Below are 97,608 nucleotides of genomic sequence, written 5' to 3'. Positions count from 1 at the left end.
GCGGTGTGCGCAGCCAGTACGCGCTGACTTTCAGCGACTTCGCGTACAGCGTCTCCACCTCCACCGCCGCCGGGGGCCCGCTCGCGCTCCCGTACGCCACCAGGTGCCCGAAGGCCGCCAGCGACTCCAGGCTGCTTGCCCACGTGCTGGCACCCACGGAGTCCAGCACCACCTCCACTCCAGCTCCTTGCGTGACGGTGCGCACCCACTCAGCGACTGAGGCGGTCCCTCCGTAGACAAAAACATCATCGGCTCCGGACTCGCGCGCGAGCTTTGCCTTCTCCTCGCTCGAGACCGTTCCGAGCACTGTCGCACCTGCTTGTTTCGCGAGCTGGATGGCCAGGAGTCCAACTCCTCCCGCCGCCGCGTGAATCAACACTCGCTGGCCCTGCTGAAGCTGCGCCGACGTGTGTATCAGGTGCCAGGCCGTGAGCCCCTGGACCAGCAGCCCGGCGGCCTCCTCGAACGAAACGTGCTCAGGAAGCTCGAGCAGTTCCTCTTCGGCGGTCGTCGCGAACTCCGCGTAGCAGCGCGGCGCGAGGGCCACCACCCGGCGACCGACCCACTTCGCATCGACCCCTGGCCCCACCCCGTCCACGATGCCGGCGGCTTCGCTTCCAAGGATTCTGGGCAACGGCGAGGTCGCGTCATACAGGCCGCGACGCCGCTCCGTGTCCGCGAAGTTCACCCCCGCGGCCTTCACCCGGATGCGGACCTCGCCCGGACCTGGAGTCGGCTCCGGTACTTCGTCCAGGCGTAGCACTTCCGGCCCCCCTACCTCGTGATAGCGAATGGCTTTCATGCGAAGCCTCTAACGGCGCGCCTTGTTTCATGCCGCTGCTCTCACCGCCGGCTCGAACTCGCCGCTCCCAAGTCCCTCCTCGAGCGAGACGAGGCTCGTGCTTCGTCTCCCCGGGCCCGTCTCGGGCAGCGGAGACGAGGCTCGTGCTTCCTCTCCCCAGGCTCGCCTCGGGCGGCAAGACGAGGCTCGTGTTTCCCCCTCCCCATGCTCGCCTCGGGCAGCGAGACGAGGCTCGTGCTCGCCTCGGGCGGCAAGACGAGGCTCGTGCTTCCCCCTCCCCAGTCCCTCATTGCGCGAAACGAGCCCGTGCTTCCTGCGAGGACCGGCTCAGGTCCGTTGAGGCTGTCGGTGTTCCGCTGTCGTTGGTGCACGCGGCGGAAAAAGAGACGGAACAGAGGAGGGAACGCCTCGTGTGGCTGGCCTCGCCCCACGTGGCTTGCTTGAGTGGTGGCCCCCTTCACGCAGAGGAGCCTCCCGCATGAAGCTGCTTCGTCCCTCGCTCGGTGTTCTGCTCGCGGCCGGATTCTTCGTCACGCCCATGAGCTCGGAAGCCGCCACGGTTCGCCTTGGGCTCGGAGCCGACTATTGGATTGATCAGAGCGCGGCCTTCAGCTTCCTGCTCGGCGTGGAAGGCCGTATCACCGGGCCAATCTCCGTCGGAGCCCGCTTCGGCGCGGCGCTCATCACGGATGGCAATGACGTGGGCATCCCCCTGGACCTCGTCATTCGCGCCAACATCACCAGCGCCAAGGTCTACGTAGAGGGGCTCGTGGGCCCTTGGATCGTCATGGGCCGAGGAGACGCGCTCCGAGCCCATGCGGCCTTCGGCTTCGGCCTCCAGGGCAAGGCGGCCAGCATCGGCGTCGAGGTGGGCTACCTGGAACCCGACCCCGTCATCGGTCTGCGCCTGGGCTACAAGTTCTGACCCCTCAGTAGTGGGGCGGACGCTCGTGCTGCCGGGCATCCACCAGCCCGGGCTCCGCCTCCAGCTTCTTCTTCAGCATGTCCAGCTCCACTCGCAGCGCTTCGATGACTCGCTGCTGCTGATAGAGCACGTCGCTCAGTTCCTGCAGCGTCTCCTGCTGCTGCATGTAGCGAATCTCCAGCTCGGCGATGCGCTTCTCGTCCATGGGGCCTACCCTTACCCCGGAGAAGCCCTCGTCGTCCCCCCTCGTCCCACGCTCCCGTCTCGCCATGAACGTCCAGGAACACCTGCAGAGGGCTCGCGAGCTCCTCGCTCGAGGACAACCCGAGCTGGCCGAGTCCGCGCTCAGCGATGCCATCGATGCCTCCGTCGCCGCGGACGACCTCATCCTGCTGACACAGGCCCGCTTCGCGCTCGGAGAGTTCCTCTTCCAGCAACAGCGCGACGACGAGGCGCTCGCCTACCTCCAGGCCGTTGTGCGCACCGAACGCGTCGATGGCGCCGTGGACCCGGAGGTCAAGGCCTCCGCCCGGATGCTTCGCCAGATTCGAGGAATCGAGCCTCGGTGAACACGGCCGGAGTCTCGGCTCAGGGAATGCTGCACGACTGTCGAATCAGCTCCATCCGCCCCGAGAAGCGTCGCTCCAGGTCCATTCGCGTCAGTCGCGCGTCCTCAATGAGCCTCGCCTGGAGCTGAAGCGCGCAGAGTGCCGCGAGTGACTTGGGGCTTCCCAGGTCCAGTCGGTCCGCCTGCCTCAACGCGTCCTGCGCGGCATCCAGCTCCCCCACGCGAAACAACGCCAGCCCCAGCTCGAACTGCGCGAGCGAGAGCCGGGGGTCCTCCTGCGTCGCCTTCCGGAACACCGCCACCGCCTCCGCGTCCTTCCCGTCCGCGCTCAGCACCAGCCCTTGCTCCACCAGCAACCGCGCCCGGGGCACCTTCCCTTGAAGCGCCGCGAGCACGGACAGGGCCTCCGAAGGCTGCTCGGCCGCGCGCAGCAGGCGCACATACCGCAAGCCGATGAGCGGATCCGCGGGCGCCTTGCCAAACGCGGCCCTCATTGCCTCGCTGGCTCCCACCACGTCTCCACTCTTCTCCTTCAGCTCCGCTCGAAGGATGTCCGGTCGCGCATCACCAGGTGCCACCTGGACCGCTCGCTCCAGTGAGGCGCGCACACAGCGCTCCATCCGCTCCATGTCGCAGATGCGCGCGAGGAGCAGCTGTGTCTCCACGGCCGCCGGCTCCCGCCGCTCCGCCTCCTGGGCCAGCTCACGGGCCTCGGCGGGCGCGCCTTCGAGCAGCAACTCCGCGGCCTCCCGCAGCTCGGCGGCGGTCGCCTTCGGATGCGCTCGCAGCGGAAGCAGCAGCTTCACCCGCGCCTCCACGCCCTGCGTCACCCGGGCGATGGCCAGCTCCTGCTCGGGCATGTTCCTCGGCAACAGGAGCGGGATGAGGTGAAGCAGCACCGCCACTCCACACACAATCACCATGCCGCGCAGGCCTCGTCGGCGCCCCGGGTGGGTGACAGCCGCGTCGGCGCGCGATGAAGGCGCGTCCAGCGGCTCCTGTTGCCCTGCTTCCGTCCTTCGCACTTCCCGTCTCCCCGAGCAGGCGTCGCCGCTCACACCGCGCGAAGTCGGGTCCGCAGCCCTCGGGGCAGCTCCACCCCGCAGCTCCAGCACAACTCGAAGTTGCCGGGGTTCTCCTCCCGACAGCCCGGGCACTCCACCGTGCGCGACGCTTCCTCTTCGTCCTTCTTCAACTCCGCCACCACTTCCCGCGCTTGCTCCACGTCGCCGGGCAGGAGCCAGAGCTCCACCCACGTCTCCCCGCTAGGAATCTCCCCGCTCAGCGGAACGAGGGCTTCGCCGCGCACCTCCACGGACATTCCCTCGGCTTCCAGCGTTCCCGCCAGCAACCGCGCCTCTCCCACCGTGCGGTGCACGGAGAACTGCACACGCGTCATGTCTCTCTCTTCACAGAACGCGGGGCGCTCGGCAACCACACCCTCCCCCCTGCTCGTGCCTTCACTCACCGCTGCCCGCTCGTCTGCTTATTGTTCATGCTTTGTCACATGTCACCTGGACCGCGCGCCCCTCCTTCTCCCGTGTTTGCCTTTCACCGCGAGTCCAGGTGAAGATCCGCGCCGACGGGCTGTCGCCTCGAGAGTCTCCCTGCGCTCCTGTCATCCGGTGTGTGAAGCCTTTGTCCAGGAAGCGAGACGCCGTCCGATGCGTGCGCACGCTCTCCATTTCAGATTGGCCGCCCTCGCGCGCCCCGTGTGGGCTCGGCACGGGGTGGCCGTGCTCTGCGCGGGTTCCGTCTGGGTGCTGCCGTGGGTGCTGGGGCCTCTTCCCGCGTCCCTGGGTGTCCTCTGCTCCATCGCAGCGGTCCTCGTCGCGGCGCTCGTCGGTGGCGCGGGCCCCGCCTGGCTGGCGACGCTGTTGGGCTCGTTCGCCGTGGCCTCCAGCGCCTCCCCGAGCCCTGTCGCCACCGTCGCCTTGGAGATCGCCCTGTTCCTCGCCGTGGGGGGACTCGTTGGCCTCCTGGCGGGCCGGCGCTCCATGGGGCCTGGCGCCATCGGGTCTTCCTCGCTTGAACGCGCGCCCGCTCCGTCGCACGAGGTGCTGGAGGCTCGCCTGCTGCGGAGCCTTGGCGACGCGGTCCTGGCCACGGATGCGAATGGCATCGTGCGCTACCTCAATCCTGCCGCCGCGCAGCTGCTCCAGTGTCCAGAAGAAGAAGCTGTCGGAGCCCCCCTGACGAAGGTGCTGCGCTCCCGACCTGAATCCGGCTCGTTCCCCATACGCCACCCGACGACGCCCGCGTCGTGGTCCCAGTGGCCGCGCGCCTTGAAGCGACGTGATGGCGGAGAACTCCCCATCGAGGAGTGCATCGCACCGCTCAAGGGGCGCGACGGTGAGGACCTCGGCGCGGTGTGGATGTTCCGCGATGCGACCTCGCGTCGGCAGCTCGAACTCGAACGCTCGCAGTTGCTCGCGCGCGAGCATGCCGCGTTGGGCGAAGCCCAGGCTCAACGCGAGCGCATGGAGTCGCTCTTCCTCCAGGCCCCCACCGCCATCGCCGTCTTCCATGGCCCCGACCATGTCTGCGCGCTGCTGAATCCCCAGGCTCGCGCCCTGCTGGATGTCGATGGCGCCGCCATCGGCAAGCCGCTGCGTGACGTCCAGCCCTCGCTGGACCCGGGCATGCTGCGCCTCCTCGATGAGGTCTATCGCGAAGGGAGGCCCTTCTCCGGTCGCGAAGTGCCCCTGGCGTCCGCCTCGCCCTACGTCACCCCCTCGCTCTCCCGACAGCAGCGGTTCCATGACTTCACCTGGCAACCGTGGCGCGATGCTCGCGGCGTCATTCAGGGCGTCATGGCCGTGGCCGTGGAAGTCACGGGGCTGGTGGTGGCTCGGCGCGCGGCGGAGGACCTGGCTCGGGACCTGCGCGAGGCCGTCCAGGCCCGTGACGAGTTCCTCTCCATCGCCAGTCACGAGCTGCGCACACCCATCACCTCCGTCCAGCTCCAGCTCCAGTTCCTCCTTCGCGCGGCACCCGCCGTGGATGCCGAGGGCACCGTCTCGCTCGTGCACCGTCGGGTCGACGCCACGCTGCGCTCCGTGGCTCAACTGCATCAGCTCGTCGCGACGTTGCTCGATGTGTCCCGCATCCGCGCGGGACGGCTCGACCTGCATCGCGAGCCGGTGGACCTGGCCTCGCTCACGCAGGACCTGGTCTCCCGCGTCCAGGAGGATGCGGCGGGCGCGCGGTGCTCGGTGCGACTCGTCGTGGCCGAGCCCCTGGTCGGCTCCTGGGACCGGGTGCGCGTGGAGCAGGTCATCACCAACCTGCTCTCCAATGCCTTCAAGTACGGCGCGCAACGGCCCGTGGAAGTCCACGTCACCCGGGAAGGAGACTTCGCGCGGCTGAGCGTGAAGGACCAGGGCATCGGCATCGCGCTTGAGGACCAGTCGCGCATCTTCCACCGCTTCGAGCGCGCCGTGTCCCAACGCCACTACAGCGGCTTCGGCCTGGGCCTCTGGATTGTCCGGCAGATTGTCGAGGCCCTCCACGGCGACATTCGCGTGGAGAGCCGACCCAACGCCGGCTCGACCTTCATCGTCCGGCTGCCCCTGGAGAGCGCCGTCACCGTCGACGCCTCCGCGTGAGAAGTGGCGGTGCTCGGGCCTCGGCTACTCTTCCTGACGAAGCTGGTGCGGTAGCACCGCGTGCGCGTGTCGCGGCGCCCTGGCGTGCAGCTCCCGCGTCAGCAGCGCATCCAGCTCCCCGAGCAGGGCGTCGTAGTGCGGCCCCGCTCCGTGCGCGGGCAGTCGCTCCGTGGCCAGGCGGACCCGGGGTGACTCTTCGTCCTCGAAGGCGAGCGTCACCGCGAGGCCATCCGGCCCTCCCGCTTGGGGAACGAGCACCGCGGGCGCCGGCTGCCGAGTCGCCTCCTCCAGAAGAGGTGCCAGGCTTCGCGCCTCGTGCGGAGTGAGGTCTCGCTCCGATATCACCTCTCCCTGCTCCAGGACCCACAGGTGCTTGAGTCCTTCCACCCTCAGTGCCTGGGCCGCCGTGTTCGTCCGGCCGCTGCGCTCATAGGTCATCGTTCTCACGCCCATCACCTCCGTGGGAGGGAGGTAGGCACTCAGGCGCGCATCGCCATCCCCGCACGTACGAACGGAGGCCCGCAACGCCGGGGACCCACCGCGCGGACGTACGCTTCATGACAGCGTGGCGAGCCCGCCGTTCGAGTGTCCCTTCGCGAGCCCCTCTCTACGGTGCGGCCCTCTCGAGCAACTGTCTGCTCGGGACTCCGGAGGACTCGTCCATGGGCAACAAGGGAAGTGGCAAGACGCCGAGCGCGAATGACCAGCGCTCCGATACGAAGAATCCCAACAACCCGTCGCAGAAGTCCGCGCAGGACAACCGCTCCAACCAGATGAACCCGAACCACGGGGGCAGCAAGAGCCCCCCGTCCACGACTCCGGGCGGCACGCCTGGCGGCAATGGACGCCCCGACCCGTCGAAGAACAATCACTGATTGCATCAGTCGTCCCATCTCCGGCCGGACCAGCGAACCGGAGATGGAACGACGGGGGCCACTGTGTCCCGGTGGCCTTGCTTCAGCGTGCCTTGGGCGAGCACTCGCCCTCGCCACGGAAGTGGCCCGCGGTGCGCACCAACGCCGTGACGAAGTCGCGCAGGTTGCGCACGTTGCCCGCGCCACCCGTGCCGTACTGCTCCGCCGGCAGCTCCGTGAGGTCCACCGTCGCCAGCTCCTCCAGCGTCACCACACCGTCCGGACCCGCGATGCCCAGCCTGTCCGCCGCCGCCATCGCGTCGAAGCGCATCTTCGCGTCCGGCGACTGGAGGTCATCGAAGAAGAGGTGGTCGCCGTGGATGGTGAGCTGCACCGTCTCCTCGCCATCCTTGGGCACCGTCACGCCCGCGCCCAGCTCCGGGCTCTCGCAGCGCTCGTAGAGCGTGTTCGTCTTGAAGCCCCAGTCGAACTGCTTCGTCACGCCGCCCTTCGTCGCGGTGCCCACCACGAGCAGGCTGAGGCCCTCCGTCTTCATCCGCTCCACGTCCTGCGCGTCCGCGTTGCCCGCCACGGCGCTCGCCACCGGGGCAATCGCGTAGCTGATGTCGTCCCACTCTCGCGCGTCCAGGTCCTTGAAGGACTCCACCACCACCGGTCCCGGCTTGTGCACGTCGAACACGCGGGCCTGCGTCTGCTGCGCGGCCACGTCGTCCTGCGTCTTCACCTTCACCTCGCTCAGCACCACGACGAACTTCGAGAAGCGCACCGTCCAGCCGTCGACGAAGCCCGCCTCCTCGCCCACCGCGGCGGGAATCTCCTTCTCGATGTAGTCCTCGCCATAGGTGGTGAACGTCACGTTGCCCGTGCCATCGCTGCACGCGACGAGTCCCAGGCACGACAACCCCAGCATCCAGTTCTTCATTGCACGGCTCCTTCTTCCCACGTCACCACGTAGGCGGTTGTGTCTTCCACGCCCCGCAGCAGCGCGTTGCGCGCCTGACTGTCGGCGGGGAAGGTGTAGACGCCATCCGCGTCCGGGTCGGTCGCGGTGGCGAAGTCGATGCGGTCCATCCACTTCCTCAGGTCCACGGAGATGCGCACCCGGCCCATCTCCGTCCCGAGGGACTTCTCGAAGCGCACTCCGGCCACCGGCTTGGGCAGGTCCGCGTCCACATCGAAACGCACCTGGCCTCCATCCGGGTTCGTCGCCGTGCCGACCACTCGCATCGCGTGGCCCTTCAGGACTCCCTGCGCGTCCGTGGGCGTCGCGAGCGTCAGCTCCAACGAGCCGTACTCGCCCGTCACCGCGCTCGCCGTGCCCATGACGCTGACACCCCCGAGCAGGTCCACCGTGTGCGTCTCCAGCAGTTCGCCCAGCGCGTCGCCCGGCACGTAGTGGCCCGGATGCGCGTGCGCCGTCCCGCCGATGAGCGAGTACCAGTCGAAGCGCGGCGTGGCGCGGCTCGACAGCAACACGCGGCCCTCGAAGAAGCGCACCGGACCCACGGAGACGTGCGCGGAGTCGAGGACGATTCGCCACCCTCGCTCGTTGGGCTCCTGTGACAGCGTCGCGGCCGTCACCTCCACGGGAAACGCGCGGCGCTCCGCCTCGCTGCCACAGCCGAACGACAGGGATGACGCGGCGGCCATGGCCACCGCGCTCTTCAGCATGCGTCCGCGATTCATAGATGGACCTCCAAGGTGAGCGAGGCCATCCGAGGCGACCCCGCGGTGAAATGTCTGGCCGGCACGAGGCTGGCCGGTGCGCTCGGGTTGAAGCGCGAGCTGTAGACGAACTCGCCATCCCTCCAGCGCGAGTCGAGGAGGTTCCTCACCTCCAGCCGCAGGCCCAGCTCTCCCCGGCGCAGCCCCATCTCCGCGTCCGCGAGGAACACCGCCTGGCTGCGCTCGTCGAAGGGCAGGGGACGCGGACCGAGGAACGTCAGGCCCGTGCCGATGGAGAACAGGGTGCCCTCTCCACCGAGCCACTCCACCGGGCGCTCCCAGCCGATATCCGCCCTGGCGACGAGCGGCGCGAAGTAGGGCAGCAGCGTGTCCGTCGCCGTCACGTAGGCGTGCGCCACGGTGCCACTGAGCGCCGCGACGATGCCGGGCAAAGGACGCGCCTGGAGCGACGCCGTCACTCCCGAGCGCAGCGTCTCGCCCGTGTACACGGTGGTGCCCACCGTGTGGTCGAAGAAGAAGTCGTTCTCCACCTGCGAGCCGAAGACGCTGAGCTGCGCGGCCCAGCGCTCGCCGTCCTTCCTCGCTCCCACTTCCGCGCCGTGCACGGAGACGAAGGGGGCCCGCTCACCTTCGGACAGGCTGCGCGCCTGCGGAGAACGGAAGCCATCGCCATAGCTGGCGAACAACCTCCACGCATCCGCGCCGTCTGACAGCGCGTACTCCACGCCCGCCTTCGCGCCCAGGTGCACTCCGAAGGCACTGCGCGAATAGCCCTGCCCGTCATAGAAACGCGGGTCCCGGAACGCGAGCGCGTCGAAGACCTCCACGCCCAGCGCGTCCGCGCGACCGCCCAGGCGCAGCGCCCAGCGACCGAGCGCCATCCTTCCCTCCGCCCAGCCCCAGACGTTCGTCTGCGTGAAGCGCGCGTCCACTTCGTCGGAGAAGAACGTGCCGTCCGACTCGCGATAACGACGCTGCGACTGCTCCACGCCGTCTCGCCGCGCGCCCAGGCCCAGCTCCAGTGTCACGGGGCGGCCGAACGCCGTCACGCTTCGACGGTGCTCCGCTCGTGCTCCGAGCACCGTGGCGTCGTTCGTCTGCTCCAGTCCGTCACCCCGGTCGTCCACCCGGTAGCCGGTGAAGTTGTTGCGCAGGCGCAGGTCCGAGATGATTCCGAAGAGCTCCAGCTTCGTGCGGCCCTTGCCTGCTCGGGGCAGGTCCACGCCGAGCAGCAACTGGTGGCGGGACACCGTGCCTCCCTGGCGCGGCGTGGACGCGGAGAAGAAGTCGCTGTTGCCCGTGAGCAGGTCGTCCTCGCGCACCACTCCGGGCGAGTCGAAGCGCGTGACATAGCTGCCGCCGAGCGCTCGTACCGTGAGCCCGTCTCCGAGTCGCGCCGTCGCCTGCGCGAGCAGGGATGCCCGGCCGTAGCCTCGCTGTGTGCCGTAGCCCTTGCCCTCACCGAGCTCCACCGCGGCGAAGGTTCCCGGGTCATCTCCGGGGCGCACCGTGGCCACGAGGCGACGCTGGCGGTACTGACCCAACGTGCCCGCGAAGTGGACGCCCTGCTCCTTCACGCCCAGGTCCATCCTCACCGAGCCGGCGACCGCGAAGTCACCCTGTGACGCGCGATAGGAGCCCTCGGTGACTTCGATGGATTGGACGACCTCGGGGATGACGAAGTTGAGGTCCGCGTAGCCCAGCGCGTGGATGTGGCTCACCTCGTTCACCGGCAGGCCCGCGACGTCCAGCTCCACGTCCTGTCCGTGCAGCGCATCGAAGCCGCGCAGGAAGAGCTGGTGGGCCTTGCCCTCGCCACTGTGTTGCGAGGCCACGAGCCCCGGGATGGCGCGCAGCAGGTCGACGGCGCTGCTGCGGGGTGCCGCGTCGAGGATGTCCCGGCCCAGGGTGACTTCCGACGCGCTTCGCGCCGTCCTGGTGCCTCGGACCACGGTGCCTGGTGCTGACGGTGATTCGGGTGTGCCCGCGGTGGCGGTGTCCTGGCTCGCGGGGGGAGTGCTGGCTTCGTCTTGCGAGGCCGTGAGGGGGTTAGGGGCCGCCTCACGCTCATCCGCGGGGAAGGTTGGCGCGGACGTGGCGTTGCCCGACGCCTCGGACTCCTGCTTGCCGTCGGCCGTACCCCCATCTCGGGAGGCTTCGTGCTCACGCGTGGCTTCCGTGTTCGTCACACGGAGGGGCTCGGTGGTGGACGCAGCCTCCGTGCGCACGGAGGACTCCTGCGCCATGGCGACGCAGGGCAGGCACAACGCCAGGAGTGGGGTCGACAATACGGCCAGGACACGCACGGACATGGAGACACCCACGGCTGGACGGCCACGCTCCGCGCCCTCGTGCACGCGGACCTCGCGTGACACCGCTGGCTCATCGTCGTGACAGCCCGCCGTCGTGGAGACGGGAAGCAATGTGCGAGAACACGTGAACCACCCCGTGCTCACCTCGCGCACGACGTGCACGAGAGCACCGGGCTCACGCTCGAAGGATTCGGGGGATGATTCGCCGACCCCGGACTACGGGCCTTGTGGCATCGCCGTCGGTCGCGGCGACGCTCCGGGCGCGACAGCTGGCCCACGCGCGACTTCGGTCACCCACGAGACCCAGCGCACAGCGGGTACATGGACCATGGCCCACGTCGTCGCCACCGCGCTCAGGTGCTCCACCGAGCCTGTCAGGTGCTTGTGTCCATCCTGACCGTGACCCTCACGCCGATGACCGTCGGTCTCCCGTGGCCTCTCCGGCGACAGGGGCGACGCTTCGGCTCGGGCTCCGTGCGAGTGGGCCTTGTCGCCATGGGCGTGGACATGCGCTGCCCCTCCCAGTCCTCCCGCATGACCCACCACCGCATGCAACACCGGCGCGACGGCAAGCCCGTACACCAGGACCATCAGGCCCAGGCTCGCGAGGTCTCGTCGGTCGTGGGGATTCAGCAAGGCTCGGTCAGCGGGTGGAGAGGACGGTGGCCGCCTCCTACCCGGCTTCCTCCATGCACGCAAGGCAGCTACCGACGTGATGCCCGCCATTCAGCACAATGAATGACATGCAGGATTGCTCGCGTGAACGAGCACTCCACGCGCTGGCATCGACAGGTCGCTTCCGTGGTTGTCGCGATGCCGATGACGACGCTGGCGCCATCAGCGATGCCGTGGAACGTGTCTCTGTCTCCCGCGCCGACGGACCGACGTCGATGACCCGCGCTGGACGACGCTGTTTCACTGTCCTCGTCCGGGTGCGGCGTTCCCGGTGTGTGACGCGCGGTGAGATACCCATGTCGGCGTGCTATACGGACAGGGCCCGTCGTCCGGATGTCTGGCGTGTCGTCATGCGCTCACAACACCCGTGGGTGAGGGCAGGGGCCTCCGGTCCCAGGTGCGCCCGCGCGGGGTCGGCGCCACGGTCCGTGGGCTCCCTCGGCCCCGCCCCCCTCCAGGACGAGCCTTCCGCCTCCACCGCGTCACTCCACCCAGGAGGTTGTCCACCATTCCTCCCTCGCGGATGTGGGTGCTGTGGCCCGCTTGACGCGCCGCATTGATTCCCGTGTCACCGGGGGCGGACCGTTATTACAATCCGCGTGTGCGTTCTGAATCCGCGGCGCTTCGCCAGCAGTCCACCGAAGGGGTCATCCCACCGACGAAGCCTCGCTCCGAGCGGCTGAAGTCCCTGGCCACCGAGGAGTTCGATGTCCTCGTCATCGGAGGTGGCGTCACCGGTGCCGGCACCGCGCGCGATGCCGTCCTGCGCGGCCTCAAGGTGGCGCTCGTCGAGCGCGAGGACTTCGCCAGCGGCACCTCGAGTCGCTCGTCCCGACTCATCCACGGAGGCCTGCGCTACCTCGAGCACGGCCACCTGGGCCTCGTCTTCGAGTCCAGCATCGAGCGCCAGCGCCTGCTCAAGCTCGCACCGCACCTGGTCCGCCCGCTCGCCTTCGTCTGGCCCGTCTATGCCGGTGCTCGCGTGCCTCGCTGGAAGCTCAACGCGGGCCTCATGCTCTACGACGCCCTCTCCCTCTTCCGGAACGTGAAGGGCTACAAGCGACTCAACCGCGAGCAGCTCCACGCGGCCGAGCCCGCCCTGCGCACCGACGAACTCAAGGGCGGCGCCCGCTACTACGACGCCGCCACCGACGACGCTCGTCTCACCCTGGCCAACGCCCTGGGCGCCTCCGAGTCCGGCGCCGTCGTCCTCAATCACGCCTCCGTGCAGCGCCTCACCGTCGTGGACGGCCACGCCCGAGGCGCCGTGGTGGTGGACCACCTCACGGGCCAGGAACTCACGGTGCGCGCTCGCGCCATCGTCAACGCCACCGGCCCGTGGAGCGATGAGATTCGCAAGCTCGATGCCTCCGGCGGCAACGTGCACGCGGTGCGCGGCAGCAAGGGTGTCCACATCTCCGTCCCTCGCGAGCGGCTGGGCAACCATGATGCCCTCACGCTGCTGTCCCCCAAGGACGGCCGCGTCATGTTCGTGCTGCCCGCCGACGGCTTCACCATCATCGGCACCACGGAGACGTCCACGCGCGCCCACCCGGCCGAGGTGCGCGCCAGTGAGACCGATGTCGCGTACCTCCTCGAGTCCGCGAACGCCTTCTTCCCCGAAGCCCACCTCACCCGCGCCGATGTCGTCAGCGCCTGGGCCGGCATTCGTCCCCTCTCCGCCACCGGCTACCATGGAACCCAGGCCGACCCGGGCAGCGCCAGCCGCGAGCACCACATCGACGTGAGCCCCACCGGCGTGCTCGCCATCAGCGGCGGAAAGCTCACCACCTACCGCGTCATGGCTCGCGATGTCGTGGACGCCGTGGAGCGTCAGCTCGGGCAGCCTCGTCGCAAGTCGCCCACCGAGACGCTGCCGCTGCCCGGCGGAGACATCCCCCGCATGGACGCGGAGCTCGCCGCCGCGCGGGAGACCATCGGCGACGCCGCCACCGCCACCCACCTGGTGCGCGCCTATGGCAGTCGCTGGCGCCGGGTGTGGGACCTCACCCGCGAAGACGCCGCGCTGGCCCGGCCGCTCGCCGAGGGCCTGCCGTACCGCGCCGCCGAGGCCGTCTGGGGTGTCACCCACGAGTTCGTCCACTCGCTCTCCGACCTGCTGATCCGCCGACTCAAGGTCGGCTTCGAGACGCGGGACCTGGGCCGTGGTGCCGCCCAGGTGGCGGCCGAGGTCATCGCACCTCGCCTGGGGTGGGATGCCGCGGAGACCCAGCGGCAACTCGACACGTATGCCTCCGACGCGCTGCGTATCTTCGGTGTCGACAGCGCCGAGTCCTGAGTCGGTCGAAGTCGCTCGCCCAGCGTTCGCCGGTTCACGCCTGCGTGTCTCACTCCGTGAGAGAGACGTCTATCGCCTGACAGGCCCGCGAGCGGCCGGACGGCCAGCGTGCTTAACTTGCGCCCGGGGACTGGGACGCGATGTGCTCCCGTTCACCCCGGCCGATGCATCCACGCCGGCGCTGATGACGTACCTGTCCGCTGGCCGGGATGCGCAAGGAGAACGACGATGAAGCGTTGGGTCTGGCTCGGGTTGCTCGGTGGGGCGGTGGCGTGCACCAAGGTGCCAGAGCGTCCTCCCGTGGAGACCGAGGACGTTTGTCCCGGCACCGAGGAGATGTCGCTTCCCACGCGCTCACAGTCGTCGCTCGACGCGGAGGACGGCTCGGAGTCGGTGCTCATCACCTTCCGCCCCCGGGTGTCCGCCAGCGCCATGGCGAGCACCGACGCCTTCGCCGAGGACGCGCGACGCGTGGGGGCCCACGTCAGCCACCGCTTCCCCCGCATCAACACCATCGCCGCGAACGTGACGCCCGAGGCGCGCGCGGCGCTCGCCAACAATCCGGACGTGCTGAGGGTGGAGCTCAACCGCCCGGTGCACGCGTTTGGAATGCCGAGCCTCTCTCCCTCGCTGTGGCAGGGCGCGCTGCCCCCCAACACGCGCGGCTCCACCGGTGAATACACCGACGGCTTGAAGGCCGTGCAGGCGCCCCAGGTCTGGGATGCCAACGGCGACGGTGAGCTGGACGTCGGCGCTCCGTCGGGCACGAATATCAAGGTCTGCATCATCGACAGCGGCTGGGACAGCCGGCACCCGGAGCTCGCGGCCGCGTACATCGGCGGCAAGGACTTCCTCGACGGAGACGATGAGCCGCTGGACCAGGGCAAGGTGGACGGCGTGCTGCAGTGGGGCGGCGGTCACGGCATGCACACGGCGGCCACCATCGCCGCGCAGCTCGGCGCGGGCGCGCACGTGCGCCCCGGTGAGGAGCCCAACGGCGTGGCGGGCGTGGCGCCCACCGTGTCGCTGCTCGTCGCCCGTGTGCTGAACGTCAACGGTGACGGCAACACGGCGAACGTCATCGCCGCGATAGACTGGTGCGTGTCGCAGGGCGCGAACATCGCCTCGCTGTCGCTCGGGTCGGTTGCCGACTCGGACGCGGAGAAGCTCGCCTTCGAGAAGGCGCAGGAAGCGGGCGTGCTGGCCATCGCGGCCACGGGCAACCGAGGCACCAACGAGACGTCCTATCCGGCTGGCTACGATACGGTGATTGCCGTGGGCGCGGTGGACTCCAACAGCGCCTGGGCGCCCTTCTCGCAGTACGGCGACTTCGTGTCGCTGGTGGGGCCGGGCGTGGGCGTGCTGAGCGCGACCATTGTCGGCGGCGCGCCGTACGGTGATGTCCAGGCCGCGGGGACGCGCTACGCCTCCGAGCCGCTGGAGTACACCGCCGTCGGCGTCTACACGGGGAAGATGGTGTACTGCGGCCTGGGCGAGCGCGTGTCCTCGTGCGGTCAGGGCGCCACCTGCGACGGGTTCGTGGCGCTGGTGGACCGGGGCGGCGGCATCCTGTTCCAGGAGAAGGCGCGCAACGCCATCCGCGCGGGCGCCAAGGCCATCATCATCGGCAACAACACCACCGAGGGTGGTGGGGGCTTCACGCTCACCGACCCCGCCGAGTACTGGGTGCCGACGACGGCCGTCACGCTCGCCTCCACCAACACCCTCAAGGGACTCGCGGGTCAGGACGTGACGGTGGACGTGTCCGGCCTGGACTACCTGCGGCAGTCGGGCACGTCCATGGCCACCCCGCACGTGGCCGGCGTCGCGGCGCTGGCGTGGAGCGCGTGCCCCGCGCTCACCAACGTGCAACTGCGCGCGGTGCTTCAGGAGAGCGCGCACGATTTGGGCGACACCGGCAAGGACCAGAAGTTCGGCTACGGACTGGTGCAGGCCAAGGCCGCGGTGGACCTCGCGAAGCTGCGCTGCCCGTCGCCCGCGCCGTGAGTCGCGGGGGCTAGTCCCCGCGCAGGGCCACCATGGGTGAGGCGATGAGGCACGCGCCCACCCGAGCCTCCAGCGCGGCGGCGGCGTCCTCGCACGCCTCCACGCCGGTGGCGACGATGAGCTCGCGGCTCCACGGCTCCTCCGTCGTGCCGCCGACGCCGGTTCCGCCCCGAGGAAGGCTGAGGCCCACGAAGGCCACGGCCGCCGCGGCGGCCATCGCCATCTTCCCCCAGTGTCGCCACTGTCCCTCGCGCCGCGCGTGACGCACGGGCGCCTGGGGCTCGTGGGCGAGTCGGGCCTCCAGCGCGGCGAAGCTCAGCGCGGGCCGGGCGGGCTCGCGGCGCGCGCGCTGGGCCATCCACCCTCGCTCCAGTCGCTGCCACGCCAGCGCGTGTTTGCAGGCCGCGCAGCCTTCCGCGTGCGCGCGCACCCTCGCGGCATCCTCCGGTGCCAGCTCTCCTGCCAGCAGCGCGTCCAGCTCGCTCTCGCGGCACGTGCTCATGGGCGTCCTCCTCCGACGTGCGCCGCCAGTTGCTCGCGCAGGCGCAGGCGCGCGCGGTGGATTTCGTTCTTCACCTTCGGCAGCGACCAGCCCATCACCGAGGCAATCTCCTCATAGGCAAGCCCGTGGTCGATGCGCAGCAGCAGCGCCGCCCGCCGCTCCGCGTGCAACATCCCCAGGGCCTCCGTCAAAAGCCCCGCCAGCTCCTGGTCCAACAAGAGGTCCTCCGGCGACGGCGTGGGCAGCACCGCCTCCACCTGGTGGGCGTGCTCCTCGTCCGCCACGTCCACGTGGACCCCCCGGGTGCGACGGGACTCCAGATAGACATGCCGGGCGATGCCCAGAAGCCACGAGCCCACCCGGTCCTCGTCGCGCAGCGCGCTCAGCCGCGAATGGGCGCGCACGAAGGTCTCCTGGGTGGCCTCGTCCGCGGCGGACTCGTCGCGCAGGAGGTCTCTCAAGAAACGCCAGACGCCCGGGGAGTGCCGCTCGAAAATCGTGCGGAAGGCAGCAGGGTCTCCCGTGCGCGCCCGGCGCAGCAGGCCCCGCTCCCCATCCGTGTCGGATGGAGGCGCACCCACCAGGACCATCTTCACCGCGGAGAGAAGAGCCACGGCTCCACCGTGTCACGAGTCGCCCGGGAGTTTCAGCGGCCCTGTCGAATCTGGATTCGACAGGGTGTCACGCGTGCCCGCCTGGTCTTCTCCCGAGGGCCGGGAGCCAACCTTGTTGGGGAACTGGCGTTGTTGGTATGAGAATCCCATGTCTTCCGATTACGCCCGCCCGGACGCGGCTCCGGCGGCGCACGCTCCGCGTCTGCATGGGCATCTGCCCGTGCTCGACGGTGTGCGGGGCCTCGCGGTCCTGCTGGTCGTCTTCTTCCACACCACGCACTTGAGCGACCAGAGCGTCGCGGGGCGTGCCATCTGGTGGCTGGCCGGTGCGGGCTGGACGGGCGTGGACCTGTTCTTCGTCCTCTCCGGCTTCCTCATCACCGGCATCCTGTGGGAGGCGAAGGGGCAGACGTATTACTTCCGCAACTTCTATGCGCGCCGCGTGCTGCGCATCTTCCCGCTGTACTACGCGGCGCTGGCCGTCTCGTTCCTCGTCCTGCCGTCGCTGACGGGGCGGCTGAACCTGGACGAGCGCATCACCACGGACGGCGCCGTCTGGTACCTGCTCTACTTCTCCAACTTCTATCAACTCTTCATCGACACCACGCACCCCATCCTGGGCGTGGTGTGGTCGCTGGCGATTGAAGAGCAGTTCTACATCGTCTGGCCCTTCCTCATCGCCGCCGTCTCCTACAAGGGCGCCATCCGCCTGTGTCTTGGCACCATCGCCATGGCGGTGGCGGTGCGAGTGGGCCTCACGCTGTACGGTGCCAGCGAGGAGAGCACCTACGTGGTGACGTTCTGCCGCGTGGATTCGCTCGCGCTGGGGGCGCTGTTGTCGCTGGCGCTGCGACAGCCGGAGGGCAAGGGGCTGTCCGCCTTCCCGTGGATGCGCTGGGCGCCATGGCTGGCATTGCCCATTGTCGCGGCGGTGATTGTGCTGCCGGTGGGCCCGGCCTTCAAGACGGTGCTGCGCACCGGCGGCTACACGGCGGTGGGCATCCTCTACACGGTGCTGGTGTACCGCGTGGTGGCCGCGAAGCCGGGCACGCTCCTGCACCGCTTCTTCTCCAACCGCGTGCTCCTGATGTACGGCAAGTACAGCTATGCCATCTATCTGGTGCACTCGCCGCTGGATGCCATCCTCCGGCGCACCGTGTTGAAGACGCCGCTGAAGGAAGTGGGAGGCTCCGACTTCCCCATGCAGCTGCTCTTCTACGTCGTGGCCGCGTCGCTCTCGTTGGGCATCGCCCTGGTGAGCTGGAACCTCTTCGAGAAGCACTTCCTCAAGCTCAAGGACTACTTCCCGTACAGCGAGCGTCCGGCTCCGGCCCCGACTCCTGCCCCGAGCAGCACTCCGGGCGCCGCGAGCTGACGCGGAAGTCGCGCGCGGGAGTCATTGCGTCCCGCGCGCCGTCGTGCGCGCCGTCAGTCCGGCTGGATGAGCGCCTTGGCGACGAGCAGGGCCCACGCCTCGGCGGAGTCCAGTTCCGCGCGGGCGCCGCAATAGCGGTCCATGCTCTCGTCGGAGCCGTCTCGCAGGAAGATGGCGTCATGCAGCTCGCGCTGCGCACGGCTGAGCCAGAGGCTCGCCTGGAGTCGCAGCTTGGCCGCCGCGTGGGGGTCCTTCAGCGACTGACCAGGCGTCAGCAGCTCATGCTCTTCGGGATACAGCACCGTCATCTTGTTGTAACCGGCATGCTCAAGTGTCGTAGTCATGGTTTGAGAATGTGAACCGAGCGCCGAGCAGGCACCTGTCCGCTCGGGCAGGTGTCTGTCTTGTAGCGAGCACACGGCGCCCAGAAGCCATCCAGAGCGGAAACTTCCGGACGGTGCGAATTCTGTGCGCCGCGTCAGGCTTTACTTCAGGCTCTTCATGTCGATGACAAACCGGTATTTCACGTCACCCTTGAGAAGCCGGGTGTAGGCGTCATTCACCTGCTGGATGGGAATCACCTCCACGTCGGAGACGACGCCGTGCTCACCGCAGAAGTCGAGCATGTCCTGGGTTTCCTGGATGCCGCCGATGCTGGAGCCGGAGAAGTTGCGGCGCTGGCCGATGAGGGCGAAGGGCTGGACGGGCAGCGGCTTCTCCGGGACGCCGACGAGGACGAGGCTGCCGTCGATGCGCAAGAGGCGCAGGTACGCGTTGATGTCGTGGGGCGCGGAGACGGTGTCGAGCACGAAGTCGAGCGTGCCCTCGCGCGCCTTCATCTCCGCCTCGTTGGAGGAGACGACGACTTCATGGGCGCCCAGGCGCAGCGCGTCCTGCTTCTTCTTGTCGGTGTGGCTGAAGACGATGACGTGCGCGCCGAAGGCCCGAGCGAACTTCACGCCCATGTGTCCCAGTCCGCCCAGGCCGACGACGCCCACGCGCTGACCGGCCTTCACGTTCCAGTGCTTCAACGGAGACCAGGTGGTGATGCCCGCGCACAGGAGCGGCGCGGCGGCGGCCGGGTCCAGGTTCTCCGGGACGCGCAGGACATAGGCCTGGTCGACGACGAGCGCGCTGGAGTAGCCGCCCTGGGTGGGCTGCTGGCTTTCGCGCTCCCGCGAGTTGTACGTGTAGGTCGGCCCGCGCTCGCAGTACTGCTGGAGGCCCTGCTTGCAGGCATGGCAGGTGCGGCAGGTGTCGACCATGCAGCCGACGCCGACGGAGTCGCCGACCTTGAACTTCTTCACGTTGGCGCCGACGCGCGTGACGCGGCCGATGATTTCGTGGCCGGGGACCATGGGGAAGATGGAGCCGCCCCACTCGTCGCGGGCCTGGTGGAGGTCGGAGTGGCAGATGCCGCAGTACTGGACGTCGAACTGGACGTCGTCGGGGCCGGGCTCGCGGCGCTCGAAGTTGAAGGGGGCCAGCGGGGACTTGGCGTCCTGGGCGGCGTATCCGAGAACGGGAATCATGGGAGGTCCTTGATGGGGGTGAGCGAACGCATGGAATATGCGCGGGGCCCCCCATTCGCGAAACCAGTGGAATCAGGACACGTCATGTAGAAAAACTTCGCAATGGCCTTCACCCCGCTGAACGCGCTGAACGCATTCCTCGCCGTGGCCCGCAGGCGCAGCTTCGCGGCGGCGGCGGCGGACCTGGGCGTTTCCTCCTCCTCGTTGAGCCAGTCCGTCCGCCAGCTCGAGGCGCGACTGGGCGTGGCGTTGCTGACTCGCACCACCCGCAGCGTGGCGCTCACCGAGTCGGGGCGTCGGCTGATGGAGAGCGCGGGTCCGTCGGTGGACCAGGCGCTGGCGGCGCTGAAGGTGGCGGCGGCCCAGCCCGGCGAGGTGACGGGGCTGGTGAAGCTCACCGTGCCGACCGTGTCCGTGAGCCACGTCGTCGCGCCGGTGCTGACGCGCTTCCTGGCCCGCCATCCCCGCGTGGAGGTGGAGCTGCGCGTCGAGGACTCCATGGTGGACATCGTCTCCGAGGGGCTGGATGGCGGCATCCGCTTCTCCGAGTCCCTGGAGCGGGACATGGTGCAGGTGCGCCTGTCGGAGGGCTTCCGCTTCGTGGTGGTGGGCTCGCCCGCATACTTCAAGCGCCGCGGTGTCCCAGAGAAGCCGCGCGACCTGCTGACGCATGACTGTCTTTGCATCCGCTCCGGCACCACCGGGGCGCTCTATCAATGGGAGCTGGAGCGCGGCGCGCGGAGCTGGCGCGTCCCCGTGCGGGGGCCGCTGGTCACCTCGAACCACCACGCGTTGATGGAGCTGGCCGAGTCGGGGGTGGGCTTGATGTATGCCTTCGAGCCGGAAATTGCGGACCGGGTGAAGCGGGGCGTGCTGCGCATCGCGCTGGAGTCCTATGCGGCCCACGTGGATGGCTTCTTCCTCTACTTCCCCAGCCGCTCCCACGTGTCCCCCGCGTTCCGCGCCTTCGTGGACGTGGCGCGCGAGGTGACCTCGGAGCCGCGGGCTTCCGAGTCGCGTCCCTCGCGCACCCGCTAGCCCGGCGGGGGAGCTCAGGCGCTGGGGATGCCCCGGGCGCGGGCCCTGACACGGGCGGCTTCCTCGAAGGCGCCGGCTTCCTCCAGCGCGGTGGCGGCGCGGAAGTACAGCAGCGCGGCCTCCATGTGTCGGAAGGCGGAGGCCTCCGCGTTGGCGGCGGCGACGAGGTAGGGCGCGGCGCGCTCCGGCTCCTTGCCCTCCAGCCAGTGCTGCGCGACGACGACGGGGGCGGCCTTGCGCTGCTCCAGCGCGCTGGCCAGCCTGCGATGGAGCAGGGGAATCAGCGACGGGGGAATCGTCTCCCGCACCACCTCGAAGAGCAGGTCATGGGTGAAGCGCTCTCCGCGCAGGATGTGCGCCGCCTCCAGCTCGGAGACGTGCGCGGCGAGCGTCAGCGGCGTCATCTCCAGGACTTCGACGGCCAGCTCCAGCTCGAAGGACGTCTTCGCGAGCGCCGCCAGCCGGGCGACTTGAAGCGCCTGGGGGGACAGCCGCTCCAATCGCTGTTGAATCAAGTCCCGGCCCCGGCCGGAGGGGTGGATGTGTTCGGGCCAGCCCCGCTCCAGCCCGCCCGACTCCAGCAGGTGGCGCAGTGCCTCCATGATGAACAGGGGATTGCCGCCCGTGTAGCGCATCACGTTGTCCGTCAGGCTCTCCGCGCCCGCCAGCTCCAGGCTCCCCAGCAGCGAGCCCACCGCGTCCGTCTGCAGTGGCTCCAGCTCGATGACGATGGCGAGCCCCGCCTCCACCAGTTGCTGGATGCAGGCGACGGCCACCGGGGACAGCTCGCCCTTGCGGAAGGTGTCCACGAAGTGGGGGAAGGAGCCCCCCGGCTGCGTGTCGTGGCGACGCGACAGCATGAGCAGGGCGAACTCCGCGGTGGCCGCGTCCATGTACTGCAAGTCATCCGCGACGATGGCGTCCAGCCCGGCGCACAATTGGTAGACAACCTGACAGTTGGCTTCCAGGAAGCGGCTGCGGTCCGCCTCGTCCACCATGGGCGAAGGCAGTCCCTCCGGGCCGGCCAGGTCTGGCATCAGCCGCGCCAGCTCGCGGCGCACCCACGGCTCCAGCTTGGGGTCCGGACGCCGGGCCAGAATCTGTCGCAACAGCCGCACGTGCGTGGAGTAGGCCACGTGCATCTCTCCGGGGCGCGACTCCAGGATGAGGTGGTTGCCTCGCGAGGCGGCGAAGTCATGCGCCAGCCGCGTCTTTCCCACCCCGGGCTCGCCGCTGAGGAAGATGGTCAGCCCCGCCGCCCAGGCCTCCTCCATCCGCGCCCACTCCCGCTCGCGCCCCACCAGCACGGGCGGACGCAGCACGGACAGGGGCAGCTTCGCCGCCAGCGCGCGCGGGGCGTGGGACGCGGTGGGGCCTCGTTCGATTTCCCGCGCCAGCGCCACCGTCTGCGGCAGGGGCTGCGTGTCCAGCTCCTCGCGCAGCAAGCGACGACAGCGCTCGAAGGCGTTGAGCGCGGCCATCCGGTCTCCGGACACGTAGTGCAGCCGCATCAGCCTGCGCCACGCCTCCTCCGAATACGGGTCCATGCCCAGCAGCTTCTCCGCCAGCACGAGCGCGCCGGACAGGTCCCCCGCGCGCTCGCGGGCCTCCGACTCCGCGGACGCGGCCCGCCGGCGCAGCTTGTCCAGCCGCTCCCGCGCGCTCTCCAGCCACGCCTGGAACTCCGGGCAGTCGTCGAACTCCAGCGCGGCCAGCAGCACGCCCTCCTGCTCCAGCACACGCGCGTGGCGCCCGGCCAGGGCATGGGCCTGGAGTTGAGAGGCGTCAATGGTGATGCCTTCCACCAGCGACAGGACATCCCCGCCCTGCACCAGCTCCGCGCCCGTGGACAGACGCAGCCGGCGCAAGAGCTGTCGCATGTTGTTTCGGGCGGTGACTTCGCTGGACTCGGCCCACAGCAGGCCCGCGAGACGGTACTTCGGGTGCGGGCCTTCCAATGCCAACCACGCCAGCACCGCGGCGGTGCGGCGCTCCAGGGGCAGGTGTGCGCCGTCGTGCCGCAGGCGTGCTTCGCCGAGCAGCTCCAGATGAAAGACTTGCGTCTTCACCGCGTCGTCGCCTGCCATGGCCTCCGGAGTTCCAAGAATGAGAGAGCGCGTTTCGCGTAACGTAACACGTCGCACCCGATGCTCCCTCACGGGTAGGGATGACCCCAGGCAGGGTCCGAGGTACCGCCTGCTTTCCCTCTCGAATTTCCAGGACACGGCAGCTCGCCGTCACGAACGGACGACGTTGCGAAACCTTTCGTGCGGTCACACCCTGGTCACACCTCATTCGTTATTGATTGCTCCAGACTGAATGGACCGGGGGCTCTCATGGTTTGTGACAAGCAGCAGGCCGACATGGAGGTTGATGTCATCATCAGCGGCTGCGGTCCCGTGGGAGCCCTGACATGCAATCTGCTGGGCTCCCTGGGCGTGCGGACGCTGGTGCTGGAGCAGGACCTGGCGCCGCATGGACAGCCGCGCGCCTTCTCCTGCGATGACGAGGCGTTGCGCATCTACCAGTCCACGGGCCTGGGCGCCGAGCTGCAGAAGGACATGCGGGAGAACCGGTTCGCCGAATACGTGGGTGAGACGGGCAAGCGCTTCGCGGAGGTGCACACCGGCTCGGCGGATTTCGGCTTCGGCTACTCGCCGCTGTGGTTCTTCCACCAGCCGAAGGTGGAGGGGGTGCTGCGCGAGGGCATGGGGCGCTTCCCCCACGTGAAGCTCCAGGTGGGCGCGAGCGTGGAGAGTCTGGAGCAGGACGCGGCGGGCGTGACGGTGCGCTACCAGCTCTTGCAGACGGGCGAGACGCGCACGGTGCGCGGGCGTTACTTGCTGGCATGCGACGGCGCGCGCAGCGGCGTGCGCAAGGCGCTGGGCATCAAGATGTCGGGGCGGGCCTACGGGGAGCCCTGGCTGGCGGTGTCCGGCTCGGTGGAGGGTGACGCGCCGGAGCTGTGCCGCTTCGTGTGCGACCCCAAGCGCCCCGCCTTCGTCGCGACGGGCGCGGTGGGCCAGTTCCGGTGGGAGTTCATGCTGATGCCGGGCGAGACGCGCGAGGAGATGGAGCGGCCGGAGACCATCAAGAAGCTCCTGGCGCCCTACATCGACCCCGAGCGTGTCCACGTGGAGCGCGCGCAGGTCTACACGTTCCACTGCCTCAACGCGGCGCGCTGGCGGGACGGCAACGTCTTCCTGCTGGGTGACGCGGCGCACACCATGCCGCCCTTCATGGGTCAGGGGCTGGTGTCCGGCATGCGCGACGCGTCCAACCTCGCGTGGAAGATTCAGCGCGTCGTCCGGGGCCTGGCGCCGGCGTCGCTCCTGGACACCTACGAGGAGGAGCGTCGCCCGCACGTGGAGGCGGTGCAGAAGCTGTGCGTGCGAGTGGGCCATCTCTTCCTCGCTCGCAACCGCTGGGTGGCGGGTGCGCGCGACATGGTGATGCGCGCGCTGCAGCGCATCCCCCGGGTGCGCCGCTTCATCCAGGGCTTCGAGTTCAAGCAGCCGCCGATGCACGAGCGCGGCTACTACCTGGGCGGCGGGCACGCCCCGGAGTCGGCGGAGGGCACGTACTTCATCCAGCCCAAGGTGCGGTTGCAGTCCGGCAAGGAGGTGCTGCTGGACGACGCCATCGGCAACGACTTCGCGGTGTTGTGCCGGGCCAACGCTCCCTCCGCGCAGGTGGCGGCGGCGCGCGGGCTGGCGGAGGCCCTGGGTGCGCGGCTGCTCGCCGTCCAGTCGTCGGGCGCGGACGGGAGCGAGGTCCCCGCGGTGGAGGACATCACCGGGAAGCTGGGCGACTGGTTCTCGCGCCATGACTCGGACGTGGTGGTGCTGCGGCCGGACCGCTTCGTCTTCGGCGCGGTGAAGGCGGAGCGCCTGCCGGAGCTGCGCGACGCGCTGGGGGTGTGACGGACCCTCGCCCGCGCGCCTCGTGGATATCCGAGGGGTGCGCGGGCCCCCCGTCCCACGGGGGCGCGGTGTGGCGCGACGCGCGTCGCAGGCAGGGCGTGGGAGCGCGGGAAGACAGTCGGTGCCCGAGTGCTCGACGCGACGCCGAGGTCCCTACCTTCAGGGCTGAGACGCTCATGAGGGGGGACCTCGATGACGACGCGCGGCACGCGGCACATTCATTCCATTCATTGCATCCTGCCTCCGTATCTCCTGCGCTCCATCGCGGAGAACGGCACGCCGCAGCAGCGCGTGAAGGCCCTGCACACCGTGGCCACGGACAGCACCTTCCGGGCGCTGCGCTTCGCGGGAGGTCGGGTGGCCGCTTCCACGTCATCGGTCCGCCGGATGCCGGCGATGATGGTGGAGTCCCAGCGACAGCGGAGCATCTACGACTTGAAGGGCGAGGAGGCCTTCCCCGGGACGCTGGTGCGCTCGGAGGGGCAGGGGCCGTGTGGAGACACCGCGGCCGATGAAGCCTTCGAGGGCCTGGGCGCCACGTATGACTTCTTCTGGGAAATCCTCGGGCGCAACTCCATCGACGGGGATGGAATGCCCTTGCAGGCGTATGTCCATTACGGGCGGGACTACGACAACGCCTTCTGGGACGGGCGTCGCATGGTGTTCGGCGACGGGGATGGTGAGTTGTTCAATCGCTTCACCATCGCCCTGGATGTCATCGCGCACGAGCTCGCCCACGGCGTGACGGAGGATGAAGGGCCGCTGTGGTACTTCCGACAGGCGGGCGCGCTGAACGAGTCGATGTCGGATGTCTTCGGCTCCCTGGTGAAGCAGCGGCTGCTCGGTCAGACGGTGGACCAGGCGGACTGGCTCATCGGAGCGGGGCTGCTGGCGGAGGAGGTGGAGGGCACGGCCCTGCGGTCCATGAAGGAGCCCGGGACGGCCTTCGACGACGACGTGTTGGGCAAGGACCCACAGCCCGGACACATGCGCGACTACGTGAACACGTGGGAGGACAACGGCGGGGTGCACATCAACTCCGGCATCCCCAATCGGGCGTTCTGCCTGACGGCCATGAGCCTGGGAGGCAGCGCGTGGGAGCGCGCGGGACGCATCTGGTACGAGGCCATGAGGGACCCGCGCATCATGCCGGACACGAACTTCTCCGACTTCGCGCGCATCACCGTCATGGCCGCCACCCGGCTGTATGGCGCGGGCAACGAAGAGGCGGCCGTGAAGGAGGCCTGGGAAGAGGTGGGCATCCGCGTCTCGCGCGACAGGGTGTCCATCCCTCAGTGGGGGCCGGGTGGTGGTGGCGTCCAGCCGGGAGCCTGAGCCGTGTCGCGTGACAGCGTTCGCATCGAGCTCTCACAGGAGGGAGGGCTCGCCGCCTTCCCGGGGCTCGCTCGCCCGAGGAGCGTGGAGCTGGGCGAGCTTCCCGCCGAGCAGGCGGAGGCGATTGAACAGGGGCTGCGCGACGCGCGCTTCCATGAGCTGCCGTCCGTGGTGGAGGGCTCCCGCTCGAGAGGCGCCGACCAGCGCCAGTACACCCTCACCGTGGAGGAGGGGACGCGGCGACACTCCGTGAGGCTGGTGGAGCCCGTGGAGGACCCCCACCTGCGCGAGCTGCTGTCCCTGGTGAAGCGCGCCACGCGCCGCCGCGGTGGATACTAGAACTAAGGGCTTAGTTGACGAAGAACTAAGGTCTTAGTAGTAATGCTGGCCACGGAGGACACCCATGGCCAGACAACCCGAGCCCGAGGCGCCCCGGCCGTTGACGCCGGTGGAGCTCGAGCTGATGCACATCGTGTGGAAGCAGGGCGAGGTGAGCGTGGCGGACGTGCTGGCCGCGCTGCCGGCGGAGCGCGCGCTGGCGTACACGTCCGTCTCCACCGTGCTGCGCATCCTGGAGCAGAAGGGCGTGGTGATGAGCCGCAAGCAGGGGCGGGGACACCTGTACTCGGCCACGCTGCCGCGCGAGACGTATGAGGCGCAGAGCCTGCGCCACCTGGTGGACACCGTCTTCGATGGAACCCCGTCCGCGCTCGTGGCGCGACTGGTGGAAGCAGTGCCGCTGGCGCCCGACGAGGTGGAGCAGATCCGCAAGCTGTTGAAGGGCAAGGCGGGCAAGTCGTGAGCGGGCTCGTGTCCTTCTATCTCGCGGTGGCGCTGCTGCTGCCGGTGGCGTTGCTGCTCGCGTGGGGGGCGCTGGCGCTGCTGGCGCGGCTGGGATGGCCGCTGTCCGCGCGGCAGGCGCTGCGGGTGGGACGCGGGGCACTGGCCCTGGTGCTCCTGCTGCCGCTGCTCGCGATGGGGGCGCGGGCGCTGACTCCCGCGGGGCCACTGTTCACTTTCGAGCGCTCGGTGGCGCGACAGGCGGAGCGGCTTCCCTCCACGGTGTGGACGGGGGGCGCGAATGTCTCCGTGCCCGTGGCTCGTGGAACTGCCTCCATGCCCGCGTCCATTTGGATGCTGTTGTCACTGGGTTGGTTGTCTGGAGCGGGGCTCTTCATCGGGCGGGCGCTCGTGCGTCATGGGCGACTGTTGCGTCGACTGGAAGCGCTGCCCCGGGTCCGCTCGGTGGGGCGCGTGGTGGTGGTGCTCGGTGAGGAAGGGACTCCGGCGTTCTCCGCGTGGTTCCCTCGTTGGGGACGGCGTCCGTGCGCGTGGGTGGTGGTGCCTCCCGCGCTGCTGGAGGACGCGGAGTCGTTCCGGCTCACCGTGCTGCATGAGCTTCAGCACCACCGTCAGCGCGACACGCACCTGGCCCTGGGGCGACTGGTGCTCACGGGGGCCTTCTTCTGGCATCCGGCGGCGCATGGGTTGTCGGCGTGGCTCGCGTCGCTCCAGGAGCTCGCCTGTGACGAGGCGTTGGTCGCGAGCGGCCGTGCCCAGGCCCAGGCCTATGCGCGCTGTCTGCTCCAGGCGGCGCTGCGTCTCCCGGGCGCTCCGCCCGTTCCCGCCGGTGCCACCGGCATGTCTCATCCCACGCAGAGGAGAATCCACATGCTGTTCCAGCCGCGTCCCCGCCGCACCCATGCCGTCCCCGCGCTGCTCGCCGCGCTGTCCCTGCTGTTGCTTCCCGTGGCCGTCCTGGCGCAAGGCGCGGCGCGTGGCCGCGCGGTGACGCAGGCCGATGCGGAGGCGCTCGCCCGGACGAGTCAGCCTCGGGGGGATTTGCCCATCGTGGTGGATGCGAAGGTGGTGGAGCACCTCAACCGCCTGGTCGGCACCGACAAGGGCCGCGCGTTCATGAAGCGGGCGCTGGAGAACCTGGGGACGCACCGGGCCGCGCTGACGGCGACGCTGCGCTCGAAGGGGCTGCCCGAGGGGCTGCTGGCGGTGGCGGTGGTGGAGTCGGCGGTGACGAACATGCCGGAGACGGATGGTCGGCCGTCACTCGCGCCCGGAATGCGTGGGGCGGGCGTGTGGATGTTCATCCCGGAGACCGCGCGTCGCTATGGGTTGGAAGTGAGCGCGGCGCGTGACGAGCGACTGGACGTGGCGCGTGAGACGCAGGCCGCGTCGGCCCTGCTGTCTGACTTGCATGCGCGCTATGGCGACTGGCGATTGGCGCTCGCGGCGTACAACCAGGGTGAGAAGAAGGTGGACCAGGCACTGACCGAGGGTGGCAGCCGCGATGTGACGGCGCTCATCGCGGGCGGCCACCTCAATGACTACGTGGCCACCGTGCAGGCCGGACTGCTCATTGTCCGCAATCCGCACCTGTTGGATTGAGGCGTCGGGCCCGCGTGTCGCGGGACCTCATGGGATTCGATATGGCGCGCTATAAGGTGCGCCCTCTCGCTGGTCCCGGGGTCCACATGCGAAGCCGCATCGTGTCTGGAGTCTGTCTCGCCACCTGGTCGTTCTGTGTATTGTCCGCCTGTGCTTCCACGTCATCTGGAGGCGCGGCTCCCAGCAGCGTGAAGCCTGAATGTGGCGAGGCGCCACGGGGGCTCGAGGCGCTGCTCAAGCCCGGTGGGCTGGTCCTCTTCGGAGAGATGCACGGCACCGAGGAGGTGCCTCGCTTCGTGGGTGACGTCGCGTGCCACGCGTCCGTCCAGGGGCTGGCGGTTCGCGTGGGGCTTGAGATTCCCTCGGAGGAGCAGGGCCCGCTTGACGCCTTCCTGGCGGCGGATGACGCCCAGAAGAGTCAGACGGACCTGTTGCTGCGTCCGTTCTGGATGCGAGATGTCCAGGATGGGCGCAGCAGCAAGGCGATGCTCCAGTTGTTGAGCCGGCTGCGAGAGCTGCGTCGCTCCGGCGCGAAGCTCACCGTCGTCGCCTACGACGTCGAGAAGAGCGCGGACCGGGATGGTGACATGGCGAAGAACCTCATCGTCGCCCTCTCGAAGGGCGCGGAGGACCTCACGCTGGTGCTCTCGGGCAACCTCCATGTGAGGCTCGAGAAGGGCACGCCGTGGGATGCGAACTACACCCCCATGGGCTGGCACCTCGCCCAGGCGAAGCTCCCGGTGACGTCGCTGAACAACAGCTACACCGGTGGCAGTGCCTGGGTCTGCATGGGCCAGAACGCCGTGTGCTCGGCGTACCCGATGAAGGGGAAGGACAAGGGCGAGCGTCCGTTCGTCGAACACGCGGCCTCCGTCGAGAATGGCTATCACGGCGTCTTCCACGTGGGCGCCATCACCGCCTCCCTGCCCGCGGTGGAGTCGAAGCAGGGCGCGGGCATCAACGTCCAGGCGGTGTCGCTGCGCGCCCAGGGCGACGCGGCCTATGACGCGAAGCAGTTCGCGCAGTGCGCGAAGCACTTCGCCGAGGCGGCCCGAGTGGACTCCTCGAAAACCTCGTCCGACGCCTACAACGAGGCCTGCTGCCACTCCCTGGCCAAGGACTCGGACGCGGCCATCACCGCGCTCCAGCGCGCGGCGAAGCATGGGTATTCGAACTGGCAGCATGTCCGGCGCGACGAGGACCTCGCCCCGCTGCGTGCGGACGCGCGCTGGGCCCCGCTGATGGCCCAGGTGAGGGCGAACCTGATGGCCGCGGCGCCTCCTGGTACCAACGCGGAGCTGTATGGCCTCTACCTGGATGACCAGGACGACCGACAGGATGAGTCAAAGATAGACTGGGCGGTGGTCGGTCCCCGGGACGTGAAGCGCCTGGCCCGCGCTCGCCAGCTCCTGGAGGAGGGCAAGGTCCAGAGCGCGAAGGACTCCTTCCACGCCGCGCTGCTCTTCCACCACGGCAAGGATGTGGCGGACTTCAAGCGCGCGCACACGCTCTTGCTCAAGGCCGTGGAACTCGACCCGAAGGACGGACTGGCTCGCTGGCTCACCGCCGCCGCCGAGGACCGGCTGTTGACCCAGCAGGGCAAGCCGCAACGCTACGGAACCCAGCGTGAGCAGGTGAACGGGAAGTGGCGACTCGTCCCGGTCGACCCCTCGGTCTCGGACGAGGAGCGCGCGAAGTGGGGCGTGCCGCCGCTGAAGAAGTTGCAGACGGAAGTGGAGGCCGCGAACGCGACCCCTCCGTGAGTCCCCTCACCGCGCCGCGCCATCTCCCAGCATGCGCAGCGCCAGCTCCGCGTGGAGCTCCGAGAGGGTCTCCACGTCGAGCGCGCCGCCTTGCTCGTACCAGTAGGGCAGGCGCACGCCCATCGCGGAGATGGCGGCGGCGGTGACGCGGGGATGGGGCGGCGAGAAGCTCTTCTGCGCCACCCCGCGCTCGATGACCTCCGCCAAAAGCGCGGCGGACTTGTCCCGCAGCGCCACCGCCGGCGCGGCCAGCTCCGGCGTCAACGCGTACAGCTCCTCGTTCACCACCACCGCGAGCTGGGGATGCAGCGCATGCGTTCGCGTGTGCGCGCGGACCAGCGCTCGCACCTGCTGCCTCGGCTCGGGTGCTGATTCCTTCAGCGCCGTCTGGAGCGCCTCGTGGTGCGCCTCATGACCAATGCGCACCAGCTCCGCGAGCACGTGCTCCTTCGAGGCGAAGTGCGCGTACAGCGCGCTCGGCTGCAACTCCAGCACCTTGGCCAAATCGCGGATGGACGTGTCGTGGTAGCCGCGGCTCGCGAAGAGCTGGAGCGCCGTCTCCAGGATTCGACGTCGGGTGCCGTCCGACGGAGCTGACGGCGGGAGGCTCGCCGGCTGGGCGCGGAGCCGAGAGCGAGTGGGTGTGCTCATGTGGGTTCTTGTTAAACGAACGTTCGTTCAGATAGGGTGGGCCAACGTTACTTCCGCGCCTGGAGTTCGAGGATGTCCACGTTGCAGCTCGAAGGCTTCACTCTCCACTACGAAGAGTCGGGTCAGGGCATTCCTGTGTTGCTGCTTCACGGGCTCGGCTCCTCCGGAGTCGACTGGGAGCTGGTAACGCCACGGCTGGTAAACGGTTACCGACTCGTCGTCCCGGATGCGCGGGGCCACGGTCGCAGCGGTCGCCCGGCTGGTGCCTACGGGGTGCCGCTCTTCGCCCGGGATGTGGCCGCGCTCTGCGACGCGCTCGGCTTGAAGCAGGTGCACGTCATCGGCCTGTCGATGGGCGGGATGATGGGCTTCCAGCTCGCGGTGGATCGGCCGGACCTGGTGCGCAGCCTGGTCATCGTCAACAGCGGCCCGGAGCTTGTCGCCCGCACGGTGCGCCGCAAGTTCGACTTCGCGCTGCGGCTGACGCTCCTGCGCTTCCTGGGTCCCAAGGCCCTGGCCAAGGTGCTGGCGCCGAAGCTGTTCCCCAAGCCGGAGCAGGAGGTGCTCCGTCAGCGCGCCATCGCCACGTTCTCCGCCAATGACCCGGATGCCTATCTGCGCGCGACGCGTGGGTTGTTGGGCTGGAGCGTCATGGCGCGGCTGAAGGACGTCACCTGTCCGGTGCTCGTGCTCCACTCCGAACGCGACTACACGCCGCTGTCCGCGAAGCAGGCCTATGTGGACCTGCTGCCCCAGGCGCGGCTCCACGTGCTGGCGGACTCCGGCCATGCCGCTCCGCTGGACCAGCCCGGTCCGCTCACCGACGCCGTGGAGGACTTCCTCCGCGCCGTCGACAGCGATGCACCCGGCACCTCGCTCGGCGCCTGAGCCGAGCAGCGAACCCGAGCTCCACAACCCAGGAGGCATGACGATGTCGATGCATCGACGTGGTGTCGCACTCTCGCGGTCGCTGTTTGTACTCACGGTGTTGCTGGTGCTCTCCACGGGAGCACCCGCGTACGCCGGCTCGTGGGTCCATGGCAACTATGTGGGCGCATGGGGAGCCCGGGGCTACCAACTCTGGGTCCCCACGGGCTACCAACCGGGGACACCGCGCCCCCTGCTGGTAGCGCTACACGGCTGTCTCCAGAACCCGGACCAGTTCGCGGGCCTGTCGCGCCTGAACGAGAAGGCGGATGCGGAGGGCTTCCTCGTCCTCTATCCGAACCAGGCGACGTTCGTGAACGCGACGCAGTGCTGGAACTTCATGCTCGGCAACAACCAGGAGCGCGGCACGGGCGAGCCGTCGCTCATCGTCGGCATGGTGGAGTTGATGAAGCAGCGCTACTCGGTGGATGCGCGCCGCATCTACGTGGGCGGCGTGTCCGCGGGCGGCGTGCTCACGACGACGCTGATGTCCTGCTACTCGGATGTGTTCGCCGCGGGCATGGTGGGCGCGGGCGCCATGTACAAGGCGGCCACCACGGTGTCCGGCACGGCCTTCGCCATGCTCTTCGGCAGCATCTACTCGCCGGATGACAAGGGGAAGGACGCGTGGGTCTGCTCGGGCCGGCCGCGTCGCACGGTGCCGGTGCTCGTGGTGCACGGCACCGAGGACAGCGTCGTCAATCCCCTCAACGGCGAGCAGGCCGTGAAGCAGTTCCTCCAGACGAGCGACTACGGCGATGACGGCGTGGCCAACGACAGCGTCAAGGGCACGCCGACGAGCACGCGGACCTTGAGCGTCCCCGGTGGCCGTACCTACGTCGTGAAGGACTACGTCTACGGCGGTGAGCTGGTGGCCCAGAAGTACGAGATTCGCGGCATGGACCACGCGTGGCCGGGAGGCAATGCGAGCTACCCCTTCGCCGACCCGGCCGGCCCCGACGCCACCACGTTCATGTGGGACTTCTTCAAGCAGCACGCGCTCGACCTGCCGTAGCCGCGCTGGACTTCCACCCGCGCTCCTCACTGTTCGAGGAGGAGCGCGGGCCTTTTCCGAGTCAGTGCTTGTGGCCGAAGCGCACCGCGACGTTCGGGTGCGCGGCGGCGAAGGCGCGCAGCTTCTTGAAGCTCTCGGTGCCGCGCGTCGCGTCGGCGGTGAAGGTGCCCGGCTCCACGTCGTGCTCCCAGCCCCAGCGGGTGTGGCTGGCGTCGCCCAGGAGCAGCACGGGGCCCTTCGTCGAACGCACCAGGTACGCGGTGCTGCCCGGCGTGTGGCCCGGCACCCAGAGCGCCCACACGGAGCCGTCCCCGAAGATGTCCACCGCGCCCTCGAAGAGGCCGCCCGTCTCGGCGGCGTAGGTCCACTCGGACAGCGCGGCCTTGCCCGCGAGCGCGCGGTCCGTGTTGGGCTTGATCAGCACGTTGAGGAAGGCGCGGGTCTCCGCCTCGCCCGGGCCGGAGTAGACGGGGGTGCCCGCGGGCACGTCGGCCATGCCGGTGAGGTGGTCCAGGTGCAGGTGCGTGAGGAACACGCCGGCCAGGGGCTGGGGCTGCTTCGACAGCCACTCGCCCAGCGGCTGGTGCACCTTGAGCTTCTCCAGATTCATGGCGCTGGCGACGATGCCTTGCATGGCCGCCTTCTCCGGCGCGTCCCGCAGGGCCGTCTCGATGCCGGTGTCGACGATGAAGAGCCCCTTCGTCGGGTGGCGCAGCGCATGGAAGAAGACCTGGATGGGCTCATCCCCGTCCTCCAGCTTCGCCGCCTTCGCGGTGGGGTGATTCAGGTTGATGAGGCCGCTGCGCGCCACGGCCCAGTCGGAGGACGTCACGGACTCCAGCTCCACGGGGCCGGGCTCGTCGAGCACCGCGAGCAGGTCATTCGCGGGCCGAGCCGCGCCGAGCGACGAGCGCTGGTGGGGGTGCGAGGTGGCCGCCACGCCGACGACTCCGAGGATGACCGCACCGAGGACGAGGACGGCGAGGACGGAGAGGGTGATGCGCTTGACGTTCTTCATGAGCGCCAAGGTATCGATGCGCTGATGCATGGAAAATGGCCATTTTGGTATGAAGCCATCCAAATATGGATATTCCGTGGGATGACGCGCGGCTGTTCCTGGCCATCGCGGAGACGGGCAGCTTCAGCGCGGCGGCGAAGCGGCTGCGCATCGGCCAGCCGACGGTGAGTCGCAGGCTGGCGGCGCTCGAGTACGAGGTGGGGGCGAAGCTGTTCCGGCGGAGCGTGGACGGCGCGGCGCTGACGTCGGCGGGGGAGCGGCTGCTGCAGCCCGCGAGGAAGATGGCGGAGTGGGCCGGAGAGCTCCAGCGCGCCGCCGAGTCGGCCGACTCCTCGCCCCAGGGGCTGGTGCGCGTGACGGCGAGCCCCTTCGTGAGCTTCGACTTCCTGGCGCCCTTCGCGGGCCACGTGGCGCGCAAGCACCCGGGGCTGCGGCTGGAGGTGCAGTCGTCGGTGAACTACGCGGACCTGGGGCGCGGGGAGGCGGACCTCGCGCTGCGCACGCGGTCCACGAGGAACGCGGACCTCACCCGCGTGTACACGTTGGAAGTGGAGACCGCCGTCCTCGTCTCCAAGTCGCTCAAGGCGACGCTGCCGAAGCGGCCGACGCTCCAGGAATTGCCCTGGGTGGCGTGGGCTCCGCCATTCGAGGCGATGTCGCCCAATCCCCAGTTGGAGTCGCTCATCCCGAACTTCGCCCCCGTCTTCACCGCGGACAACTTCCTGGTGCTGCTGGCGGCGGCGGAGGCGGGCGTGGGCGCGATTGCGCTGGGCCATGTCACGCACCGCTTCAGCCAGCAGCGGGAGCGCAACCTGGTGCCGCTCGACATCGACCTGGGGCCCTACAAGAAGAGCCAGCTCCACCTCATCTGCGCGAAGTCGGCCCTGGAGATTCCTCGCGTGCGCAAGGTGTCGGAGCTGCTGGTGGAGGAGCTGGAGCGCGCGAAGTCGCGCTGACTTCGCGCGCTCGGAGACGCGGGCTACGGCATGGGAGGCATGCCGCCGTCCCAACCCGGCGGAGGGCCACCGGGGCCTCCGTCGCCTCCCGGCGGAGGCCCGCCCGGACCACCACCGCCTCCGCCGCCTCCTGGAATCTGGCACTGCGCGGTGTCCAGCGAGGAGCGGATGATGAGCGTCTTCCACGCGAGCATGGCGCCGTCCGCCTGGCGTGAGGTCTGGAAGAGGTAGTTGCCCACGGACTCGGCGGACACGACGTTGTCGTTGGCGTTCGTCGTGTCTCGCGGTCCGCGCGTGTTGTAGAGCGGCTGGTGGTTGATGACGTCGTCGTTGAGCGCGTCGTCGAAGAAGAGCTGCGACGTCACGTACTCCGCCTCGCCCACGCGAATGGTGAAGTGGATGTGGACGGTGCGGCTGCTGTACCAGCCGGGGAAGCAGGTATCGAAGTCGGCGCGGCCGTCGGCGTCCGTCACCTGCACGCCTCGGAACCACCGGGCGGACGTGGCCGTCGGGTCGTCCGAGGTGCAGAAGGTGCTGGCGTCCTCGCCCGAGTAGAGGCCCTCCGGCGCGGCGTGCCAGATGTCGACGGAGGCGCCCTGGATGGGCTCGCACGCCTCGTTCAGCACGCGGAAGGCCAGCCGCACGGGCAGGCCGTCGTGGCCCTCGCTGATGTCCTTGCGGACCAGCGTCTGCGCATAGCAGGGGCCCAGGGTGGCCGCGCAGGTGAGGGCGCAGGGGGTGCCCGCTTCGTCGGTGAAGGGGTTGGCGTAGGTGCCCGCCATCACCGCGGTGCCGCCGGTGGCCCAGTCGGTGGCGGTGGTGCCCGCGTCGGTGTTAGTTCCGGAGTCGGTGTCTCCCCCGGTTCCCGGGGTGCCCGAGTCATCCGCGCCACAGGCGAGCACCTGCACCAGCGGTATCGCCGCCAGCGTCAGGCCCATGCCGCGCAGCACCCTTCGGCGGGATATCACCGAGGTGAGGGTGTCCTTCCTGTCCTGGTCGCTCATCGCGAGTCCTCTCCTGGGCCGGTGCGAGTGGGGAGGTCCGGTCCATGTCGCCCGTGTTCTCGGGCCCGAGAATCGCTATACCCAGGGAGTTCTTAAGCAGACCTTACGTGCCACCCACGGAGACCGGCCGCATGACGACACTCAAGGGGAAGACGCTTTTCATCACCGGGGCCAGCCGAGGAATCGGCAAGGCGATGGCCCTCCGGGCGGCGCGCGACGGCGCCAACATCATCATCGCCGCGAAGACGACGGAGCCGCACCCCAAGCTGCCGGGCACCATCTACACGGCCGCGGAGGAAATCGAGAAGGCGGGCGGCCGGGCGCTCCCCTTCGCGGTGGACATCCGCGACGAGAAGCAGATTGCCGCGGCGGTGGCGAAGGCGGTGGAGACGTTCGGCGGCATCGACATCCTCATCAACAACGCGAGCGCCATCAGCCTCACCGGCACGGAGGACACGCCGATGAAGCGCTATGACCTGATGCATGGCATCAATACGCGCGGGACGTTCGCCTGCTCGCAGGCGTGTATTCCGCACCTCAAGCGCTCCAGCAATCCGCACATCCTCAACAACTCGCCGCCGCTGAACATGGAGGCGCGCTGGTTCTCGCCGCACGTCGCGTACACGATGGCGAAGTACGGCATGAGCATGTGTGTGCTGGGCATGGCGGACGAGCTGCGCCCGGATGGAATCGCGGTGAATGCGCTGTGGCCGCGCACGGTCATCGCGACGGCGGCGGTGCAGAACCTGCTGGGCGGTGAGGAGACGATTCGCGGCAGCCGCTCGCCGGACATCATGGCCGACGCCGCGTACGCCATCCTCACCAAGCCGAGTAAGAGCTTCACCGGCAACTTCTGCATCGACGAGGACGTCCTGCGCGCCGACGGCGTGACGAACTTCGACACGTATCAATCCGTGCCCGGCGCGGAGTTGTTCCCCGATTACTTCCTCTGAGGGGTGGATTGGTACGGCCCATGCTTCCGGTTCGGGAGCGTGGGCCGTGCGTTGAGTATTCCGGCAAGGGCCCAAGGCGAGGAGGGTGGCGAGATGGCGTGGGAGTCCGAGCAGGGTGTGACGTCGAGTGTCGCGAGGAGCCGCCAGGATGAGCGGTGACGCCAAACAGGGAGGGCCCGGTCCGGGAGAGTTCCTGGTCTACGTGGGTGAGGATGGTGTCTCGAAGGTCCACGTGCGGCTCGTCGAGGGCACCGTCTGGCTGACCCAGAAGCAACTGGCCGAGCTTTTCGGCAAGGACGTGCGAACCGTCAACGAGCACCTCCAGAACATCTACGAGGAGGGAGAGCTCGACCCGGCGGCAACCCTCCGGAAATTCCGGATAGTTCAAATGGAGGGTACCCGGGAAGTCGCGAGGCTGGTGGAGCACTACTGCCTGCCCGCGATTCTCGCGGTCGGCTACCGGGTCCGCTCCACTCAGGGGACGCGGTTCCGGAAGTGGGCCACGGCCCTGCTGGACGAGTACCTGGTGAAGGGCTTCGTGCTCGACGATGCCCGCCTCCAGTCCGCCGCCTCGTTGGGAGAGGACTACTTCGACGAACTCCTGGAGCGAATCCGGGAGATTCGAGCGTCGGAGCGTCGGTTCTATCAAAAGCTGACCGACATCTACGCCCAGTGCAGCGTCGACTATGACGCCCAATCGGATATCACCCAGACGTTCTATGAGACGGTGCAGAACAAGCTGCACTGGGCCATTCATGGGCACACCGCCGCGGAGCTGATTCGCGAGCGCGCCGACGCGAGTCAGCCCCACATGGGACTCGCGACCTGGAAGCACGCTCCCGAAGGACCCATCCGGAAAGCGGATGTCACGGTGGCGAAGAACTACCTCACGGAGCCCGAGCTGCGAGAACTCAGCCGTGTCGTCACGATGTATCTGGACTACGCGGAGGACCAGGCCCGCCGCCGGCGCCCCATGACGATGGAGAGCTGGGTGGCGAAGCTGGATGGCTTCCTCCAGTTCAACGAGCGGGACGTCCTGTCCCACGCGGGGCAAGTCAGTCACGAGCTGGCGACGGCCCACGCGGAATCCGAGTTCGACCGGTATCGCGAGAACCAACGGAAGCTGGAGTCGAACCTGCCGACTTCCGACTTCGACCGGGCCGTGGAGAAGACGAAGCAGCTCGAATCCAGGACAGGGGGCCGAGGCAAGAAGCCATGAGTCGGCTGCTCCCGGGCGGCGAGCCCGCCTGCCCCGGGGGTGGGCGGACCACCGGTAAAATGTTCGGGAGAAGAGGCTCCATGCGGCAGTGATTGCGTGCTTGTGGACGCGACACTAGAAGCCCAGGTCACTTCCATTCTTCCGAACGAGCACTGATGTCCGCGCCGGACTTCCCCACGCAACGAGCCACGGCATTCCAGGAAGGGCACCTCGGCGGAGCCGGCGAGATGGCGGAGTTGGTCCGCTCCAAGGACTGGTCCGCGACACCGCTGGGCCCCCTCTCCGGCTGGCCCACGAGCCTGAAGACGATGGTGGGCGTCGTCCTGGGCAACCGCTTCCCCATGCTGCTGTGGTGGGGACCCCAGATGCTTCAAATCTACAACGACGGCTACCGGCCCGTGCTCGGCCTGAAGCACCCGGGCTCGCTGGGCGCTCCCGCCTCCGTTGTCTGGGCTGAAATCTGGGACGTCGTCGGCCCCATGGCCCAAGGCGTGCTGAACGGTGGACCCGCGACGTGGAGCGAACACCTCCAGCTCTTCATCAACAGCCGCGGCTTCATCGAGGAGACGTTCCACACCTTCTCGTACAGCCCCGTGTATGACGAAGCCGGCCAGGTCGGCGGCGTCCTCGTCACGGTGCAGGAAACCACCGAGCAGGTGCAGGACAACCGCCAGCTCAAGATGCTGGGCGAGCTGGCCACCAGCTCCGCCGCCGCGAAGACGGCCGAGGAGGCCTGTCAGACCGCCGCGTCCATCTTCTCCGGCTACGACCAGGACCTGCCCTTCACGCTGCTCTACCTGCTCGACGACGCCGGCACCGAGGTCCGGTGCGTGGGCTCCAGCGGCATGGAGGGCTATTCGGGCTCCGCGAAGCCCGAGCACTGCGCCTTCAACGGCGTGACGGACCCCGATGGCTGCTGGCCCTTCGTGGAAGCGGCGCGCACCGGACGGGAGGTCCTCGTCGACGACCTGGCCTCGCGCTTCGGGGACCTCCCCACGGGCCGCTGGGGAACGGCGCCGACGCGCGCGGTGGTGCTGCCGCTGGCGCGCTCCGGGCAGCCGCATCCGTATGGCTTCCTGGTGGCCGGCGTCAGCCCGCGCCGCGTCCTGGATGACCGCTACCTGGGCCTCTTCCGCCTCACCGCGGACCCGGTGGTGACGGCCATCGCCAATGCCCGCGCCTACGACGAGGAGCGTCAGCGCGCCGAGGCCCTCGCGGCCATCGACCGCTCCAAGACGGCCTTCTTCAACAACGTCAGCCACGAGTTCCGCACGCCGCTGACGCTGATGCTCGGCCCCACCGAGGACGCGCTGGCCTCGCCGTCACGCGCCCTCTCCGGCGAGCCGCTGGAGACGGTTCACCGCAACTCGCTGCGGCTCTTGAAGCTGGTCAACTCCCTGCTCGACTTCTCCCGTCTGGAGGCGGGGCGCATCCAGGCCCACTACGAGCCGGTGGACCTGCCCGCCCTCACCGCGGGACTCGCGAGCGCGTTCCGCTCCGCGATTGAGCGCGCGGGCCTGCGCTTCGACGTCGACTGCGCGCCGCTGCCCGAGGACGTCTACGTCGACCAGGATATGTGGGAGAAGGTTGTCCTCAACCTCCTCTCCAACGCGCTGAAGTTCACCTTCGAGGGGACCATCCGCATCTCCCAGCGGTGGACGAATGGTCAGGTCGAGCTCCAGGTCTCCGACACGGGCATCGGCATTTCGGAGCAGGAGCTGCCCCGCGTCTTCGAGCGCTTCCACCGCGTCCAGGGCGCACGCGCCCGCACGCACGAGGGCTCCGGCATCGGCCTGGCGCTCGTACACGAGCTGGTCCGCCTCCATGGCGGCACGCTCGGCGTGGCGAGCACGGAAGGCAAGGGCACCACGTTCACCCTGCGCATCCCCTCCGGCGCGGACCATCTGCCGAAGGCGCACGTCGGTGCTCGTGACTCGCGGGCCTTCACGGCGCTGGGCGCCGCGCCCTATGTGAACGAGGCCCTGCGCTGGCTGCCAGGCGGGCTGGAGGTGGAGTCGCTGGAGCTGGGGGCCGAGGTCCCCTCGGCGCAGAACGTCGCCAAGGGCGCGCGCATCCTGCTGGCGGACGACAACGCCGACATGCGCGAGTACCTGACGTCGCTGCTCTCGCGGACCTGGGAAGTGGAAGCGGTGGCGGACGGCCTCGCGGCGCTGGAGTCCGCGCGAGCCCGACCTCCGGACCTGGTGCTGACGGACGTGATGATGCCGGGGCTGGATGGCTTCGGCCTGCTGCGCGAGCTGCGCGCCGACGAGCGGACGCGCGGAGTGCCCGTCACCGTCCTCTCCGCGCGAGCGGGTGAGGAGGCTCGCATCGAGGGCCTGCGCGCCGGCGCCGACGACTACCTGGTGAAGCCCTTCTCCGCGCGCGAGTTGATGGCGCGGGTGGAGACGCAGCTCACCAAGGCGCGGTTGCGGTCCATCCAGGAGGCCCATGCCCGGCTCCTGACGCGCGTCTTCACGTACGCGCCGGTGGGCATCTGCATCCTGAAGGGGCCCGAGCACATCTTCGAGTTCGCCAACGCGGGTTACCTGCGGCTCGTCGCCAACCGCCCCGTCGTCGGCCAGCCCATCGCGAAGGCGCTGCCGGAGCTGGCGGGCCAGGGCATCTTCGAGCTGCTGGACAGGGTCATCGCCACGGGCGAGCCATACATCGGCCGTTCGCTGCGACTGATGATGGTCTCCGGTGAGGGGGGCCCTCCGCGCGAGGTGTTCTTCGACTTCGTCTACCAGCCGATGCTGGACGACGAGGGCCGGGTGGACTCCATCGTCGTGGTGGCCTTCGACGTGACGGACCTGTCCAACGCGCGCCGCGAGGCGGAGGCGGGCAGCCGCGCCAAGGACGAGTTCCTGGCGATGCTCGGCCATGAGCTGCGCAATCCGCTGGCGCCCATCCTCACCGCGCTCCAGCTGATGCGGCTGCGCGGCGGTGACGGCGCGGAGCGCGAGCGCACCGTCATCGAGCGACAGGTGCATCACCTGGTGCGACTGGTGGACGACCTGCTCGACGTGTCCCGCGTGACGCGGGGCAAGCTGGTCCTTCGCCGTGAGCGCGTGGAGCTGGCGGAGGTGGTGGCGAAGGCCATCGAGCAGTCCAGTCCGCTCCTGGAGGAGCGCGGCCACCACCTGGTGGTGGAGCTGCCTCGCCATGGCCTGTTGCTGGACGCCGACGCGACGCGACTGGGGCAGGTGTTCTCCAACCTCCTGACGAACGCGGCGAAGTACACGGAGCCCGGTGGGCGCATCACCATCACCGGGACGCGAGAGGGCTCGGAGGTGGTGGCCTCCGTCCAGGACAACGGCAGCGGCATCACTCCGGAGATGCTGCCGCGCATCTTCGACCTCTTCTTCCAGGAGCGGCAGGAGCTGGACCGCTCGCAGGGCGGACTGGGACTGGGGCTCGCGATTGCCCGGAGCCTGGCGGCCCAGCACGACGGCACCATTCAGGCGAGCAGTGATGGCCGGGGACAGGGCAGTACCTTCACCGTGAGACTGCCCGCGCTGGAGGCGCTGCCCGCCGAGGCGAGCGTGGCCTCCGCGGTCGCGGCGCAGGAGGTCGCGCCGATGCCGCACCGCGTGCTGATTGTCGACGACAACCGCGACGCGGCGGACGTACTCGCCGAGGCCCTGGACATGCTGGGCTGCGAGACGCGCGTCACCTACGACGGCCCGAGCGCGCTCCAGGTGGCGCCGTCCTTCTGCCCGGAGCTGGCGCTGCTGGATATCGGCCTGCCCGTCATGGACGGCTACGAGCTGGCGCGCAACCTGCGCACCCAGCGCCCGGACGGGGGCCTCCAGCTCATCGCGGTGACGGGGTATGGCCAGGAGTCGGACCGGCAGCGCTCGAAGGAGGCGGGCTTCGACGCGCACCTGGTGAAGCCCATCGACTTCGCCACCCTGGGCTCGTTGCTCAAGCGCCTGAACTCGGCCCGCTCCAATTGACTCACCCCGCCGAGCGCGCGTCCTCGCTCGGCGGCGGTGCCCAGGTGGCATTGAGCGAGTGGATGGTGCTCACCGGGATGTCGAGCAGGAACATGTAATAGAGGGCGCGGTGCTGGTCGTTGACCTCGTCCTCGAAGGCGCCGAAGCCGCTCACCGAGTAGACGGTTCCGAGCAGCTCCGTGCCGGTCGTGGGCTGCTGGTACGTCAGCGCGTTGTCCCGGAGGGTCCTCAGCGCGGCGTCGACGGCCGCCTTGCACAGCAGGCCACACGCGGGGCCGCCGGGGTACAGGGACATGATGGACGTCAGCCCTTCCTCGGTCCACGCGCGCGGCACCACGTCGAGCGCGTTGTAGTAGCGCTGGGCCTCCGGGAAGGCGGCGTCGAAGGCCTCGGCGAAGGCGGGATTGCCCGCGGTGGGCGCGGCGAAGGTGACGGGGAGCACGGACACGTTCGTCAGCGCGCCCTGGAGCCACGCGGCCAGCACGGTGGCCACCTGTCCCCCCAGGCTGTGCCCGGTGACGAGCAGCGACGTTCCCTGGGGCAGCCCCTGGAGGAACGTCAGCAGCGCGCCGCCGCCGGGGCCCACGGACGAGGACATGGCCACGACGTTCTTCCACACCTCCACGGCGCCCTTGGAGATGGCCGCATCGGCGGGAAACGACGGCGCGGTGAAGGGCAGGGGCTCCTGGGGGTTGATGTTCTTGTCCTGGAGCAGGTCCTCGATGCGGTCGAACAGGGTGCCGCGCACCACCACCGCGCAGTCGCCGCTCGTGTTGGCGGCGACGTAGACCAGGTCCTCGCCGTGTGTCGCCGGGCCCCACGTCACCTGCCAGCCCTCCGTGAGCGTGGCGGACAGGGCCTCGTTCATCAGGGTGTAGCGCTTGGAGTTCGAGTCGAACTGGCCCAGGTAGGAGACGGCGCAGAGGGTGATGCCGAGCTGGGAGGGATTGTTCGCGGAGGCCATGGTTCTTCCTTCAGGACAGGGAGCCGGAGACGCTTGCCCCCATTGTGCACCGGCCGGGGCTTCGTCGCCGTCCTCGCGCGCGGGGACTCGGCTATGCTGGGGCCCTCCGCATGGCCCTGGAAGGGCACGGCGCGCGTCGCCCCCCTTCCACGCGGTCCGGGGAGAAGAGACGAGGCGTTCGGGATGAGCAGCGATGTGGCGGGAGCGAAGGACGGAGTGGTGGTTCTCGATTACGCGAAGCTGGTGGACGGCGCGGACCTGTCCGCCGACATCGAGCGCGCGTATGGGTATGACGGCATTGGCCTGCTCATCGTCCGGGGCATCCCCGGGCTGGTGGAGCTGCGGCAGGGGTTGTTGCCGCTGGGCTTCCGGTTCGCCGCGCTGCCCAATGACGTGAAGGACCGCTACGTCCACGAGCGCAGCAGCTATTCCTTCGGCTGGAGCCACGGCAAGGAAGTGCTCAAGCCCGGCCAGTTCGACGAGTTCAAGGGCTCCTATTACAACAATCCCCAGTACGACTCGCCCCAGGTGGATGCGTCGCTGGTGGAGAAGTACCCGGAGAACTACCTCCCCAACGTGTGGCCGGACCCGGACTTCCCCGCGCTGCGCCCGGCCTTCCAGGCCCTGGGGCGGAAGATGGTGGACGTGGGGTTGCTCGTGGCGGCGCAGTGCGACCGGTACGTGACGGCGCGGCTGGGCGAGAGGCTCTCGCCGGATGCGCAGCTGGCGCGGACCATCCGCGAGTCCCGTGCGTGCAAGGCGCGGCTGCTCTACTACTTCGCCATCAACGAGGACTCGACGCCGCGCACGCGCGACTCCTGGTGCGGCTGGCACAGTGACCACGGTTCGCTGACGGGGCTGTGTCCCGCCATGTACTTCGACGCGGAGCCCGGGGCCTCGGAGCCGACGCGGCAGGACATCGCGGTGCCGGACCCGGAGGCGGGGCTCTACGTGCGCACGCGCGGTGGCGAGGAGCGCAAGGTCGTCATCCCCAAGGACTGCCTCGCGTTCCAGATTGGCGAGAGCGCGCAAATCGTCACGGGCGGACTGCTGCGCGCGACACCGCACGCGGTGCAGGCGCTGGCGCACCCGGCGAGCCGCAACATCTCCCGCTCGACGTTCGCCGTCTTCATGCAGCCCGACAACGAGGAGCGCCTGCGTCCGCCCGAGGGCACGGACCCGGCGGAGCTGCGCGTGGGCGCCTTCCAGCCGGGCATGACGTTCGGCGACTTCGCCCGCGCCACATTCGCGAAGTTCTACAACCCCTACGCGTGACGCGCGGCGCGCGCGGGGTGTCTCCTCAAAAGACAGACACCTCGCGCAGTTGGTGGAAGTAGCCGCGCATCGGTGGGTTGCTGGACGGTTTCGCGGTGTAGATGCGCACCCGGTCCACGAGCGGCGTGTCTTCCCGGAGGGGCGCGTCGACGTCGCGCTCGAAGGCCACCTGCGTGTTCCTGTCGTCCGTGTGGGGTGGGGTGTCGAGCGCCACAATGAGTGTGTCCTGGCCCAGCGGCTGCCATGCGCCGCCCTCCAGCGAGCCCTCGACGTGAAGGACCTCTTCCATGAACGTGCTGTTGTGGCCTCGCACCAGCACGCGGCGGGGATGGACGGGCTCCCGCAGCCGGATGATGAGCACCTGCTCCAGCGCGCCGTACATCGGCGTTGGCACCTTGACCGACTCGAGCTTGCCGTCGGTGAAGGGACACGGGTCCACGACGCCGTCATCCGTCTCGCAGGGCTGTCCCCGGCTGAAGGGGATGCGTCCCGTGAAGGGCAGCGGCACCGGGGGCGCCTCATGCACATCCACGTATTCCAAGACGCTCAGGAACCAGTCGCGCCAGCCCTCGGCTCGGGCCTGCACGAAGGCGAGCGGTGGCGCGAAGTCCTCCAGCATCTCCGGCCCCAGCCACGCCTCGCCGGAGCGCTTCTCCTGGCTCCACACCACGCCGGACTCGCCACGCGCCTGCACGAAGTAGCCGTGCTCGGGGATGTCCGCGAGCGGCGGCACGTCCACCCACGTCAGGCGAACGCCGCCCGAGTCCTCGCTCGCACGCAACTGGCTGTCCCAGCGGCGAAGCGGCGGCAGGTCCACGTCCCTCATGAAGTTGAAGGCCAGGAAGTCCCTCGCGCCGTCCAGGGACGGCAGGTGGAGCTGGAAGGCGCTGAGTCTCGCCCAGGGGGATGGGCGATCCAGTTGGTCCGCGCCGGTGTCGCGCGCGGTCAGCTCGTGGAGGAACAGTCCTTGCGCGTCCGGAGTCACCAGGGCCCAGGGCTCGTACGCGAGTGTGAGGCGTCCACTCGGAGCTTGTCCTGGGATCGGCTGGGGTCCATCCAGCCGGCGCGGACGCATCAGCGTGAGCGGAGCGCCGCGCCAGGGTGAGCCGTCGGACTCCAGCACGGTGCCGGAGAGGAAGACGGGAGACTCGGGCTCCAGCGCGCAGCCCGCCGAGGTGATGACGCAGGCGAGCCCCATGAGCAGGTGGCGCATGTCAGAAGGTCCCCTTGACGCCGAGCGTGGGCAGAATCACCGGGATGCCGAGGCTCTTGCGCTTCAGGCCCACGGGCTCGCCTGCATCTTCCTCGTAGCCATAGTCGCGGGTCAGCACCTCGCTGCGCGCGCTGACGTTGAAGACATCCAGGTACACATCGAGCATGAAGTTGTCGAAGACGAGGCTGCGTGAGGCGCGGAAGTCGACGCGGAAGAAAGACGGCAGTCGGTCCACCGCGTCGCGGCTCACGGGTTTCCACTCGGGCTCGCCGTCCTCGCCCAGGCCCTCGCGCATGGTGCGGTAGCCGAACTGGCCCGTCTCGGGGCGGCCGGTGTTGAAGTGCGCCACCGCGCCCACGGTGACGAAGTCGAAGCGGTAGCTGAGCGCGGCGTTGACGGAGTGCGCCTGCTCGAAGGCATAGGGCAGGTAGCCCTCCGCCATGCCGAGCTCCTCGCCATCCGGGCCCACCTTCGCGTAGCGCGTGAAGCGCCGGCTCTGGTTGAATCCATACGTGAGCCAGCCGAACCAGCGTCGCCCCAGTGGCCTTCGCACCATCAGCTCCACGCCGTAGCTGTGGCCCCGGCTCTCCACGTCCTCGGCTTCGAGTCCCCGACGCCGCAGGTTGCTCACCACGTCTTCGAAGTTGAACTCCAGCGTGCGCAGGAGCGGGTTGAAGTACGCCTCCGCGGAGATTTCCCACTCCGAAGATGGTCGCCACTCCGAGCCGAGCGAGAACTGCGCCGCGCGCTGGAGTCCCCGCTCCAGCGCGAGCATCTCTCCGGCGGGCACGGGGAGCAGCACCGTCGCGGGCTGGTGGTACAGGCCCGCGCCTGCCTTCAGCGTGAGCGTGTCCGTGAAGGCATGCCGCACCGCGAGCCGAGGCTCCACCGCCAGCCGCGTCGTGTCCCCGAAGCCGTGGTAGCTGTCCAGCCGCAGGCCCGGCACCAGCGTCCACCGCGGGGAAGGCCGCCAGGTGAGCTGCGTGCCCACGCCCGCGAAGGTGCCCAGGATGCCAGGGCGCGAGTACGCGTCCTTCCCGTCGACCGGGCCCACGGGGCGGAACAGGCCGGTGGCCACCATGCTCGCGTCGCGTCGCTCCAGGTGTCCGAAGACCTCCAGGTTCAGCTCGGAGGACAGCTCGCGTGTGTAGCCCGTGCGCAGGGCGACGCTGCCCTGGGTCAGCTCGTAGCGGCCGGGCGCGCTGCCGCCCTTGTTGTAGGCGAGGCTCAGCCGGTCATACCCGAGCGTCAGGCCCACCTCCGCCTCGCCTCTCGCGAAGGGGTGGCGACCGCGCAAGTCGAGCCGGTGGAACAGCAGGCCCACGCCGCCCGAGCTCTGCGTGGGGATGCGCGCCGTGAGTCCCACCGCGTCCGATGTGCCGAGTGCGAGGACTCGGAGGTTGCCCTGGCCCACGCGCTGCTCCACGCGCGTCTGGTAGTCCCAATAGTCCGCGTACAGCTTGGGCTCGCCGGGCTCCGAGTACACGTTGCCGCCTATCGTGGTCGACGACGGCCCGGTGAGGCTGTTGGCGATGCGGGTGATGAGGAGGCCCGTGTAGCTGATGCGCGCGGCGGCGGTGACGGTGGTGCTCGTCTCCGGGATGGGGACCTCGAGGAACGCGCCTGCGTGGATGAGGTCCAGGTAGGCGCTGCCGTGCAGGCCCTCTTCGCGCGGCCGGCTCACGTGCGCGTCCACCGCGCCGCCCAGCAGGCTGCCGTAGCGCGCGGAGGGCACACCGACCTGGAAGTCGAGCGACTCGACGAGGTCCGGGTACACCACCGCGTTGCCGACGAGCAGGTGATAAAGGAAGGGCACGCGCACGCCGTCCACGTAGAAGGCACTGGCGGCGGGCTGCACTCCGCGCACCACGGGATAGGAGAGCCCCGAGGCCAGCGCCGTCACACCCGGCATGAGCATCACCACGCGGAACGGGTCGCCCATGGTGCCGGGGACCTCGCGCAGCTCCTGCTCGTGCAGCGTGACGCGGGAGACCTCGGTGCGCGGCCGGTCCGCGCGCACCACCGTCTCGTAGGGGTTCACCGCGAGCGGCTCCAGCGAGTACAGCACCTCCAACTGCTGGCTCGCGTCGAGCGTCTCGGTGAGCATCAGCAGCCGATGTCCGGGCGCGGTGATTTTCAGCGCATGCGCGCCGGGGGGCAGCTCCAGTCGGAAGAGTCCCTGGGCGTCTGTCTCCGTCGTCGCCGCGTCGGCGCGCACGGTGGCTCCGGCGATGGGCTTGCGTGTGCCCTTGGCGCGCACCCGGCCGGTGAGCACCGCGCGGAGGGTGGCCACGGGGGGCGGCTCGAAGCGATAGGTGAAGGGCAGTCGCACCGCGACGGGTTGCCCTTGTGAGGTGGCTGGGTGGAAGCGCAAGCGGGGCGCGGCATGCAGCGCGGCCTGGGCGAGCGCGGAGGGAGGCTCGCCCACGATGCGGGCCTCGACGACGTCACCGGCCTCGTCGACGGTCAGCTCCAGCTCGACGGTGACGGGCGCGTCCAGGTGGAGGCCTTGAGGCAGCCGCGCGGGAGCGTCCTCGGCCAGGGTGGGGGGACGGAGCGCGGGGGCCGAGAGCGCAGAGGGCGGCGAGGACTCGGTGCCAGGCCGCGGAGTCGTCTGGGCACGAAAGGGGACGGCGACCAGGGCCAGGGCGAGAAGAGACGGTCCGAGTCGCGTCATCGTGGTGTGGGGGCGGGGGTGTGGGCGCTGAAAACCTCCTATACGTGACCACAACGGAAGTCAGGTTGTCGCGGGCCGTGTGGCAATGACGTTCATCTGGCAATGAGTTCATCTCAGGTGGACGGTTTGCCCGAGGCTCCTTGCGCAATACCCATCCACGGCCACGGCGATGGTCCCCTTGCGAGGGCTCTGTTGGAGCGCGGGCCCCAGGCTCGCGAAGGGCCGGTGCTTGCCTTCGCAGTCCGGCAGGGCGAGCGTGGGGCTTCCCTGTCGTTCAGGAGCGGCGCGATGACCCTGGGTTCCTGGCGTTCGTTGTGGTGGAGCATGGGTGTCCTGCTGTCCTGGGGGCTGGCTGCTCCGGCGAGGGCGCAGGCGACCGGGCCCGAGCGGGTCGCGGTGCGCGCGGCGAGGCTGTTCGACGGCAGGAGCGCGAAGCTCGTGACGAAGGCCGTGGTGCTCATCGAGGGCAATCGCATCCAGGCGGTGGGCTCCGGCCTGGCCATTCCCGAGGGCACGCGGGTGCTCGAGTTAGGGGACGTCACCCTCCTGCCGGGACTCATCGATACACATTCGCACCTGCTCACGAACCTCGAGTTGGGAGGGGATGGGTCGAGCATGGAGCTGCAGGTGGCACGGATGAGCACGGCCGAGCGTGCCTTGATGGGTGCGAAGCTGGGGCGCGAGTTGCTGGAGGCGGGCATCACCACGGTGCGGGACGTGGGCAACTCCGGTGTGAATGGGGATGTGGCGCTGCGCAATGCCATCCAGCGAGGCTGGGTGGAGGGGCCGCGCATCTCCGCGTGTACCCGCGCGCTCGCGCCGCAGGGTGGACAGTTCGGGCAGCTCCAGCAGCCCGTGCAGGGACTCATCGACCAGGAATACGTCACCGTGACAGGCGTGGACGAGGCGCGCCGTGCCGTGCGGCAGGCGGTGTATGACGGCGCGGACTGCATCAAGGTCATCGTCGACAATGGCCACAACATCCTCTCGGTGGAGGAGCTGAAGGTCATCGTCGAGGAAGCGCATCGGGTGAAGCGCCCGGTCGCGGCGCACACGACCAAGGACGACAGCATCCGCGCGGCGGTGGAGGCGGGGGTGGACTCCATCGAGCATGGGTATGCGTTGCCGGATGACGTGCTGGCTCCGATGGTGCGCAAGCGCATCTTCCTCGTGCCCACCGAGGGACCGCTGGAGATTTGTGAAGAGTTTCCTTCGGACGCGGGTGACGCGGAGGCGCGGCGCGCCATGAAGGAGCGCTGCCAGAAGCTCGTGGCCAAGGGGTATGAGCGCACGCGTCGAGCCGTGGCGGCGGGCGTGCGGTTGGCGGCGGGCTCGGACATGTACCTCGCGGTGCCAGGGCAGACGCGTGGCGCGTCCACGATGCGCTCGCTCACCGCCCATGGTGAGGCGGGCCTTCCGCCGGTGGAGGTCCTGCGCGCGGCGACAGCGAACGCGGCGGAGCTGCTGCGCATGCAGGACCGGGTGGGCACGCTCGAAGCGGGAAGGCTCGCGGACCTGATTGCCGTGAACGGCGACCCGTTGAAGGGCCTCAAGGCGCTGCGTCAGGTGCGCTTCGTGATGAAGGACGGCAAGGTGGTGGTGGACGCCCAGGGAGCGCTGTCCCCGGTGGCGACGCCCGCGCGCTGAGAGCTGGCGGAGCGCTCCTCGGAGCCAGGCGGGGTGGCGCGTCGATGGCGCCGCGCTCATGCGTTTCGCGAGGCCGCGGCCCTCTGGCACGCTCCTCGGAAGTGTCGCGAGGGCTCCGGCTGGAGTAGTTACCAGGGGCCATGCTCTCCCGGTCCGCTCGACGCGTCTCGCTCACGGTGCTCCTCCTCGTCTGCGCCTCCTGTGCGCGCGTGCCGCGTCCAGCGGTCACCCGTCCCCAGGAAGCACTGGTGGAGTTCTCCGACACAGTGAAGCTCGTGGACGACGGCGAGTCGGCGTCCCTGCGCATCGCGCTGGACCAGAGCCTCATCTGGCTGCGCACGCGGCCGGTGGACCAGCGCTTTGTCTACGGCCCGCGCGAAGTCACGGCCGGAGAATTGGTATCCGCCCTGGAGCGGCTGCGCGCGCGCCTCACCGACGGCATGTCCTCGCTGGAGGTGTCGAAGGCGGTGATGGAGGACTTCGACCTGCTCGAGTCCTCTGGAGGCGAGGACGGCACCGTGCTCTTCACGGGCTATTACGAGCCCGTGCTCGAAGCGAGCCTGTCGCGAACCGACGAGTACCGCGTCCCCGTGCTGTCCGCGCCCGATGACCTCATCGAGGTGCCGCTGGAGCCCTTCGCGGAGCGCTTCGCGTCAGAGCGCGTCTTCGGGCGACTGGAGGGCAAGCGACTGGTGCCCTACTGGAACCGCGCCGAGATTCGCGGCGGCAGGCTGAGCCCGCGCAAGCTGGAGCTGGCCTGGGTGAAGGACCCGGTGTCGCTCTTCTTCATGGAGGTGCAGGGCAGCGGCACCCTGCGGCTGAATGACGGCGGCGAGCGTCGCGTGGGCTACGCCGCGTCGAATGGCCGTCCGTACCGGAGCATCGGCGCCCTGCTCATCCAGGAGGGAGTGATTCCCCGAGAGCAGATGTCCATGCAGGCGCTGCGAGCGTGGCTGGCGGCGAACCCCACCGAGCGCGACCGCGTGCTGGACTACAACGAGTCCTATGTCTTCTTCCGCTTCCTGCCCGGCGCGGCGGTGGGCTCCTTGGGCAGGGAGGTGACACCGGGCCGCTCCATCGCCACGGACGCGCGGCTGTTCCCCAAGGGCGGCCTGGCCTTCATCCTCACGGACCACCCGGTGAAGATGGCGGATGGTTCGGTGCAGTGGAGGCCGCTGTCGCGCTTCGTGTTCAACCAGGACACGGGCGGAGCCATCCGGGGCGCGGGTCGCGTGGATGTCTTCTGGGGCCGAGGCCCCGAGGCGGAGCTGGCCGCGGGCATGATGAAGCAGAAGGGGCGGCTGCTCTTCCTGGTGCCCAGGCCCCGCGTCCCGGTGGTGGAAGCCCGGTGACGCGAGGCCCGGAGGTGGCTCAGCGCTGGGCCACGCCGGCCTTCTTCAGCTCCTCGTCGATGATGCGACGGAAGTGGTCGATGGGCATCGCGCCGACGATGGGGCGGCCGTTGACGAAGAACGTGGGCGTCCCCCCGGCGCCCACCCTCGTGCCCTCGGCCGAGTCCAGGTCGATGCGCGCGTCGAACTTCCTGGCGTCGAGCGCGTTCTTGAAGCGCGTCACATCCAGCCCGACCTGCTTCGCGTAGCCCTCCATCGACGACCGGTCGAGCTGCCGCTGGTTGGCGAAGAGGAGGTCGTGAAACTCCCAGAACTTCCCCTGCTCATGCGCCGCCATGGACGCGGCCGCGGCGAGCTTCGCGTTCGGATGGTTGGGCAGCGGCTGGTGCTTGAAGGCCACGCGCAGCTTGCCCTCGTACTCCTTCTCCAGCGCCTTCAGCGTGGGCACCGCGCGAGAGCAGAAGGGGCACTCGAAGTCGGACCACGCCACCAGCGTGACGGGCGCGTTGGCGGGGCCGCGCGAGGGCGCCTCACCCACCTCCACCTGCTGCCGGGGCAGCTCCGCCGGAGCGGGAGGCGCGGGTGGGCGCTCCACGCCGCGCTCGATGATGCGCGCGTAGACGTCCGCCTTGGGCACGCCACCCTTCACCAGCGCCTCCGCCTTGTTCAGCTCCTCGTCCACCACGCCGGTGAAGACCGTCAGCGGCTGGGCGCCGTTGATGAAGCGGCCGTTGACGAAGAAGCCCGGCGTCCCGGTGGCGCCGAGCTGAATCGCCATCGCCTCATCCCGGCGGATGCGCTCGGCCAGCTTCGGCTCCGCCAGGTCCTGCTTCCAGCGCGCGACGTCCAGCCCCAGCTCCTTCGCGTAGCGCTCCAGGTCCGCGTCGGACTGCGCTCTCGGGTTGGCGAAGAGGACGTCATGGTACTGCCAGAACTTCCCTTGCTCTCCGGCGGCCAGGGCCGCGACCGCCGCGGGCCGGGCGCGAGGGTGCATGTCCAGCGGGTGGTGCTTCATCACCACGCGCAGCTTGTCGCCATAACGCTGCTGCAACTGCTTCACCGTGGCGTGGCCGCGAGCACAGAAGGGGCACTCGTAGTCGGAGAACTCCACGAGCGTGACGAGCGCGCTCTCCTCGCCGTGGATGAGCGAGCCATCCACCGGCACCTTGTAGACGACGGGAGAGATGGGAGGGCGCTGGCGGTCAGAGGGTTGGGCCACGGCGGCTGGCGTGGGAGTGATGCCCTTGGGGGCCGCTGCGGGCGCCGACGTGCGGCCTCCCACGAATCCCAACACGAGCCCCACCACGAGGCTCACCCATACGGATGGCTTGCTCACGACACGACTCCTGGAAAAGTGACGCCACGGAGTGCGCCGAGCGCGCCGAAAGTTTCAGCGCTCTTTTTCGAGGACCTGGGTGCGAGTCAGGCCGACCTGTCGGCCGGAGGACCTGACTCCAGGGGAGAGGGCCATCCAGCGCTGCCCTGGTGGCCTGCTCTTGGGGCGCTTGCCCGCCATTTCGGCGGTTGTCCATGAGCGGGCAGGCCCCACCTTTGTGGAGGAAGGGAGGCCGTGACTCATGCGAGGGAAGGTTGCCTGGATGGCGGTCGTGGTCGCGAGCCTGTCGCTCATGCTGTGCGCGGGGGGCTGTACGGCGGAGGCGCAGTCCGCGTCCGAGGAGGCACGGCAGCCGGCCGCCGCCTCGGAAGTGAAGCCGGTGCCTCCATCAGGACAGACGCCGACACCCGCCGAGGTGTCCGAGCTGTGGAACAGCATGTCGGGGCTGCGCGCGGAGGTCCGCCAGCTCCGCCAGGAAGTCTCGAAGCTGCGCACGCAGGTCGGCGCCCAGGCGCAGGGCACGGGCGGCTCGGGCACACAGGCGCGGGCGGGTTCCGCGCCGGATACCCAGGCGCGCGGCACGGGGGGCGCTGGCACCGCGCCACGACAGGTGGAAACCGACGTGCCGCCCGCTGGCTCCAACGTGCCGGCACCGACGGGGACGGCGGTGGTGATGGCCACCTTCACGGGGGCGGTGCGCTCGGTGGCTCCGCCCGATGTCGTCATCGCGCAGGACAGTGGAGAGCCGCTGACGCTGGAGGTGACTCCGCGGACGCGGGTGCTGCGCAACGGAAAGAGCGTGGGCTTGCGGGACCTGGACCCGGGAGATCGCGTCAGCGCGGTGGTGGACATGGTGGGTGAACACGAGACGGTGGAAATCTCGGTGCTCCGGAAGGAGGACCCGGACAATTGAGACGCGGGAGCGACCCGTCAGTCGCTCGCGTTCAGGTTCGTCGTCGCTCGCAGGGAGGTTCCCGTCATGACGGCCTTTGACCGATACCGCGCACTGCTGCGCAAGTTCGAGAGTGTGCGTGCGCGAAATCCACAGGGTGGCTCACCCGAGGAGGATGCCTTGTTGGACGACCTGGACGATGTCTGGTCGGAGATGAGTGAAGGCGAGCGCGCCGCCGCATCCCCCGAGCGCGACCGGGCCCTGGGGCTCTCGGATTCGCAAGACTCCGCGTCTCCACCTCCGGGCTGAGGCGCTTCTATTTACGGGCCGTGGGGAGAGGCGTTCCCCGCGGCCCGTGTTCGTCGGAGCGCGGGACAGGTGAAGCCCCCCGAGCCCTCATCCGGGAGCGCAGCACCGCGCGCGTGTAGTCCACCACCGAGGCGAGCGACAGCACGGCGATGAGCGCGACGAGCGGGCGCACGGCGGGGGGAAACAGCAGCACGCACAAGAGCGTCACCAGTTGCAGCGAGGTGACCACCTTGCCGAGCATCCGCGCCTTGAGCTCCACCCGCCGCAGCTTCGGCACCAGCCGGGTGACGATGAAGCCCACCGCGGTGCCGATGTCCCGTACGAGCAACAACAGGACCTCCGGCAGGGCGATGAGGCCGTCGAGGTAGCAGACGAGGATGGCCGTCACCATGAAGGCGCGGTCGGCCACCGGGTCGATGAGCGCGCCCAGTCGCGTGGCCAGGCCCTTGTGTCGCGCAATCCAGCCGTCGAGGAAGTCGGAGAAGGCCGCCAACACGACGAGCGCCGCGCGCACCTTCGCGTCGGACTCGACGATGAAGGCCACCGCCATGGGGAGGCGGGACAGGGACAGGATGTTGAGCAGCACGAGGCTCGCCTGGCGGCGCATCTTCGTTCAAAGGTAGTGCACGAGCGTCATCACGCACCTGCCGGGGAGGAGGAGGTGTCGTCGAGTCGTCGGTCATCGCCCCGGCGGAGAGCAGGCGACCTCACGCGCGTGCGCATTCCACGAAACGCGAGGCTGCGAGGGAACCTTCGAGCGGCGAGAATCCTCCCATCCGGAGCGCCGCTCCCCACCTGCCTGGAGTCTCCCGTCGTGACCGCATCCGAGTGTCCGCCCCTCTCCCCGTCCTCTCCACTTCGCACCGGGGCGGCGTGGCTCGCCCGGGCCTGTCTGGTGGCGCTGTTGTGGCCAGGAGCCTCGGGGGCCAGCCCGCTGGCGCCGCGCCTGCGGGGCACGGTGCTCGCGACGGCGGCTTCACGGGCCCCCGAGCAGTCCACCGCCGCCTCCGAGCCCCGCGTCCCCACGCGAGAGGAGCTGGCGCGCTACGGCTGGCTGGCGAAGGACGCCCAGGTCCGTCCACTGGAGCTCGCCATCCCCGCGCCGGAGGGCTACACGCGCGTGACGCTGGAGGCGGGCTCGTTCGGCGCGTGGCTGCGCGGCCTGCCCCTGCGCGCGCAAGGCACGCCCGTGCTGCACTTCCGGGGCGGAGAGGTGTTGCCCGGCGACGATGCGCGACTGGCGGCGGTGGCGGAGCTGGACATCGGCTCGGCCAATCTCCAGCAGTGCGCGGACTCCATCATCCGGCTGCATGCGGAGTGGCAGTGGTCCAGTCAGCAACGGGAGCGTATCGCCTATCGCTTCACCAGCGGACACCTGGCCTCGTGGCCGAAGTACGCGGCGGGAGACCGGGCGCGCATCGCGGGCTCCAAGGTGACGTGGGCGAGGAGCGCGGCGGCGGACAGCTCTCGCGCGGCGTTCCGTTCCTACCTGGACCTGGTCTTCACCTACGCGGGCACGCTGTCACTGGAGAGCGCCAAGGGGCGTCCCGCGCGAGACGAGCTGCGTGGCGGGGACTTCTTCGTGCTGGGCGGCAGCCCGGGGCACACGGTGCTGGTGCTGGACGTGGCGGCCGACGCGGGGGGCCGCCGCGTGGCGCTCCTGGGGCAAGGCTTCATGCCCGCCCAGGACTTCCATGTCCTCTCCTCGGGGAGTGACTCCGTGCGGCCCTGGTTCCCGCTCGATGCCGACGCGGTGAGCACGCCCTTCTGGAAGCCCTTCCCGTGGACGTCGCTGCGTCGCTTCCCGTGAGGCGTGTCGTCGACCTGTCGTTCTCCGCGGGGCCCCCACCCCGACGGTGACTGACAGCGGCCAACGCCTCGCTCGCCAGGGCGATGCGTGCGTCGTCACGAGGCTACGAGTGCAGCGGCATCCTCACGCCCGAAGCCGGCGTCGGCGTCGGCGTGGCGGCGGGCAGGGCCTCCGCGACGGTGGCGGGCTTGCGCGTCAGGTACTTCACCAGGCTGTTGTGCTTGCCCAGGTACGTGTCGAAGCGGTTCACCCCGTCCTCGAGCATGCCCGCCTTGTCCAGCTCCTCGTGCATGACGGGCAGGTTGTAGAAGGGCACGGACGGGAAGGCGTGGTGCGTGAGGTGGTAGTTGCAGTTGAGCGGCGCCACGAAGAAGTTCTCCAGCAGCGTGCCCTTCACGTCGCGCGTCTCGCGCGTCTCGTCGCCCTTGATTTCGGCGTCCAGCGGGTGCTCGCCCAGCGCGCGCATCCGGAAGAAGGCCATCATCACCGTCGTCGTCGGCAGCACCCACAACAGCAGCCAGTGCAGCCACGCGCCCGTCATCACCAGCGTGGTGAGCAACGCGGCGACGTAGATGACGTAGCGCACGTGCTCGGCGGCGGAGACCTTGGGCTTCGCGCCGCCCAGGAGCCGGCCCCAGTACGTCCACGGCAACACCACCTTGAGGTGGTTGGGCGCGTACAGGCCCAGCGCGTCGCCCATGAACACCGCCGCGGCGCGCATCGGCGTGCGCGGGAAGTGCCAGGACGGGTCCTGCTGCATGGAGGCCCAGTACGGGTCCTTCGCCGTGTTGACGTGGCGGTGGTGCTCCATGTGCTGGTGCCGGTAGCCCGCCGTCGTCATGTTCAGCGGGAAGGCGCACAGGAAGTCGGCCACCACGTCACCCACCTTCCGGTTCGACAGGAAGTGGTAGTGCGCCGCCTCGTGCATCAGCGCGAGCATCGCGTGCTGACGCGTGGCGATGACCAGGGCCGCGATGGGCCAGGCCCACCACCGGTCCACCCACACAACCGCGGCAAACGCCGCGACAATGACGAGCCATTGCGTGCCGAGCGCCCACAGCGCCCTCACGTTGCTCACACGGGACATCTCCCGGGTCATTTTCGCCAGCGCCTGCCGGTCGACGCGCCGCGCGAACTGCACATCCGCTTCGTCTATGACCTCGGCGTACATGGGGGGCTCCTTCGTCTTTACGAGCAAGCAGGGTATTCCAGGACTCTTTCTCGCAAGAACGGCCAGTATGGCAAGAAATTTCTCTCTGTAACGTACGCACGCCCGTTTCAAACAGCCAAGTGAAGTCCGCCGAAACCCCATGAGGGTCGACAGTGACTCCGACTCTGGCCGGAAGCCGGGTGCGAGTGGACCGCTTGTGGGAGGCACGGGTCCACTGAAGTCAGAGCCCAGACATGCGCCGGGCCCTGGAGACCGATGAAGGTCCGCAGGGCCCGGCTCATGACATGGATGGGGAGGCGCGGGAAGCGCCGATTTCCCGGGGGCGGTGGCTACGGGACAGCCGCGGACGGCGTCCACTCCACCTTCAGGTGCCGCATCTGGCGCAGGACGATGCTCTGCCAGGTGCCGTGGTCCTGGTTGGGGACCATGCGCGGGTCTTCCAGTGCGTCCAGGAGGACGTTGGTGGTGATTTGCGCCTGGAGCCGGGCCAGGGGCGCGCCCAGGCAGAAGTGCGTGCCACGGCCGTAGGTGAGGTGCTGGGGCGGCTTCTCGCGGTCCACGTCGAGCTTGTTCGAGTGGGGGCAGAGCGATTCGTCCCGGCTGGCGGCGGCGTACAGCATGAGGAGCCGTGAGCCCTTGGGCAGTTGGACGCCGCCGACCTCCACGTCCTCCAGGGCGGTGCGAATCATCGCGTGCTGGACGGAGTCGTAGCGGCAGCCCTCCTCGATGAACTTCGGGACGAGCTCGCGGTTGTCCCGCAGGCGCTTCCAGAGGCCGTGCTCCAGGGCGAGCTTCCAGGTGTTGGACATCATCGCCGTGGTGGACTCGTGGCCGGCGGACAGCATGGACGCGCCAATGGCCATCACCAGCTCGTGCAGCGTGAGCGCCTCGCCGTCGGCCTCGATTTCCACCAGGTAGCTGATGAGGTCTTCCTGGGGCGCCTTGCGCCGCTCCTCGATGAGCTGGATGCAGTAGCGCTGGAACTCAATCACGCCGCGAGCCATCTCCGGCTGCTTCTCCGGCGGGACGTGCTCGAAGGTGAGCTGCTGCCAGTCCGCGCTCCAGCGTTTTATCTTCCAGACATCCTCCTGCGGCACGCCCATGACGCCGAGGATGACGTGGGCGGGCAGCGGATAGGCCAGCTGCTCCACCAGGTCCGCGTGACCTTCCTGCGCGAAGCGGCCCACCAGTTGGCGCGCCATCTTCTCGATGAAGGGCGCCATGCCGGAGATGCGCTGCGCGGTGAAGCCCCGGTTCATCAGCCGTCGCAGGCGGGTGTGCTCCGGCGGGTCCATGCCCAGCAGCACGTGGGCGATGGGAAAGCCCTGCGCGAGGATGCCCTTCGCCTCCTCCGTGAGGTGGGTGCCGCTCACCAGCATGTCCCGGTTGGAGAAGCGCGACGTGTCCTTGAGTACCTGGAGGACGTCGTCGTTCCGACTCACCAGCCACATGCCCAGCATCGGGCTGAAGCTGACCGGCTCTTCCTTGCGCAGCTTCTCGAAGAAGGGGTGGGGGTTGTCGACGTGCGGCCCCGCGAAGGGGTTGTACTGCGCCCCCAGGTGAGGGCATCGCGAGGCGGGGGCGTGGGCCGGAACACCGGTCTCTTCCTGCTTCTGAACCGTTACGGGCATGGCGTCACTCGTCAGTTCGAGCGCGGGCCCCCCCAGCTCACCGCTCGGACAAAGGATGGTTGAGGCATGGGGCACAGCCGGCTTCCGGAGCCCTGACTTGGAATACCGGGCGCGATGGGGGCTCCAGAATGACCGCCTATACCTCAATTTCCCGGGTTTATGCCAGTATGGTGCGATTTTTTTAGTGAAACTGGTCTCTTGTGACACCACGAAGGTTTAGTATTTATAGAATCCGCCTGATTCCGGAGGGTTGGCCGGACGCACGGACGTCGCATCGGCTTGGATTGTGAGAAATCCAGCAGGCACCAGGGGTACGGGGAGCGCGTCCTCGGAGAGGAAACGGCACTCAACCCGGTTACAGGCGCGAGCTGGGCCCGGGGGGGGCGGCGGGGCCCCGGACAGGGGCCACCGCGAAGGTTGAAGCAGACGACGGAAAAGGCGGACCGGGTGCGCTCAGCCGCTCTTGCGGAGGTTGGCGCGGCGCTGCTGTTCCACCCAGGCGTGGGCCTCGGCCATCGTCCTGACGAACTCCGTCTTGAACTCCGACTTGCCCGTCAGGAACATGCCCAGCGAGATGACCTTGCCAAAGGTCTGCTGGACCATGTCCGCGCCGACGTAGACGCAGCCCTTGAACCACTCCGCCTTGCTGTTGTCGGACAGGTACCGGCGGGCTTCCGCCTGGAGCTGCGAGTTGCCGATATCGGCAATCATGTAATAGCCGCCGCTCTTGGCGACCTGGCCGTAGATTTCAACGGCCCGCTTCATGTCCTCCAGATTCAGCATGCCGCTGAACACGGCCACCACCAGGTCCGGGGCCTCGTGGCGAATCTGGTGGGCACCGAACTTCCATTCCTGTTGCTGCATGGGCGCTCCCTTGGGCTGACGACACAAGCATACCGCCCGTGGCAACAGGGAGCGAGAATCCAGTCTTCCCTCCCAAACCAGGACTTTCGGAGGGGGCCTGGGTCTGGAAGGAGACAGCGGGGGTGTCAGACTTCACACAGCCCGTGAAGCGAGACTCAGCCGGCCTTTCGCTGGGAGCGAGCGCGGTTCTGCTGGACCCAGGCGCGGGCGTCGTCGAGCGTCTTGACGAAGGTGGTCTCGAAGCTGGACTTGCCGGTGAAGAGCATGGCGAGGGAGATGGCCTTGCCGAAGGTCTGCTGGACGATGTCGGCGCCGACGTAGACGCAGCCCTTGAACCACTCGGAGCGGTTGTTCTCGGACAGGTAGCGGCGGCCGGCGGCCTCAATCTGGGAGCGGCCGATTTCCGCGAGGATGTAGTAGGGGCCGAGGACGGTGAAGACCTCCTTGTAGATTTCGGAGGTGCGCTTCACGTCGTCCATCGTGATGGGGCCCTCGAAGGTCGCCACCGCGATGTCTGGCGGCTCGATGCGAACCCGATGCGCGCCGTACTTCCACTCCCGAGCCTTCTCCACCATGTCATCCCCCACCCAGAGGTCCAGTCTGTCGGAAGGATAACGCCCGTTCCCGGGGTGAAGGCAAACGGACGCCCTGGGTTTGGTCCCTGGAGTTCCAGAGGGGCGTTTTTCTCCAAATGGGCACGAATTACCCGACGTGGGGCCTCCGACGTGCCGGTGGGGGTGTTGGGGTGAGAACCGTGGGTCGTCCGAGTGGGTTGACGGTGGGGTGGAGGGTTGGAGACATGCCGGGCACCCATGGTCCGCTCGTTCTTCGTCGTGTTCGTGTTGGGTGTCGCGGTGCTGTCGGCGGGGTGCCGGCGGGGCGGCTCGGGCTCGGACGAAGGGCGTGATGGGGCGGGGGCCACGCGGCTGGTGCTGAAGTACCAGCCGCTGTGGGGGCCGCCGGAGCCCTTCCGGGAGCTGCTGGCGGGCTTCGAGCGGGACAACCCCGGGGTGACGCTCGTCACGGAGGCGCTGCCGAACTCCTCGGATTTAGCGCACCAGTTCTTCCTCACGTCGTTGGAGGGTGGGGCGAAGGACTTCGACGTGCTGGTGGCGGACGTGGTGTGGGTGCCGGAGTTCGCGCGCGCGGGGTGGATAGCGGACCTGTCCGTGGAGTTCCCGCCGGAGCGGCTGCGCGCGGAGTTCCTGCCGGGGCCGGTGGAGGCGGTGGTGGTGGAGGGGCGGACGTACGCGGTGCCCTGGTACCTGGACGTGGGCGTTCTGTACTACCGGACGGATTTGGTGCCCCGGGCGCCGCGCACGTACGCGGAGCTGGAGCGCTTCGCGCTGGACGCGAAGGCGAAGGTGCCGGGCATCCAGGGCTTCGTGTGGCAGGGCCGGCAGTACGAGGGGTTGAGTTGTAATGTCTTTGAGGCGCTGTGGGGGCACGGCGGGGACGCGATGGGGGAGCACGGGCGTGTGTTGTTGGAGACGGAGGCGGCGCGCGAGGCGCTCGCGTATCTGCGCGGGTTGCTGGTGAGCGGGGTGTCGCCGGAGACGGTGATGGGGTTTGGGGAGGAGGAGGCGCGGCGCATCTTCCAGGAGGGGCGCGCGGTGTTCATGCGCAACTGGCCGTATGCGTGGAGCGAGGCGCAGAAGGAGGGCTCGCCCATTCGCGGCAAGGTGGGGATGGCGCCGCTGCCGACGGTGAGTGGCGAGCCGGGATTCGGGACGCTCGGTGGGTATCAGCTCGCGGTGAACGCGCATGTGTCGCCGGAGCGGCGGAAGCTGGCGGCGAAGCTCATCTCACACCTGACGTCGCCGGAGGCGAACCTGGTGCTGGCGGTGCATTACGCGCGCAATCCGCCCCGGGCGTCTGTGTATGACGATGCGAGGTTGAAGGAGAGCTCGCCATTCATCGCGGGCCTGCGGGAGATGGCGGAGCGCGCGAGGCCCAGGCCGGTGACGCCGTACTACAACCTGATTTCAGATGTGTTGCAGAGCGAGTTCTCCGCGGCGGTGGCGGGACTGCGCTCGCCCGAGGCGTCGCTGAAGCGCGCGCAGAAGCAGGTGGACCATTTGATGGGGGAGGGGCGATGAGCGCGGGGGCATCGGGCGGACGGGTACGGGGCTTCGAGGAGGCGGCGCGATGACCTCCGAGGGGCGAGGGGCGCGTGCGAGGGGCTCGCTGGAGCGGGAGCGGAGGCAGGCGTACTGGTTGGTGGCGCCGGCGGTGCTGGTGCTCGCGGCGGTGGCGCTGTATCCGATTCTCGCTGCGGTGTGGCTGAGCCTGCACCGCTTCATCCTCGTCTTCGGTGAGCGGCGTTTCGTGGGGTTGGGGAACTACGCGTACCTGCTCGGGGACGCGAGGTTCTGGGCGGCGCTGGGGAACACGGCGTACTTCACGGGGGTGGCCGTGGGGGTGGAGCTGTTGCTCGCGGTGCCGCTGGCGCTGTTGCTGCAACGCGCGTTTCCGGGGCGAGGGTTGCTGCGCGCGGCGGTGCTGGTGCCGTGGGCGATTCCCACGGTGGTGAGCGCGAGGCTGTGGGCGTGGATGTTCAATCCGGACTACGGGCTCATCAACCGCCTGCTCCTGGGGAGTGACATCAACTGGCTGGGCGCGCCCGGGTATGCGCTGCACGCGGCCATCCTCGTGGACGTTTGGAAGACCACGCCCTTCGTGGCGCTGCTGGTGCTGGCGGGGCTGCAAGGCATTCCGGAGGACCTCTACAAGGCGGCGCGGGTGGACGGTGCGTCGTCGTGGCGGACGTTCCGCTCCATCACCTTGCCGCTGTTGAAGCCGGCGTTGCTGCTGGCGTTGCTGTTCCGCTCGTTGGATGCGTTCCGGGTATTCGACGCCATCTACGTGCTGACGGAGGGAGGGCCGGCGAACACGACGGAGACGCTGAGCATCTATGCGTACAAGACGCTGATGCGCTCGGGAGACTTCGGGTACGGGAGCACGCTGTCGGTGGCGACGTTCCTGTGCGTCGTCGTGCTGGCGGCGGTGTGGCTGCGATTGCTGGGGCGGCAGGAGGAGGCGCGATGAGACAACGCGCGGGCCTGGGGACGGCGCTGGCGGTGGTGGCGTTCCTCACGTTCTTCCTGGGGCCGTTCTTCTGGCAGGTGCTGACGAGCCTGTGGCCGGATGGCGAGCTGACAAGGCCGTGGCCCTCGCACCTGACGCTGGAGAGCTACGTGAGCGTGCTGTGGGGGAGGCCATTCTTGCGAGTGGTGTTGAACTCGCTGGTGGTGGCTGCGCTGACGACGGTGTTCTGTCTGGTGATTGGCTCGGCGGCGGCGTTCGCCCTGGCGAAGCTGGAGTTCCGAGGCAAGGGGTTGCTGTTGAGCGCGGCGCTGGCGGTGAGCATGTTTCCGCCGATTGCCACGGTGAGCCCGTTGTATCTCATCCTGCGGGCCGTGGGCCTGAGGGACAGCCTGGTGGGACTGGCGTTGCCCTATGCGACGTTCGCGATGCCGCTGACGCTGTGGGTGCTGACGTCGTTCTTCCGGCAGCTCCCGGACGAGCTGTATCGAGCGGCGCGGGTGGATGGCTGCACGCCGTTCCAGGCGTTCCGCCGCGTGTTGTTGCCCCTGGCGGCGCCGGGGCTGGCGACCACGGCGATTCTCGTCTTCATCTTCGCGTGGAACGAGTTCCTGTTCGCGCTGACGTTCCTGACGACACCGGAGAAGAGAACGGTGCCCGTGGCCATCAGCCTGTTCGCCAGCGAGTACCGCGAGCCATGGGGCGAGATTGCCGCGGCGTCCGTGGTGGCCACGCTGCCCCTGGTGGTGCTCACCGTGCTGTTCCAGCGAAGAATTGTGTCGGGACTCACTGCGGGAGCGGTGAAGGAGTAGGTGGGAAGAGACCCCGCCCGGGCTGGGCTTTCTCCGAGGAATGCGACGGAGTAAGTCCTTTCTCCATCCCATGATGACAGCTTCGTCTCCCCAGGTTGGCCCGTTCCGGTTGCTGAAGCTTCGCGGCAGCGGTGGCATGGGGCAGGTGTTCGAGGCCGTCAATGACCACACGGGACAGCGGGTGGCGTTGAAGCTGCTGTCACCCGCCATGTCTCGGGAGCCACAGGTCGTCGCCCGCTTCCTTCAGGAGGGGCGTGCCCTGGTGGGGCTCGACCTGCCGGACGTGGTGCGCGTCTTTCACTGTGAACGACAGGCGGACCAGGTGTTCCTGGTCATGGAGTTGCTGGAGGGAATGTCGTTGCGCGAGTGGATGGCGCGGCACACGGGCCCTGTTCCTCGCGAGGCGGCGCTCGCGCTTTGCGCGCAAGTGGCACGGGCCATGGCGAGGGTCCACACCGAGGGCATCGTCCACCGGGACTTGAAGCCGGAGAATGTCTTCCTCTGTCCCGATGCGAGTGTCGCTCCGGGCTTTCGCATCAAGCTGCTGGACTTCGGCATCGCCAAGTTGCCGCCCGTGGTGGATGGAGCGCTTGCCGCCACGCAGGTTCACACCCATGAGGCCGCGCTCATCGGCACGTACTTCTACACGGCGCCCGAGCAGCTCCGGAGCGCCTCCACGGTGAATGGTGCCGCGGATGTCTACTCGCTGGGGGTGATGCTCTTCGAGTTGCTCGCGGGGCAACGTCCCTTCGTCTCGGACGACGTGGTCGACGTCATCACCGCGCACATGAGTGTCGAGGCGCCGCTGTTGGGGCAGTGTGTGCCGTCCATCCCTGGCGCTCTCTCCACATTCGTCGCATCCATGCTCGCGAAGTCGCCGACGGAGCGGCCATCCATGGCGCGCTGCCGGGACATGCTGGGACGTCCGTGGGAGCAGGAGCAGGACACCTGTCCGGTGCCAGGGCTGGCGCCGTTCAGCGAGGCTCAGGCGGAGCTGTTCTTCGGTCGCAAGGAGGAGACCGGCGTGGTGCTGCGGCTCCTCGATGAAGCGCGCTCCGGAGGTCGTCGCTGGATTCAACTGGAGGGGCCGAGTGGGGTGGGAAAGTCCTCGCTGCTCCAGGCGGGAGTGCTGCCCAGGCTCGTGGAGCCACCGCCGCCAGAGCTGCCTCGCTGGAGTGTCGCCACCGTGCGGCCTTCCTACGAGCCGGTGAGGAGTCTCGCGAAGGCGCTGGTGGTGGTGTTCCCGGCCCTGGACGTGGAGGGGTTGGAACGACGGTTGCGCGAAGGACCCGCGGCGCTGGGGATGCTCGTCCAGGAGCAGGTGCCCGAGGGGACCTTGCTCCTGCTGGTGGTGGAGCCGCTGGAGGAACTCTTCACCTCGGGCGCCGCCGAGCGCTTCGTCCTGGACGCGCTGCTTGCGCATGCACTCGGCGCGGAGGACGGGCGGCTGCGGTTGCTGACGGGGCTGCGCAGTGACTTCCTGCATCGGCTCGAACAGCTTCCGAAGCTGTCGCGGCTGCTTCATGGTGCCGCGCGCTATCCGTTGCTGCCGATGGAAGAGGCGGCCCTGGAGGAGGTCATCCAGGGGATGGCTCGGCACGCGGGGTTGCGGCTCAGTGAGGGGCTGTCGACGCGGATGGTGCGCGATGCCAGGGGGGAGGGAGGCGGGTTGCCGTTGCTCGGGCATGCGCTGCGGTCACTGTGGGCCATGAGTGGCGGCGCACCGCTGACGCACGAGCACTATGTCCGGATGGGTGGCGTGGGAGGTGCGTTGTCGCAGCAGGCCGAGCAGCTTCTGGCGGAGCTGGGGGAGGACGGGCGCGAGCGTGCGAAGGGGTTGCTCCTGGCGTTGGTGCAAGTGGGACGTGGCGCGCAGGACACGCGTCGGCCTCGTTCACGGCGTGAAGTGCTGTCGGAGGCTGGAGGCGACAAGCTGGCCGAGGACGTGCTGCTGCGCCTGAGCGGACTTTCGGGAGAAGCAGAACAGGGCCCGAGGCTGGTGCTCCTGTCGGGAGGTCCGGAGGTCGAAGCGCAGCGCGTGGACCTGGTGCACGAGACGCTGTTGCAGCGGGTGCCCTCGCTCGTCACGTGGCTGGACGAAGAGCGACGGCACCTGGAGATTCGAGCGGACCTGGAGGTCGCTGCGCGGACGTGGGACGAGGCGAAGCGTCCCTCGGATGGACTGCCGCTGGGGACGCTGCTCACGCACTATCGGGAGGGGCTGGCGGCGCCGGGGCGTGGGGTGAGCGCGCGCGCGGAGACCTTCCTCCAGGCCGCTTCTCGACTGGAACAGAGGCAAGGGTGGACACGGCGCGCGCTGGTGTTCGCGGCATCACTGGCCATGTGCGTGATTCTCTTCGCCGCAGTGCGCGCGGACCAGGAACGGAGGCGCGCCGATGAGCACCGCCGGGTGCTCATCAACGCGGTGGATAACTTCGTGAGGAGCGTGGACTGGGAACTGAGCTGGCTGCCGAATACGTTGGCGATAAGGCGGCCTCTGCTGGATGAGTTCGACCAACTCTTGCGCCAACTTCCCGATGAAGAGCAGCAGCGCCACGAAGTGCTCATGGCCAACGTCGGGATGGCCCACCGCTTGGGGGATGTGGAGTTCCTGAATGGGACCCTCCGAGAGGCAGGGGCGCGGCTCGAACGGGCGAGAGAGTTGCTTCGCCTGGGGAAAGAACTCGGCATCGCGGACGACGAACTGCGGATGCAGTGGGCGTTCAATCACTCGAAGCAGGGCAAGGTCGCCATGGCGGCGGGCCGATTGCCGGAGGCGCGGGCTCGGCTCTTGCAATCCATCGAGTTCTTCGAAGCCCAGCGAGCGGTGACGAAGGAGTCCATCTCGGGGAATAGAGCCTCGGCCGTGAGCCAGGCCGAACTGGCGGAGCTGGAACTGGAGGAGGGTCGAATGGATGAGGCCATCCGTCTATTTGACCGAGCCCTGCCTCTATTCTCCAAGGAGGACCCTGACTATCGGGCAACCCTCCATGCACATGCGCTGGCGCAGCAGGCGGAGGCCATGCGTCGAGCAGGTCGCCAGGAGGAAGCCAGGCCTCGGTTGGACGAGGCGGTGCGGCTGGCGCAGCTCGAGGTGGATGGCAAGTCCGGCGACCAGCACCGCAAGTGGGCGCTGGGCTGGGTACGGCTTTGGAATGCGAGGCTCGCGGTCGACCAGGGACGGCAGGTCGATGCGGAAGCGAACTACACGCAGGCTCGGACGCTGGGGCAGGAGCTGCTGGGTGGAGAGCCTTCCAGCAAGCGCTTCGCACGGGTCCTCGCGGAAGCACTTCTTGGACTCGAACAACGGGTGAGGCGAAGAGGTGAGGCGCTCAATGCAGAGGCGCTGCGCGGGGAGCGTTGTGCGCTGGTTCAAGAGTTCCTGAAGAACGACGCTGAAGACGTGCGCTTCAAGGCCCTGGCGTGCGAGGGTTCTGGACCGTGATGGGGGATGGGCATGGATGAGTCCTCGCTGTCGAAGCTGTCGTTCGAGGAGCTGCTGGTCCGGGTTCGCGTGGGTGAGAACGCAGCGCGTGAAGAGCTGTTGCGCCGCTGTCTGGACAGGGTGGGGGAGTGGACGGAAGAGCACAGGGAGCAGGCCGCGAAGGTGGGAGCGCGCCCCTCGGACATCACTCAGGACTCCCTGCTGAAGGCCTTCCAGAACCTCGACGGCTTCAAGGGGACAAGCGAGGGCGCGTGGTGGGCGTGGCTTCGCAAACTCGTCAAGAACCAGGCCTTCCAGACGTACCGGCACGGCACGCGGCAGCGGCGTGATGCTTCCGACACGGTGCCGTTGGATTCGGAGGAGGCGCTGGGTGCGAGGGCGACGGAGCGCAGCCCGAGTCAGATGACCGCCCACCAGGAGGAGTGGCGACGACTGCTCTCGGGCTTCGGACTGCTTCCGGAAAGCCAGCGGGAGGCCTTGAGCCTGTTCTACCTGGAGGAACTCCCCGCGAGCACCATCGCGGAGCGTATGGACAAGACACCCAAGGCGGTGGAGTCGCTCATGGGGCGCGGGGTCCGGGCGCTGCGCGACTACATGGCCGAGGAGCCCGACGCCGAAGGTCTCCTGTCTCCCGAGGTCGCCGCCATCCGGAACGCCGCGGATGCCGCCTTCTGCAAATACCTTCGCCGCCGTGAGGCCGGCGAGGAGGTGGACCCGGAGGCTTTCGTGACGGAGCACCCCGACTGCGCGGAGGAGCTGCGGGGGATGCTCCATTGGATGCTGAGGTTGCGCGCGCTGGACCCATCCAGGGCCAGCTGATGCTGTCGCCCGGCACGCGGGTGGGGGACTACGTCATCATCCGCCGGGTCGCGGTGGGTGGGTCGAGCGACGTCTATCAGGCACGTCATCCCGAGGATGGCACGTGGGTGGCGGTGAAGATGCTGAGCGCGTCGGCGAGCCTCCACGGGGAAGTGGTGGCTCGCTTCCTCAATGAGGCCCAGACGCTTCAGCAACTCGAGCATCCGCATCTGGTGAAAGCGTTGGCGCTGGGGGCTCTTCCTGATGATGGGCCACCGTTTCTTGTTTTGGAGTGGCTCCCGAACAGCCTGCACGAGGTCCTCCAGGCATGCGGTGGGCGCCTGCCCCTGGGCGACTGCATCCAGGTGCTCCGACAACTCGCCCAGGTGCTCCGCTACTTGCATGAGCGAGGCGTCATCCACCGCGACGTGAAGCCCGCGAACGTGCTGGTGGCTCAGGATGCAGCAGGGGCCCTGGACCTCCGGCTCACGGACCTGGGGTTGGCCCGGCTCGTTCCCGAAGACGGCGCGCCGCTTCCACCGCTTCATGTGTCCACCGCGAGGGAGGCCCTGTTGGGGACCGGTGAGTATATGGCCCCCGAGCAGTGGACCAGCCCCAAGGGCGTGGATGCGAGGGTGGATGTGTATGCGCTCGGGGCGCTCGCGTTCCATCTCCTGGTGGGCGAGCCGCCGTTCGGCTCGGGGGTCAACAGCGCGCTGAACTTCCTGCATGTGACGAAGCCGCCTCCGCTGTCCCGGCTCCAGGGACTGGCGCCCGAGTCCATGAGTGCGCTGCTCGGGAGCATGCTGGCGAAACGGGCGGGAGGTCGGCCTTCGCTGGAGGAAATCCAGCGGACGCTGGACGCCATCGAAAATGAAGTCGCGAGGGGTTCGGGGTGATTTGGCATCTCCCCTGGTGAACGTCTCGAACGCGAGGGGTGAGCCATGTGGACCGTCGAGCAGGGCGTGCAGGATTTGCTGGAGGGCATGGAGCTGACGCAACCCCAACGTGAGGCCGTCACGCGCCAGCATGAAGTGGTGTGCAAGGTGCTGCGCGAGCGGCTGAAGTTGGAGGAGCAATTCCTGTCCGGCTCATACGGTCGAGGCACCGCCATCCGGCCGCTGCACGACGTGGACCTCTTCGTGGTCATGGACCCCACCCGGTTTCCCCGCGATGACAGCTCACCCGATGCGTTGCTCCAGCAGGTACGAGGGGCGTTCATGCAGGAGTGGTCTGAGCGCAAGCCCCCCACCCCTCAACGGCATTCCCTGGGGCTGGATTTCACGACGTCAGGCATCCACATCGACGTCGTGCCGGCCTACAAGGGCTCGCGCGGGGGCTACGTCATTCCCCAGCGAGACACGGGGATGTGGATTCCCACGGACCCAAAGGTCCACGAAGTCGCGGGTATGCGCGCGGACGAGAAGGCGGGGCATCGGCTCAACCATCTCATCAAGCTGGTGAAGCAGTGGAATCGGAATCAGGCGTCCAGCCCGCTGCGCTCATTCCACCTGGAGGTAATGAGCCATGAGGCGTTCACGAGCATGCCGAGGGGCTCCTACCTCGAGGTGCTGGAGGTCCTCTTCCAGTTCCTCTCCGAGCGGGTGATGCGCCCCTGTGTGGACCCGGCGGGACTCGGGAACGCGGTGGACGCGCGGATGGACGAGGGGCGGCGCCGGGAGTTCGCTCGGGACCTGCTGCGGGGCGCCGCCCAGACGGTCCAGCTCGCCTTCGCGGAGCGACTGGTGAACCCCGAGAGTGCGCATGCGCGGCTCGCGGAGTTCTTTGGTCCCATGTACCGGAAGCGAGCGCCCTGAGAGGCGCGGGGGAGTTCGACGAAAAAAGACAGGGTCCGCGAGGGGTCAGCCTGTGGTTGGCGTCTTCGACTCCGGACGCCATCCACCGAGGTGCGGACATGCGGAACGCGGAGCTTTCCATCACCCCCAGGACCCAGGCGCTCATCCTTCGCTATGAGCACGATAGGCCCGTCATAGAGGACGCCGCGAGGCAAGCCTTGGTCGGTGCCGGGCTGGTGGGGTACCGGGATGTTGCTTCCGCGGTGCTCCATCCGCATGACGCGGACTGGAGCGTGCGCTCGCTGCGAGGGCGGGATTGGGCTGGGGCGTTCCTCGAGAACGAGCGCTTCGCGAGCTCCCTCCTCCGGAAGGAGAAGGAGCTGGGGTTGGACCATCTCCCGGTGCATCTCTTTGGTTGTGCACCGTTGACCCTGATGCTGCACCTCGCCTCCTGCCTGCCTCGGCGCCCACTGTGCGTCTACCAGCAGTCGGGCGAGGGGGGGTGGTCACTCGGTTACGACAGGTCTCTGGCCCCTGCGTCGGAGGACTTCCTGCGGGTGGAGGGACTCCCCACCGCGAAGCAAGGTGGACGGGGATATGTGGCGCTCATCGTCGAGGTGACGCGCTCGATTCGTGACAAGGCGCTGGCGGAGTTCCAGAAGCGACATGGCTCGGAGTTGATGGCCACGGTCTGCGTGACGCCCATGCGCGGGCCGTCTCCTGTATCCATTCAGCACCCGTCCGAGGTCTCGCGTGCGGCGGAGCAGCTTCGAGGGGTGCTCGATGGGCTGCACAAGCATGTGGAGGGTGCACATTCGGTGCTGTTGGCGATGGACTGCCCAGGCAGCTTCGCTGCGGCGCTGGGCACGGCCGTGAACGCGAACACGCAGCATCCACTGTGGCTTCAGCAGTACGACGGTGACCGGAAGCAGTACATGCCCGTGTATGAGCTGAGAGCCCAGCGTGAGGGGCCGACGGTGGCCGAGCCCACGGAGGCACAGCTCGTCGAGGCGAAGGCGATGCTCGTCGAGGTCCGTCAGGTGCATCAGGAGTTGGTGACCTGGCTGAGGGAGCCCGCGCGGCAATCGTTGCTGGATTCGATGGGTGGGGAGAAGTTCCTGGACAGTCAGGTCGAAGACGAACCGGTGCTGACGAGCACGCCCCTGTATCGCCACGTGGGAGGGATATGGTCCTTCGAGGTGGGGCTGCTGCTCGGGCTGAAGGCGCTGCGTGAGCGCGTGGGCTCGTTCGAGGACTGGCATGAGTGTGTCCGCCTGTTCATGGTCCACGAGGTCTTCCACGTTCACCAGCGCGGGCTCACATCGTACAACTTCAGCGGTAGTGGGCGCATGGGCTTCGTGTTGGAGGCGGCGGACTTCGATGCGGATGCGGAGGCCGCCGAGGCCGCGCTGGCGTGGCGAGAGGCGAAGCGGCCCGATGAGGTGAAGAGGGATGGGCGGATGCGGATGATGGAGTCCATCATCTGGAACGCGCTGGAGAGCCTGCGCATCTTCGAGCCCGAGCGTCCCGTCAAGACGCTGGCCGAGCGTCGGTTGCGGCGCTACCTCATCTGGCTCTTCCATGCCTGCCGGCTGTATGCGCTGAGGAATGACCCGAGCGCCACGCCCGTGTTGGAGCGGGTGACCGCCGAAATCGTGGGCCTGTCGACGTTCCCGGACCCTTTTGAGACGTACTCGCAGCAGCGGGTGCGGCTCCTGGAGATGGATCCGAGTGAGTCCCCGGCCATGGGCATCTACTTCCAGCGGAAGCTGGTGCGTGACGAGGACCAGGGTTGGGTCGCACGGGTCCTCGCGGCACTGAGTCGCTGGGACTCGCTCCCGCGAAAGGAGGCGCAGGAAGAGATGCGGCGCCTCTTCGAGGAGCTCTTCAATCGCCACCGCGAGCTGATTCAGGCTCGGTAGGGAGAGGCGACCGATCATGGGCGAACAGAGCGCGTCCCGACTCGAAGGGGACCGGTATCAGCACCTGTATGGCTGGTACGAGCTGCTCCACCTTCTCGATGAGGACTGCCCCTTCGAGTGTGGCTACATCGAGCACCCCGACGCGGGCGCCGCGGACGATGTCACGTTGCACGTGCGAGAAGGCTCAGGGGTGGCGAGTCGCTACGTGCAGGTGAAGTGGCACGTCGACCACCGGAGCCAGTACTCGTTGGACTTGCTCTGTGAGGTGCCTGGCGGGAAAGGGCGCTCGCTGCTGCACAAGCTCTTCGCGAGCTGGCGGAAGCTGCGCGAGCGGGGGCCCGTGGAAGTGTGGCTGGTGAGCAACTGGGGTGTGGAGGAGCGGCTTGGGCGCTATCTGCGAGGCCGGGACCATGCGCTCACGCCGGAGTTCTTCACCGAGTCGCGGCCGGGCTCGTTCAACGAGGGATGCACGCGATGGGGGGCGCGGTGTGAGGCGACGTCGGAGGAGCTGAGAGGGTTCTTCGGGGATCTGCGCTTACGGCTCGGGTACGTGAGCATTCGCGATTTGGAGACGCAGGTGGACGTGCGCATGGACCAGCTCGGGCTACGGCAGGGTGTCAACCCGAGGGCCAGTGTGCTGGATGGGTTGCGCGAATGGGTGGAGGTGTCGGGTGAGGCCAAGCGGGTGACGCGGGAGTCGTTGAGGGCGTTCCTGCGGGCGCGGGAGTTGTTCGCGCCGCATGACGGAGGGCCCGCGGTGAGCCTGTGGATTCACGGGTGGGCGCGTCGGAAGTGGGAGCGCGCGCCGACGGAGGAACTGGACTGGACGCCGTACTTTGACCGGGAGACTCGCGGGTTTCCGGACGAGACGGTGTGGCGCGAGAAGTTGTTGCCGGAGCTGCGTGCGGCGAAGCAGCGATTGGCGGACCGGCCGGAAGGTGAGCTGGTGGACTTCCGGGGCAAGCTGCCGCTGAGCCTGGCGCTGGCGGTGGGCTTCCACTTCTCGGAGGCCGCGGGTTTCCACTTCCGTGCCGAGCAGCTCACTCGAGGAGAGACGTTCTTGTGGCGCTCGGACGAGGGGGCCTCGGAGCGCCGGTTGAGTGCGGTCGAGCGTGAGGCGAGCCCGGAGGGGAAGGTGTTGCTGGTGATGTTCCAGCTCACGAATGTCGCCCGGATGGACTTGGAACGCTTCGAGGTGGAACACCCGGGAGTGTATCGCGCCGTGCTCATCCTGGAGCCGGAGGGAGGCCCGGGAGATGGGGCGGTCACCTCGGCGGGGGATGCGGTGGCATTCGCTGTTCAGGCGCGGGAGTTGATTCGGAGGGCGAGGAACCGATACCGCGTCACGGGTACGCATCTGCTGCTCTATGCGCCGTCGGCGTGTTGCCTGTTCCTGGGGCAGCGGCTCAATGCGGTGGGGCCGGTGGTGGTGCATGAGCGCACCGCGGATGAACGCTACGTGCCCGTGTTCACGCTTCAGACGGGGTGAGGCCGCGTAACATTCGTGGGCTCGTCCGTGTCACGGGAGTGGTCCATCCGTGTGCTGGTGTCCGTCTGTGTTTAGGGCAGTTTCTGATTTGCGTGCGGGATGCTTGGGAGTGCGCGGCACTCTGGGTAGGGCCGTGGATAGGTTGTGAGTGATGCGACTGGGGGGCGGGCTTGCTTTGGAGTTCCGAAAGGGCCGAGGTGTCCTGCGTTGGACAATCAAGCATCTGTGAGTGGCGTGGCTTGCTGAGTGGCAAAGGGAAGAAAAGCTGAGTCCTGACGCGGGGTTGAATGCTCTTTGATAGGTGAATAGGTGCTTGAATGGTGAAAACCCCAGGAGTTTTGATGGGTTGGATGATGTGGGTGTGTCGGCGGGAAGTGGCGGTCCATCATGGCGTGGGGGTGCTTGAAAACCGGGGTGGTAAGTCGCTGGAATTCTTGAAGTATTCAGATGGGCACCGTCGCTCGCCGTGATGCCGGAAGGCGTTGAGCACAAGATACGGCGGGGCTTCGTCCGCTTCGCCCAGACTCCGACCCGTTGCTCGCCGTGATGCCGGAAGGCGCTGAGCACCTCCGATTCGCGCGCGAGATCGTAGAGACCCGACTGTTCCGTCGCTCGCCGTGATGCCGGAAGGCGTTGAGCACTCTTTGAAATTCGCCCAGAAGAGCGCGCCACCAGGACCGTCGCTCGCCGTGATGCCGGAAGGCGTTGAGCACTCGCCCATCAGCTTGCGCCACGCCGCGATGACCTCCGTCGCTCGCCGTGATGCCGGAAGGCGTTGAGCACAAGCTGGTGTCCGCCAGAGACGGCTGACTCCAGTCCCCGTCGCTCGCCGTGATGCCGGAAGGCGTTGAGCACCGGAAGGACGGCGCGGCATGGTTCTGCGCACTCTCCACAACCGTCGCTCGCCGTGATGCCGGAAGGCGTTGAGCACCACGGTGAAGGACACGCGCCATTCCTCTCGGCCGCGGCCTCACGGGGGCTTGCTCCAATCCTGATCACGCAGCTCTTCTCACCTGAGCGTGCACGGGCGCGAGCCATGGCGGCGTCCCAGCGGTCGGAGTGCATCAGCGAGCGCAGGTCGAGGTGTGCTGGCCAGCCTCGTCCTTCCCTCGGTTGCCAGGACGCTTCATGCGCGGAGTTACGAGAGACTCGCAGGTGGCCTCGACGTCGCCGCTACCAATGGACAGGCCCGCGGCACGAGCAGCGGCCGCCTCCTCGCGCGGTTTCGCCTCCATGGCCCTGAGCAACCGCGCCACTTCCTCTGGCACCACCAGCGTCACCTTGGGCATGGCCAAAGTCTTGCCTCGGTCCACCAGCCAGCGCGAATCGTACCGTTCAACTCCCCCTCTGCTCAGGATTGGATTCGCACCCGCTCAGGGACAATTTTCTTCCGCTCATCGTCGACGAAGACTGCAAGGATGCCCTGGATGCAAACGGCATCTATGGCGGGCGGTTCGACGAGGTTTGAGCGGCCTTGGGCGTGCGTGACTCTGGAGCGGTGAGCGGGCCCTGGCTTCGAGCGGAGACCTCATGAGTGAGCATCAAGTCTACGAGTTCGTGGCGTTGGACCAGCCGTTGACGGCGAAGCAGATGGCGGACCTGCGGGCCATCTCGACGCGGGCGGAGATCACCCCTTCTCGCTTCTGGAACGAGTACCACTGGGGTGACCTCAAGGCCGACCCCGCGAAGCTCCTCGCGCGCTACTTCGACGCCCATCTCTACTCCTCGAACTGGGGTGCGCGTCGGTTGATGCTTCGCCTGCCCAGACAGCACGTGGACCTGAAGGCCCTCAAGGGGTACTTCCCGGGCCGGTCGGGCAGCTCCCTCAAGCTCGTGGGAGAGCACGTCGTGCTCGACCTTCCTGGCGGTGACGAAGACCTCGCGGACGAAGAGATGGCGCCAGGCTCGCTGGCGGAGCTGCTGCCGCTGCGTGCCGAACTCCTCCAGGGGACCTGCGTAGCGCCTACCTCGCCTGGCTGCGCTTCATCCAGGACACCGAAGACGCCGAGGGCGCCGAGGAGCCACCCGTGCCCCCGGGGCTGGCGAGCCTCACCGCCGCCCAGCATGCCCTCGTGGAGCTGCTGGGGCTCGATGTCGACCTGCTCGCGGCCGCCGCGAGCGGAAGTGCGGAGGTTGGCGGCCAGCTCACGGGGCTGCGGGCCTGGGTTCGTCTCCTTTCTCCGAAGCAGAAGGAGCAGTGGCTCCTTCGCGCGGTGGAGGAGCCGGATCTGGCGCTGGGTGCCGAGCTGGGACGAGCCTTCCTCGCGAGCGCGACGCCAGGGCCTCGTGTCGCGCGGCGGACCCGTGGCGAGCTGCGGGCCCTCGCTCAAGTGCGTCGGTTGGTGAGGGCACGCGAGGACGAGGCCCGCGCGCAGCGAGCCCGTAACGCCGCCGTGAGGAAGCATCGGGAGCACCTGGACACATTGGCTCGTGACGTGGAAGGCGCCTGGGCGCGGCTCGAGCGCCTGGTGTCCGAGCGCGAGTACGACGAGGCCGTGAGGCTCGCGGGGAACCTGGAGGAGCTGGCCAACCGCGAGAAGCGCCCAGAGGAATTCACGACCCGTTTCGAGGCCCTGCGCAAGCGCCAGTCTCGGCGTCGAGGCTTCCTCGACCGCTGGAATTCACGGGGGCAATCCTAACTCGGGATTCTGTGGCCAAAGAAGTAGCGGACCCCGGGCAGGTATCGGTCGGCGTCCCCCCGTTCGAGAAACTCCTCGATGGTGGCCGCCGCCGTGAGGTTCTGCAGCCGGCCGGAGTCGTCGAAGAACGCGCGACAATCCAAACCGGTGGCAGATTCAAGGACCATTCTTCCCATGTCGATGCGGTCCGGGTACGCGCTTGTACATACCCGCGCCAACAGGCGTTGGGCAACTTCCCGAATATTCAGCCGTCCCGCTTCAACGAGTGCTTCCTGTTCGTAGAGCTTCTGACTGGAGACCCGTTGCTGAAAGGTCTTTTCGAGCAGTGCGAGATACTCCTCATCCATGAACTTCTGCGTGGACTCCTCGAAGGGAGGCGGCAGTTCGTTGGATTCCCACTGTACCTGGGGCCCTCGCCAGATAGGCCCTGGTTCGGCCTCCAGCACCTGTGAGAGGTAGGTTTCAACCTCGGCCTTGACGTCCCGGTCCTCCATTTCCCGGTAGTGCCGAATCAAATGTGGCACCCCCCATACGCCCGCTGAGCTTGCGAGTACCTCGCAGAAGTAGCGTCGGGTATTCGGGCTGCGTCTCGGTTCAAGCAATCTTTCGGACGAGGCCTCAAGTTCACGAATGACGGAGTAGGGGGCTGCGTAGGAGATCAGGAGTGTGCAGGAGTTCCAGACCTCTGCGTCCCGCGTCTCGTGCATGAGCCCGACAAGTCTCCGCGAAACGTCAAACCTGCCTTGCTGGAGGTTGGCCAGGGCGCAAGAGAGCACTCGCCAGGGATCATTACTGGCAAGGTGGCTCATTGCGGCCACGTCCTGGGGAGGTGGCATGGAGAAATGCAGACCATCACCCATCAAAAGGAACGTGCGGCGAAGATAGGAAGGGCGCATGGACTCACCGATACATCATTCCGCGTTCGTTGTTCTTGGGTGGGATCATGTTCTGAATCCGGGTCTGGAGGTCCTCAATCTCCAGGCAGTCGCCTTCAAGAACCTCGGTGGGAACAAGATTCTGCATGGACAGAGGGCAGCCTCCAGCATCCAGCGGGGTCTTGTGATTCACCTTGTCCTCGTCATCAATAATGTACCCTCTGTTCTTCCATTCTTTGATGGAGTCATAGCGGATTCGTCGGGAAAACGCTTTGCGGGCTTCACCCGCCAATCCAGCGTACATGACCTTGAAATGGACACCGCATCCCTGGTCCGGCGGGTCGTGCACGTTGGGGCAGTTCGAGTGCTTCTGCCGGAGCTCCTGGAGCTTCTTGAGGTCGCGCTCGCACTCGTCGCCCATCCGGATGATGTTGTCCTGGACGGGGAGCCCCGACTTGGCATCGAGCTTGGTGGCCCAGGGCGGCAGTTGCATCAGCCCCTCGGCCACCTGCCGAAGGATATCCATCATCTCCGCGCGCCGGCTCAACCGGTAGTGCGCGATGCGCCCATAGAATTCCATCTCAGGGAGCCTCTCGAGGGGCTCGCCAGTGATGGGGTCCTTCTGATTCTCATGAAGGGGGCCATTGCAACAGGGGCACGTCTCCAGCGTTGCCTGTCCCGCGTTGCCCGTGGCGCTTTGTGCGAGGTTGGGGGTGGGCACCGCGTTGTTCGCGTTGCTGCCGTGGTTGGAGGTCGTGAGGTCGATATGTCTGGGGACATTCTCGCCCTCGCACTGGACATCCATGGACCAGGAGATGAAGTGCGTCTTGCCCGCAATCTGGTGAGAGACGACACCCGCGCCAAAGTTGCGCGTGGCGGCTTCGTTGCCCAGGGGCGACGTCGCGTAGAAGGACTGGTCTCGCAGCATGACGGGCTTGCCATTGACGGACACCCGCTTGGAGCCCTGCTTCATGTCCCGGGAGAAGGATGTATTCGGGTAGGGCACCGGCACCGGGCCGACGGGCGGTGGGGGAGGACTCATGCAGACATCGGGAAACGCCGCCACCACCTTGCCGTCTCCATCCTCGCAGGCGACCTCGTGGCCATTGGCATAGAGCTTCATCAGGGCATCCCTCGTCGAGTGTAGGAGGTTGGGCCGCGCAGCAAGGCCGCCGCCCTGTCCCCAGCCACGTCGGAGGCGGAGATGAGGGCCCGAGGGCCTGGAGCATAGCCGTGGCGCATGGCCACCGCTGCCCACGCCAGGGCCACCATACTGGAAGCCGCTCCTGTCTCGCCCAGGGACTCGGCTGGGAGCCACAGGGGCACGGACTCTCTTCGCGTGTGCAGCAGGCGAGAGAGGGCCAGGGAGAGTTCCTTGAAGCCATAGCCTTCTCCCGACGCGTCAGCCACGCGGAAGTCCACTTCCTCCACGGGCATGGCGCCCTCGGCCAGGGCCTCGCGCCAGGCCTGTGCGAGGCCCACGCCGCGCAGTGGCTCTTCCGCATGGAGGGTGGCCTTCTCCTGTGCGAAGCCAAGGCCCGTCAGCCACAACGGACAGGCCTCGTTGGGGCGGGCCCTGCGCGTCAGCAGGACGCAGGCCGCTGCTTCTCCAGGAATGACTCCATCCGAGTTGTCCGGGCGCAGCAGTCTTCCCTGCCGCACCAGCCCTTCGAGACTCGGCCCATTGGTGAGGGTGTCCACTCCGGCCACGAGACACCCGGGAAGCCGTGGGTTGCGGGCCAGCAGGAGCCGGGCGTCGGCCAGGGCGCGCAGGCCGGCAGTGTTCCCCAGCGCCAGGCTTCGCGAAAGCGTGGTCTCCAGCCTGATGCCATGGGTCCGGTGCAGGTGCTCAAGGGCTCGGGGAAACACCTCCGGGACGCTCCCGGCACGGTCCGCGGGTGCCGTGCCCACCAGCAACGGCATGTGGGCCACTTCGGCTTCGTCCATCCCCCGTACGGCGCTCGCCACCGCCATGCCCAACAGCCCCAGGGCACGCTCCGCGCGCCCCACCTCGGGTGCGAGCGTCGACAACTCGGAGAGGACAATCGGCTCGCCGTCGTTGTCCCGGTAGCGGCTCCTCTGGAAGCGATTCATTCGCGCTCGCAGGGCGGCCCCGGCCGAATCAGCGTTCAGTCCCAGCGGGCAGGCGATGCCCGCGGACGCCACGCATAAAGGAGTGGTGCTCATGGCTGTCCGCCCGGTCGCCGCGCGTTACGCCGCAAGGCGACAAGGGCACCCAGCCCTCGGAAGTAGGGCTTGCCGCGGACGTACTTCACCGGCCCATCCTTGCGACTGGGGGGAGGTGGGCCTACTCGTACCTCACGGAGATGGGAGAGCTTCTTGCCCAGGAGCACGGAGGCCCGCCACGTCACCACCACCTCGTGGGCGTCCACGTCGAGCAGGATGGTGTCCATTCGCGCCTCCACTCGGGCCTCCGCGTCCCGGAATCGGAAGGCCACCGGCACCTGCAGGCGCGGCAGCGTGACCGTCCAGGCGCCCGACTCGGCCATCCCCAGGCACCTCAACACCTCACCGCCTCGAAGGCCCGCCACCTGCTGGTCCTCGGGGGCGCACTGGAAGTAGCGCGGGTCGAAGTCGCGAGGGAGAAAGGGATAGTCCTCCGCGAGCCAGCGCTCGTCGTACGTGCCGGCATGGGCGAGGCGGGGCTGCCATCCTCGGCCCACCGGGCCGAATCCCACCGGTAGTGCTTTCCCATCCCATCTTTCGAGGAACTGCCGGGGGTGCTCCATGTTGGGCAACGGTGTCCCCACTGCATCCGTGGCGCGGGGGCTTCGCCGGAAGCCCACGCCCACCGGGTTGCGCAGTTCCGCACCGTGGTACTTCGGCTCCGGATGGGCGGTATCCACCCCGCCAAAGGCAAGCTCGTAGCGCAGCGGCATGCGGACGAAGGGCTTGGGCGGTGTGGGCTTCAGGCCCATCATCCCCCTATCCCATGAGCGGTCTCCCGTGATGCGCAGGTCCTTCCGCAGGCCGGGCAGCTCCACGCGCACCAGCATCGCTTCTGTCGCGCGACCGCGTGGTGCGACCGCATGGCCCCGCACGAGAATGTCCACGCGGGGTTTTGTCAGCGCGAAGTCATTCTCCTGACGGAGGCTTGTCGTCTCCGGAGCGCCATGGTGCTCGTCCGTGTATGTCAATGGGCGCTGCGCCTCGGCCCGTCGAGGCTCCCCTCGGTCGTCCATGCAGAAGGTGCCCTTGAGGGCGACGACGCAGTGCTCCCGCGCCTGGACGTCGGTCGTCACGGTGAGGCCCGCGGACATGCCAGTGGTGTTCTCGGTGAGTTGCATGGCGGCTCCTCGCTTCAGCGAAGGGTGCGCTCCAGGGGCAGCAGCCGCAGGTGCGCGCAGGCCGCACGGGCCTGGGCCAATGCCGCCCACTGCCGCTGGGTGAAGGCGCGAGTGGGAATGCGGTGCTGGCCCTGGGTGCGAATGGCCAGCTCCCGCGCCAGCACATGCCGGCGCCGCATGGGGCCGTGTGTGAGGGCATCCAGCAGCCCCAGCCCATTGAGAGGCTGACCATTCAGGTAGCGCCCCTCGGACTGGAAGCGAGGACGGGCCTCATTCCACCAGGACTCCACCGCGTCCCTACACGGCCAGGGCAGCCCGTCTTCGGGCTTGAGCGTCAGGTCCGCATCCGGGTCCTCCTGCTGTTCGAGAGGTTCCGGATGCTCCCCAGGCGGCAGGGCATGGAGGCCCTCCAGCCGCAATCCGGTCATGGCCGAGAAAGCCTCCCCCGCAAGCCGCGCCACGGAGGGCTCCTCCAGAAGTGTCAGGCAGGCTTCCATGGCCACGCGGCGGCCACTGAAGCCCAATGCCCAGAGGACATGGGGGCGCATTTCCCGAGACCCCAGCAGGTCCACCAGCAAGGCCGTGTCCGCGTCGGTACCAAAGAGGGCGAGCAGCACCATGGCCTGGGGCGTGTGGGCATCGCGCGCGCGTACCGTCTGGCGGCAGGCCTCCCATGTGATGCGCGCACCCGAGGAGAGCCCGGCCTCCATGGCCGCGGCGCGAATCCCAGCGTTCTCGGACTCCAGGAGCTGTGGGAGGTGCCGGCGGAGGGGTTCCTCCGGCAGTGCTGGGCTTGCACACAACGCCGCCATCCGAGGCCGCGGCTCATCGTGGAGGATGTAGCGGAGGAGAAGCTCAGGAGGTGCTTCGTGCCGGAAGGCCAGTGCTTCCACCAGCAAGGACTGGAGGGAGGGGGCATCCCTCTTCAGGAGCGGGAGCAGCCGCGCCCCCAATCCGGGAGCGCCGCTCAACTCCACCGCACGTCGGAGGGCCTCTCGCGTCTCGGGTACGTCACCCTGCATCAAGTTCAGGATGGCTTCCACGTGTCCCTGGGCCAGCAGGACATAGGCGGCGGCGGTGATTTGCTCCACGTCCCCAGCGTCGAGAGCGGGCCAGAGGACGGCGTCGGCGGCCTCCGCGCCTCCCAGTACCAATCCATGCAGGTGCGCCGCCAGTCGCTCCTCCCGGGCCGCCGTGTCTGGGAGGTTGAAGTCCGGAGCCTCCAGCGCTTGTTCCCATTGCACCCACCGGAAGGCAGCCTCGTCCAGGTGCGTCTCCAGTACATCCACCAACACCATGGTGTACTCCCCCTCAAGAGTCTTCCAAGCGTAGCGCCACGGGCTGACATGAATTGGCGAAGGCGCTGTTGCCTCTTTCGGGGCGGACTTGCCCCTGTGAGTCATTGCCGCTCAGGGGACGCGTTCTGAAGTGGATTGTTGGCTGTGGCAACAGACTTCTTGGGCCGCCAGGGATTGAGGGAGATGAGGGGCACCTCGCGAGGCATGGCTCTGTCCACTTCCAGGCAAATCTCGTCGCCGGCTGTTCCGGTTGATGAAGGACGACCGCCAACTTGAAACGGAAGCGAGCCGAGTGGCCTGCCTTGCCCCGGCACAAGGGGGCTGGGGTGCGCACTTGTTGCCCGTCAGCGCCGGCCTGGCGTCAGCTGTGAACTGATAGATTCCAACTCCATGCCCCGTCGCCCGAAGTCCGCTCCCAAGAGCAGCATCTTCCAGTTGAAGGTCACCCTGGCTGAGGTGTCGCCACCGGTCTGGCGCCGCCTGCTCGTGCCCTCTGGCATCCCCCTTTCCAAGCTCCATGCCGCCCTGCAAGTGTCGATGGGGTGGACGAACTCGCACCTCCACCAGTTCATCCTCGGGCGCCGTTGCTTTGGCCCTCCGAGCCTGGACGGCATGGATGAACTCAAGCTGGAGGACGAGAAGAAGGTCGCGCTCGATTCGCTGGTGGGCGCGAAGCAGGCGCTGCTGTACGAGTACGACTTCGGCGATGGGTGGACTCACGAGGCGCTCGTCGAGAAGGTCCTGGAGGCGGACCCTCGCTTCCGCTATCCGCTGTGCGTGGGCGGAGCCCGCGCCTGTCCCCCCGAGGACTGTGGAGGCGCCTCGGGGTATGAGGACCTCCTCGACGCGCTGAAGGACCCGAAGCACGAGGAGCATGACTCGCTCGTCGAGTGGGTGGGCGGCGTGTTCGATGCCGAGGGTTTCGACCTGAATCGGGTGAACGCGGAGCTCCGCGCCCTCCGGTAGTCCGGCCCCGTCCTGCTCGTGGGCTCGGGCACTGCGGCCCTGGTGTTGGCGGTCCTCCTTGCGTTTCGGTGAGGACCGAGGCCGCGTCGGACCAACAGGCCGCTCTACGTGTGGCCCCGAGAAAAATCACGGGGCCCCGAGGGGTACGCGCGCGGTTGGCGTCTTCCTCGTTGGACATGTGGAACGCTGACCTCTTCATCACCTCCAAGCCGCAGTGCTCATGGGCGCCTCGCCGCCACGGCGCTCCCGCGTGCGCTGTCGCGCAAGGCCTGTCCGCGCCGAAGGCACCGTCACCCATCGTCGGTGATGCATCGGCCTCCCGTAACTTCCACGACCTCCTTCGTCTCCCCTGCGAGGTCTCCACGCGTCGCCATCACCGCTCCGCCTCGGCGGGCGCGAGAGGAGTCGAGGTGCGTCCATGCCACCACTGAATCTGCCCACGCCATCGAAGGACCCGTCACCCGGGCGACGACTCCCTGGCGGCCCACGGCTCGAGTCCTTCACCCTGGAGTTGAAGACCGTCACGCCCATCCTCGGCGGCGGGCCCGTCACGCGGCAGTTGTCCGACGTGGACATCATCCGCGTTCCCACCCTGCGCGGACACCTGCGGTTCTGGTGGCGGGCGCTGTATGGATATTCCTACGCCGACGAGGGTGACGACGCGCGGCTCGCCTTTGCTCGCAAGGAGCGCGAGCTGTGGGGCGGGATGGGGCTGGGCGAGGAGGAGCCTCGGCGCTCCCAGGTGGAGCTGTCGGTGCGCGATGTCCATGACGCGGTCATGGACTCCTCGGACATCAGTCTGGGGGAAGCCCAGTCCTATGCGCTGTGGCCCGCGAGGAAGACGCGCGAGGAAGACCCCGCGCCGCGGTGGAAGCCAGGGCTCCGGTTCATCCTGGAGGTGAGGGCGCCCGAAGGCGAAGCCATGCTCCAGGTCCGCAATGCTTTCCGTGCGTGGCTCCTCTTCGACGGCTACGGCTCGCGGACCCGTCGAGGCTGTGGCGCAGTGACCCTGGTCTCCAGCGAGGCTCGGCAAGGCTGGCTTCCCAAGAACGCGTCACGTGCCGAACTCAGGCGCCTCTTCGGAGACCTCCCGCTCTTTCAGCCGGAGCTCTCGAGAGAGAGGCGCGACCTTCCCCTGCTCCGAGGCGCGCGGCTCTATCGCAACCTGAAGGGTGAGGCTTCTCCGGACGCGAACAATGCCTGGCTGGAAGCCCTGGGATGGCTGCGCGAGTTTCGCCAGGGCACCCATGGCGCGCAGGGAGAACGCCCCAGGAATCCGAGCCCGGTCGGTGACAACCGCGCGGGCCGCTCCAACTGGCCGGAGGCGGACAAGATTCGCCACCACGCGAGACCGTCCAAGCCGGGCCCGGACCCACGGGCCTATCCCGAGGAGCACGCGCCACGCTCGGCGTATCCGCGGACGCCTGTCTGGCCGCGCGCCGGCTTTGGGTTGCCCATTGTCTTTCATTTCCAGCAGAAGCAGCGGGGCACGAAGGAGTCCTACTCTCGCCTCGAACCCGAGAAGGTCCAGCTCCAGTGGATGACCAACAGGGGGGATGTCCGGGACCGACTCGGGTCGCCACTCATCGTCAAGGCGATGCCGCTCGCCAACGGACGCTTCGAGCCCATCGCGCTGTGGATGGAGCGGGGTTACCCCACTGGGGGACAGGTTGTCCTGATGCAGGGCGGAAACCCGCTCGATGCGACGCGCGCGGACTTCGACAAGCTCGCCGCCGAGCACGACCAACCCCTCTTCAATCCCTTGCGCCGCTCGAAGTCGCTGCGCGAGGCGTTCTTCACCTGGCTGGGCGACACGCGAAAAGCGCGGGAGGCGTAGGTGATGACGGCTCAAACACATGTGCTCGTGCTCAAGGTCGGCCCGGTGCAGGGGTTCATCATCCAGTCTCGTCGCACACGCGACCTCTGGTTCGGCAGCGACCTGCTCTCCAGGTTGAGTCGCGCCATGGCGCTCGCGCTCCTGAGCGCCGGGGCCGAGCTCATCTTCCCCCACCCTGAGCAACTCACGGCCTCGGAGGACGCGGCGCCGAACCTGGGCTCGTCCAGGAAGGTGACGTCGGAGGGGGCGGAGCCTGTCCGGGGCTTTCCGAACAAGGTCCTCGCCCTGGTGCGGGGAGGAGACCCGGAGGCCGTGGCCCGAAGCGCACGCGAGGCCGCGCTGAAGTTCTTGCGAGACACCTGGGTGCTCGTTCGTGAGAAGTGCGCACCGCTGCTTCTCCCTGGCGCGAACGAGTGGGCCCAGGAGCAGCTCGACACCTTCCTGGAGTTTCATGCCGCGTGGGTGCCCCAGCATGGCGATGCCTACGAGCAGGCCCTGGAGGAGGTCGAGGCCGCACTCGAGGCGCGCCGCGCGCTGCGCGAGTTCAAGGCGTGGACGAAGCTGCCTCCCGCGGGCACGCACAAGTCGAGCCTCGATGGTGGGCGCCCCTCGGTCCTGCGTCGGGAGCGGCCGAAGGGCGGCGAGTGGAAGGGCTTGCGCATCGGCGAGCGCGAGGAGCTGGATGCCCTCGGTCTGCTCAAGCGCGCCGGAGGGGACCCGGACCAGTTCGTCCCCGTGCCGGGAATCGGGCTCGCCGCGTGGCTGGACAAGGCGCGCCAGGCACATCCCCGCGAGCTCGCTGACCTCACTCGCGCCTGCGCAGAGCTCAAGTTCACGAGGGGCCGCCGAGCCGAGCTCCCCTGGGTGAAAGCCTTCCCCTTCGACGGACAGTTACTGCTGCCCGAGCGGTGGCAGCCCTACTTCGAGGAAGTCAGTGAGCCCGAAACCGCCAGGCACGATGCCGCGAGCTTTGGGGCCCGGTACGTCCTGCCGCTGCGCAAGGTCATGGACGTGGAGCCCTATCCCTACGTGGCCTGCCTCGTCGCGGACGGAGACCGGATGGGCGAGACGTTGCGGAGGCTCGCGGCGAAGGGAGGGTGGGAGGCCCACCGCAAGGTCTCCCACGCGCTCGCCAGCTTCACCGCCGAGGCGCGTGAACTCGTGCAGGTGAAGCACCGAGGCATGCTCGTCTACGCGGGTGGAGACGACGTGCTCGCCTTCGTCTGTCCTCCGGACGCCCCGGCATGTGCCAGGGCGCTGGCGACGGCCTTCCAGCGGAACCTGGAGCCCGTGCTCGCTGGGACAGGGGTGGACCTGCCCACGCTCTCCGTGGGGCTGGGTATCGGCCATGTGCTGGAGAGCCTGGGCCAACTCCTGAACCTCGGACGCAGGGCGGAGAAGGCGGCCAAGGACGCGGGCCGCGACGCGCTCGCCATCCTCGTGGCGAAACATGCCGGACGTGAGCGCCTGTGGACCTCCGGCTGGAAATCGAATCCCGAGCCGCTGACCCGGTTGAAGACAGACATGGCGCTGCTGTCCTCCGGTCGACTGCCGCTGAGCAAGGTGCACGAGGTGGAGGCGATGGCGCGCCGATTCCCAGCGGAGGTCTCGGAGGGTGACTCGGAAGCGCAGTCGAAGGTGCTCGTGTTCGAAGTGGAGCGAATCCTGGCTCGCGCGGAAGCGGGGCGAAACGCCAAGGACTTGTCATTGGACGAGGTGGGCCTGGCCGGACTTGCGGGCCAGAGCGGGAGGGCGGTGCATGCGTGCCTTCACGCGTGGGTGTCTCGGCTGCTCGTGGCGGAGACGCTGGAGCGCGCGGGTCGAAAGCTGGAGCTCGAGAACAAGGACGGTGCCGCATGAGTCAGGAGTGCTTCGCGCTGTTGCCGCGCGACGGGCTGTCCGTGAAGGACGGGCGCGGCTGGTACACCAGCGAGGTGGGGCGTGGGCATTCGCATCCCTGGCCGCTGCCCACGACGGTGAGGGGCGCCCTGCGAGCCGCGTGGGGACAGGACCTCATGGCGACCCAGGCCGGCTTGCGGCTGTCGCCCCAGGATTGGGAGCGGAACTCCGAGGGCCTGAAGCTGAAGCGCTTCCTCGCCCTGCGTCGACCGCTGGGCGTGGACTTCGAGCGGAAACATCGGATGTGGCCCTTCCCCGCGGACGCCGTACTGGTCGGCGATGGTGAGCACAAGCGCCTCGACCGTCTCTTGCCCCGTCGCCCCGAGCCCGGAACGAACGCGGCCACGCTGGGCCCCGATGATGACGCCGCACGCGAGGCGCTGTGGCACCCGCGGCGAACGTCAAAGGGTAAGCCCGCCACCGCGCCGCGCTTCTGGTCCGAGGCGGAGATGATGGCCTGGCTGCGCGGAGACAGTGTCACCGTCTCGGGGACTTGCAGTCCCGAGTTCCGCACCGACCTGCACGTGGCCATCAACGCACAGAGCCAGGCCGCGGAGCCGTCCATGCTGCACTCGCGCGAGGTCGTGGAGTTGCTTCGGTTGGAGCGCCCGCGCGGTCATGCGCCTCACGCGGTGGAGTGGGCGCTGGGGCTGGCCTGTGAGCAACCGGAGAAGTCAGTGCAGGGCTTTCCCCGGGGCGTGCTGGGCCTCGGAGGCCGCAGGCGGCTGACGGACGTGGAGCCGCTGAAAGCGGACCTGTTCGAGTGCCCCCAAGACCTGGCACGGGCGACGCAAGGGCTCCGCCTGATTCTGGCCACGCCCGCGTGCTTCGAGCGGGGCTGGCTGCCGGATGGCTTCGAGCGCGACGCGGGGCCGACGCCCCGCTACGTGGGCACGCTGCCCCTGCTGTCCACGGAGCCCGTGGTGCTGAGGGCCGCGTTGGTGCCGCGCGCGCAGGACGTGTCCGCGTGGGACATGGTGCGGCGGTGTCCTCGGCAGACGCGGCGGTGGGTGCCTGCGGGGGCTGTCTATTTCTTCGAGAAGCGGAGCGGTGGCGACTTCACCGCCGACGAGCTGCGCGCGCTGTGGCTGGCCTCGTGGGGCGGCGGCCACGAGGAGGCGCTCGGGCAGGTGCTGCCCGGTGTCTGGCAACCGTCCCCGGAACCTGGAGCCTGAGCCATGGAAAGCCGAGCCTATCTGCTGCAAGCCCTCTCGCCCCTGCACGTGGGCACGGGGCAGAGTGTGGGAGTCATCGACCTGCCGTTGATGCGGATGCGCGCCACCGGCATTCCCATCATCCCCGGCTCATCGCTCAAGGGCGTGCTGCGCGATGCGCGCAAGCATGAGTCGGACACGGGACGCAGTGACGCCATCTTCGGGCCTCGGCGCAAGAAGCCCGGTGTCGAGGGAGACGAGCCCCTGGATTTCGCGGGTGCGCTGGTGGTGGGCGATGCGCGGCTGCTCGCTCTTCCCGTGCGTGGCTTCGTGGGCACGTTCTCGCTCGTCACGTCGCCACTGCTGCTGGCCCTGGCGCGTCGCGACTGGGGAGGGCGGACCGGTGGCACGAGGGCGCCGCCCATGGTGCAGAAGTTGGAGAAGCACACGGCGCGCGTGGCGTCGCGGAGCGAGAGCGTCTGTGTGTCTCGTCGCCCGGGTCAGTCGCCGCGCATCTACCTGGAGGACCTGGACCTGAAGCTGGAGGAGAAGGACGACGCCGAACTCGCCCTCTGGGCGCGCGAGCTGGGGAACGCCCTGCCTCCGGAGGAGCGGGACATGCTCCTGCGCAGGTTGGTGCTCGTCGACGACGAGACGATGTGCTTCCTCTGGGAGACGGCGACACAGGTGGACACGCGCGTGAGCATCGACCCGGACACAGGCACCGCCGCGCAGGGACAGCTCTGGACGGAAGAGAGCCTGCCGGCGGAGACGCTGCTCATGGGCGTGATGGCCGCCACGCGGGCCTGGGACCCGGCGAGCAAGCTGGAGGCGAGCGAGGTGCTCTCGGACGCCCTGGGCGCGCAGGGGACGATGCTGCAACTGGGCGGCAAGGCCACCGTGGGGCGAGGGTGGTGCCGGCTGCTGTCCTGGCAGGGCGGTGGCGCGGAGGGGAAGCGATGAGCGAGCGGACGCGAGAGCAGCAGCGGGCGATTCGGGCGTATGAGTTCGTGACGGCGGTCCCGACGGACCTGCGCGCCGACTACAAGCCGCGCGTGCATGGCCTGGGGGCCTCGGTGCTCCGTGACGGGCTGGCTGCGGCGCTCACCTTCCTGGAGCGCGAGCGAGACCCGAAGGAGAACAGGCCGCTCGAGACGAACGCCGCGATGCGGCTGCTGGACGACCTCGCGAAGTCGCTCGGTGATGCGGGGCTGCCAGGGCTGGAGAAGAACCTTCGCTGGGACGCGCTCCCTGGGAAGGTGCGGGAGTTGAAGCTGGAGGACTACATGCTGGCCACGCGCGAGACGCTTCGGCTGGTGGTGTGGTTCCGCCGCGCGGTGCAGGCCACCTTCAAGGACGAGGGGAAGGGGAAGTCGCATGCGCAATGAGCTGCAGCGGCTCCAGGACGAGCAGCCATCGGGGCCACACCATGCGGGCCTGGCGCATGAACGCTACGCGCCCGAGAAGGATGACAAGGACGCGAAGATTTCACCGTGGCGCAAGTGGTTGTCGTGGATGGAGCTGGCGCGCCAGCCCGAGGACTACGGGGTGGCCTATCGCCGCTGGCTCGAGTCGTTGAAGCAGTGGCATACCGCCACTGTCACCGTGCGGGCCGTGGGCCGGTTGCTGGTGGGGCACGGCATGGCCTCACCTACGGGCGTGGGGCTGACGTTGCACCACACGTGGGGGGTGCCGATGATTCCGGGCTCCTCGCTGAAGGGCGTGCTGGCGTCCTATCTGCGGGCGAAATTCGAGCCTGTGGATGTGGCGGAGGCATGTCGTCGGCTGTTCGGTGTCCCGGGCGACGAGGCCACCGGGACGGCGGCGAGCGCGGGCCAGGTCGTGTTCCATGATGCGCTGTGGGTCCACACGCCTGCGGAGGTCGGGATGTTGTCGAGGGACGTGCTGACGGTGCATCAGCGGTCCTGGTACGAGGGGCGCGACTGGCCGAACGACTACGACTCGCCCAATCCGGTGGCCTTCCTGTCGGTGCGACCTGGAGGACGCTTCCTGGTGGCGCTGAGTCTGGCTCCTGGCGCGGATGAGGACTCCGTCCGCCTCCTGACCTGGGCCGCTGAGCGTTTGCGCGAGGCGCTCAGTGAGTGGGGTGTGGGAGGCAAGACGGCCGCGGGCTATGGGAGGCTGACCTCCGAGGAGAAGACGGTCATCGGTCCTCCTCGCGCGGTGTCTCGTCCTTCTCCGTTGAGGGATGAGTTCCGGGCGTGGGTGGAGGCGAGGCGCGAGGACGAGACTGTGCAGCGCAAGGTGCTCGATGAGTTCGAGGCGAGCTGGCTGGAGAGGTTGTCAGCCCTGCCGCTCGCGGCCCGCGAGGAATGCGCTCAGGCCGTGCGCTCGTTGGTGAAGAAGAATCCCAAACTCCAGGAGCGCCGAGATGCGCTGCTGGCGAGACTGGCGCTCCGCTCGGGAACACCGGCGGGTTCTCAGTGACGATGTGTCGACAGGCCAATGGCCTCACGAAGTGCTCGGAGGGCCGCGTCTGGAGAGGTGAATGCAAGGGTGATGAGCCGCGCCAGTTCTGATTCGTCCATGGCCGCGAGGCGCTGTTCCTCCTCCGGGGACACGGTGAGTTCTCGGGTTCGCGCGAAGGTGACACGGGTCCGAGCGCGCTCCCGGGTCCGTTCGAGGGCTCGTTCCTGTGCGCGCAGTTCATCCCAGAAAGGTGAGTCGATCATGATGCTCCTCAAGGACTGGCTGGGTCGGTGGCTGCCGAAGCGGCGTGACGTAAGGGTACCCAGGACGACGAGCAAATCCAGCCTCTCTTGCGACGAGAGGTCCGTGGCCTGTCGCAACCGGGCCTCGGCCCAGGTCGCGCGCTCGGGCCCCGCTCGTGCATCCAGGACCGAGAGGGGCACGAGTCCGGTGGCCGACTGGAGGGTAGGCTGGGAGAAATCCACCTCCCAAAGTCGTACAACCAAGAAATCAAAGGCAAGCACCTGCCGGCCGCGACAGTGGACGAGGTAGGGCGGAAGGACACCTTCTGCCTCCGGGACGACCAGGAGGACCACGGGCAACACCGGCAGCCCCTCCCGCAGGTGGATGCGCACCGTGTAGTCCAGGAACCTTCGGGCGAAGTCGGGGTCGGCTTGCGCCTGAATCTCCAGCTCCACGGCGAAGCGCTCCGTGGGGGCCTCCACGACCAGGATGGCATCCGCGCGACGCTCGGACTGCGGAAGGCTGGTGTCGGCGGCGTGCACGAAGGTCGGTGCGTCGGAGCCGAAGAGGAGCAGGAGCAGGTGTTCCGGATGGTTCTGCACCAGGCGACGAAGAACGAGGTCGAAGAAGGGTCCCATGCTGGACGTGAAAGGTAGTGCGTGGGTCTGACATCCGTGAGGTAGGGGCCATGGGCTCCAGGCAACCCAGCAATCGCGGCATCCGTCGCGACGATTTCGAGGATGAACATGTCTGTGATTGACCTTGTCTTCCCCGCGCGTGGCGGCGGGGTTCCGCTGGACCATGGCTATGCGTTGTTTTCCGCGCTTTCTCACCGGCTCCCGGGATTGCATGCGCGCAAGGACGTCGGAATCTTCAACCTGCGTGGCACACAGGCGCGGGGGACGTCGCTCCTCGTGGGCCATGGCTCGCTGCGCATCCGCTGTCCGCCGGAGGCCCTGGCGCTTCTCCTCCCGCTCAACGGCGCGACGCTCCCCGTCGGGGATGGGGAAGTCACCTTGGGCGTGCCTCGGGTCTTCTCGCTGGATGCTCCGGTGTCACTGTCCGCGCGGCTCATCACCTTCAAGCACGCGATTGACGACGCGTCGTTCCGCGCCTCGGTCCAGAAGTTCCTCGCGGAGCTGGAGTGCGAAGGGACGGTGCACGTGGGCCGCAGGCGGGTGGTGGCCATCGCCGGGAAGAAGGTGATTGGTTATGCGCTCACGCTGAGCAACCTGTCCGCGCGCTCGTCCGTGCGCCTCCAGGAACAGGGACTCGGTGGGCGGCGCCATATGGGCTGTGGCCTCTTCCTGCCCACTCGGCTGCGGGTGGGAGCGGGGCCTCGGATGGAGGAAGACCGGCCCGGGAGCTTCGCGTGAGTTCGCCGGCCCGACTCCTCGCGAAGAGCGTGCGAGCGGGAGCCGTGCCTGTGCCTCGCGGTTGAGTTGTTAGGCCGTTGGTTTCTGCGGTTTTGTCGCGCGGATGTGAGCCATCATCCTAGTGAAGGCTGTTGATGGAACCGTCGACGTTTCGACGATGCCGGAGTTTAGCGGAAGGTGCGGATGGCTGAAGTTGGAGAATCCAGGGCTAGACGCACGGATAAGTGTTTTTTGATATTTGAATAGATGGTGTCGGGTGAGTGGAACTTGATGTCGGAAGGTGTTGAGGACGCCTGGGTATTGTGAGGCACTCACAGTGGTGTAAGGCGTTGAGCACAGGTCCATCGCGTAGACCTCCGTCAGAATCAGCCGCTTAACCGAGGCTCGCCGTGATACCGGAAGACGTTGAGCACATTTCGGTGGGCGTCGTCGTCACCCACGTCGCCGTGCCCCATTGCTCACCATGGCGCCGAAAGGCGTTGAGCACCGTTTGTCTCGGTCCGTCCCCAGCCAGGTGAGGATCCCCGTGGCTCACTGTGATGCCGGAAGGCGTTGAGAACCTCGCGAAGCGCGAGCGTGAAAACCCGCAGAGGAACGTCTGCCGAGGTTCGCCGTGATGCCGGAAGGCGTTGAGCACTGTCACCTGTCCTGGGGCTGGTTGGTGGTGGGGCCGAGGCTCGCCGTGATGCCGGAAGGCGTTGAGGACGTCTCTTGGAATTTCTTGTCCTCTTGGTCCGCGCCCCGAGGCTCGCCGTGATGCCGGAAGGCGTTGAGCACGTAGCGTCGGTATTGCCGCAAGCGGCGTGGACCGCGACCCGAGGCTCGCCGTGATGTCGGAAGGCGTTGAGCACTACTTGCGGATCTTCGCGCCAGCGTTCTTGATGCCGAGGCTCGCCGTGATACCGGAAGACGTTGAGCACCGCACCGCTGGGCGCCTCACTCGGGCCTCTCTGTTCCCGTGGCTTGCCGTGATGCCGGAGGGCGTTGAGCATTACTGTTTGCGCAGCTCCGCCTCCTCGTTTCCAGCGCCCCGAGGCTCGCCGTGATGCCGGAAGGCGTTGAGCACAAGTATAGCCCGGCACGACGACGTCGCCGTTGGGCGCCGAGGCTCGCCGTGATGCCGGAAGGCGTTGAGCATGCTCGGTGGCACTGGATGGCGCGCATGTTCCTCAGGGGCTCAAGCTCGTCATGATGCCGGAAGGCGTTGAGCACGTCATGCCGCAATTCGGGAGCAGTTCGTCATTCACTTTCCGAGACTCGCCGTGATGCCGGAAGGCGTTGAGCACCAGATTCCCGGCGTATGACTGTGCCCGCTGATGACCCCGAGGCTCGCCGTGATGCCGGAAGGCGTTGAGCACCGGCAGCCGCCGTAGCCACTGAGGAGGACGAGGCCCACCCGAGACTCGCCGTGATGCCGGAAGGCGTTGAGCACGCATCTCGCACCGCTATCAGCAAGAACATACGTGCCGTGGTGCGCCGTGATGCCGGAAGGCGTTGAGCACTACTTGAAGGGGATGTTGAACACGTTCGCCTGATCCGACGCTCGCCGTGACGGCGGAAGGCGTTGAGCACGAACGGTCAAATGACCACAGCTTCTCCGGATGGCGATTCCCGAGGCTCGCCGTGATGCCGGAAGGCGTTGAGCACTGCAGACCGCACGAGCACTCTGCCATGCGGGACGGCCGTGGCTCGCCGTGATGCCGGAAGGCGTTGAGCACTAATTCTTTTTGCGAGGAGCCATCACCCACCCAGCCGTGGCTCGCCGTGATGCCGGAAGGCGTTGAGCACCACGGGTCTCCGTCACGCGGCAGTGGCTCAACCGGAACCGTGGCTCGCCGTGATGCCGGAAGGCGTTGAGCACGTACCGATCTCCCCCGTGATGACCGTGCCGGCGTCCGCCCGTGGCTCGCCGTGATGCTGGAAGGCGCTGAGCACGCTGGGTTGCCCATCTCTTTCGCGCGCTCCAAGACCATGGCGCGCCGTGATGCCGGAAGGCGTTGAGTACTTTGCCTGATAGTCCTGACTGGACTTCAGGGCGTTGATCCGAGGCGCGCCGTGATGCCGGGAGGCGTTGAGCACTCGTACTTCCGGGCCATCATGTTGTCCGGAGTGAACCCCGTGGCTCGCCGTGATGCCGGACGCCGTTGAGCACCCGTCGAACGCGATCTGCACGGTGGTTTCGAGCACGAGTCGAGGCTCGCCATGATGTCGGAAGGCGTTGAGCACCTGGAGGTGATCGACTGCGCCGCCTGCCCGATTGTGGCCGCCGAGGCTCGCCGTGATGCCGGATGGCGTTGAGCACACCGCCTGGATGCCTGCCTCTCCCAGCCGGAGTTGCCATGGCTCGCCGTGATGCCGGAAGGCGTTGAGCACACCGCCTCGGCCAGGTAATGCACGAGGTATGGGCCGTGGCTCGCCGTGATGCCGGAAGGCGTTGAGCACAACTTGTCCCCGTAGATTTCCTTGAAGTTGGCGAACCGTGGCTCGCCGTGATGCCGGAAGGCGTTGAGCACGACTTCACCCCGTGGAACTCGCGGCCGGTGTGGTCCTTCCGTGGCTCGCCGTGATGCCGGAAGGCGCTGAGCACCTGCACCAGAGTTGGCACGGCTCCAATCCGCGAGGTCCGTGGCTCGCCGTGATGCCGGAAGGCGTTGAGCACCCCTCGTCCTCGGCCTGCCGCGCCAGGTCCGTCACCAGCCGTGGCTCGCCGTGATGCCGGAAGGCGTTGAGCACGAGAGGACGTCATAGAGGCAACCGTCCACCTCGTAGCCCGTGGCTCGCCGCGATGCCGGAAGGCGTTGAGCACAGGCAGGAAACCGTGACGACGCCCGCGCAATCCGAGGCTCGCCGTGATGTCGGAAGGCGTTGAGCACTCCTTGCAGGCGCTGCACCTCACCTCGCCGTAGGCCGCCCGTGGCTCGCCGTGATGCCGGAAGGTGTTGAGCACTCGTCGTAGGCTGTGTCACCCGGGTCGAGGTTCAACCGTGCCTCGCCGTGATGCCGGAAGGCGTTGAGCACGCAGCGGTGTTGCTCGGCACCGGCTTGGCCGGCGGAGCCGTGGCTCGCCGTGATGCCGAAAGGCGTTGAGCACCGTCCCACGGTGCAACCCCTGCAACACCGAGCAGCACTTGCACGGACCTCCTCGTGAAACAGTGCAAGACCTGCATCATCCCTACGTCACGGTGCCCCCAATCCCTTGGCACCTGAGTTGCTCTGCGTATCCCCGCTCCGCGATGACACAGGTCCGCACCCCGCGGCCCGCGTCACGGGGACACCGTCGGCGTGCCCTGCGCATATCACCGCGCTCCAGCACGTCGCAGCGACTCACTCACAAGGAATGGGCCCACTCATGCACTCGATGTGTTCACGACAGGCCGTGCGCAACCTGCTGTTCGCACTGCCACTCACCGCCCTCACTGTCGGCTGCGGCGGCGAGCCCCTGGAGCAGCCCACGGACACCGCACCCGTCGCCGGTGACGAGTCCCCGGCGCAGGTCGAGCAGGGCGTCGCCCTCGGCGGCACGTACTGGTGGGGCACCTCCACCAACGGCTTCACCTCCACCGCCATCGGCACCGCCACCAACCGCACCTGCTTCCTCTCTGGCGTCCAGGGCAACCTCGTGCCGCGCGTCACCGGAAGCTGGAGCGGCACCGGCACGTTCATCAGCGGCGGCAACTGGACCGTCTACGTCAGCCAGAACAACAGCAAGGCGCTCTCCACTGGCATCCAGTGCCTCGCCACCGCCGCCAACCGGACGGCCGAGGTGTCCTGGTACCAGGGCTTCGCCGCGAAGCTCCTCGGCGCCGCCACCGCGCAGCGTCGCTGCTTCCTCACCTCCATCGAGGCCTCTGGGGGCTTCAACTCCAACTCGGACTATGTCCGCGTCTGGAGTGACGGCCTCAACTGGTACCTCGGCGGAAACCTCGCGGGCGATGGCGGCGGCAGCGCCGTGTGTGTCGACGTGCCCGAGAACCACGGTGGCTGGCTCTGGGTCGCCGGAGATCCAGGCGGCTTCACCGAGAACCTCGCCTACAACCCCGACAGCGTCGCCTGCCTCCTCTCCGGCATCGGCGGCCACTTCAACACCAGCAGCTACACGGACGGCGTGAGCATCGACTACAACGCCGGTACCCGCTTCTGGGAGATGACCGTCGTCAATGGCAAGCGCGGCTGGGGCAACTGCGTCAAGCAACCCCTGCCCACGACTCCAACCCACGCAACGCCCGGCATCCGGAGCTCACCGCCGATGCCGGGCGTCCTGCCCGCGACTACTTCGCGTCCAGCGCCTCTGCCCAGATGTCCTTCACTCCGCCGATATCGTCGAACACGCAGTGCCCCGCTCCCGCGATGACTTTCTCCGCCAGCGGCACCTCGAACCTGCGGTACTCCGTCATGCTGGCCCGGATGTCCGGGAGATACTCATCCTGGTCGCTGTACAAATAGAACAGCTTCGTCGGTCCGCGCAGCTCGGGCCGGGTGCTGTCCCAGTCCAGCGCGCCACTCCACGGCGCCTCGCCGCCACACCCCAGCGCGTAGATGCCGCGATAGCGACTGCCGTACTTCGGCAGGAAGCTCGCCGTGAGGAACACCGAGCCCCCCGAAGACCCTCCAAACAGGATGGGCTCGTTGTTGAGGTCCCAGCGCTTGCGCAAGGTGTCGATGACCTCCGTCAGCGCCCGCGCATTGTCTCCCGCGACATCCCGGTCCGCGGCTGTCGCGGTGTCCGTACACGTCGTCAACGAGGGCTTCGTCCACCACGCGCACTTGTTCGGCGCGAGCGCTGACACATAGAGCGTGTCGTGGTCGAACGCCCACGGCGCCTGCAGGCGCGGCGCCGTGTTTCCCGTGTGCGCCCGAGCCCCGTCGCCATGCAGGTAGATGGCCAGGTTCAGCGGCACGGGGACGATGCCCGCGCGAGGCTCGACAATCTTCAGCTCGACGCCCGCCACCTGCGCGACACAGAACGTATACGTCTGGTTGGTGTCGTCCACCACCGTGCCCGTCCTGTCACACGGCAGCTTCCCCGTGCCGTGCGAACTGCCCGCATCCGTCCAAGGCCCAGGCCCCGCATCCGAGCCCGCATCCGTCCCGGCATCCGAGCCCGCATCCGTGTCATCCGGAACGCCCGCGTCCGCGCCGGCATCCGTCGGCGGAGAAGGGTCGGGGTCATCCGAGCATGCAGCGAGGGACAGCGAGAGCAGGGCGGCGATGAGGAGACGATGCATGGGGTGTCTCGATCGAAGAATGAGCAGGGGCCCACGCTACCGCGTCCACGTCAAAACGGCGCCCAGACCCGCCACTGTGTTACCCATGCCATGTTCGGACAACACTCAGCGCGCCCGTGAGGTCGTGCTCGCCTGGGCCTGCTCGGCCAGCGAGACGGTGGGCGTCGCGAGCAGGGAGCGACGCGCGCGGCCACTGTGCGGCCAGCTACAGGTCCACGGCGCTCGCGATGGTGCCTGTGGCTGATCCCTGGATGTGTGGTTCCGCCGCGAGGCCATGGCGCGAAGGCGCCGCCGAGGACCTCGATGGGCCGCCCGCGCATTACAGCGTCGCCGGCCTCGAACCGTGAGGTGGTACCGGGAGGAACTCCGGGTGGGTGCGGGGTTCTTTCTCTCGAAGAAACCGCAACTGGGAACACCGGGTGCGCGATAACCCAGTCACGTCGTTGTTTTCCCTGGAGACCACACCCCATGGTTGCTCCGCTTCAGCGCTTTGTTCAGAACACCCTCCTGCGTCCCTTCAGGTCCGAAGAGCCGCGTCCGCCTCCTCCGCCTCCCCAGCCGACGGCGGGCCCTACGCCGAAGCCGGTGGACAGCTTCGAGCAGCCGAAGGCCGCGCGCCCCACGCCCTCTCCGAGCCCGGGCCCGTCCCCCACGCCGCCGCCCGCGCCCGCGGCGCCGCAGCCGCTGACGCCCATCTCCACGGACCCCACCAACCCGACGCCGGAAATGGTCGTCCGCCCCTCCAAGAACTTCAATGACAGGCCCGCGGGACAGGACATCGACTCCATCGTCCTGCACCACACCGCGGACCCCTCGGATGAGAGCAGCCTGGAGACGCTGACGGGCAAGCCCACGTCGGTCATGGGCTGGCTCGAATCCAAGTACAAGGACCTGACGGGCCGGGGCGACGTCAGCTCGCACTACCTGATTGGCAAGGACGGCACCATCTACCAGCTCGTCGGCGACGAGAAGCGCGCGTGGCATGCTGGAGAGGGCTCGCTGCCGGGCAAGCCGGGCGATGTGAATGATCGCTCGATTGGCATCGAAATCGTCAACGAGGGCGACGGCAAGGACGGCTACACCGAGGCCCAGTACAAGGCGCTCGAGCAGCTCGTGCCCTACCTGGCGAAGCGCTACGACGTGCCTGGGGACAACCTGGTCGGTCACAAGGACATCACCGACAAGAAGCAGGACCCCTCGCCCAACTTCGACTTCGACCGCATCCGCCGCGCCACCGAAGCGAAGAACTGACGCGCGACTTCGACGAAGTCACCTCGGGTCCGGGCGGAGTCTCCGCTCGGGCCCGAGGTGTTTCCGGAGGCGCGCGCGGCGGGCACTCTGTTCGGGCTCCCACGTTTCGCACTGCGAATCCGTTCGCCTGGTTGGTTTGATGTGGCTCCCAGAATTCTGGTGAGACCATTCCGTGGGCAGGCGAGGCCCACATGTCAGACATTGCGGGGTGGCTGGTTTTCACCGCGTGTCGCTGCGAGGCGTTGCCGCGCGTCCCTGCCAGTCTTTGCTCTGCATGCGGGCAGGCCTGTTGGTATCTAACGCCTGTTTCCGGATAGGACTCATTCAGCAACTATCCAGACCCCTCAGGAGTGTCGGAGGAAATCGTTTTCTCATTCCTCCGATAATGAGGGGTCGGTTCTGACGAAAAGGGGATGTTCCATGGGCGGTCTGTCACCTACGGGTGGTGGTTCTGGAACTTCGAGCGCTGCAGCGGCCGAGGCCGCGCGTCGCGCCGAGGAAGCTCGGCAACGAGCAGAGGAAGCGCGCAAGGCCGCGGAGGCCGCGCGCAAAGCCGCCGAAGCCGCGCGCAAGGCCGCGGAGGAAGCACGCAAGGCCGCGGAGGCCGCGCGCAGACAGCAGGCCGCCGCGCAGAAGGCCGCCGCCGACGCGCAGAAGAATGCGCAGAAGCCCGGGCAGAAACCGGAGGATGCCCAGAAGACGAAGACGGCCGCCG

The 97,608-nt window shown here is 68.3% G+C and carries 80 protein-coding genes, 1 pseudogene and 2 CRISPR repeat arrays; of the genes and pseudogenes, 47 read left to right on the top strand and 34 right to left on the bottom strand.

From position 1 onward, the window contains the following. A partial coding sequence (locus tag HUA78_RS43825) for a zinc-binding dehydrogenase (protein WP_174478912.1) occupies positions 1-802 on the bottom strand: 802 nt, incomplete at its 3' end. A gap of 478 nt (positions 803-1,280) precedes the next feature. Here HUA78_RS43825 and HUA78_RS43820 point away from each other — a divergent pair. Then, a complete protein-coding gene (locus HUA78_RS43820) occupies positions 1,281-1,727 on the top strand; it encodes a hypothetical protein (protein ID WP_141642761.1) in 447 nt (148 codons plus the stop codon). 4 nt (positions 1,728-1,731) lie between these two features. Here the strand turns inward: HUA78_RS43820 and HUA78_RS43815 are convergent, their stop codons facing one another. After that, positions 1,732-1,932, bottom strand: coding sequence for a SlyX family protein (locus HUA78_RS43815; RefSeq protein WP_174458140.1), 201 nt, complete (start codon positions 1,930-1,932; stop codon positions 1,732-1,734). Positions 1,933-1,996: 64 nt separating this feature from the next. Between HUA78_RS43815 and HUA78_RS43810 the strand changes: the two genes are divergently transcribed. Beyond that, on the top strand, positions 1,997-2,296 hold the full coding sequence (locus HUA78_RS43810) for a hypothetical protein (RefSeq protein ID WP_141642763.1): 300 nt from the start codon (positions 1,997-1,999) through the stop codon (positions 2,294-2,296). Positions 2,297-2,315: 19 nt separating this feature from the next. Here HUA78_RS43810 and HUA78_RS43805 read toward each other — a convergent pair whose 3' ends face one another. Then, entirely contained in the window at positions 2,316-3,320 is a 1,005-nt protein-coding gene (locus HUA78_RS43805; RefSeq protein WP_371745808.1) for a hypothetical protein, read from the bottom strand. Between the two features lie 29 nt (positions 3,321-3,349). Then, the gene (locus tag HUA78_RS43800; RefSeq protein ID WP_141642764.1) at positions 3,350-3,694 is read right to left on the bottom strand and encodes a DUF2007 domain-containing protein; all 345 of its coding nucleotides are present in this window, start codon (positions 3,692-3,694) and stop codon (positions 3,350-3,352) included. 292 nt (positions 3,695-3,986) lie between these two features. On the opposite strand from HUA78_RS43800, the gene HUA78_RS43795 reads away from it, so the two are divergent. Continuing rightward, entirely contained in the window at positions 3,987-5,903 is a 1,917-nt protein-coding gene (locus HUA78_RS43795) for an ATP-binding protein (protein ID WP_174478911.1), read from the top strand. Between the two features lie 24 nt (positions 5,904-5,927). Here the strand turns inward: HUA78_RS43795 and HUA78_RS43790 are convergent, their stop codons facing one another. Next, positions 5,928-6,350, bottom strand: a complete 423-nt coding sequence (locus HUA78_RS43790; protein ID WP_141642766.1) for a hypothetical protein — start codon at positions 6,348-6,350, stop codon at positions 5,928-5,930. A 215-nt stretch (positions 6,351-6,565) separates the two neighbouring features. On the opposite strand from HUA78_RS43790, the gene HUA78_RS43785 reads away from it, so the two are divergent. Beyond that, on the top strand, positions 6,566-6,778 hold the full coding sequence (locus HUA78_RS43785) for a hypothetical protein (protein ID WP_174458143.1): 213 nt from the start codon (positions 6,566-6,568) through the stop codon (positions 6,776-6,778). Between the two features lie 82 nt (positions 6,779-6,860). Here the strand turns inward: HUA78_RS43785 and HUA78_RS43780 are convergent, their stop codons facing one another. From HUA78_RS43780 to HUA78_RS43770, 3 genes are read right to left on the bottom strand one after another with little or no spacing between them, the layout of a single operon-like run. Beyond that, entirely contained in the window at positions 6,861-7,700 is an 840-nt protein-coding gene (locus HUA78_RS43780; protein ID WP_141642768.1) for a hypothetical protein, read from the bottom strand. Next, positions 7,697-8,464, bottom strand: coding sequence for a hypothetical protein (locus HUA78_RS43775; RefSeq protein WP_174478910.1), 768 nt, complete (start codon positions 8,462-8,464; stop codon positions 7,697-7,699). The genes HUA78_RS43780 and HUA78_RS43775 overlap by 4 nt, the downstream gene beginning before the upstream one ends. Beyond that, positions 8,461-10,776, bottom strand: coding sequence for a TonB-dependent receptor (locus HUA78_RS43770; RefSeq protein WP_254624228.1), 2,316 nt, complete (start codon positions 10,774-10,776; stop codon positions 8,461-8,463). The genes HUA78_RS43775 and HUA78_RS43770 overlap by 4 nt, the downstream gene beginning before the upstream one ends. A 1,276-nt stretch (positions 10,777-12,052) precedes the next feature. Between HUA78_RS43770 and glpD the strand changes: the two genes are divergently transcribed. Together glpD and HUA78_RS43760 are read left to right on the top strand one after the other, a co-directional pair. Continuing rightward, positions 12,053-13,750, top strand: coding sequence for a glycerol-3-phosphate dehydrogenase (gene glpD / locus HUA78_RS43765; protein WP_174478909.1), 1,698 nt, complete (start codon positions 12,053-12,055; stop codon positions 13,748-13,750). Positions 13,751-13,978: 228 nt separating this feature from the next. Beyond that, positions 13,979-15,757 carry a S8 family serine peptidase gene (locus tag HUA78_RS43760; RefSeq protein WP_174478908.1) on the top strand — a complete coding sequence of 593 codons (1,779 nt, stop codon included), beginning with the start codon at positions 13,979-13,981 and terminating at the stop codon, positions 15,755-15,757. Positions 15,758-15,767: 10 nt separating this feature from the next. Here the strand turns inward: HUA78_RS43760 and HUA78_RS43755 are convergent, their stop codons facing one another. Together HUA78_RS43755 and HUA78_RS43750 are read right to left on the bottom strand one after the other, a co-directional pair. Then, entirely contained in the window at positions 15,768-16,259 is a 492-nt protein-coding gene (locus HUA78_RS43755) for an anti-sigma factor (RefSeq protein ID WP_141642773.1), read from the bottom strand. Continuing rightward, positions 16,256-16,873 carry an RNA polymerase sigma factor gene (locus HUA78_RS43750; protein WP_141642774.1) on the bottom strand — a complete coding sequence of 206 codons (618 nt, stop codon included), beginning with the start codon at positions 16,871-16,873 and terminating at the stop codon, positions 16,256-16,258. Before HUA78_RS43750 ends, HUA78_RS43755 begins: the two co-directional genes overlap by 4 nt. Before the next feature lie 148 nt (positions 16,874-17,021). Between HUA78_RS43750 and HUA78_RS43745 the strand changes: the two genes are divergently transcribed. After that, positions 17,022-18,248 carry an acyltransferase gene (locus HUA78_RS43745; RefSeq protein ID WP_174460479.1) on the top strand — a complete coding sequence of 409 codons (1,227 nt, stop codon included), beginning with the start codon at positions 17,022-17,024 and terminating at the stop codon, positions 18,246-18,248. Between the two features lie 53 nt (positions 18,249-18,301). Here the strand turns inward: HUA78_RS43745 and HUA78_RS43740 are convergent, their stop codons facing one another. Next, a complete protein-coding gene (locus HUA78_RS43740) occupies positions 18,302-18,592 on the bottom strand; it encodes a FruA-associating protein, FapA (protein ID WP_174458150.1) in 291 nt (96 codons plus the stop codon). A gap of 141 nt (positions 18,593-18,733) precedes the next feature. Beyond that, the gene (locus HUA78_RS43735) at positions 18,734-19,780 is read right to left on the bottom strand and encodes an NAD(P)-dependent alcohol dehydrogenase (protein ID WP_174458151.1); all 1,047 of its coding nucleotides are present in this window, start codon (positions 19,778-19,780) and stop codon (positions 18,734-18,736) included. 102 nt (positions 19,781-19,882) lie between these two features. Between HUA78_RS43735 and HUA78_RS43730 the strand changes: the two genes are divergently transcribed. Next, on the top strand, positions 19,883-20,818 hold the full coding sequence (locus HUA78_RS43730) for a LysR substrate-binding domain-containing protein (RefSeq protein ID WP_174458152.1): 936 nt from the start codon (positions 19,883-19,885) through the stop codon (positions 20,816-20,818). Between the two features lie 14 nt (positions 20,819-20,832). Here HUA78_RS43730 and HUA78_RS43725 read toward each other — a convergent pair whose 3' ends face one another. After that, positions 20,833-22,905, bottom strand: coding sequence for a BTAD domain-containing putative transcriptional regulator (locus tag HUA78_RS43725; RefSeq protein ID WP_174478907.1), 2,073 nt, complete (start codon positions 22,903-22,905; stop codon positions 20,833-20,835). 249 nt (positions 22,906-23,154) lie between these two features. Here HUA78_RS43725 and HUA78_RS43720 point away from each other — a divergent pair, with 249 nt between their 5' ends. From HUA78_RS43720 to HUA78_RS43695, 6 genes are all read left to right on the top strand, one after another. Then, positions 23,155-24,741, top strand: a complete 1,587-nt coding sequence (locus tag HUA78_RS43720; protein ID WP_174458154.1) for a bifunctional 3-(3-hydroxy-phenyl)propionate/3-hydroxycinnamic acid hydroxylase — start codon at positions 23,155-23,157, stop codon at positions 24,739-24,741. Between the two features lie 192 nt (positions 24,742-24,933). Continuing rightward, on the top strand, positions 24,934-26,076 hold the full coding sequence (locus HUA78_RS43715) for a M4 family metallopeptidase (protein WP_141642781.1): 1,143 nt from the start codon (positions 24,934-24,936) through the stop codon (positions 26,074-26,076). Positions 26,077-26,079: 3 nt separating this feature from the next. Beyond that, the gene (locus tag HUA78_RS43710; protein ID WP_174460482.1) at positions 26,080-26,415 is read left to right on the top strand and encodes a protealysin inhibitor emfourin; all 336 of its coding nucleotides are present in this window, start codon (positions 26,080-26,082) and stop codon (positions 26,413-26,415) included. A 64-nt stretch (positions 26,416-26,479) separates the two neighbouring features. Further along, positions 26,480-26,878, top strand: coding sequence for a BlaI/MecI/CopY family transcriptional regulator (locus HUA78_RS43705; protein ID WP_174460483.1), 399 nt, complete (start codon positions 26,480-26,482; stop codon positions 26,876-26,878). A gap of 8 nt (positions 26,879-26,886) precedes the next feature. Then, positions 26,887-28,479, top strand: coding sequence for a transglycosylase SLT domain-containing protein (locus HUA78_RS43700; protein WP_371745807.1), 1,593 nt, complete (start codon positions 26,887-26,889; stop codon positions 28,477-28,479). A 188-nt stretch (positions 28,480-28,667) separates the two neighbouring features. Continuing rightward, on the top strand, positions 28,668-30,242 hold the full coding sequence (locus HUA78_RS43695) for a hypothetical protein (RefSeq protein WP_174478905.1): 1,575 nt from the start codon (positions 28,668-28,670) through the stop codon (positions 30,240-30,242). Between the two features lie 6 nt (positions 30,243-30,248). Here HUA78_RS43695 and HUA78_RS43690 read toward each other — a convergent pair whose 3' ends face one another. Beyond that, complete coding sequence (locus HUA78_RS43690) at positions 30,249-30,893, bottom strand: TetR/AcrR family transcriptional regulator (protein ID WP_174458160.1); 645 nt, start codon at positions 30,891-30,893, stop codon at positions 30,249-30,251. Between the two features lie 72 nt (positions 30,894-30,965). On the opposite strand from HUA78_RS43690, the gene HUA78_RS43685 reads away from it, so the two are divergent. Then, positions 30,966-31,781 (top strand): alpha/beta fold hydrolase, encoded by an 816-nt coding sequence (locus HUA78_RS43685; protein WP_141642787.1) that lies wholly within the window; start codon positions 30,966-30,968, stop codon positions 31,779-31,781. 43 nt (positions 31,782-31,824) lie between these two features. Further along, complete coding sequence (locus HUA78_RS43680; RefSeq protein ID WP_254624225.1) at positions 31,825-32,835, top strand: PHB depolymerase family esterase; 1,011 nt, start codon at positions 31,825-31,827, stop codon at positions 32,833-32,835. A gap of 61 nt (positions 32,836-32,896) precedes the next feature. Here the strand turns inward: HUA78_RS43680 and HUA78_RS43675 are convergent, their stop codons facing one another. Continuing rightward, positions 32,897-33,853: an MBL fold metallo-hydrolase gene (locus HUA78_RS43675; RefSeq protein WP_174478904.1), complete on the bottom strand. Its 957-nt coding sequence runs from the start codon at positions 33,851-33,853 to the stop codon at positions 32,897-32,899. A 65-nt stretch (positions 33,854-33,918) separates the two neighbouring features. Here HUA78_RS43675 and HUA78_RS43670 point away from each other — a divergent pair, with 65 nt between their 5' ends. Then, positions 33,919-34,809 (top strand): LysR family transcriptional regulator, encoded by an 891-nt coding sequence (locus HUA78_RS43670; RefSeq protein WP_174458163.1) that lies wholly within the window; start codon positions 33,919-33,921, stop codon positions 34,807-34,809. A 23-nt stretch (positions 34,810-34,832) separates the two neighbouring features. Here HUA78_RS43670 and HUA78_RS43665 read toward each other — a convergent pair whose 3' ends face one another. Beyond that, positions 34,833-35,813, bottom strand: coding sequence for a protocatechuate 3,4-dioxygenase (locus HUA78_RS43665; protein ID WP_174478903.1), 981 nt, complete (start codon positions 35,811-35,813; stop codon positions 34,833-34,835). Between the two features lie 131 nt (positions 35,814-35,944). Between HUA78_RS43665 and HUA78_RS43660 the strand changes: the two genes are divergently transcribed. The 3 genes from HUA78_RS43660 (at position 35,945) to HUA78_RS43650 (ending at position 41,944) form a co-directional block, all read left to right on the top strand. Then, on the top strand, positions 35,945-36,766 hold the full coding sequence (locus HUA78_RS43660) for an NAD(P)-dependent oxidoreductase (protein ID WP_174478902.1): 822 nt from the start codon (positions 35,945-35,947) through the stop codon (positions 36,764-36,766). A 148-nt stretch (positions 36,767-36,914) separates the two neighbouring features. Continuing rightward, positions 36,915-37,985 carry a virulence RhuM family protein gene (locus HUA78_RS43655; RefSeq protein ID WP_174478901.1) on the top strand — a complete coding sequence of 357 codons (1,071 nt, stop codon included), beginning with the start codon at positions 36,915-36,917 and terminating at the stop codon, positions 37,983-37,985. A 227-nt stretch (positions 37,986-38,212) separates the two neighbouring features. Further along, a complete protein-coding gene (locus HUA78_RS43650) occupies positions 38,213-41,944 on the top strand; it encodes an ATP-binding protein (protein WP_254624224.1) in 3,732 nt (1,243 codons plus the stop codon). 1 nt (position 41,945) lies between these two features. Here the strand turns inward: HUA78_RS43650 and HUA78_RS43645 are convergent, their stop codons facing one another. Beyond that, positions 41,946-42,908, bottom strand: a complete 963-nt coding sequence (locus HUA78_RS43645; RefSeq protein WP_174460490.1) for a hypothetical protein — start codon at positions 42,906-42,908, stop codon at positions 41,946-41,948. 183 nt (positions 42,909-43,091) lie between these two features. On the opposite strand from HUA78_RS43645, the gene HUA78_RS43640 reads away from it, so the two are divergent. Further along, positions 43,092-44,183, top strand: a complete 1,092-nt coding sequence (locus HUA78_RS43640; RefSeq protein ID WP_174460491.1) for an isopenicillin N synthase family oxygenase — start codon at positions 43,092-43,094, stop codon at positions 44,181-44,183. Between the two features lie 25 nt (positions 44,184-44,208). Here HUA78_RS43640 and HUA78_RS43635 read toward each other — a convergent pair whose 3' ends face one another. After that, complete coding sequence (locus HUA78_RS43635; protein WP_174478899.1) at positions 44,209-45,396, bottom strand: hypothetical protein; 1,188 nt, start codon at positions 45,394-45,396, stop codon at positions 44,209-44,211. A gap of 1 nt (position 45,397) precedes the next feature. Further along, positions 45,398-48,073, bottom strand: coding sequence for a TonB-dependent receptor domain-containing protein (locus HUA78_RS43630; protein WP_174478898.1), 2,676 nt, complete (start codon positions 48,071-48,073; stop codon positions 45,398-45,400). Positions 48,074-48,361: 288 nt separating this feature from the next. Here HUA78_RS43630 and HUA78_RS43625 point away from each other — a divergent pair, with 288 nt between their 5' ends. Next, positions 48,362-49,720: an amidohydrolase family protein gene (locus HUA78_RS43625; protein WP_174478897.1), complete on the top strand. Its 1,359-nt coding sequence runs from the start codon at positions 48,362-48,364 to the stop codon at positions 49,718-49,720. A 140-nt stretch (positions 49,721-49,860) separates the two neighbouring features. Then, positions 49,861-51,072: a murein transglycosylase A gene (locus HUA78_RS43620; RefSeq protein ID WP_174458172.1), complete on the top strand. Its 1,212-nt coding sequence runs from the start codon at positions 49,861-49,863 to the stop codon at positions 51,070-51,072. A gap of 19 nt (positions 51,073-51,091) precedes the next feature. On the opposite strand, the gene HUA78_RS43615 is transcribed toward HUA78_RS43620, so the two are convergent. Beyond that, a complete protein-coding gene (locus HUA78_RS43615) occupies positions 51,092-52,408 on the bottom strand; it encodes a thioredoxin domain-containing protein (protein ID WP_174478896.1) in 1,317 nt (438 codons plus the stop codon). Positions 52,409-52,649: 241 nt separating this feature from the next. On the opposite strand from HUA78_RS43615, the gene HUA78_RS43610 reads away from it, so the two are divergent. Continuing rightward, the gene (locus HUA78_RS43610; protein WP_174478895.1) at positions 52,650-53,321 is read left to right on the top strand and encodes a hypothetical protein; all 672 of its coding nucleotides are present in this window, start codon (positions 52,650-52,652) and stop codon (positions 53,319-53,321) included. Positions 53,322-53,387: 66 nt separating this feature from the next. Continuing rightward, entirely contained in the window at positions 53,388-53,609 is a 222-nt protein-coding gene (locus HUA78_RS43605; protein ID WP_141642801.1) for a hypothetical protein, read from the top strand. Positions 53,610-53,616: 7 nt separating this feature from the next. Here HUA78_RS43605 and HUA78_RS43600 read toward each other — a convergent pair whose 3' ends face one another. Beyond that, positions 53,617-54,216 (bottom strand): CDP-alcohol phosphatidyltransferase family protein, encoded by a 600-nt coding sequence (locus tag HUA78_RS43600; protein ID WP_174458175.1) that lies wholly within the window; start codon positions 54,214-54,216, stop codon positions 53,617-53,619. Positions 54,217-54,423: 207 nt separating this feature from the next. Between HUA78_RS43600 and HUA78_RS43595 the strand changes: the two genes are divergently transcribed. Continuing rightward, the gene (locus HUA78_RS43595) at positions 54,424-55,419 is read left to right on the top strand and encodes a DUF4846 domain-containing protein (protein ID WP_174478894.1); all 996 of its coding nucleotides are present in this window, start codon (positions 54,424-54,426) and stop codon (positions 55,417-55,419) included. A 103-nt stretch (positions 55,420-55,522) separates the two neighbouring features. On the opposite strand, the gene HUA78_RS43590 is transcribed toward HUA78_RS43595, so the two are convergent. From HUA78_RS43590 to HUA78_RS43575, 4 genes are all read right to left on the bottom strand, one after another. Continuing rightward, positions 55,523-56,590, bottom strand: a complete 1,068-nt coding sequence (locus HUA78_RS43590; RefSeq protein WP_141642804.1) for a fatty acid desaturase family protein — start codon at positions 56,588-56,590, stop codon at positions 55,523-55,525. Positions 56,591-56,919: 329 nt separating this feature from the next. Further along, complete coding sequence (locus HUA78_RS43585) at positions 56,920-58,221, bottom strand: cytochrome P450 (protein ID WP_174465009.1); 1,302 nt, start codon at positions 58,219-58,221, stop codon at positions 56,920-56,922. Positions 58,222-58,674: 453 nt separating this feature from the next. Beyond that, on the bottom strand, positions 58,675-59,085 hold the full coding sequence (locus HUA78_RS43580; RefSeq protein WP_174478893.1) for an STAS/SEC14 domain-containing protein: 411 nt from the start codon (positions 59,083-59,085) through the stop codon (positions 58,675-58,677). Between the two features lie 155 nt (positions 59,086-59,240). Continuing rightward, positions 59,241-59,660, bottom strand: coding sequence for an STAS/SEC14 domain-containing protein (locus HUA78_RS43575; RefSeq protein WP_141642807.1), 420 nt, complete (start codon positions 59,658-59,660; stop codon positions 59,241-59,243). A 237-nt stretch (positions 59,661-59,897) separates the two neighbouring features. On the opposite strand from HUA78_RS43575, the gene HUA78_RS43570 reads away from it, so the two are divergent. The 9 genes from HUA78_RS43570 (at position 59,898) to HUA78_RS43530 (ending at position 72,392) form a co-directional block, all read left to right on the top strand. Further along, positions 59,898-61,184, top strand: coding sequence for an ABC transporter substrate-binding protein (locus tag HUA78_RS43570; protein WP_174478892.1), 1,287 nt, complete (start codon positions 59,898-59,900; stop codon positions 61,182-61,184). A 49-nt stretch (positions 61,185-61,233) separates the two neighbouring features. After that, positions 61,234-62,133, top strand: coding sequence for a carbohydrate ABC transporter permease (locus HUA78_RS43565; protein WP_141645859.1), 900 nt, complete (start codon positions 61,234-61,236; stop codon positions 62,131-62,133). Beyond that, the gene (locus HUA78_RS43560; RefSeq protein ID WP_174478891.1) at positions 62,130-62,942 is read left to right on the top strand and encodes a carbohydrate ABC transporter permease; all 813 of its coding nucleotides are present in this window, start codon (positions 62,130-62,132) and stop codon (positions 62,940-62,942) included. The genes HUA78_RS43565 and HUA78_RS43560 overlap by 4 nt, the downstream gene beginning before the upstream one ends. Before the next feature lie 70 nt (positions 62,943-63,012). After that, entirely contained in the window at positions 63,013-66,387 is a 3,375-nt protein-coding gene (locus tag HUA78_RS43555) for a serine/threonine-protein kinase (protein WP_254624223.1), read from the top strand. Between the two features lie 12 nt (positions 66,388-66,399). Then, positions 66,400-67,206: a sigma-70 family RNA polymerase sigma factor gene (locus tag HUA78_RS43550; protein WP_174478890.1), complete on the top strand. Its 807-nt coding sequence runs from the start codon at positions 66,400-66,402 to the stop codon at positions 67,204-67,206. Further along, a complete protein-coding gene (locus HUA78_RS43545) occupies positions 67,161-68,084 on the top strand; it encodes a serine/threonine-protein kinase (protein WP_254624222.1) in 924 nt (307 codons plus the stop codon). The genes HUA78_RS43550 and HUA78_RS43545 overlap by 46 nt, the downstream gene beginning before the upstream one ends. A 45-nt stretch (positions 68,085-68,129) precedes the next feature. Beyond that, a complete protein-coding gene (locus tag HUA78_RS43540) occupies positions 68,130-69,002 on the top strand; it encodes a nucleotidyltransferase (protein ID WP_174478888.1) in 873 nt (290 codons plus the stop codon). 197 nt (positions 69,003-69,199) lie between these two features. Continuing rightward, positions 69,200-70,903 (top strand): SAVED domain-containing protein, encoded by a 1,704-nt coding sequence (locus HUA78_RS43535; RefSeq protein WP_254624221.1) that lies wholly within the window; start codon positions 69,200-69,202, stop codon positions 70,901-70,903. A gap of 16 nt (positions 70,904-70,919) precedes the next feature. After that, positions 70,920-72,392: an SAVED domain-containing protein gene (locus HUA78_RS43530; protein ID WP_174478886.1), complete on the top strand. Its 1,473-nt coding sequence runs from the start codon at positions 70,920-70,922 to the stop codon at positions 72,390-72,392. A gap of 454 nt (positions 72,393-72,846) precedes the next feature. After that, positions 72,847-73,323: direct repeats of the CRISPR family, unit length 36 nt; unit sequence CCGTCGCTCGCCGTGATGCCGGAAGGCGTTGAGCAC. Between the two features lie 64 nt (positions 73,324-73,387). Here the strand turns inward: HUA78_RS43530 and HUA78_RS43525 are convergent. Both HUA78_RS43525 and HUA78_RS47375 read right to left on the bottom strand, forming a co-directional pair. Continuing rightward, a pseudogene (locus tag HUA78_RS43525) lies at positions 73,388-73,612 on the bottom strand (ISKra4 family transposase); the annotation flags it as partial. A 327-nt stretch (positions 73,613-73,939) separates the two neighbouring features. Further along, on the bottom strand, positions 73,940-74,065 hold the full coding sequence (locus HUA78_RS47375; protein ID WP_256434381.1) for a hypothetical protein: 126 nt from the start codon (positions 74,063-74,065) through the stop codon (positions 73,940-73,942). Positions 74,066-74,419: 354 nt separating this feature from the next. Here HUA78_RS47375 and HUA78_RS47040 point away from each other — a divergent pair, with 354 nt between their 5' ends. Further along, positions 74,420-75,031 carry a hypothetical protein gene (locus HUA78_RS47040; RefSeq protein WP_254624220.1) on the top strand — a complete coding sequence of 204 codons (612 nt, stop codon included), beginning with the start codon at positions 74,420-74,422 and terminating at the stop codon, positions 75,029-75,031. On the opposite strand, the gene HUA78_RS43515 is transcribed toward HUA78_RS47040, so the two are convergent. The 5 genes from HUA78_RS43515 to HUA78_RS43495 all read right to left on the bottom strand — a co-directional run bounded on the left by HUA78_RS43515 (position 75,028) and on the right by HUA78_RS43495 (position 80,512). Then, on the bottom strand, positions 75,028-75,891 hold the full coding sequence (locus tag HUA78_RS43515) for a hypothetical protein (protein ID WP_217442834.1): 864 nt from the start codon (positions 75,889-75,891) through the stop codon (positions 75,028-75,030). The genes HUA78_RS47040 and HUA78_RS43515 overlap by 4 nt on opposite strands. A 40-nt stretch (positions 75,892-75,931) precedes the next feature. After that, positions 75,932-77,029: a PAAR-like domain-containing protein gene (locus HUA78_RS43510; RefSeq protein ID WP_174478884.1), complete on the bottom strand. Its 1,098-nt coding sequence runs from the start codon at positions 77,027-77,029 to the stop codon at positions 75,932-75,934. After that, positions 77,029-78,000 carry a hypothetical protein gene (locus HUA78_RS43505; RefSeq protein ID WP_174478883.1) on the bottom strand — a complete coding sequence of 324 codons (972 nt, stop codon included), beginning with the start codon at positions 77,998-78,000 and terminating at the stop codon, positions 77,029-77,031. The genes HUA78_RS43510 and HUA78_RS43505 overlap by 1 nt, the downstream gene beginning before the upstream one ends. A gap of 89 nt (positions 78,001-78,089) precedes the next feature. After that, positions 78,090-79,214 carry a DUF2169 domain-containing protein gene (locus HUA78_RS43500; RefSeq protein WP_174478882.1) on the bottom strand — a complete coding sequence of 375 codons (1,125 nt, stop codon included), beginning with the start codon at positions 79,212-79,214 and terminating at the stop codon, positions 78,090-78,092. Positions 79,215-79,228: 14 nt separating this feature from the next. After that, complete coding sequence (locus HUA78_RS43495; protein ID WP_174478881.1) at positions 79,229-80,512, bottom strand: TIGR02270 family protein; 1,284 nt, start codon at positions 80,510-80,512, stop codon at positions 79,229-79,231. Positions 80,513-80,902: 390 nt separating this feature from the next. On the opposite strand from HUA78_RS43495, the gene HUA78_RS43490 reads away from it, so the two are divergent. From HUA78_RS43490 to cmr6, 7 genes are all read left to right on the top strand, one after another. Further along, entirely contained in the window at positions 80,903-81,478 is a 576-nt protein-coding gene (locus tag HUA78_RS43490; protein WP_174478880.1) for a plasmid pRiA4b ORF-3 family protein, read from the top strand. Between the two features lie 418 nt (positions 81,479-81,896). Beyond that, on the top strand, positions 81,897-83,315 hold the full coding sequence (cmr1, locus tag HUA78_RS43485) for a type III-B CRISPR module RAMP protein Cmr1 (protein WP_174478879.1): 1,419 nt from the start codon (positions 81,897-81,899) through the stop codon (positions 83,313-83,315). Positions 83,316-83,318: 3 nt separating this feature from the next. Next, entirely contained in the window at positions 83,319-85,175 is a 1,857-nt protein-coding gene (cas10, locus tag HUA78_RS43480) for a type III-B CRISPR-associated protein Cas10/Cmr2 (protein WP_174478878.1), read from the top strand. Next, positions 85,172-86,389 carry a type III-B CRISPR module-associated Cmr3 family protein gene (locus tag HUA78_RS43475; protein ID WP_174478877.1) on the top strand — a complete coding sequence of 406 codons (1,218 nt, stop codon included), beginning with the start codon at positions 85,172-85,174 and terminating at the stop codon, positions 86,387-86,389. The genes cas10 and HUA78_RS43475 overlap by 4 nt, the downstream gene beginning before the upstream one ends. Positions 86,390-86,392: 3 nt before the next feature. Further along, a complete protein-coding gene (gene cmr4, locus HUA78_RS43470; protein ID WP_174478876.1) occupies positions 86,393-87,331 on the top strand; it encodes a type III-B CRISPR module RAMP protein Cmr4 in 939 nt (312 codons plus the stop codon). Beyond that, on the top strand, positions 87,328-87,756 hold the full coding sequence (cmr5, locus tag HUA78_RS43465; RefSeq protein ID WP_174478875.1) for a type III-B CRISPR module-associated protein Cmr5: 429 nt from the start codon (positions 87,328-87,330) through the stop codon (positions 87,754-87,756). Before cmr4 ends, cmr5 begins: the two co-directional genes overlap by 4 nt. Continuing rightward, positions 87,746-88,816 (top strand): type III-B CRISPR module RAMP protein Cmr6, encoded by a 1,071-nt coding sequence (cmr6, locus tag HUA78_RS43460; RefSeq protein ID WP_174478874.1) that lies wholly within the window; start codon positions 87,746-87,748, stop codon positions 88,814-88,816. Before cmr5 ends, cmr6 begins: the two co-directional genes overlap by 11 nt. Here the strand turns inward: cmr6 and HUA78_RS43455 are convergent. After that, a complete protein-coding gene (locus tag HUA78_RS43455) occupies positions 88,810-89,679 on the bottom strand; it encodes a hypothetical protein (RefSeq protein ID WP_174478873.1) in 870 nt (289 codons plus the stop codon). The two genes, cmr6 and HUA78_RS43455, sit on opposite strands and share 7 nt — an antisense overlap. 108 nt (positions 89,680-89,787) lie before the next feature. Between HUA78_RS43455 and cas6 the strand changes: the two genes are divergently transcribed. Continuing rightward, the gene (gene cas6 / locus HUA78_RS43450; RefSeq protein WP_174478872.1) at positions 89,788-90,417 is read left to right on the top strand and encodes a type I-MYXAN CRISPR-associated protein Cas6/Cmx6; all 630 of its coding nucleotides are present in this window, start codon (positions 89,788-89,790) and stop codon (positions 90,415-90,417) included. A gap of 377 nt (positions 90,418-90,794) precedes the next feature. Next, positions 90,795-93,508: direct repeats of the CRISPR family, unit length 36 nt; unit sequence CCGTGGCTCGCCGTGATGCCGGAAGGCGTTGAGCAC. Positions 93,509-93,766: 258 nt separating this feature from the next. Then, the gene (locus HUA78_RS43445; RefSeq protein ID WP_174478871.1) at positions 93,767-94,768 is read left to right on the top strand and encodes a hypothetical protein; all 1,002 of its coding nucleotides are present in this window, start codon (positions 93,767-93,769) and stop codon (positions 94,766-94,768) included. Here the strand turns inward: HUA78_RS43445 and HUA78_RS43440 are convergent. After that, complete coding sequence (locus HUA78_RS43440) at positions 94,686-95,642, bottom strand: hypothetical protein (protein WP_174460473.1); 957 nt, start codon at positions 95,640-95,642, stop codon at positions 94,686-94,688. The two genes, HUA78_RS43445 and HUA78_RS43440, sit on opposite strands and share 83 nt — an antisense overlap. Positions 95,643-96,110: 468 nt before the next feature. Between HUA78_RS43440 and HUA78_RS43435 the strand changes: the two genes are divergently transcribed. Continuing rightward, positions 96,111-96,893 (top strand): N-acetylmuramoyl-L-alanine amidase, encoded by a 783-nt coding sequence (locus HUA78_RS43435; protein WP_174458182.1) that lies wholly within the window; start codon positions 96,111-96,113, stop codon positions 96,891-96,893. A gap of 420 nt (positions 96,894-97,313) precedes the next feature. Further along, positions 97,314-97,608 (top strand): hypothetical protein (locus HUA78_RS43430; protein WP_217442833.1); only part of this gene is annotated, 295 nt, incomplete at its 3' end.

It is taken from the genome of Myxococcus sp. CA033 (assembly GCF_013336625.1).
In the GTDB taxonomy this organism is placed as follows: Bacteria; Myxococcota; Myxococcia; order Myxococcales; family Myxococcaceae; genus Myxococcus; species Myxococcus llanfairpwllgwyngyllgogerychwyrndrobwllllantysiliogogogochensis.
This window is presented reverse-complemented; position numbering and strand designations above follow the sequence as displayed.

Coding starts and splice junctions, on each gene's coding strand:
- HUA78_RS43820 (WP_141642761.1), top strand. CDS start 1,281: ATGAAGCTGCTTCGTCCCTCGCTCGGTGTTCTGCTCGCGGCCGGATTC.
- HUA78_RS43815 (WP_174458140.1), bottom strand. CDS start 1,932: ATGGACGAGAAGCGCATCGCCGAGCTGGAGATTCGCTACATGCAGCAG.
- HUA78_RS43810 (WP_141642763.1), top strand. CDS start 1,997: ATGAACGTCCAGGAACACCTGCAGAGGGCTCGCGAGCTCCTCGCTCGA.
- HUA78_RS43800 (WP_141642764.1), bottom strand. CDS start 3,694: ATGACGCGTGTGCAGTTCTCCGTGCACCGCACGGTGGGAGAGGCGCGG.
- HUA78_RS43785 (WP_174458143.1), top strand. CDS start 6,566: ATGGGCAACAAGGGAAGTGGCAAGACGCCGAGCGCGAATGACCAGCGC.
- HUA78_RS43780 (WP_141642768.1), bottom strand. CDS start 7,700: ATGAAGAACTGGATGCTGGGGTTGTCGTGCCTGGGACTCGTCGCGTGC.
- HUA78_RS43775 (WP_174478910.1), bottom strand. CDS start 8,464: ATGAATCGCGGACGCATGCTGAAGAGCGCGGTGGCCATGGCCGCCGCG.
- HUA78_RS43770 (WP_254624228.1), bottom strand. CDS start 10,776: ATGTCCGTGCGTGTCCTGGCCGTATTGTCGACCCCACTCCTGGCGTTG.
- HUA78_RS43760 (WP_174478908.1), top strand. CDS start 13,979: ATGAAGCGTTGGGTCTGGCTCGGGTTGCTCGGTGGGGCGGTGGCGTGC.
- HUA78_RS43755 (WP_141642773.1), bottom strand. CDS start 16,259: ATGAGCACGTGCCGCGAGAGCGAGCTGGACGCGCTGCTGGCAGGAGAG.
- HUA78_RS43745 (WP_174460479.1), top strand. CDS start 17,022: ATGTCTTCCGATTACGCCCGCCCGGACGCGGCTCCGGCGGCGCACGCT.
- HUA78_RS43740 (WP_174458150.1), bottom strand. CDS start 18,592: ATGACTACGACACTTGAGCATGCCGGTTACAACAAGATGACGGTGCTG.
- HUA78_RS43735 (WP_174458151.1), bottom strand. CDS start 19,780: ATGATTCCCGTTCTCGGATACGCCGCCCAGGACGCCAAGTCCCCGCTG.
- HUA78_RS43730 (WP_174458152.1), top strand. CDS start 19,883: ATGGCCTTCACCCCGCTGAACGCGCTGAACGCATTCCTCGCCGTGGCC.
- HUA78_RS43725 (WP_174478907.1), bottom strand. CDS start 22,905: ATGGCAGGCGACGACGCGGTGAAGACGCAAGTCTTTCATCTGGAGCTG.
- HUA78_RS43720 (WP_174458154.1), top strand. CDS start 23,155: ATGGTTTGTGACAAGCAGCAGGCCGACATGGAGGTTGATGTCATCATC.
- HUA78_RS43715 (WP_141642781.1), top strand. CDS start 24,934: ATGACGACGCGCGGCACGCGGCACATTCATTCCATTCATTGCATCCTG.
- HUA78_RS43705 (WP_174460483.1), top strand. CDS start 26,480: ATGGCCAGACAACCCGAGCCCGAGGCGCCCCGGCCGTTGACGCCGGTG.
- HUA78_RS43690 (WP_174458160.1), bottom strand. CDS start 30,893: ATGAGCACACCCACTCGCTCTCGGCTCCGCGCCCAGCCGGCGAGCCTC.
- HUA78_RS43685 (WP_141642787.1), top strand. CDS start 30,966: ATGTCCACGTTGCAGCTCGAAGGCTTCACTCTCCACTACGAAGAGTCG.
- HUA78_RS43680 (WP_254624225.1), top strand. CDS start 31,825: ATGTCGATGCATCGACGTGGTGTCGCACTCTCGCGGTCGCTGTTTGTA.
- HUA78_RS43675 (WP_174478904.1), bottom strand. CDS start 33,853: ATGAAGAACGTCAAGCGCATCACCCTCTCCGTCCTCGCCGTCCTCGTC.
- HUA78_RS43670 (WP_174458163.1), top strand. CDS start 33,919: ATGGATATTCCGTGGGATGACGCGCGGCTGTTCCTGGCCATCGCGGAG.
- HUA78_RS43665 (WP_174478903.1), bottom strand. CDS start 35,813: ATGAGCGACCAGGACAGGAAGGACACCCTCACCTCGGTGATATCCCGC.
- HUA78_RS43660 (WP_174478902.1), top strand. CDS start 35,945: ATGACGACACTCAAGGGGAAGACGCTTTTCATCACCGGGGCCAGCCGA.
- HUA78_RS43655 (WP_174478901.1), top strand. CDS start 36,915: ATGAGCGGTGACGCCAAACAGGGAGGGCCCGGTCCGGGAGAGTTCCTG.
- HUA78_RS43650 (WP_254624224.1), top strand. CDS start 38,213: ATGGCGGAGTTGGTCCGCTCCAAGGACTGGTCCGCGACACCGCTGGGC.
- HUA78_RS43645 (WP_174460490.1), bottom strand. CDS start 42,908: ATGGCCTCCGCGAACAATCCCTCCCAGCTCGGCATCACCCTCTGCGCC.
- HUA78_RS43640 (WP_174460491.1), top strand. CDS start 43,092: ATGAGCAGCGATGTGGCGGGAGCGAAGGACGGAGTGGTGGTTCTCGAT.
- HUA78_RS43635 (WP_174478899.1), bottom strand. CDS start 45,396: ATGCGCCACCTGCTCATGGGGCTCGCCTGCGTCATCACCTCGGCGGGC.
- HUA78_RS43630 (WP_174478898.1), bottom strand. CDS start 48,073: ATGACGCGACTCGGACCGTCTCTTCTCGCCCTGGCCCTGGTCGCCGTC.
- HUA78_RS43625 (WP_174478897.1), top strand. CDS start 48,362: ATGACCCTGGGTTCCTGGCGTTCGTTGTGGTGGAGCATGGGTGTCCTG.
- HUA78_RS43620 (WP_174458172.1), top strand. CDS start 49,861: ATGCTCTCCCGGTCCGCTCGACGCGTCTCGCTCACGGTGCTCCTCCTC.
- HUA78_RS43610 (WP_174478895.1), top strand. CDS start 52,650: ATGCGAGGGAAGGTTGCCTGGATGGCGGTCGTGGTCGCGAGCCTGTCG.
- HUA78_RS43605 (WP_141642801.1), top strand. CDS start 53,388: ATGACGGCCTTTGACCGATACCGCGCACTGCTGCGCAAGTTCGAGAGT.
- HUA78_RS43600 (WP_174458175.1), bottom strand. CDS start 54,216: ATGCGCCGCCAGGCGAGCCTCGTGCTGCTCAACATCCTGTCCCTGTCC.
- HUA78_RS43590 (WP_141642804.1), bottom strand. CDS start 56,590: ATGTACGCCGAGGTCATAGACGAAGCGGATGTGCAGTTCGCGCGGCGC.
- HUA78_RS43585 (WP_174465009.1), bottom strand. CDS start 58,221: ATGCCCGTAACGGTTCAGAAGCAGGAAGAGACCGGTGTTCCGGCCCAC.
- HUA78_RS43580 (WP_174478893.1), bottom strand. CDS start 59,085: ATGCAGCAACAGGAATGGAAGTTCGGTGCCCACCAGATTCGCCACGAG.
- HUA78_RS43575 (WP_141642807.1), bottom strand. CDS start 59,660: ATGGTGGAGAAGGCTCGGGAGTGGAAGTACGGCGCGCATCGGGTTCGC.
- HUA78_RS43570 (WP_174478892.1), top strand. CDS start 59,898: ATGGTCCGCTCGTTCTTCGTCGTGTTCGTGTTGGGTGTCGCGGTGCTG.
- HUA78_RS43565 (WP_141645859.1), top strand. CDS start 61,234: ATGACCTCCGAGGGGCGAGGGGCGCGTGCGAGGGGCTCGCTGGAGCGG.
- HUA78_RS43560 (WP_174478891.1), top strand. CDS start 62,130: ATGAGACAACGCGCGGGCCTGGGGACGGCGCTGGCGGTGGTGGCGTTC.
- HUA78_RS43555 (WP_254624223.1), top strand. CDS start 63,013: ATGATGACAGCTTCGTCTCCCCAGGTTGGCCCGTTCCGGTTGCTGAAG.
- HUA78_RS43550 (WP_174478890.1), top strand. CDS start 66,400: ATGGATGAGTCCTCGCTGTCGAAGCTGTCGTTCGAGGAGCTGCTGGTC.
- HUA78_RS43540 (WP_174478888.1), top strand. CDS start 68,130: ATGTGGACCGTCGAGCAGGGCGTGCAGGATTTGCTGGAGGGCATGGAG.
- HUA78_RS43530 (WP_174478886.1), top strand. CDS start 70,920: ATGGGCGAACAGAGCGCGTCCCGACTCGAAGGGGACCGGTATCAGCAC.
- HUA78_RS43515 (WP_217442834.1), bottom strand. CDS start 75,891: ATGGGTGATGGTCTGCATTTCTCCATGCCACCTCCCCAGGACGTGGCC.
- HUA78_RS43510 (WP_174478884.1), bottom strand. CDS start 77,029: ATGAAGCTCTATGCCAATGGCCACGAGGTCGCCTGCGAGGATGGAGAC.
- HUA78_RS43505 (WP_174478883.1), bottom strand. CDS start 78,000: ATGAATCGCTTCCAGAGGAGCCGCTACCGGGACAACGACGGCGAGCCG.
- HUA78_RS43500 (WP_174478882.1), bottom strand. CDS start 79,214: ATGCAACTCACCGAGAACACCACTGGCATGTCCGCGGGCCTCACCGTG.
- HUA78_RS43495 (WP_174478881.1), bottom strand. CDS start 80,512: ATGGTGTTGGTGGATGTACTGGAGACGCACCTGGACGAGGCTGCCTTC.
- HUA78_RS43490 (WP_174478880.1), top strand. CDS start 80,903: ATGCCCCGTCGCCCGAAGTCCGCTCCCAAGAGCAGCATCTTCCAGTTG.
- cmr1 (WP_174478879.1), top strand. CDS start 81,897: ATGCCACCACTGAATCTGCCCACGCCATCGAAGGACCCGTCACCCGGG.
- cas10 (WP_174478878.1), top strand. CDS start 83,319: ATGACGGCTCAAACACATGTGCTCGTGCTCAAGGTCGGCCCGGTGCAG.
- HUA78_RS43475 (WP_174478877.1), top strand. CDS start 85,172: ATGAGTCAGGAGTGCTTCGCGCTGTTGCCGCGCGACGGGCTGTCCGTG.
- cmr4 (WP_174478876.1), top strand. CDS start 86,393: ATGGAAAGCCGAGCCTATCTGCTGCAAGCCCTCTCGCCCCTGCACGTG.
- cmr5 (WP_174478875.1), top strand. CDS start 87,328: ATGAGCGAGCGGACGCGAGAGCAGCAGCGGGCGATTCGGGCGTATGAG.
- cmr6 (WP_174478874.1), top strand. CDS start 87,746: ATGCGCAATGAGCTGCAGCGGCTCCAGGACGAGCAGCCATCGGGGCCA.
- HUA78_RS43455 (WP_174478873.1), bottom strand. CDS start 89,679: ATGGGACCCTTCTTCGACCTCGTTCTTCGTCGCCTGGTGCAGAACCAT.
- cas6 (WP_174478872.1), top strand. CDS start 89,788: ATGTCTGTGATTGACCTTGTCTTCCCCGCGCGTGGCGGCGGGGTTCCG.
- HUA78_RS43445 (WP_174478871.1), top strand. CDS start 93,767: ATGCACTCGATGTGTTCACGACAGGCCGTGCGCAACCTGCTGTTCGCA.
- HUA78_RS43440 (WP_174460473.1), bottom strand. CDS start 95,642: ATGCATCGTCTCCTCATCGCCGCCCTGCTCTCGCTGTCCCTCGCTGCA.
- HUA78_RS43435 (WP_174458182.1), top strand. CDS start 96,111: ATGGTTGCTCCGCTTCAGCGCTTTGTTCAGAACACCCTCCTGCGTCCC.